The sequence below is a fragment of the Streptomyces sp. NPDC040622 genome, from assembly GCF_055593965.1.
On sequence record NZ_JBVIXD010000004.1, the window covers coordinates 230,685 to 346,027 of the forward strand.

Here is a 115,343-nt window from a genome sequence, read left to right on the forward strand (position 1 = left end):
CTGGGACATCCCCGAGGAACCCCCGTACGCGGAACTCGGCGGCTTCCTCGAGGACGCGGCGGGCTTCGACGCGGGCTTCTTCGACATCGGCGAGACCGAGGCCGTGGCCACCGAGCCCCTGCAGCGCCTGATGCTCCACCTCGCCTGGGAGGCCGTCGAGCGCGGCCGCATCGCCCCGCACACCCTGCGCTCCACCCTCACCGGTGTCTACGTCGGCGCCACCGGGCACGACTACGCGACCCGCCTGGAGACGGCGCCGGACGAACTGCTGCCCTACCTCGGCGGCGGCACGTCCGGCAGTCTCGTCTCGGGCCGCATCGCCTACGCCCTCGGGCTCGAAGGCCCCGCGATCAGCGTGGACACGGCCTGCTCGTCGTCTCTGGTCGCCCTCCACCTGGCCTGCCAGGCGCTGCGGCGCGGGGAGTGCCGGCTCGCCCTCGCGGGCGGCGGCACCGTCATGTCGACCCCGCACACCTTCCACGCCTTCTCCCACCAGAAGTCCCTGGCGGCGGACGGCCGGTGCAAGTCGTTCGCGGGCGCGGCCGACGGCATGGGCCTCGCGGAGGGCGTCGGCCTCGTTCTGCTGGAACGGCTCGGCGACGCGCGGAAGAACGGTCACCCCGTGCTCGCCGTCATCCGCGGCTCGGCGGTGAACCAGGACGGCGGGGGCTACGGACTCGCCGCCCCCAACGGCCCCTCCCAGCAACACGTGATCCGCGCCGCCCTGGCCGACGCGCAACTCTCCCCCGACCAGGTCGACGCCGTCGAGGCACACGGCACGGGCACGCCCATCGGCGACGCCATCGAGGTCCAGGCCCTGCTCGCCACGTACGGCGTCAACCGCTCACCGGAGCGGCCCCTGTGGCTCGGCTGCGTCAAGTCCAACACGGGGCACACCCAGGGCGCCGCCGGTACCGCCGCACTGATCAAGATGGTCCAGGCCCTTCGGCACGGCTCCCTTCCCCCCACCCTGCACATCGACCGCCCCACGCCGCTCGCCGCCTGGAAGAAGGGCGGGGTCCGGCTGCTCACCGAGGCGGTCGACTGGCCACGCCGCGACGAGCCCCGCCGGGTCGGCCTCTCGGCCTTCGCCACGTCGGGCACGAACGCCCACCTGATCCTCGAAGAGCCCCCGCTGCCCGACGCCCCCGCCAATGTCCCCACCGACGCACCGGCCGCGCGGACCGAAGCGGCGGCCGGCACCGCGCCGACCGGCCGCCCGGTGGCCTGGCCCCTGTCGGCCCGCACCCCCGAAGCCCTCCAGGCGCAGGCGAAGGCCCTCGTCGGCCACCTCACGGCCGCCGACCCCACGCCCTCCCCCACCGAGGTCGCCCACTCCCTCGCCACCACCCGCAGCCCCCTGGACCACCGGGCGGTCCTCACCGGCACGGACCACGCCGGCCTGCTCACGGCCGCCCGCGCCCTGGCCGCCGGGGACGCCCACCCCGCCCTGACGGTCACGCCCGTGGACGCCACCCCCAAGAAGATCGTCTGGCACTTCGACGGGCCGACCCCGACCGACGCCTCACCCCCCGAAACCGCGCACCTGCCGGCACCCGGCGCCGACCTCTACGCGACCTTCCCCCTCTTCGCGGCCGCCTTCGAGGAAGCCCGCACCCTCCTCGCCACGCGCCTCGCCACCCCCCTCCCCCCGCGCCCCTTCGCCGCACCGGGCCCGGACCACGCCGAACCGCTCCGCTTCGCGGTCCACGTCGCGCTCGCCCGGCTGCTCCTCGACGCGGGGGTCCACCCGCACACCCTCACCGGGCACGGGGTCGGCCACGTCGCCGCCGCGCACGCCGCGGGCGTCCTCACCCTCGACGACGCGTGCCGGCTGGCCGCCGCCCATACCGCGGCCACCGCCGACGGCACGCGGCAGCCGAAGCCCGACGCCTACGAGCCCGTGCTCCGGGAACTGACGTTCCAGCCGCCCACCCTGACCCTCACCAGTACCGCCCCGGCGGACACACCCGTCACCGCCCCCGCCTACTGGCACCACCACCTGACGTCACCGGCCGCGGCGCCCCCGCCCTCCGAGACCCACACGGTCCTCCACCTGGGCGCCCTCGCCTCCGGACCGGAGACGGAGAGGGAGCCCGGAACGGAGCCGACGGAGCCCACACCAGCGCCCACCGCGCACGTCCTGCTCACCACGCTCGCGCGGCTCCACACCTCGGGCGGCACGGTCGACTGGGCCCCCCTCGTCCCGGGCACGCCGTCGCCTCGGACCATCGACCTCCCGACGTACCCCTTCCAGGCCACGCGTTACTGGCTGCACGACCACACCACGCGCACCACGGTGTGACCCGCCACCACCCACTCACACAGGAGCCTTCATGACCAGCACCGACCCCACGCCCGGCCAGGACGCCACCGACCTGGAGAAGCGGCTCGCCGCGGCCACCCCCCAGGAGCGCGAGCGGCTCCTCACGGAGACCATCCGCACGCAGGCCGGCACACTGCTCAACACGGCGCTCACCGACGACAGCAACTTCCTCGAGAACGGTCTCAACTCCCTGACCGCACTGGAACTCACCAAGACCCTGATGACGCTGACCGGCATGGAGATCGCGATGGTCGCCATCGTCGAGAACCCGACGCCCGCCCAGCTGGCCCACCACCTCGGCCAGGAGCTCGCACAGACCACCGCGTAGTCCCCGGCGTCACCCACGCACCACACGCCCCCGGCCGCACGGCGCTCCCGGGGGCACAAACATGTCGTGCCACGCGCACGCCGCCCCGCAAGGTCTCGATCGATTCGAGCAAGAAATTTGCTGCGATGACAGAGCAGGCAGGTGCCCGCCACCGGAACGCATCGCCTCTCTGGTCAGCCCAGTTGCTCCCGTGGCGGGTCTGCGTGCTCAACCTCCTTGGCCTTCCGCCGAGTTGAGGGCGCTGTGTGAAGCGTTGACATCTTTGGGGTGTGCGGTATATCTGTGCTGCGGTTGGTGCAAGAAGTCGACTGCACTCAGCAAATTTCGCATAGATACTCCGCTCCTCCCCGTGACGCGCCGACTGGGCGCGCCGCGGTACCGCAGCCCCCCGTGGAACAGAGGACGCCATGAGATGGAAGCAACGCAGTCGGCGGCTGATCACCGCCGGGCTCGGCGCAGGCCTGATAGCCCTCGGGCTGGTGCCCGTCGGCGCCGGAACGGCCGCCGCGAGACCCGCGGCCAAGCCGGCCGCCGAGCCCGTGAACCTCGCCCTCAACAAGCCGATCGAGGCGTCCTCGTCGACGCAGAACTACTACGCGACGAACGCCAACGACAACAGCACCAGCACGTACTGGGAGGCGAGCGGCAATCCGTCGACGCTGACCGTGAAGCTCGGCGCCAACGCCGACCTCTCGTCCGTCGTCGTCAAGCTCAACCCGGACGCCGCCTGGGCGGCACGCACCCAGAACATCGAGGTGCTCGGGCGTGAGCAGTCCGCGAGCGGGTTCACCTCCCTCAAGACCCGCGCCGATTACAGCTTCAGCCCTTCGGGAAACCGCAACTCCGTCACCATTCCGGTCAGCGGCCGGTACGCCGACGTCCAGCTGAAGATCTTCTCCAACAGCTCCGGGTACGCGGGGCAAGCGGCCGAGTTCCAGGTCATGGGGAGCCCCGCGCCCAACCCCGACCTGACCGTCTCGAACCTCACCTGGGATCCCGCGAAGCCCTCCGAGAGCGACGCGATCACCGTGAACGCCACGGTGCGCAACACCGGCAGTGCGGCCGCCGCGGCGACCACGGTGAACGTCAGTCTCGGCGGGACGGTCGCGGGCAGCGCGCCGGTCCCCGCGCTCGGCGCGGGCGAGTCGGCCACCGTCAAGGCCGCCATCGGCAAGCGCGCGCAAGGAAGTTACACCGTCTCCGCCGTGGTCGACCCGAGCGACACCATCGACGAGCAGAACGACGACAACAACAGCCGCACCGCCGACGAGAAACTGACGGTCGGTCAGAGTCCGGGTCCCGACCTCGAAGTCACCGGAATCACGTCAAGCCCGGCCAACCCGGCCGTGGGCGCGAAGGTCACCTTCACCGCGAAGGTCCACAACCGCGGCACCAGTGGCGTGAGCGCGGGGTCCGTGACGCGTCTGACGGTGGGCAGCACCACCCTCAACGGCACCTCTCCGGCCATCGCCGCCGGTGAGACGGCCACGGTCGGCATCAGTGGCAGCTGGACCGCCGCCAGCGGTGGCGCCACGCTCACCGCGACCGCCGACGCCACGAACACGGTCGCCGAGACCAACGAGAACAACAACGTCTTCGCGCGCTCGATCGTGGTCGGTCGCGGCGCGGCCGTGCCCTACGTCGAGTACGAGGCGGAGGACGCCACGTACGAGGGCACCCTCCTCGAGACCGACGCCGAACGCACCTTCGGGCACACCAACTACGCCTCGGAGTCCTCGGGGCGCAAGTCCGTCCGCCTCACCTCCACCGGGCAGTACGTGGAGTTCAGCTCGACCAGCGCCGCCAACTCCATCGTCGTACGCAACTCGATCCCCGACGCCCCGGGCGGGGGCGGCCAGTCGAAGACCCTCAGCCTCTACGCGGACGGCAAGTTCGTGCAGAAGCTGACCCTGTCCTCCAAGCACAGCTGGCTGTACGGGAACACGGACCAGCCCGAGGGGCTCACCAACACCCCCGGCGGCGACGCGCGGCGGCTCTTCGACGAGTCGCACGCCCTGCTCACGCAGACGTATCCCCAGGGCACCAAGTTCAAGCTGCAGCGCGACGCCGGTGACGACGCCGCGTTCTACATCGTCGACCTGATCGACCTGGAGCAGGTGGCCCCCGCGGCGGGCAAGCCCGCCGAGTGCACCTCGATCGCCACGTACGGAGCGATCCCGAACGACGGCATCGACGACACCAAGGCGATCCAGGCGGCCGTGACCGCCGACCAGAAGGGCGAGATCGACTGTGTGTGGATCCCGGCGGGACAGTGGCGCCAGGAGCAGAAGATCCTCACCGACGACCCGCTGAACCGCGGCCAGTTCAACCAGGTGGGCATCCGTGACGTGACGATCCGGGGTGCCGGCATGTGGCACTCCCAGCTGTACACGCTGACCCCGCCGCACGAGGCGGGTGGCATCAACCACCCGCACGAGGGCAACTTCGGCTTCGACATCGACGACAACACCAAGATCTCCGGCATCGCCATCTTCGGCTCGGGCGCGATCCGCGGCGGCGACGGCAACGCCGAGGGCGGTGTGGGTCTCAACGGCCGTTTCGGCAAGAACACGAAGATCGACGATGTCTGGATCGAGCACGCCAACGTGGGTGCGTGGGTCGGCCGCGACTACAGCAACATCCCGGAGCTGTGGGGTCCCGGCGACGGCCTGGAGTTCACCGGAATGCGCATCCGCAACACCTACGCGGACGGGATCAACTTCACCAACGGCACCCGCAACTCCACCGTCTTCAACTCCTCCTTCCGCAACACCGGCGACGACGCCCTGGCGGTGTGGGCCAGCAAGTACGTCAAGGACACGTCGGTGGACGTCGGCCACGACAACGCCTTCCGCAACAACACCGTGCAGCTGCCCTGGCGCGCCAACGGCATCGCGGTCTACGGCGGTTACGGCAACAAGATCGAGAACAATCTCGTGTACGACACCATGAACTACCCCGGCATCATGCTCGCGACCGACCACGACCCGATCCCCTTCTCGGGACAGACACTGATCGCGAACAACGGCCTGTACCGGACCGGCGGCGCGTTCTGGAACGAGGACCAGGAGTTCGGCGCCATCACGCTGTTCGCCCAGGGCCCCGACATCCCCGGCGTGACGATCCGTGACACCGACATCCACGACTCGACGTACGACGGGATCCAGTTCAAGACCGGCGGCGGCGCCATGCCGGACGTGAAGATCTCCGACGTCACGATCTCCAAGTCCAACAACGGCTCGGGCATCCTCGCGATGAGCGGAGCACGCGGCAGCGCCACACTCACGGACGTCTCGATCAGTGATTCGCGCGACGGCAACATCCTGAAGGAGCCCGGTTCGCAGTTCGTGATCAACGGAGGGGGTGCCAAGAACTCCTCGGTACGGGAGTTCACCGCCCGCTAGCGGCAGAGGGCTGGGGGCTCTCCGGGCGCCGGGCCCTCAGCCACCCGGAACGACCGGGGGGACCGTTTCGGATTGCTCTGGAACGGTCCCTGATCCGCGAGCGCGCACCCCAGGCCCGATGGACAGAAGATGCCAAATCCCCTTCACGGCCGAGGTGTACGCGAGAGGATCAGCTCATGCCCAAGAAGATCGACCATGTTCCCGGCACCGACAAGTTCATGACGCTCGATGAGATCGCCGACTTCATTGCCGAAGCCAGGGCAGCCGGCGCTTCCGGCAGAGACATCCCGCGGGGCCGCTTGTCGTTGGGCGGGAAGCTGCAGCGGCTCGTCGTCACCGTCCCCGACCCCGAGTAGCGCGTCACGGCCGAACGCGCGCACGCACATCCTGCCCGACGGCCGCGGGGGACCTGGCCCGCGTGTCGCAGGCATCCCACCCGGCCCGCGCTGAGACCGAAGGCCCACCACGCCACCCCCGTCGCAGAGGACTTCACCGTTCCCATCCACCCTGGAGGGCATCGCCGACGGGCGCTTCGGGCACCTGTGAGACTCGGGCAACGCCTGCCGGATCCGCTGCTCCGACAGCAAATACACGGAGAGGCACCTAGCGAAGTTCCGCCACGGCCGCGCCCGCGAAGGTGGTGGCGAGGCGGCGCAGCCGTTTGTCGGACGGGTCGCCTCCGACGGTGACGTTCACCGTCTCGACGGCGTCGTCGCCGAGCGGATCCGTGTACGTGCGATGGACGACGCGGACCAGGCAGGTCCGAGGGCCCTCCGCGTCCGCCACGACGACGGCGTCACGGCCGCCGACGCGGGTGAGGGGGCCGTCGGAGCCGGCCGGCGGCTGGCCGCGGTCGAACCGGATCTCCAGCCACAGGTCCCCGGTGGTGCTCGCCCACTCGCAGCCCCAGCCGCCGAAGCGGACGTCGGGGTCCTTCGCGTCGACGCCGGGCACGGCTTCGAGGTCCTTGGGGTCGAGCAGTGCGCACGCGTCCTCGTGCACGAGGGAGGCGTCGGGCGCGGGCGAACGGCGTGCAACACGCCCCTCGTTGAGAACGTCGACGGCCCTGGCCGCGGCGGCGTCGGCCATCGGGCAGAGCGGTGCGGCCCCTTCGTCCTGCTTCGCGACGACGGAGATGTGCACGTCCGGGTCTCCCGCGGGCAGCAGCGTTCGCACACAGGCGTCGCTTTCCTCGGCCTCCTTCACCAGGCGCACGGCTCCCCCGGCACGCCGCCGCGCGGGCAGATCAGGACCGGCGCCGGTGTCGAAGTGCACCTCTACATCGACGGGTTCGTCGTCGCCGGTGTCCACGAGGACGTCGCACCGGTCGAAATTGCCGTAGTCCGAGTCGAGAACGGCCTCGCCGAACCTCTTGAGTTCGGTGGCGTCGGCGAGGGCGCAGGGGTCGGCGGTGCGGTGGTCGCCGATGACGGACCGCCCGCCCCTGCCCGACGCGGCGCCCTGGCCGCCCGCTTTCCCGCCGGAGTCCCCGCCGTCCCCGTCGTCCCACCCGAGCCGGGGAATGAGGAGGGCGACGGCGAGTACGAGAAATGCGACTCCTCCAACCGCACGCACGAGCCGGAGCCGGCCCCGAGGCGCCCTGCCGAGCCGCCGCCCGCGCGCACCGGCCCCCGCACCGCTGCGGCCCGCTCCCTCGTCGGCGCCCATGTCTCCACAGCCGTCTGCGGCTCCGCGGCTGCCCGGATCCGCCCGGCCTGTGACACCCCCATGGGTGCCCGTGTCTCCCTGTCCGCCGCTCCCCGCGCCACCGCCCCCCGTTCCCGCACCAGCACCAGCACCCGCGACCGCCCCGCCCCCTCGCACCTCTCGCTCCGTCTCGGGCAATTCCTCCACGGAGGTGGCCAACTCCTCCGTGGCAGCGAGTTCCCCGGCACCGGATCCGGCACCGGACTCTCTCCCCTCTCGCTCCTCCATGCCGAACGCGAGGGCTCCCGCACCGGGCTCCCGGGCGGGAAGCGGCTCCTGGCGCCCCGCGTGCTCCTCCAGGAGACGTGTCACCTCCGCCGCGGCCGGACGGCTCGCCGGGTCCGGGTCGAGCATCGCGGGCAGGATCTCGGCGAGGGGGCCGATGTCGCCGCCGAGGACGACCTCACAGGGTGCGACCCGGCGTCCGGCTGTGTACGAGTCGATGCCGCGCCCGATGTGCGGGCGCGGCGGGCGGCCGGTGACGGCTGCGTACAGAAGGCCGGCGAGGGAGAAGACGTCCGAGGCCGGCTCGGGGTGGCCGCGGACTACTTCGGGGGCGGCGTAGGCCGGGGTGTAGCCGACCATGCCGGGCGGGGTGATGGTCTGCTGGCCGTTGTAGCGGTATGCGGCGCCGAAGTCCGCGAGCTTGGCGAGTCCTTCGGGGGTGACGACGATGTTGGCGGGCTTCACGTCACCGTGCACGATGCCCCGGGCGTGCAGGGCAGCCAGGGCATCGGCGATCTGGACACCGACGCGGGCGGCGCGCGCCGGGGCCAGGGGCGGCCGCCGGTCGAGGCTGCCCCCGGAGACGTACTCCATGACGACCCACAGTGTCGGGCGCCCGGCCCCGGCGGCGTCCGACTCGGCGACGGGACCCGTGACCGTGAGGACGTCGTGCAGGGTGACGACGTGCGGATGGCTGAAGCGGGCGAGCGCGCGGGCCTCGGACTCCAGGCGGCTGACCGCGGCGCCGGGCTCGTCGGCGGCGTGCATCCGTTTGAGGACGACATCGCGCGGCAACCGCAGATCGCGGGCCAGCCATACCTCGCCCATGCCCCCGCGCAGAGGCCCCCGCAGCAACCGGTAGCGCCCGTCGACGGACATGCCCAGGCGCACTCCGACTCCCCCTCATCCATGTCACCCAAGGCCCGAACTCCGCTGCCTGCCGAGCGGGATCCGAACCTACTGGCTGAGCGGGCGCCCCACCCGCCCTTCACAAAATGTTCGCGCCCCGCAACTGGAGTCGCTGCGAGAGGAGACGTGTGCCAAGGTCCGCGACTTCGTTGAGGCCCTTCCGTCACTGGAAGGCCCCACCTCACCTCCCTGGACGGCCGAGAGTCACAAGTGGTCTTACGTTCTCGGGGAATTCGGTCCGGGAAGGGTGCGGATATTCGCCTCATGCCCGGCCGCCGCTCGGCAGGTCAGATCCTTGTCCGGGAGCCTGCCCGTGGCCAGGTAGACCGTGGCGCTCTTGTCCGCACAGGAGTTGGTGCCGCTGACGATGTGCCCCTCTCCGCCGGCGACGGTGACCATCCGGGATTTGCGCAGGGCCCGGTGCATGGCCTGGCCGCCGGCCGGAGGTGTCGCGGGGTCCCACTCGTTCTGCAGGATGAGTGCGCGGACCCTGTTGGCCACTGTTGTCCTGGGTTCGCTGCCCGGCTTCCAGAAGGCACACGGCTTGATGTGGGAGTCGAAGTCGCCGGACAGCGGATACCGGGCTCTGTCGCGGATCGCGTCGCGGCGGTACTGCTCGGGGTCGCGCGGCCACGACGTGCGGGTGTCGGCGCACAGGACGGCCCAGGCGCTCGCGGCTTCGTTGTCCGGGGGAACGTCACGGGCGAGCGCCGGCCGGATGGACGTCGGGACCTGGCCGGGCGTACCGGACGGAGCCGTCTCCTTGCCCTCGGCCGCCTTCTTCAGCCCGGCGACCCATGCGGCGGCCTTCTGGACGCGGGAGAACGTGGCGCGCCGAGCGCGGATGGTGTCACCGGTGAAGAGCGTCCCATCGCGGTCGATGGGTTTGCGGTCGGCCCGGGCGACGAGGTGCCAGAACGACTTGCGGACCTCCCCCGGAGTACGACCCAGTTCGTACGTCGTGTGCTGCCGGGCAGTCCATTCGGTCCATCGCGTGAAGGCGGGCCCGGCCCTCTCCGCCATCGCCTGGAACATGCCCCGCCCGTACCGCGCGGGGTCGACCGCACTGTCCAGCACGAACCGGTCGGCGCGCCGGGGGAACATCTGCGCGTAGACGGCGCCGAGGTAGGTGCCGTAGGAGAACCCGAAGTAGGAGATCTTCTTCTCCCCCAGCACGGCACGGACGACGTCCATGTCGCGCGCGGTGTTGCGGGTGGTGAGGTGACGCAGCCTGTCACCTTCCTCGGCCCGACACTTGCCGGCCACCGTACGGGCCCACTTCACGTCCTTCGCGAACGTCCCGCTCTTGTACGGGCGTTCCAAGTCCTGTTCGTCGGCGGCCAGACCGCAGCTGACGGGCGAGCTCTGGCCGACACCCCTCGGGTCGAACCCGATGAGGTCGTATCGTCGCTTCACTTCCCCGGGGAAGTCCGCTCCCACGCTGACGGGCAGATCCAGGCCCGGTCCGCCGGGGCCCCCGGGGTTGAGCAGGAGGACACCGCGACGTTCCTTCGCGCTGCTCGCCCTGAGCCGGGATATCGCGATGTCCGTTGTCTCGCCTCCGGGATCGCTGTAGCGCAGCGGCACCTTGAGTGTCGCGCACTGATAGGCGGCGGGGTTCTTCGCGTCGCAGCGCTGCCACCGCGGCGCCTGGTGCGTGTAGTGCCGCAGAGGGCCCTTGGCCGCGGACGCCTCGGCCATGGAAGAGGTCGTTGCAGGTGTGGATGCCGGTGGGAAGGTCGCCACGGCCCCGACGACCATGAGAGCGGCGATTCGCGTGATGCGCACAGTGATGTTCGTCCTTGCTGGGGAGAAGTGCCGGTCAATTGCCGATGAGCTGCTGATGGACGCACTGCCTGTACTGCTGGAAACCGTCGGGCCGATAGCACTCCTGCGTCTTGTCCGCGTACCAGACGAAGAAGACGGCGGCCAGGGCGGACACCGCGATCGCGATGGCCGACGTCACCACACCGGTGAGGGCCTTGCCCCGGCCGACACCGGTCCGCCTGGACGTGGCCAGGGCGACGACGCCCAGGAGCAGGCCGATGCCTCCGAACAGGCCCCCGATGAGGAAGACCGACGTGCTCAAGCCGATGACGCCAAGCACCATGGCGGCACCGGCCGGTCCGTTGGCCGATGCCGTGTGATGCGGCGGCATCTCAATTCCTTGCGTGTTCATCAAACGTCCTCCGGTCGGCTGTTCAGGGCACGATCCTGGCTTCCGGCGTCGCGACTGCACATCGCGGAAAGGCGGGAGAAGGTGCTCCCTCGATCGGGGGGGCCACACGTGGCGCTGGGGACCACCACACGTGGCGCCGAGGTGGACGGGGCGCTGACGAGCGGCGTGCTGCGAGTGGCCGACCGGTTAATCATTCGGCTCCATATATTATGGTGCGGTATTGTTAGGGTCCATACTGTTAGGATCCGTACATGAATGACGAGGTTGAACGGCTGGAACAGGCGGTCGCCGACCTGTTCGCGGCGTTTCGGCGCAAGCGCGGGCGAGAGCAGAGCGACGGAGGGGGCCTGTCCGGAACCCAACTGCGCGCGCTGGACCATCTCGCCGCCGCAGGCCAGGCCACCGCACGACAGCTGGCCGACTCCGCCGACGTCACCCCGGCGACCATGACCGGCCTGCTGGACACCCTCGAAGCCAAGGGCGTGGTCCGACGCGAACGCAGCCTCACCGACCGGCGCGCCATCCAGGTCGTCCTCACCGAACAGGGCCGCGAGACGGCCGCGGAGGCTCGCGAGCGGTGGCGGGGCCGGTGGCAGGAGGCGATGGCGGACGTCCCGCCCGAGGAACTGGAGGCCGCGATCCGGATCATCGGCAAGACGGCCGGCATCTTCGACCGGATGTAGCGCGCCCAGACACAGCCGGATACCGCGACCAGACGCAGCCAGATGCACAGCGAGCCCCAGAGGGAGAAGAACCGATGCCTTTCAACGACGCCGAACGCGCCTACCTCGACGCGCAACTCATAGGCCGCCTGGCCACTCTCGGCCCCGACGGGACACCGCAGGTGCGTCCGCTGGGCTTCCGCCTCAACGCGGACGGCACCATCGATCTCGGCGGGCCCTGGGTGGCCCGCACCCAGCGCTGGCGCAACGTCCAGGCCCGGCCGAGGGTGAGTTTCGTCGTCGACGACATGACGCCCGACGGCCCGGAGGCGATCAAGCCGGGCATGGGCAGGGGCGTGGAGATCCGCGGTCACGCCGAGACTCTCGCCGTGGACGACCCGCCCGGCCGCCCGGAAGTGACCGCCCCCGAGATCATCCGCATCCATCCGCGACGGATCATCAGCTGGCACATCGACCCGGCCATGCCCGACGGCCGCTCCGTCGACTTGCGCTGACTTGCGCTGACTTGTGCTGACCTCCGCTGACCTCCGCTGACCTCCGCTGACCTGCGAGATCTTCTGAACCGTCGGTCGTGGAGAGCCGGATGCAACAGCTCCAGCAGATCGCGGCAACGGCGTCGCCAGATGCACCTCCGCGCCAACAACACCCGCGCCGACGGCCTGGGGCAAGCCAACGGCTTCTACGCCCGCTGTGCCCAGGGCCAGCCCTGCGAGACGCGCCTCGCCAGGCCGAACAAGATGTGGGCCGACGACCTGGTAGTGCGCCGGCTCGACGGGGAAGTCACCAAATACACCAACGTCGGCGGCGGCTTCCACGCCGAGCAGCAGCTCCTGGCCCCCAACGCCCCCTGGAAACAGCACGCCTCAGTCATCGCGGGCGGAGACTTCGACGGTACCGCCAACTCCGACTTCGACCTCTTCGTGCGCTGGTCCGACGGCGAGGTGTCCGTGTACGGCAACACCCAGGCCGACCGCGCTGGGCCGCGAGTACCAGCTCATTCCGCCCAGATAAGGTCGTTTCCTGCGCATACGTCACACCCTCCCGCTGTACGCCGCGGTCCTGGCCGTCCTGATGTCAGGCTGCGCGGATGAGCCGGGCGGGAGCGGTCCCAAGGAGAGTGCCGCCGCCTCGACGCAGCCGTCGAAGCCATCGGCGTCTTCCGGAGGCACGGGCAGGGCGTGGGAGCCGGACGACGCGTCGCGGCGTGCCGAGCAGGCACTCAAGGCCGCCGCTGACGACGGTACGGAGACGGAGCTCGTCGATTCCGGCACCGCGTACCTGGGGTCGGGCCTGAAGAAGTCCTTCCGCGCGAGCGGCGACAAACCGTACCGACTCGAGATCACCTGTGACACGGACGGGGCCGAGGAGCTCACTCTGACCCTGTCCCGGGGTGCGGACGAGCAGGCCTACGGGGTGGGATGCGGGGACCGCGAGGCGGACCACTTCAACCTCCCGGCGGGCAAGCCGTTCACGGCGCACGTCGAAGCCGAGCAGAATGGCACGGGACTCATCGCATGGCGCCTCACCACGATCGCCCCCGGCGATGTGGACGGATGCGACGACGACGTCGACGGGTGCGAGGACTGCCCCCCTTTCACACCGCCTCCCGTGAGCGGGGCGGCCACGGGGCCCACAGGCTCACGCGGTCGCCCCGCACACGAGAGACCACCACCATCGAGTTCGACCGGCCTGAGGGCACATGGTCGCCCGAGGTTGCGGTGCTGCCACAGGATCAGTACCACCACTGTCCGCGCGTGAGGCATGGCTGTTCGCCTGCTGTACCTGAGCCTTCCTGTTCCTCCGCTCGCCCGCCAGGTTGGCCGACCACAACCCTCATCTGGGCGGGCCGGACTTGGCGCCTAGATGTACTGACCGGAGACGTTGATTGAAAGCACAGCGCTCCGATCAGCAGTTACGAGGTGGGGGCCGAGTGGCGTTCAAGCAGGTCTCTGGCGAGCTGACTGATGCGTTCGCGGGCCCTCTCTGGGGCGAGCACCTCGATATGGTCACCGAATTGGAGGAGCTGGCGCACTGACTCGATGTTGGGATAGCGCACGACGGCGGTGCAACAACCATCTTCTGGGTCGGAAACTTCGTGGATGCGGTTGCCGAGTATGCGCCGCGCCAGGTCGATGCCAGTTTCTGGCAGGCGGATGGTCACGCTCACGCGGCCTTGCGCCTCGGTGCGTGCCTTCAACGCGGCCCACCTGGTGTGAAGGGTCTCACCAGGTCGAAGAACAGCCGGCGCGTTGAGCTGTTCGTAGGCCGAGAGTCGTTCCAGAGCGAACAGCCGACCGTCCCCCTGGTCGTCGGCGATGAGATACCAGCGGCCTGACTTCGCCACGATCCCGTACGGGTCGACCACTCGCGTCGAGGCCCGACTCTCGGCGCTGCGCCGGTACCGGATGCGCAGCCGACGGCGGTGCCGCAGTGCCGTAGCCAGATCCGCTACGTCGATCGCCGCCTCTGAGCCAGCGAACCACGAGGTGCTTTCCACCAGCACCAGGTCCGCCAATCGCAGCAAGTTCGGTGACTCAGGTGATCCAGCCTGGTGAGCGGCGATCTTGCGCGCGGCCGATTCCCACACCCCGGACAGGCCCATGCCCTCAAGCTGCGCGCTGTCCAAGCCGGCCACGGAGAGCGCCTCCAGCTCTGGTGGGTCCAGGTGGGATGCGTTGAGCCGCGCACCGGGGAGCAAGATGATCCCGCCGTTCCGCCCCCGTTCTGCATAAACAGGCACACCCGCGGTTGAGAGTGCCTCCACATCCCGCAGCACAGTCCGCCGAGACACCTCCAGCCGCTTGGCGAGCTCGCTGGTGGTGATGCGCTGACGGGTCTGCAGGAGCAGCAGCAGGTGCAAGAGCCGCGAAGCCTTCATGCTCGCCAATGTTCGCAGAAAAGGTGACAGGTTCTGTCGCGATTAGACGATCCGCTGGAGCAGTACCAAGAAATCAACTAGTTGAGGAGCGCTCCATGGCCGCACCGAACCTGTTCCTGATCGGCGTTCGCGACGCCCAGGCCGCTACCGCCTTCTACAGCGACCTGTTCGAGCTTGAACCGACCTTCACCAGTCCCCACTACGTGGCCTTCGAGGTTGCCCCCGGCGTCCTGTTCGCGCTGTGGACGGGATACAGCGAGCACGCTGTCCCGAGCACTCCTCGCACAAGCGAAGTCGGACTGATGATGCCGGGACCATCGTCCGCAGTTGACGAGGTCTTCACGAGTTGGGTCTCGAAGGGGGTCCATGTCGTCGAGGAGCCGCACGACGCCGTCTTCGGCCGCACGTTCGTGATCACTGACCCCGATGGAAACCTCATCCGGGTCTCCCCGGTCGACTGAGCTGTACGTCCCCTCTCCACACCTCAAGTTGTCGAAGGGCCGGCCACACACGATGGCCGGCCCTTCAGCCTGTCCAGGAGCGCAGAAATGTCCCATCCGAACGCCGCCCTCACCCCGCCCCACCGTCTGAAAGGCGCTCAACTCGTCGTCGACGACGGCTGGCCAATCAGCGAAGTCGCGGCCCGGTTCCAGGTCTCCTGGTCGACCGTAAAGCGCTGGGTCGACCGTTACCTTGCAGGCGAGTCCATGCAGGACCGAACCTCACGGCCGCGAAGGTCTCCAAACAGGACTCCCAAGGCCGTGACAGAGCGGTGCGTCAGCCTACGCAGACGTCTACGAGAAGGACCGATCCAGCTCGCCGCGAGGCTCGGCATCGCCCCGTCGACAGTGCACCGGATCCTGCGATCGGCCCGTCTGAACCGCCTCGCCTACGTTGATCGCGCGACCGGTGAACCCATCCGACGCTACGAGCACGACCACCCGGGATCGCTGGTTCACGTGGACGTGAAAAAGCTCGGCAACATCCCCGATGGCGGCGGCTGGCGCAGTCGGCGTACTGCATCGCGCGGCGGAGTGGTTCGCCGAGCGCGGCCTCGTCATCACGAGGGTGCTCTCGAACAATGGAGGCGCCTATCGCTCCCATCTGTGGCGCGACACGTGCGACGCCCTCTCGATCACGCCGAAGTACACCCGCCCTTACCGTCCGCAGACCAACGGGAAGGCCGAACGCTTCCACCCCACCATGGCAGACGGCTGGGCCTACGCCCGCTGCTACTCCTCCGAGGCCGAACGCCGAAGTGAGTTGGAAAGCTGGTTGCACTACTACAACCACCACAGACCCCATACGGCGTGCGGGAGCCTGCCCCCGTTCTCACGATTGATCAACGTGCCCGGTCAGTACACCTAGACGTATGGGCAGTCTGGAGGAGCGCGGGAACTGTTCCGCCGCCACGACGCTCCGGCGAAACCTTGGCCCAGTTGCTGCACAGCCAGGCCTCCGGGATTCTCGCCGTGGGTCCCTTCCATCGACACCGTGTTGATGCGGCGCCTGTACCGCATGGTGATTACGGAAATCTCCACCCGTCGGGTGCACCCGAGGGGCGTCCGCCCACCCGACCGGCAACTGGGCAGTCCAGCAGGCGCGTGACCTTCTCACGGCAATGGACGACCGCGTTGACCGATTCAGGTTCCCGATCCGGGACCGAGATGAAGTCACCATCGGAGCGGGCATGTTCGAGACACACGCACCACCGGATGCGTGCACCTCTTCTTGAGGAGGGTCGTGAGGTGGTCGGCGGCAGAGGGCTGGAGCGCGGCCAACAGCACCTCGCCGGGTCCGAGTCCGCGGCGATGCGGTGGTGTACGACGGATGGGCTCTCCAGCTCCGCGCGATCATCGGCAACGGCGACTTGGCCGCCACGACAGCCCGAACTCCGGCGGAAGTTGGTTCCAGGTGCAGCCCGTGGTCCACGAAGACGATGGCGGCCAGGACCTCACGCCCCCCTCGTCGGCGGTGTCCTCCGCCCTGCGGGCGCACCGGCGCGCGCGTACCGGGTCACCGTCGACACTCCGGGGACGAGCCGGCCTCCGCAGGATCGCCGGCCACGGTTCACTGACCGCCACGCAGCGCTGCCTGCATCCAGACGTACACAAGATTACGGCTGCCGGCACCGCGCTCTCCGCCCACCTCAGCGTGGAGCGCGCAGCGCGCTCCACGCTCGCCGCTCGCCGCCAAGCCCGATTGTCATGACCCGCTGACCCCGGTCAAGCACGCCGGTCCCCATCTGGTCCCCAAAAATGGTCAGGGCCGGTTTTGGATTCCTCCAAAACCGGCCCTGACCTGCGACTCTTACGAGTCGGGACGACAGGATTCGAACCTGCGACCCCTTGACCCCCAGCGGTGCGGTCGCTCCCATGCGGGCTATAGAACGCCACAGCGTCTCTATGCGGGATATTTGCAGCATCGGCACGCAATACCAGCAACTACACGCACGAACCACAAAGTTCAGCACGGCATACAGAAGTTCAGGTCCACCCTCGGCAGTACGCGGACAGCGAGCGCCGCCTTCACTCGCCCGAGCCGCACCGCGCCCTTCGTGACGCGATATCAGCGCCCGTCGGGCACCGCCACGGGACGTTGGCCACCAGGGGTGGCCGTGGACGGCCGGCGCCCCCCCAACCGCCGTTAAGTGACAGAAAGCGCTGAAGCGAAATCGCGGGGTGGCCAGTTCCTGTCGTACGGCCGCCCGCTCTGGCAGGACTACGAACCTCGAACTACCAGCCCTTGAAGACCTGTTTACGTGCGACTGACGGTGGGCGACGGACGACGTTCTCGGCGGCAGGAGTGGCGCGTTTACGGCGGGCGGGGCATTTGCATCATGACGGCGAGTAACAGACCTGTGGGGGTCGCAGTTGTGGAGCAAGTCGGTCACCCATTGCCATTTCGCCTGGTCAGGGCATCAAGAAATCCGGAGTTTGGTTCAACTTTTCATTGACGTAGGTGGCTGGTGGGGCGTTAACTCACTTCGCCTGTGAAGAACTTGTGACTCTGGGGTGGGGGCTGTGGGGTTGAGGTGGGGCGTGCCTGCGTGCACGCGTGTGATCACTGCGGGGCTGGCGTCTGCGCTCATCGCTGCTGCCGGGACGTTCTGGCTCGGGGCTTCACCGGCTGCTGCCGCCGCGTGCACAGCCGGGGCGGAATCGGACTTCAACGGCGACGGTGTGCGAGACATGGCAATCGCCGATCCGCAAGCGACGGTGGACGGCCAGGCGAGTGCCGGCCTGGTCAGGGTCGTACTCGGCGGCGACAAGGGCGTATTCGAGATCTCGCAGGCTTTGGGCCAGATGACCGCCAACCCCGAGGCGGGGGACCAGTTCGGATACGCGATCTCGGTCTACGACGCCGACGCGGATGGCTGTGCGGATCTGGTAGCGGGTGCTCCCTATGAGGACGTCACCACTACCGACGGCGCACAGCAGGACGCCGGTTCGGTCTATGTCATTCACGGCACCCCCACGGGCATCGGTGCCGGCTCCGCCGTGGAGAGCTACACCCAAGCGGGACTGGACGGCTCGACCACCACCGAGGCAGGCGATCTGTTCGGCCTGTCCCTGGCGGCGGCCAAGACCTCGGGCGGCAAGCCGTTCCTGGCGATCGGGGCCCCGGGCGAAGCGATCGGATCGCTCAAGGACGCGGGCTGCATCCATTACCTGCAGGGCACGACGAAGTCGACGGTCAACCAGGACGACCCGGGGATTCCGGGTGTTGCCGAGGCGCATGACCGGTTTGGCTATGCGCTGGCGGCGCGCAGCCGCTACTTCGTGGTGGGGGCACCGGGGGAGGCGATCGGTTCGCAGTCGTTCGCGGGTTCCGTGACGGTCTTCAACCACACCTTCACCGACGGCCGTCCGACCTCGCTGGGCGCGATCGACGAGGACCAGCCGGAGATGACGTCGGGGACGGCGGAGAAGGATGACCGGTTCGGCACCGCCTTGGCCGTTGTCTCCTATCGCCCGGTAGGCGCCTCGTCGGAGTCTGATGCTCTGGTGGCGATCGGCACGCCCAACGAGGACGTGGGAAATGTCGCCGACGCGGGTGCGGTGACTGTGGTGCACGTCAGGCCCTCGGGCGCGGTGAAGGAGATGAATCTGATCGACCGGTTGTCACCGGAGGTGGAGGGGGATCCGGTGGTGGGTGACTTCTTCGGGCAGCGAGTGGTCATCTCCAACACCGATGCCGGTGAGGTGGGAACGGCCGGAACGGTGAAGCTGGCGGTGAGTGTGCCCAACCAGGAGGTCGGCGCGGCGGAGAACGCCGGGGCAGTGCACGTCCTGCCAGGTCTGGGCGCACCCGGCGAGGGGGACACGATCCTGGCGCGAGGCGGCGGACTGCCGGATGCGGCCGAGGCACGCGACTTTGCCGGACTTGGCCTGTGGGGGACGGGCTCGCGGCTGTATGTGGGCGTGCCCTACAGCAAGACAACGGGAGCGCAAAAGGGCGTGGTGTACTCGCTGCCCTGGTCGGTGACCGACGGCGGGACGGGCACCGTCAGCACGCTGAAGCCGGGATCAGGTGATATTCCCGACGCGGGCAAGACATTCGGCTCGGCGATCCGCTAGCAGACCGGCGACGGCGCGGCACACAACAGGGGTGGGGAACGTGAGAAGCCGGTTTCTGAGAACGAGCCGATGGAGAGCCAGACAGCGGGCCGCAATGGCGGCCTGCGCGCTGGTCTCGGTGCTCGCGGTGGGCGGGGGAGGCTTGTCTCCTGCCACTGCGGCGGACACGGCCGGTGCCACGGCGGCAGAGACGGGGGCGAAGAAGAAGTCTGTGCAGCCCGCCGTGTCGGCGGGGGCAGCACGCGATGCCGCCGCCGAGTCGGGCAAGCGGGTCGAGATCGCCACACTGCGCGACGAGCGCAGCCAGACCTTCGCCAACCCAGACGGGACCTTCACCGTCAAGGAGTACGCGCAGCCGGTACGCACGCGCAAGGAAGGCACGTGGGTCGACATCGACACCACGTTGGTGAAGCAGCCCGGCGGTCGCCTGACGCCCAAGGCGGCCAGCGCGGCCATGAGCATCTCCGGCGGAGGGGACACCACGTTCGCGACGCTGGTGCGCGACGGCAAGACGATGTCGGTCGGGTGGCCCACGACACTGCCGAAGCCGGTGGTGAGCGGGGCGACGGCGACCTACGCATCCGTTCTCCCGGACGTCGATCTCGTGGTCAGGGCCGAGAACGACGGCTTTTCACACGTCCTGGTAGTCAAGTCGGCCAAAGCCGCGTCCAATCCGAAGCTCTCGACGATCACCCTGCCGGTCAGGTCCGGCGGGGTCGTGGTGAGCGAGGACGACGGCGGAGGCCTGGTCGCCTTGGACAAGGCGTCCGGGGGCACAGTGTTCGAGGCCCCGCAACCCGTGATGTGGGACTCGAACGGCACGCTCCTACGCAGTACGGAGCACGCGGCCAAGGCGGGCCCCGGACCGCCGGAGGGGGCGAAGGTGGCCGACGTAGGGCTGTCGGTCAAGCAGGGAGCGATGGTCCTCAAGCCGGACGCCGGCCTGCTACGGGGCAAGGCGACGCGTTATCCGGTGTTCATCGACCCGGCGACCAAGACCGCTTCCCGCACCGGTTGGACGTGGGTTTCCTCGGCCAACCCCGGCCTGGAGGGCTGGAAGTTCTCCAACTCCAGCGACGGCGTCGAGTCGGGCAAGGGAGTCGGCCGCTGTCCGGCGAATGAATCCGTGCGCTGCACCGGCACCAGTGACGTGCAGCGGCAGTACTACGCCTTGCCGACCGGCAGTTTCGAGGGCAAGACGATCCTCAAGGCCGAGTTCTCGATCACACTGGTGCACGCCTACGACAGCCAGGCCCGCTCGGTGCAGCTGCACCGGATGAACAGCTCGGGCGGCAGCGCGATCAACTCCGGCACGAACTGGTCCAACCGGCCTTCCAGCAAGGACCACATCACCTCGGAATCGCCGACCAACCGCACGGGTTCGTGCTCGTCCACCAACCAGAACGTGCGGTTCGGTGTGACCAGCACCCTGCAAAAGGCAGCGACCAGCGGATGGGACACCACCACCTTTGGTCTGCAGGCCGCCTCGGAGGACTCCTACGCCTCCTGGAAGAGGTTCTGCAACAACGCGGCACTGGAAGTCACCTACAACCGGCCTCCCTACCAGCCCCAGCTGGACGATCTCTCGATGAACCCCGGCGGTAAGTGCACCTACGGGCAGGCCACGAAGCACTACACGAAGAAGACGCCGACCCTGTCCGCAACCGTCTGGGACCCCGACCACGGAGACAATGGCGGCAACACGGAAACGCTCCGGGCGCAGTTCGAGATCTTTTGGACGACGTCCAGTGGCAGTACCAAGAGTTACACCGTCACCACCGACTACAAACAGTCCAATAGCGACCGTGACCGGGACAGCGGCTGGGAACGGTTCAAGTACACCGTGGGCGACGACATTCCCGGCGACGGGACCGGTGCGTTCACGCCACCACAGAACACGGTGATCGGCTGGTGGGTGCGCGGCAGCGACGGTGAGGCATGGGGCCCGTGGAGCAACGCGGGATCCGGCACACGCTGTGAGTTCATCCTGGACTCGACCAAGCCGGAGGCCCCCACCGTGATGTCGGACGAATACCCCGACGATGACCTGTGGCATGCGGGAGTGGGCGACTACGGCACCTTCGAGCTGTACTCCCCCGGCACCGACGTGACCAAGTACCTCTATGAGTTCACCGGTGAGGGCGAGAAGACTATCGTTCCTGACGAGCCGGGCCGCCCCGCCAAGGTGCGCTGGATGCCGGGGCGCGAAGGCCCGAAAACGCTCATCGTCAAGGCCGTCGACCAGGCAGGCAACGCGAAACAGGCCACCGCCGGCTACACCTTCCGGGTCTCCAAGGGACGATCCCCCAAGGCCTCGTGGGCGCTGTCCGATCCGGCCGGATCCACGCAGGCCACCGGCGCCGACAACGCACCCAGTGCCTCGGCCGGCTCAGGCGTCACGTTCGGCACGAAGGGCCCGCACGGCTCGGTGCGCACGGCCGCGTCGCTGGACGGCAGTGCCGGCGCCTACCTCAATGCGGGGCAGCACATCGTCGACACGGACAAGACGTTCTCGGTGGCCGCATGGGTGATGCTGCCCGAGCTGCCGACCACCTCGATGAGTGTGCTCAGCCAAGACGGTTCGGCACAGTCAGGATTCTCGCTCGGCTTCGACGCCGGTTCGAAGAAGTGGTCGTTCCTGGCACCGGACAGTGAGATCGATTCGATGGTCTCCTGGCAGGTCCTCGGACCCAAACCAGTGCCGGGCGAGTGGACGCACCTGGTCGGTGTCTATGACATGAACGACGGCCGGGCACCGGGCACGATGCGGATGTACGTGAACGGGACGCAGGTCGCGGGGAACGTCCAGGAGCGTGCCACGACCTGGAACGCCTCGGGGGCGCTGCAGATCGGGCGGGCCCTCGACCCCGGGGGCTACACGGCGAACCTCAAGGGCACCATCGGTGACGTCCAGGTCTTCGACCGTGTCGTGGCGGCCGCAGAGAGCAAGAGCCTGGGCGGCATCCCGCCGCTGCAACTGGCGTACTGGGACATGGACGAGGCCGCGAACGGATCGGTTCCGGACCGTTCGGGGGGAAACAGCCTTGCCCTGCACGGCGGCGCCTCGGTCTACCAGCCCGACGACTCCTGCGACATCGGAACGGATCCCGACTGCACCGTGGTGGACCAGCCCCTGTGGGGGGACGGCCATTTGGCGCTCACCGGTACGGGCGCCTACGCAAGCCGCCCAAGCGGTCTGCTGAAGTCGAAGGCGAGCTTCACGGTGGCGGCCAGGGCCCGCCTGGCCGCGCCCAACCCCACCGTTGACGAGACCGTCCTGTCGTTGCCCGGCTCGGCGACATCGGCCGTGCTGGTGCGCTACGACAAGGACAGCCGCCGTTGGCAGCTCTCGCTGAGCGAAAAGGACGCCAAGGACGCCGTCGTCACCGATGCGGTCGCATCCGGGACCGGGCCGGCCAGCGACGGAGACGGTGACCATCTCGCACTGTCCTACAACGCACTATTCGGCGAGGTGCGGCTGTTCGTGAACGGACAGTGGACCGGACAGGTCATCTCATGGCCCAACGGCTGGGATCTGTCCAAGACCGGCGTGCAGGTCGGCCGTTCCAGCTCCGGCACCACCGGTGCGCAGTACTTCTCCGGTGCCATCGATGAGGTACGTGTCTTCGAAGGCGCGCTGGACGAGCAACTGGCAGCCACCGTGGCGAACCTGGAGTCCGGCTCAAGCCTGGGCGGGTCGGTGACGTAACGGGCGCTCGACCGGGCGGTCCCCCTTGAGGGAACCGCCCGGCCCGCCACGCCCTGTTCCGCTCGCTGCCCTCTTCACCTATTCCTGAGGAATCTTTCATGGCCACGCCTCGCTGGTTTCGCTCGCCGTCCACGCCCCGCCACCGCGGCCTCCGCCGCTGCATCGTCTCCACCCTGGGCCTGGCCCTCGCCGCCGGGCTGCTGCCCCAATACGCACCAGAGGCACAGGCCGCCGACAAGGGACGCTCCCGACCAGGTCTCCAGCAGGACCTGGGCGACCCTGTGGCGGGCAAGACACGCAAGGCCAAAAGACACGCAGCCAATCCGGCGGAGAAGGCCCGGGTGACCTCCCCGGCCAAGATCACCTGGCCGGGGCGCGGCAGCGACGAGATATCCCTGCGCGCCAAGCCGGTGAAAGCGGCCGGCCTACCCCTCGAAGTCGGCCCGCCCAAAAAACTGACTCGCTCCAGACCGGCCCCCACCGGCGTCCAGATCAAGGTCGCCGACCGCAAGCAGACCAAAGCCGCCGGCATCGACGGTGTCCTCATGACCGTTGCCCGCGCGGATGAGTCCGAGAGGGCAGCAGCAGCCCGGGTCCAGCTGGACTATGCAGGCTTCGCCGACGCCTACGGCGCGGGATACGGCTCCCGGCTGCACCTGGTGCAATACCCCGCCTGCCTGCTGACTACCCCGGGCAAGAAGGGCTGCGCAACGGGACGGCCACTGGCCGGCACCAACAGCTCAGCGAGTCAGACACTGAGCGCCGACGTTCCCCTGGCCGCGGAGAAGTCCGGCGCCGCCCCGGTAACAGTGCTGGCCGCCGAGGCAGGGTCCTCAGGCGACCAGGGCAGCTACGGGGCGAGCCCGCTGTCGGCCGCCGCCGAGTGGAGCGTGTCCAACTCCTCGGGGGCCTTCAACTGGTCCTACCCCATGCGGGTGCCGCCCGCCCCGGGAGGCCTGTCACCCTCCGTGTCCCTGGGCTACAACTCCCAGTCCGTGGACGGTCAGACCGCGGCCACCAACAACCAGGGGTCCTGGGCCGGTGAAGGCTTCGGCTACGAACCGGGCTTCATCGAGCGCCGTTACAAGCCCTGCGCGGACGACGGGCACGACAAGACCAACGGCGACCAGTGCTGGGCCTACGACAACGCCACCCTCCAGGTCGCCGGAGGCCCCTCCGGCCAGCTGATCCTGGACGACGAGACTAACAAATGGCGCCTGAGCAGCGACGACAACTCCAAGATCGAAAAGCTCACCGGCGCAAGCAACGGCGACAACAACGGTGAGCACTGGCGCCTGACCACCACCGACGGCACCCAGTACTACTTCGGCCTGGACAAGCTGCCCGGCTACACCTCCGGCAAGGAACAGACCGGCTCCACATGGACCGTCCCGGTCTACGGCGACGATTCCGGCGAGCCCTGCTACAACGCGACGCTGGCCAGTGCCCACTGCACGCAGGCCTGGCGCTGGAACCTCGACTATGTCGTCGACCCGCACGACAACGCCCTGTCGTACTTCTACGGCAAGGAGACCAACTATTACACGCAGGGCCTGAAGACCGGCGAGAACGGCAAGCCCTACACCCGAGGCGGCTACCTCAAGCACATCGACTACGGCCAGCGCGACGGCAAGGTCTACGCCACCCCGGCCGCCGCCCGCATGGTCTTCGACACCGACGAGCGATGCCTGGCCGCAGCCACCGACTGCGAACCGGGCGATCTGACAGATGCGACCGCGACCCGGTGGCCGGACGTTCCCTGGGACCTCAACTGCAAGGCCGACACCAAATGCAAGGGCCAGAACTCCCCGACGTTCTGGACCCGGAAGAAACTGTCGAAGGTCACCACGCAGATCCGCTACGGAAGCGGCTATGCGGATGTCGACTCCTGGACGCTGGGCCACCTGTTCACCGACAACGGTGACAGCTCCAAGTCACTTTGGCTCAACACCATCAAGCAGACCGGACACGCAGGCTCCGGAACAGCCGACATGCCCGCGGTGGAACTGCTGGGCCAGCAGCTGCCCAACCGCGTCGACAAGCCCGGCGACAACATCCAGGCGATGAACCGCTTCCGCCTTTCCGGCGTCGACAACGACACCGGCGGCACGCTGGACATCATCTATCGCGACGCCGAATGCTCGGCGGGCAGCCTGCCCGCACCGGACGCCTCCACCAAAGCCTGTTACCCCGTCAAGTGGAACCCGCCGGGTGCCGAGGACCCCATCACCGACTGGTTCCACAAATACCTCGTGCGCAAGGTCGTGCAGACCGACCTGACCGGCGGCGCTCCTGACATGGTCAGCGAGTACGACTACCTCGGTGACGCCGGCTGGAAGAAGGCCAGGGCCGATGGCATCGCCAAGGACGAATACCGCACCCACAGCGACTGGCGGGGCTACGGCAAGGTCCGGGTCACCAAGTCCGCCGGTGCCGTCAGCGACGCCAACCAGCGCACCGAGCACGTCTTCCTACGGGGAATGGGCGGCGAAGTCACCGACTCCGAGGGCGTGAAGCACTCCGACGCCAACGAACTGTCGGGCCAGGAACTGGAGACCAGCACCTACAACGGCGCCTACACCGCCGACAAAATCGTCTCCAAGAACATCAGCACCACCTGGCAGCGCACCACCGCCACCCGCAAGCACAGCTGGGCCACCACCAACGCCTACTACGTACGCCCGGCCACCACGTCCACCTACACCACCCTGGCCGGCGGCGGCCGGCAACTGGTGAAGTCCACCACCCGCTACGACGACGCGACCGGACGCCCCACCCAGACGGACGACTACGGAAAAGACGGCCAGAGCAGCGACAACCAGTGCATCCGCACCGAGTACGCGGACAACGCCGACAAGAACATGCGCATGCTGGTCTCCCGGGTGGAGAAGGTGGCGGTTTCCTGCGCCACCAAGCCCGACCGCAAGAGCCAGGTGATCTCCGATGACCTGACGTTCTACGACGGCAAAGCACTGGGCGAAGCGCCCACCAAGGGCGACACCACCAAGGTTCAGCGCCTGGCCTCGCACGACGGCACCAAGGCCACCTACGAGACCGTCACGTCCTCTGCTGCGGCGGACTTCGACAGCTACGGCCGCCCGTTGAAGGTGACCGATGCCACCGGCACCGCGACCACCTCTGTCTATACCGAGACCGACGGGCTGACCACCAAGAAGGTCGACACCAACCCCCTGGGGTGGACCGCCACCACCGAGTATGTGCGCTCCTGGGGCTCGGCAGCAGCCCAAACCGACATGAACGGCAAGCGCACCGACCTCGGCTACGACGCGCTTGGCCGCCTCACCTCGGTGTGGCTGCCTGACCGCGCCAAGGCCGACGACTTCTCCCCCTCGATCAAGTACAGCTACCTGATCCGCAGCACCGCCGCCACCGCCGTCAAGACCGAGAAGATCGAGAAGGACGGCACCTCCTACGGCGCCGAATACGCCCTCTACGACGGGCTGCTGCGGCCACGCCAGCAGCAGACAGAAGGCCCCAACGGCGGCCGCGTCATCGCGGACTCCTTCTACGACGGGCTGGGCAACGTCGTAGAGACCTACGCCGACTACTACGCCACCGGCGCCCCCCGAGACACTGTCTTCCAGCCCACCGGCCAGGTGAACGGCCACACCGTCACCCAGTACGACGGCGCGGGCCGCAAGACAGCGGAAATATTCAAGGTCGCCGACGAGGAGAAGTGGCGCAGCACCTACACCCACGGTGGTGACCGGGTCCACGTCGACCCTCCCGCAGGCACCGCACCCACCACTACGATCACCGACGGCCGCGGCCAGACCACGGAGATCCGCCGCTACAAGGGCGAAAAGCCGCTGCCCTCAGGCACGGCACAGGACTACGAGTCCACCCGCTACACGTACACCCCCGCCGGCCAGCTGGAATCGGTCACGGACGCTGCCGACAACACCTGGTCCTACGACTACGACCAGCGCGGCCGCAAGATCGCAGCCACCGACCCCGACACCGGCAGGTCCGACCTCGCCTACGACGCCCTGGACCGCTTGACCAGCACCACGGACGCTCGCAGCAAGAAACTCTCCACCAAGTACGACGTGCTCGGCCGCCCCACCTCCACCTGGGAAGGCGAGCCCGACACCGGCACCAAGCTGACCGTCACCACCTACGACAAGGAGGCCAAGGGTCAGCTGCACGGCACCTATCGCTACGCCGACGGCGCCGTGCAGTCCTCGACGGTCAACACGCAGCTGGATGAGATGTACCAGCCGACCCTCACCACGCTGACAGTGGCCGGAAAGGAGGCGGCTGAGCTCAAGGGCGCCTACGAGTTCGGCACCCAGTACAACCAGGACGGCACAGTCCAGAGCACCCGCATGCCCGCCGCAGGCGAACTGCCGGCGGAGACCCTCACCTACTCCTACGACGACCTGCAGCGTCCCACGAAGATGACCTCCTCGCTGGGTGGCTCCTATGTCGGCGAGGCGGCCTATGCAACGACCTCCCAACTGCAGCAGTTGGCTCTGGGAGCCATCGGCACCGAGGGCAAGCAGGCGTGGCTGACGTACGGATATGAGCAGGGAACCAACCGGCTGACCAACTCCCGCGTAGACGTCGAGGACGTGGCGGCGGTTACCTACGACGCCGACTACACCTACGACGACTCCGGAAACGTCACCTCCATCTCCGACAGCCCCACCGGCAGCCCGAGTGATGTCCAGTGCTTCACCTACGACTGGCAGCAGCGCCTCAAGGCTGCCTGGGCCACGTCCAACTCCTCCGATGGCGCCTCGGGCTCGGGCAAGCAAAACCAGGCATGCGCTGCAGCACCCACCACGGACACACTCGGCGGCGCAGCCGCGTACTGGCAGTCCTTCGACTACGACAAGGCGGGAAACCGCATCTCGCAGGTCCTGCACGGACTGCCGGGCGATCCGGACGTCACCCGCGACTACCACTACGGCAAGGACGCGGCCGGTAACGGCGGTCCGCACACCCTGAACAGAGTGGTTCAAACCACCCCGGCCTCCGGCGACAAGCCGGCCGTGACCAGCCAGGACACCTTCGCCTACGACGCCTCCGGTAACACCAAGCAGCGCATCCTCGACGGCGACAGCCAGAACCTGACGTGGAATGCCGAGCACAAGGTGACCACGGCAGGCCAGGACACGTCCTACGCCTACGACGCTTCGGGCAGCCGCCTGCTGCGTAAGGAGAAGGACAAGCAGACCCTCTACCTGCCCGGCATGGAGCTGAACCTCAACACGGCATCCCGCGAGGTCGAGGCCACCCGCTACTACACCTTCGCCTCACAGACCGTGGCCCTGCGTACCTCCGATGGCGTGCAGTTCCTGGCCGGCGACCACCACGGCACGATGTCGGTCGCGGTCGACGCGAAGACGGGTGAGGTCACCCGCCGTCGCATGGACCCCTTCGGCAACGAGCGCGGCAAGGCCACCGGGCCGTGGGTCGACGACAAGGGTTTCCTCGGCAAAACCGTCGACTCCTCAACGGGCCTTACCCACGTCGGGGCACGTGAATACGAGCCGGACAACGGCCGGTTCATCTCCGCCGACCCCATCATCGACTTCACTGATCCCCAGCAGATCAACGGCTACGCCTACGCCGCCAACAATCCGGTCACCCGCAGCGACCCCTCCGGTCTCAAGGATGACGGCTGTCTGCTGGTTGGCGTCCAGTGCTCGGCGGGCGCCAACGGCGGCTGGGACATCAAGGTCACCAAGACCTACTACACCTACTACCAGGTGCACGCGACCCCGGCGCAGAAGAGGGCCACGGCAGCCCGCTCGGAGGCCAACGCCCGGGAAACGCGCATCAAGAGAGCAGCGCAGGAACTCGCCGGCATCGTCGCCGACGAACTCGGCATCACCGACGCATTGGACTGCTTCACCACCGGCAGCCTGGGAGCGTGCGGGGCGACCATCGCCAACATCGCCACCAGCATGGTCGGCGGCATCCTCGGCAAACTCGCCAAGAAGTACGGCGTGCCCTGGAACTGGAAGAAGGGCGCCGCTCTCGCCAAGAAGATCGCCGGGCTGGTCGGAGGCCTGGTCAAGGACTTCAAGGCCTGGATGAGGTTGGAAAAGAAGGCCGACAAACTGGAGGATGCTGCCGACAAGGCAGGGTGTTCCGTCGCCAACAGCTTCACACCAAAGACGAAAATCCTGATGGCCGACGGCAGCACGAAGGCCATCAAGGACGTCAAGATCGGCGACAAGGTCCGGGCGACCGATCCCAAGACCGGCAAGACCATCACGAAGACGGTCACCGCCGAGATCAAGGGGAAGGGCGCCAAACACCTCGTCGAGATCACCATCGATCCCGACGGCAAGGCAGGACCCAAGAAGACGGCCTCTGTCACCGCAACCGACGGACACCCCTTCTGGGTGCCCGATCTGGGCGAATGGATCGACGCCACCGACCTGCGGGCGAACGAGACACTTCGCACCAGCGCGGGCACCCGCGTCCAGATCAGTGCGGTCAAGCAATGGAGCACCCAGCAAGCAACGGTCCACAACCTGACCGTTGCTGACGCCCACACGTACTATGTGCTGGCGGGGGCGACTCCGGTTCTTGTGCATAACTGCAACAAGAACCAAGGGATTTACGAGTTCGAGGATCAGCTGAACCCCGGAAAGACGTATGTCGGCAAGACGAAGAACTTCAATAACCGCTTGCAGGATCACATCGACAGTGGGCGCCTGAAGAGTCGTGGAGATGCGACCTGCACGCACGTTTGCGGAACGAATGATGACCTGTTCGTTGCCGAACATCTTCGGATGGAAGAACTGCGTGGTCAGGGAGTCGATCTGTCGAATGACATTGCATCGCCGGGCAAGAAAATCTTGGAGCAAAGGCAAGATGCCGAAAAATTCGAACAACTCGGACTCTGGTAGGAGCAGCTCGAAGTGACTGATTTCTGGAAGGTCATCGGCTCAATCTCCGTCCAGGATGAGAGCGAGATCAACTCTGCCCTGGAGCGGATCTCTGGCCAGCTCAGCGCGATGACGCCCGATTCCTTGACTCGATTTGTTGAGCGACTTCGGGAGTCGCTTTATCAGATCGACAGGAGGGATCTAGCAGAGGTGCCAGTGACGCTTGCCAACGGTTTGGAACTCCCGCAGACGAGCGACCACTTCCTTTACGCGCGATGCGCGTGCATCTTGGCAGGAGAGCGAGCGTACGACGAAGTCCGGAGTTCTGGTCTGGGATTCGATCGATTCGTTGCTCCGTTTGCTCAGGAGGCTGAGGGGTTGCTCTACCTCGCGTCGGAGCAATACGAAAGGAAGACCGCCTCCAGGATGAACGTCGAGAGCTATTTCTCGATCGAGTCGAGGTCGAACATTCAGGGATGGGCAGACTGATCCCTGACGGGATTTGATTTACCTGAGGACGTACTGAAGGCCCGCCGGAATGGTTCCGGCGGGCCTTCAGGGCTTTTTGACGGCAACGCTGACGGCAGCGTCAGCGGACGACGGCTGCGGTGGGTGGGTCGTCGGGGTCATCGTCGCCCTGGCCAAGGGCGTTGCCGAGGGTGTCGATGGCTTGGCGTTGGAGGCGGAGTCGGACGTGGGCGTAGACGCCGGCGGTGACGCCGATGTGGGCGTGGCCGAGGAGTTCCTTGATGACGACGAGGTCGACGCCTTGTTCCAGGAGCAGGGTGGCGGTCGAGTGGCGGAGGTCGTGGAAGCGGATCGTCCGGAGCTCGGCCTTGGGAGGAGGCGGCAGAAGCGGCGGGTGAGGTTGGTGGGGTCGAGTGGCTTGCCCTTCGGGGTGGTGAAGACGAGCCCGTTGTTCGTCCAGCCCGTTCCGGCCACCTGGTGTTCTTCCTGCTGTCGTTCCTGGTGGATCTTGAGGGAGTTGATGCACTTGGTGGGGAGGGCGATGCGGCGTTCGGAGGCGAGGGTCTTGGTGTGCAGGACGGTCAGGCCCTGGCTGCGGGTGCGCTGGAGGGAGCGGTGGATGGTTGCGGTCCCGCTGTCGAGGTCGAGGTCTTCCCAGTGGAGGCCGAGGAGTTCGCCCTTTCGGAGTCCGGTGCGCAGGGCGAGTTCGTACAGCGCGTGCAGACGATCACCGGCGGCCGACTGGAGGAACTGCCGGGCTTCGGCGGCGGTGAGGGGCTGGAAGCGTCTGGGGCGGGGCGTGGTGGTCTTGACGTTGCGGGCGACGTTGCGCGGCAGTTCGTCCTCGCGGACGCCGTGTTCCAGGGCGGACTTGAGGACCGCGTGGACGTACGTCACGGTCAGCGGTGACAGGCGCTTGTCGCAGCACTGGCCGATAGCGCAGCAGGATCGCCGGACAGCGTCTCGGTTCTGGGTGAAGCACTGGCAGGTGGTGCGGAGCCCGTCGAGGAAGGTGCGGACGTCGCGGGTGGTGAGCCGGGCAAGCTTCTTCGCGCCGAGGCCGGGGTTGAGGTGGAGGCGGATGGAGGCGCCGTAGCGGGTGTGGGTGTTCTCCCTCAGATGGTGGACGGCGACGCCGTCCAGCCAGTACGCGAGGTAGGCGCTCACGGTGCTGTCGGCTGCCGCGACGGGGAGGCCGCGGTTGCTGGCGGCGATCTTCTCGGTGAGCTTGGTCATCGCGCCTTTGCGGGTGGTGCCGTAGACGCGGACGCGCTTGCGGATGTTGCCGGGCGCGAGGACATATCCGGCGGCCTCCCAACGGCCATCCTTGCGCTGGTAGATGGTTCCGTCGCCGTTGGCGCGGGAGCGACTGCGGCGGGACGAGGTAGGGCGCGATGTGGTCATCAGGCGGCGTCCTGTTCGAGGCGGGTGCGGATGAAGTCGATGAGGGCGTGGGCGGGAATGCGGCGGGCGCGGCCGAGGGTGATCGAGGCGAGTTTGTCCAGAGCGGACGAGGTCGTAGACGGCGGAGCGGCCGAGCTGGAGGCGGGCCATCACCTGGGGCACCGTGAGCAGGTCAAGTGCCGGTGCCGCCTCCGCAGGGGGAACAGCGAGCGGAGGCGAGGCCATCAGCAGCCTCCTTCGGCCACGAACTGCCGTTCCAGATCCCTGCGGTGCCAGACATGGGCCGCGAGGAGGGCCGCACCGGGGCTGTAGCCCGAGCCGAGGTAGTCCCAATGGCCGACGACAAGAGTGGTCGTCGGGTTGTGCTCGGGCAGGCCGGCGTGGGTGCGGGCTTGTTCGGTGCGCCAGGTGCGGCGGGCATCGCGCAGTGCGCCGAGGGTGGTGGAGTAGCTGCGGGACTTGGTGGAGAAGTGGCCTCGGAAGCCGAGCATGTGCGCCCACTTCCAGAGCTTGAGGTCGGCGAACTCCGGCAGGCGGCCCAGTTCCCAGCAGGTGCGGATCATCTGCCGCAGGTGGCGGGCGACGGCGAGGCGGGGCAGGGGTCGGGCCTGTCCGGTGCCGTCGCAGGCGGTGCAGGGGAGCGGGGTTCCGTGGGGTAGAAGGGTGGCGCCGCGGCCCTGGCAGGGGCGGCAGTACAGGGAGCGGTCGAGGGTGCCGGAGGCGTCGGCGGACTTGGTGGCGTACTTCGCCACGTAGGCGGCCACGGCCTGGTCGTTGAGTTCGGCATCGGTGCCGAAAGCGGCGATCTAGCGTACGTCGAGCTGCTGGCCCCAGCCGAGTTCGCGCTCCCCGACCGCATCCGAGGTAACGGAGATGCGGGCGCGAGGTGCGGCGGCCCGGATGGCATCGGTGAGCACGTCGACGGTGGCGTACGGGGGTGGGGGTTGGGTGCTGCCGTCGGGGCCGTCGAGTCGGATCACGGCGTGGAAGTGGACCAGTCCGCGCTTCTGGTACTCGGGGGCCGTGACGATGGAGATAACGGGGCTGATGCCGGTGCTCGATCGGCTGCGCCCGGCAGGGACGGGAGTCAGATGGGTCAGCGCGCTGCGGCGCCGGGGCGAGCGAGGCGGGTCACGTCTGGCGCCAGGTCCGCCAGGGGCGGGTGATGATCTCCCGGTAGGTGTGGTGGGACGGGTTCTGACCGCAGTGCCGCAGCACCCAGTCCTGCGGTTCGGCGAAGTCCTCGCTTGCCGGTGAGGTCTCTCCGTCCACGGCGCACTGCATCGCACACAGGACCGGCTCCGCGTCCGGCTCGCGGTCGGGCTGAAGCGTCCAGATCTCGTAGCGCAGGACCGAGCGAGGGGTCACCGTCCCCACCTCCGGTTGGCCACGGCCACCTTCGCACTCAGCTCCTCCGACGGAGTCGGCGTACGTACGTCCTCGGGCGGCACGTCCCACTCCCGGCCGCCGCACGGTGGCCGAAGCTGCACGTACATCCCCACATGCCCCATCACCACGCCCACCCTGCCGTTCCGCCGGTCGACCACCAGGGCGCCGGCATCGGGCGAGACGCTATGCCCGTCGGCAGTAGGGGTGGGAGCCGTCATCGTGACCACCCCGGCGAGGCGGCACGCGACCGGGCGTCCAGTCGCAGGGCGGGAACACGTGGGGTGGCACTCATTCGCACGGTGATGCTCCTCGGCGGCGTCGATGCGTGCCCCTGGTCCTGTTGGTGCCGCAGGGTCGGCACCGATCCTCACGCCGGTCACCGGGACGAAGGAACCTCCACCAAACCCCACTTCGGGACGTCCCGCACCGTGCAGAACGTCCCTAGTGCCGTCCTGAGACGAAGGGGGAGACTCGTGCCGAACGAGAGACTGCGAGCCGTCATGGCGGCGGGAGGCTGGACGTACGCCGCACTCGCTCAGCAGGTCGAGGTCGACCCCAAGTCGGTCGAGCGCTGGGTGAACCTCGGGCGTATCCCACGTCGTGCCACCGCCCTCCAGGCGGCCAAGGCCCTGGGAGAAGACGTGCACGCACTCTGGCCGGCGCTCCGCCAGGCCCGCCCCGCCCGCGCCATCAGCCCCGAACTGGTCGCGCTCTACGAACAGCGGGCCGACATCCCCGTCTCGACGTTCACCGACCTGATGGCCCAGGCCCGGGAACGGATCGACATCCTCGTCTACGCGGCTGTCTTCCTCCACGAGGTGTACCCGCGGCTGAACGAACTCCTCACCGAGCGCGCCGCCGAAGGCTGCACCGTCCGCATCGCGATCGGGGACGCCGACAGCGACAACGTCCAAGCCCGCGGCCAGGAGGAGCGGTTCGGCCACGGCATCGAATCCCGCTGCCGCCTCGCGCTCATGCACCACAAGCCGCTCGCCGCCACACCCGGCATCGAAGTCCGCACCCACGCCACCACGCTCTACAACTCCCTCTACCGCGCCGACGACCAGCAACTCGTCAACGCGCACGTCTGGGGCGTCAACGCCTACGCCGCCCCCGTATGGCATCTTCGCCGACACGAGACAGGCGGCATGTTCGACACCTACGCCGAGAGCTTCGCCGCGGTGTGGGCGACGGCAACCCCCGTACGAGAGGAAGGCTGACCGTGGCCCGCACCGAGTACTACGACGACCCGAACGCGCCCAAGCCGAACAGCATGGTCGTCGCCGCATCCGCCGTCGTCACCGACGACCACGGGCGCATCCTCCTTCAGCGCCGCCGCGACAACGACCTGTGGGCCCTGCCCGGCGGAGGAATGGACCTCACCGATTCCCTGCCAGGCACGGCCGTCCGTGAAGTCAAGGAAGAGACCGGCCTCGACGTAGAGATCACCGGCCTGGTCGGCACCTACACCGACCCGAAACACATCATCGCCTACACCGACGGCGAGGTCCGCCGCCAGTTCAACGTCTGCTTCACCGCCCGCATCACCAGCGGCCGACTGGAGATCTCCGACGAGTCCACCGAACTCCGGTTCGTGCCGCCGGAAGAGATCGAGCAATTGCCGATGCACCACACCCAACGACTCAGGCTCCAGCACTTCCTGGAACAGCGCGAGAAGCCGTACCTGGGCTGAACCGTCTGACGGCAGTAGCGACGGCAACAACCTCGCACAACCACGGACGCCCGCGCACGTCACCGGACCAGCAAACTGCACTTGACCTGCGAAAAAGCAGGTCGAAGGCTTCGCGCAGCACACGTACTATGTGCTGGCCGGGTCGACGCCGGTGCTGGTTCATAACTGCAATGGGGCGAATCTTGAGCTGACCTATAAGCCGGATTGGACGCCGGAGCAGATTGCCGCGGCGGATGCCAAGGTCGCGGCTTTGAATGACGCACCGCAACTCGTTGTCACCAAGGTCAACCGCTCCGGAAGCGCTGCGGATGTTTGGCGTCGAGCTGGAAAGAATACGGCGCCAGGAACTGATATCGACCACAAGATTGATCTCCAGCTTGGCGGGGCTGACGACGTCAGTAATATGTGGCCACTCGACAGTTCCGTCAACCGAAGCTTGGGCTCCCAGATTTCCGGCCAGCTGAAGAGGCAGGGTCTACAGCCAGGTGATCTGGTGTGTAGCATCACGATCACAGTCAGACGATGTTAGGTGAGGTAGGGCCATGCAGTTGCGAGACCTGAACGTCTCCCGCACTGTATCGACCGATGCCGGCATGTTCGGCATCTGGCGCACAAGTGTCTTCGCGCACGTCAGCGAGCTGGATCAGTGGGAGGACGAAGTTGCTGAAGACTCCGCCCTCTCACGCCAGATCGCCGATGGTGCCTTCGTTCCCCTCAACATCGGTGGAAGCGGAGCTTTTCAGGCGACAGTGCGAGGTGTGGAGTCTCCAGGGCAGCTGAGCGAGAGAGAGATGGAGTATTTGCTCGTTTCGTCGGAGCCCTACCTAATCATTTCTGATGGCGAGCTTGAGCTCGGCGGTCTTGAAGGAGTCGGGAACTACTCGGGAGCCGAAACCGCTGGAATCGATCTCGACAATGGCCAGTATGCGGTTGTTGTGCATCTGCTGGACTGGCAGGCAGAACCAGGTAGTCGGGGGAGCGACGGAAATCTCGCTCATAATGCTCTTCCTGATTTCATTGTGGAGATTTTTGCAGATTCACGAGAGCGTTCTGGATATCGCACCAAGGTAGAAACGTTCGAGCGCCTCTAGGAAATAGCAGTGGCCCCACCGGATATCTTCCGGTGGGGCCACTGTGGCGTCTGACGGCAGTAGTTGACGGCAGCGTCAGCGGACGGGTGCTGCACAAAGCGGTGGTTCGTCGCCGTCGTCGGGCTGCGCAGCGGGCTGGGCGGGGTTGCAGAGGGCGTTACCGAGGAGGTCGATGGCCCCGCGCTGGAGACGCAGCCGGACGTGGGCATACACCGTCGCGGTCACCCCGATGTGGGCGTGGCCCAACAGCTCCTTGATGACAACGAGTTCGACGCCCTGTTCGAGGAGGAGGGTGGCCGTCGAGTGCCGGAGATCGTGGAAGCGGATGCGGCGGAGCCTGGCTTTGCGGAGCAGGGTGGTGAAATGCCGGGTGAGGGTGGCGCCCTCGATCGGGTTGCCGTCGGGCCGGGTGAAGACGTAGCCGCTCGCCTTCCAGCCCGTACCGGCCGCTTCGCGTTCCTGGCGCTGCCGGTCACGGTGCTGTTCGAGGGAGTGCAGGCACTCGGTGGGCAGCGCTATGCGCCGTTCCGAGCTCTGGGTCTTCGTGGGCAGGGCGGTCAGGCCGCCGCTGTTGGTGCGTTGGAGGGTGCGGCGGATGCTGGCGGGTCCGCCGGCCAGGTCGAGGTCTTCCCAGCGCAGGCCGAGGAGTTCGCCCTTGCGGAGTCCGGTGCGCAGGGCGAGTTCGAACAGCGCGCTCAGCCGGTGCTCGTGGGTGGCGGCGAGGAACACGCGGGCTTCTTCGGCGGTGAGGGGTTCGAAGCGGCGTGGGCGTGGAGTGCCCATGCGGACGTTGCGGGCGACGTTGCGCGGGATCTCCTCCTCGCGCACCGCGTGCTCCAGGGCGGACTTGAGCACGGAGTGGACGTAGGCGAGGGTCAGGGGCGAAAGTCGCCGGCGGCGGAGGAGGCGGTGAGTGGTCAGGTTGGTCCCAGACGCCGGGTGCTCTTGGGCGAGGGGCGGGAGTTGTCCCCGAGCCTGTGCGGGCGATGACGGTTGTAGTGCCGGGCATAGGCCTCGAGGACCTGCCTGGTATGGGACTCGTTCCAGATCAACGAGTGGTCGAGGACCTCGCGCCGCAGGGTTCCAATGACCCGCTCGCAGTGAGCGTTCATCCGAGGGACCCGCGGCGCGGTCCTCACGACGCCGATCCCGTCGGCCGCGAAGACCGCGTCGAAGGATCCGGTGTACTTTGCGTCCCGGTCGCGGAGCAGGAACCGCAGCGAGTCGACCCGCACGCCCAATTCGACGGCGAGGTTTCTCGCCTGCTCTACCGTCCACGGCCCGGTGGGATGGGCAGTCACTCCTGCGATGCGGAGCCGACGCGCGCCGTGTTCGAGGAATACCAGCGCGTACACGCGGCGTAGGTGGACCAGGTCGATGTGGACGAAGTCGCGGGCGATGATGCCTTCGGCTTGCGCGCTCAGGAACTCGCGCCACGTCGGCCCGACCCGCCATGGGGCTGGATCGAAGCCCGCTGCGGTAAGGATCTCCCAGACCGTCGTCGAGCCGACCGGGTGTCCGAGCCGGACAAGTTCGCCTTGGATCCGACGACAGCCCCACCCCGGGTTCTCGCGGGCGAGCCGCAGCACCAGAGTCTTCACCGCACTCGCAGTCGACGGCCTCCCGGGCCGCCTTCGGCGCCTGGTGTAGTCCCACTTGCGCGCGATCAGTCTGCGGTGCCACGCCAGGAGCGTCGCGGGCGTCACCGGGAACACCTGCGCCCACCGGCACCGGGGAGTCAGGGAGGACAGCGCCGCGAACCACAGGCGATCTGCCGGCTCGTACCGCACCGGACCCGAGACCTGCCTGCGAAGCACCGCGTTCTCGTGGCGCAGCACAAGCAGCTCCGCGTCCCTGACGGCGTCCCGGCGCAGCAGCGCCGCCGGGACCGCGAGCAGCTTCCGGGCCACCTGATACACCAATGAGACGATCACCCGGACAGGTTTCCAGCAAGCTGTCGGGGCTCGCCAGACCCACTCCAAGCAGCAGTGCTGAGTTTCCGAACGGCACAGGTCAAGAATTCGCATGGCCCCATATCCCGGCCTCCGGATATGGGGCCGCCGCTCCCGACCCCACTCCCACTGGGAGCACGGGTGACCAGCGGCTAGAGCGCAAGTACATACCTCAGAAGCCACCCGATCGACGGGAAGCCGCAGGTAACAAACCGGACACCGATGTGAACGTGCGCGCAAGAAACCGAATATGTGCGCAGCCGCCCGAGTGGGAGCAAACAGGTATGGGGTCGCGTGGGAGCGTGCTCCCACTCCCTGCTCCCACCTGGGAGCGTGGGAGCAACAGAAAAAGGGCCGTTCGAAAACGGCCCTTCACCTGCGACGTTCGATAGTTCGAACTAGTCGGGACGACAGGATTTGAACCTGCGACCCCTTGACCCCCAGTCAAGTGCGCTACCAAGCTGCGCCACGTCCCGTTGCCCGTGTGACCTGGGGTTTCCCCCGGCCGAACGTGCACCGAAACAATACCGCACTCGGGCCGGTGATCGCTCACCCCTTTCCGGGGCCGGGGCGGCCCCGGCATCGCGCACGGCCGCGGACGAGCGGGGCCACCCCGTGGCGGTGCCGTCCAAGGCCCCGCCGGTCCGGCAGTCGTGTGACCCGGATCACCCCGTACGGCGACCGCGGGGATCGATCACGAGGGACCGCCGTCCGGCGTGAGAGTGGCCTGGGCCTCGGCCTGGCGGGGGAGCGCCGGTCCGCCGGGGCCTACCGGCGCGGGCCCGTCCGCCCTGACCAGGCCACGGATCGCGGGTACGGAGAAGAGGGCGACGCAGACCACGAGCGTCATCACGCCCCCCGTGATCAGCACGGTCTCGGCGCCGAAGGCGCCGGCGGCGGGGCCCGCGAGGGCCTGGCCGACCGGCAGCATGGCGAGCGACCCCGCGACGTCGTAGGCGTGGATGCGATTGAGGACGTCGGGCGGGACCTGCGTCTGGACGCTTGTCGCCCACATCACACCCCAGAAGGAGAGTCCCGCGCCCGCGACGGCCGCGCCCGCCGCCATCAGCGGGACGCTCAGCTGGGCGCCGACGGCCGTGGGGAAGGCACTGTAGGCGACCAGGGCGATCGTGCCGGCCCGCAGCATGCGGCGGGGGCGCAGCCGCAGCGCGAGCAGGCCGCCGAGGACGGTCCCCGCGCCGAGGGCCGAGTTCACCAGGCCGTACGAGCCCGAGCCGTGTTCCTGGACCACGAGCGTCGCCACCAGCGGCACCGCGGGGCCCGTAGTCATGATCATCAGCACGCTGAAGACGGCTATGACGCCCCACAGCCACGTGCGGGACCTGAACTCGCGCCAGCCCTGGACCAGGTCGGCCCGGAAGCCGTTGCTGTCCGGCTGCGAGCCGGGGCGTGCGGGCGGCAGCCGGAGCAGGAGGAGACACAGGGCGCTGAGTCCGTACGTGCCCGCGTGCGCGGCGAAGACCGCTCCGGGCGAGAAAAGGCCGACCAGGACACCGGCGGCGGCGGGACCCGCCAGCGACGCGGTCGACTCGGCGACGCGGATCGCGCCGTTGGCCTTCTGCACGTCGGCGGCGAGGCGCGGGACCGTGCTGGCCACGCCGGGCTGGAAGAGGGCGGCCGCCGCGCCGTTGACCGCGCCTATCGCGCAGATCTGCCAGAGGACGACATGGCCGGTGAAGAAGAACGCGGCCGCGAGCGACTGCGTGCCGAGCCGGACGAGGTCGGCGCCGATCATCAGCAGCCGGGTGCTGAACCGGTCCGCGAAGACTCCGCCGAAGATCACCAGCCCGGCGAAACAGACGGTCGTGGCAGCCATCGCGAGGCCGACGGCCCCGGCTCCGTACCCGTGCCGCAGCAGCCCTGCGGCCAGCGCGACCGGCAGCATCGTGTCGCCCAGTTTGGCCACGGCACGGGCCGCGAAGAACAGCCCGAAGTCCCGCGACCAGATGGTCGGGCCGCCCCGGCCACCACCCCGCCCGCCCTCTCGCCGTGTCTTTGTCCCCGACCCTGACGGCACGCCGACCCCACCCCTCCCCTGCAGCAGTGGTGGGATCATGCCACGGGGCGCAGACAGCGCTCTCTGTCCATTCGGTCCGTGGACGAATACGCCGTCACTCGGAGCCGGTGAGGCCCAACTCGGGGTGTTCCTCAAGGAGTCGGGGTGGCGCGGCCTGCCGCCAGGAGTCGGCCAGGATGTCCGTCAGCTCTTCGGCGTCCAGGGCCGCGAGGCGCACCCGCACCCAGGCGGAGCCCGCCTCGTGGGCGGCGACCCAGAACTTGTCCGGCTCGGCGAGCACCAGTTCGTCGCGCTCGACCTTCGGACAGCGCACGGCGAAGGACGTCTCGTCGTCGGGAACCGTCACGAACATCTTTCCGGCCACACGGAACGTGGGCATGCTCCACGCGATCTTCTCCACCGTCTCCGGCAGGGCGAGGGCGATGCGGCGCACGTCGTCTGAGGTGACGCGGGCACGGGATCTGGACTTCGGCATGCCATGAACCGTAGCCAACACCACTGACAGTCACCCGCCGACGGCCCGGCCGCCCGCGTGGTCCGCTCTCGGCGGACTCACGGCACACGCCTCACAGCACCCGCTCGTCCAGCCACGCCGTCAGGTCCGCCTGGACCTCGTCGCGGTGGGTCTCGTTGAGGATCTCGTGGCGGGCGCCCGGGTAGCCCCGCCACGTCAGGTCCTCAAGGCCCGCGTAGCGGAAGTCCTCCAGGAGTTCGTGGACCAGGGTCATCCGCTGGTTGCAGGGGTCCTGCTCGCCGACGGCGACATGGACCGGCAGGTCGGCGGGGATCCGCGCGATGTTGCGCGGGTCGTTGATCTTCCGCACGGCGCGCACCCAGTCCAGGCAGAGCCCGGCGGCGAAGGGGAAACCGCAGCGTTCGTCGGCGACGTACGCGTCGACCTCGGCCTCGTCCCGCGAGAGCCACTCGAAGCCCGTGCGGTGGTCGAACGGGTCGTTGAAGGAGGCGAAGAGGTCGGGGATGAACGAGGAGGGTGCGGCGCGGCCGTGTTCGGTGACCTCACGCTCCAGGCGGGCGATCGATCCCTCGATGTCGGCGCCGGGCAGCGAGCGGAACGTGCCCGAGAGGATCACGCCGGCGAGCGAGTCGGCGTACTCCTGCGCGTAGTCCCGCGCGAGCAGCGAGCCGAGGCTGTGCCCCAGGAGGAAGAACGGCGTGCCGGGGTGCAGCGTGCGCACCTGGTCGCCGATGGCCTTGAGGTCGTCGACGATCGCCCGCCAGGTGTCGGCGTCGTCCGGGCCCGCCGTCTCCGAGGTGATGCCGTAGCCGCCCGTGGCCTGCGCGGTGGCGCCGTGGCCGCGGTGGTCGGAGGCGACGACGCCGTAGCCGTTGGCGGTCAGGTGGCGGGCGAAGCGGTCGTAGCGCAGACCGTGTTCGGCGGCTCCGTGGGCGATCTGCACGTACGCGCGCGGCCTGCCGTCGGCCGGCAGCCAGGTGTACGTGGCGACGGGCACGCCGTCCGCCGCGTTGAGCAGCCCCGCGGTGTACGCGGGGGCGGCGGCGGTGGTGTCATCGGCTCGGTCGGGCATCGCGGCGGGCTCCCTGGTGAGTGGGGCTGATGGTCTTCGGGGCAGCCTCCCCCGCATGAGGAACCTCATGCGGACCGATCTCGTCCCGCACGGACCCCCGGCACCCGTACGGCCCATCGGCACCGACCTCGCGGAGCTGCTCGGGCACGAGTGGGCGCATCCGACGCAGGCGCAGCGACTCCGGCACGGACGGGTGAATCCGAAGCGGCGGGGCGACTGCGACACCGGCGGGGCGGCTCCGGCACGGGCGGACCGAACCCGGCGCGGGCGGAGGGGATCCGAAGGCCGGCGCGGCGCCTGCGAAACCTTGGGGCTGAGCGACGGCGACAGGGGTGAGTAGACACCCGCGCGGGCGCATCCGCTCCGACGTGCACGGACCGGCACCGCCCCGGGCCGGACGGCCCCTCACGCGAGGGCACCCCTCAACTCCGCTTCCGCGCCCGCCCCTTCCGACCCATTGACCCTTCGCGGAACCGGAACCTACCCTGAGTCCCGCGCCGTGAAAGCGCTTTCTAAGTGGCGCTTGCCCGCACAGGCAAGTCAGCGCACACGACTCAGCGCACACGCAACTCACCGCACACCCGGCGACCGGCAGCCGGCCACCAGCCAAGCCAGCCCAGGGAGCGCCATGAGTTCCATGAGTTCCGCGGCTCCGAAGAGAGCGCCGAGAGGCGCACCGAGAGCCCTGCTCGTCCTCGTCGCCCTGCTCGCCCTCGTCGTGGGTCTCGGTCTCGCCGCACCGCCCCGCGCCGCGGCGGCGCCCGCCTTCCGTGTCCTGGTCTTCTCCAAGGTCACCAACTACGCCCACGACTCGATCCAGGCCGGCGTCGAAGCGATCGAGAAGCTCGGCGACGAGCACGGCTTCGAGGTCGAGGCCACCGACGACGCCACGGCGTTCACCGACGCCAGGCTCGGCCGCTTCCAGGCCGTCGTCTTCAACAACACCAACTCCACGCCCGAGAAGGGCGATCTGCTCGACGCCGCACAGCGCGCGGCCTTCCAGAGGTACGTCCGGGCGGGCGGCGGCTGGGTCGGGCTGCACGCCGCGTCGGCGAGCGAGCGTGACTGGGACTGGTACGAGGGCCTGGTCGGCGCGATCTTCGACAAGCACCCGGAGGTCCAGAAGGGCCGCGTCAAGGTGCTCGACCACGCACACCCCTCCACGAAGGGGCTTCCTGAGCTCTGGGAGCGCGAGGAGGAGTGGTACAACTGGCGCACCAATCCCACGGGAAAGGTGCACACCCTCGCCCAGATCAAGGTGCGCGACGGTGTCTCGGGGCTCGACGAGGGCGTCGACCACCCGTGGTCCTGGTGCCAGAACTACGACGGCGGCCGCTCCTGGTACACGGCGGGCGGGCACGCCAAGGCGTCCTTCCAGGAGGAGGGCTTCCTCCAGCACATCCTCGGCGGCATCCAGTGGGCCGCGGGTGACAAGCCGGGCGACTGCACGGCCACCAGGACCGGCAGCTTCCAGCGCACGCCGCTGGCGACCGACGACCTCGCCGACCCCTTCGAGCTGGCCGTGGCGCCGGACCGCCGGGTCTTCTTCGTCCAGCGCACCGGCAAGCTGAAGATCATCGACCAGGAGACGTTGAAGGTCTCCACGGCGCTCGACCTCGCGTACACGCCGGACATGACGAGCCAGTCCGACGGACTGCTCGGCCTCGCGCTCGACCCGAAGTTCGCGGCGAACCACTGGCTCTATCTGCTGCACTCCGACAAGACGGAGAAACGCATCAACCTGTCCCGTTTCACCGAGGCGGGCGGAAAGGTCCAGGCGTCCTCGGAGAAGCGGCTCCTGACGATTCCGACGTGGCGCGGCGAGGGCCGGGCCAATTCGCACATGGCGGGTTCGATCGCCTTCGACAAGAAGGGTGATCTGTACGTCGCGACGGGCGACAACACCGATCCTTTCGCGTCGGACGGTTTCGCGCCGGTCGACGAGCGCGAGGGCCGCCGCGCCTGGGACGCCCAGGGCACCGCGGGCAATACGAACGACCTGCGCGGAAAGGTGCTGCGGATCACGCCGAAGGACGACGGTACGTACTCCGTGCCCGAGGGGAACCTCTTCCCTGCCGGTACGGACAAGACGCGCGCCGAGGTCTACGCGATGGGTCTGCGCAACCCCTTCCGGATCACCACGGACCCGATCAGCGGCGCGCTGCTGGTCGCCGACTACGGTCCCGACGCGCGGAACGCGGTGGCGGACCGGGGCCCCGAGGGCACCGTCGAGTTCGACCGGATCACCAAGGCCGGCAATTTCGGCTGGCCCTACTGCATCGGCGACAACACCCCGTTCAACGACTACGACTTCGCGACGAAGACGTCGAAGGCGAAGTTCGACTGCGCGAAGATCGTCAATGACTCGCCGAACAACACCGGCCTGCGGGACCTGCCGCCGGCCCGGGCCGCGACCGTCTGGTACGCGTATTCCGCGTCGAAGGAGTTCCCCGAACTCGGCACGGGCGGCGGCGGCCCGATGAGCGGTCCGGTCTACGACTACGACGCCGCGAACCCGTACCGGACGAAGTTCCCCGAGTACTTCGAGGGGAAGTGGCTCACGTATGAACTGACCCGGCAGTGGTTCAAGACCTTCTCGATGCAGGAGAAGGACCAGGAATTCACCGACCCGCGCTTCCCGCCGGCGAAGGCGGGCGATCTGCAGTCCATCAACTCCGCGTTCTCCGACATGAAGTGGAACCAGCCCTTCGATGCCGACTTCGGTCCGGACGGAGCGCTGTACGTCATCGACTTCGGGCTCGGCAGCGGCACGGGCCGCGGCGGCAGCAACGAAGGGGCGGGCATCTACCGCATCGACTACGTCGCGGACGGCCGGCTCCCGGACGCCCGGATCACGGCGACCCCGGACAACGGCACCACTCCGCTGACCGTGAAGTTCTCCAGCGAGGGGTCCGGGCTGCCCGGCGGCACCCCCGTCACCTACGCCTGGGACTTCGACGGCGACGGGAAGACCGACTCGACCGAGGCGAACCCGACGCACACGTACACCGCGAAGGGACAGTTCACCGCCCGTCTGAAGGTGACGGGGCCCAAGGAGCTGAGCGGGCTCGCCGTGCGGGACATCACCGTCGGCAACACGCGGCCCCAGGTGAGCATCCAACAGCCGCCGAACGGCGGGACGTTCAGCTTCGGCGACACCATCCCGTTCCAGGTCGAGGTGACGGACCGGGAGGACGGGCCGATCGACTGCGGGCGGGTCGTCGTCCAGTCGCAGCTGGGGCACGACACGCATCTGCACCCGCTGGACAACTACACCGGTTGCGCGGGCGAGATCGTGACGGACGCCGGGGACAGCCACGGCCCCGGCCAGAACCTGTACTACGGCATCACCGCGCAGTACGAGGACAAGGGCGCCGGTGACGTGCCCGCGCTGACCGGCTCCGCCTCCCTGACGCTGCGGACCTCCTTCCGCGAGGCCGAGCACCGCACCGCCACCGGCGGCGCGCACGACGGGGTCGTCACCGCCGACCGCGCGGATGCCTCGGGCGGCAGACGGCTCACGGAGATCGAGGACAAGGACTGGATCTCCTTCGACCCGGTGCACCTCAAGGGCGTCGACTCCGTGACCGTGGGCGCCGCGTCGGGCGGCCTCGGCGGCGCCGTCGAGTTCCGGGCCGGCTCGCCCACGGGCAAGCTCCTCGGCAAGGTGACCGTGCCGAACACCGGCGGCTGGGACAAGGCCGTCTCACCGACCACCGGCCTCGCGCGCCACGACGGCACGACGAAGCTCTACGCGGTCTTCACCAACCCGCAGTGGTCCGCCGACAAGCCCGACCTGCTGACCGTCGACTGGCTGCACTTCAACGGACCCGGAGTGGAGAAGAACGCCGGCGCGAAGGTGTCGCCTGCCGCCGACCCCAGCAGCGGGGCGCCACCCCTCGCGGTGAAGTTCACGAGCCAGGTGAAGCTCCCCGCGGGCCGCACCGCCGCCTCCTACCGCTGGGACTTCGGCGACAACTCCAAGCCGTCCGGCGGCACGGAGGGGCCGACCGCCGAGCACGCGTACACGCGCGCGGGGACGTACACCGCGCGTCTGACGGTGACCGACGACAAGGGCGACACCACGACCGGCGCCGTCCGGCTCACGGCGAAGTGAGGACGACCATGACCGCGACCCTGCCCGGAACTCCGAGCGCCTGCGACCGTCCCGGCTCCCGACGTGCCTTTCTCCGTACGTCCGTCAGTACGTCACTGGGGGTCGCGGCGGCCGTCGGCGGAGCGCTGCCCGCGCGGGCGGCGGACCGGCCGCGCCTGCGTCGCATCCCGCGCGGCGGCATCGGCATGCACCTGTACACGATGCGCGACGCCCTGGCCCGGGACTTCGCGGGCACGCTGGAGCGACTCGCCGGCATCGGGTACGCGACCGTGGGCGTCAGCGGGCGGCACGGGTACGACGCCGAAGCCATCCGGCGCATGCTGGACGGCGTCGGCCTGCGGGCGGTCCTGGAGCACGTCGCCTATCCGACGCTGACCGGCGGCGGGCTGTCCCGGGCCCTCGACGACCTGCACACCCTGGGCGCACGGTGGCCCGTGGTGCCGAGCCTGCCCGCCGAGATGCACACGCCGGACGGATTCCGTGCGGCGGCACGGGAGTTCAACAGGATCGGGTGCGCCTCGCGCGAGGCGGGTCTGGGGCCCGTCCTCTTCCACAACCACGGCACGGACCACGTGGTGGTCGACGGGACGGACCTGTACGACATCCTCCTCACCGAGACCGACCCCGAACTGGTCGCGTTCGAGCTGGACGTGTACTGGGCGGTGAAGGGCGGCGCCGATCCGGCGGCGTACTTCCGGCGCCATCGGCACCGCTTCCCCGCCCTGCACGTGAAGGACATGGCGCCCGACGGCGGGTTCGCCGACGTCGGTTCGGGGACGCTCGACTTCGCCGCGATGTTCGCCCCCGCGCGCGTGGGCGGCGTCCGGCAGTGGCTCGTCGAGCACGACTCCCCCGCCGATGCGTTCGCGACCGCGCGGAACAGCTACGCCTACCTGGCGGCGCTGCGCTACTGACGCGCAAGACCCCGCGGCTCGGCGTCGGCACGTCCGGCGCCGAGCCGTTTGTAGAAGAGGGTCGTCGCGTGAAGGGATCCCGCGGGATCGGTCGCGTAGTCGGGGATGCTCCCGACCTCGGTCCAGCCGGCCCTGCGGTAGAGGGTCTCGGCGGGGCTGCCGGTCTCGGTGTCCAGGACCAGGAGGGTCACGCCCGCCTCCGCGGCCGCCCGCTCCGCGGCGGCCAGGAGAACGCGGGCGAGGCCCTTCCCGCGCGCGTGGGAGTGCACCATCAGCTTGGCGACCTCGGCGCGGTGGCGGCCGTTGGGCCTGTCGACGAAGGCGACGCTGACGGTGCCGGTGACGCGCCCGCCGCTCCCCTCCCCGTCGTCACGGACCGCCCAGACGGCGAGGCCGCCGCGTTCGACGGCCGGGGCGAGGCCACGCCACCAGGCGGCGGCAGCGGGCCGGTCCAGTGCCGCGAGGAAGCCGAGGGAGGCACCGCCGTGCACCGTGTCCAGAAGCAGGTCGGCCAGGGCGTCGGCGGCGTCGAGGAGCCCGGCGGCGTCCAGCCGTACCGCGTGCGTTCCGTCCGTGGGGGCGGGCACGGCCACCGCCGCGTCCCCCGCCGCCCGGCGGCCGGTCACGGCTTGACCACGACGAGCACGTACCGCGCGGCCTCCTCGCCCGGGCAGCGGAAGCGGGAGGCGCCCCACAGCCGGTAGCGCAGGCAGTCACCGGTGCGCAGGGCGTGCGCCTCCCCCTGCACGGTCACTTCCATCGACCCTTCGAGCACCCAGATGTGCTGCTCGAGACCGGGCACGGGCGGTCTGTCGTACGCGATGTCGGCACCCGGCTGCAGCCGTCCCTCGACCAGTTCGCCGCGCATCCCGGTGCGGGGCGGCGAGACCGACCAGCGCATGAAGCCCGCCTCGTCGTCGGCCCAGACCGCCTGGTCCACGGCGCGCACGAGCTGGGCGGGCTCCGCCTCGACCTCGCTCAGGAGCTGCGACATGGTCCGCTCGTAGACGGCGCAGAGCCGGTTCAGGAGGGCCGCCGTGGGGCTGATCTCCGCGCGCTCGGCACGTGACAGGGTGGAGCGGCTGATGCCGCTCAGCTCGGCCAACTCGCCCAGGGACCAGCCTCGTTCGGCACGCAGCTCGGCCAGCCGGGCGGCGAGGCGCGCGTCGACTCCATCGTGTTCCATATCTGGCACGCTAACCCGGATATGGGACGACAACAAGTGTGAGCTGCCTCTCGGACAGCGGCGTCAGCCGTGCGTCGACACCGCCCCGAGGAGCTCCCTGATCCGCCCCGTCGCCGTCCCGAACTCGGCCGAGGCGAGCGTCCGCGCGTAGCCCCTGTCCGGCTCCAGGCCGACGTCGATGACTTCCGTCACCGTGCCGGGCCGCGGGCTCATCACCACCACCCGGTCCGCCAGGTACGCGGCCTCGGCGATCGAGTGCGTCACCAGGATCACCGTGGTGCCGGTCTCGCGCCAGATGCGGTTCAGCTCGACGTTCAACTGCTCGCGCGTGAGCGCGTCGAGGGCGCCGAACGGCTCGTCCATGAGCAGCACGGGCGGCTCGTGCAGCAGCGCGCGGCACAGCGCCACCCGCTGCTGCATGCCGCCGGACAGCTCGTGCGGATAGGCGTCCTCGAAGCCGTCGAGTCCGGTCATGCGGATCAGTTCGTCGGCACGCGCGCGTGCCCGCCCCGCAGGGAGGCCCCGCATCTCCGCCTGGAGGAGGATGTTGCGCCGGGCCGAGCGCCAGTCGAGCAGGGCCGCGCGCTGAAAGACGTACCCGATGTCGCGCCGCGGCCCCCGCACCGGTTCGCCGCCGAGGAGCACGTCTCCCGACGACGGCGTGAGCAACCCCGCGACCAGCTTGAGCAGCGTGGACTTGCCGCAGCCCGAGGGGCCCACGATGGCCACGAACTCGCCCCTGCCGATGTCGAGCGAGACGCCGCGCAACGCGGTGACGTCCTTCTTCTTCGTACGGAAGCGGACGGCCACGTCGTCGAGCCGCACGGCGGGCGCGCCCGGCGGGGCATCCTGGACGCGCGCGGACGCGGCGTCTTTCCTGAGCGTGATGTTGTCCCTGAGCGTGGCGTCGTTGGGCGTGCTCACCCCTTGACCCCCTTGGCCGAATCCCAGTACTCCGAGACGGACTTGGGGTTCTTGACCAGGCCCGCCTCCGAGAAGACCTCGATGGTCCGCCGCCAGTCCGCCTCCGTGTTGGCGCCCGGCACCCTGCCCTCGGTGGCGTCGGTGTGCAGCAGGGTCAGCGTCGTCCTGAACTGCTCCGACAGGACGTCCTTGGGCGGGAGTTGCCCGGAGGCGCCCTCCATCGCGGCGACCGCGGGACCCGGCTTCTTCTCTGCGGCCGCCCACGCCTCGCTGGCCGCCGCGGTCATGCGCTCGGCCAGGTCACCTCTGCCCTGCAGGGTCTTGCCGCCCGCGATGAGGCCGTTGGAGTAGAAGTTCAGGCCGTGCTCGGAGAAGCGCAGGTACGAAACGTCCTTCTCGGCCTTGCTGCGCATGGTGGGGCCCTGGTCGCTCGCGTACCCGAGCAGCGCGTCCGTCCTGCCGGAGATCACCGCGGCGATCTTGCCCGAGGGATCGGTGTTCTGGACGTTGACGTCGGACAGTTTCATGCCGTTCTTCTCAAGGAAGATCGGAAAGGTCTTGGTGAGCGCGTCGCCCGCCGTGCCCGCGACGGTCTTGCCCTTGAGGTCGCCGGGCGAGGCGACGCCCTCGGTCTCGAAGGACTGCACGGAGGCGGGTGTGGTCTGCAGGAACACCCCGAGGCTCTTCACCTTGACGCCCTGGTCGACCCCGGCGAGCACCGCCGGGGTGTCGGCCCAGCCGAAGTCGGTCTGGCCGGCGCCGGTGGCCTGCACGGTTTTCTGGGAGCCCTGCCCCGCCCTGATCTCCAGGTCGATGCCGTGCTTCTCGAAGATCTTCTGCTTCTTGCCGTAGTAGAACGGCGCGTGCTCGCCGTACGGGTACCAGTTGAGGGTCAGGGTCACCTTGTCCAGCTTCTCGCCGGAGGCGCTGGTGCTCGTCTTGTCGTCGTCACCGCAGGCCGTCGCGGTCGCCGCGACGAGCGCCAGGGGGACGAGGCCGGTGAGGAGTCTGCGCGCGTGCATGGGACGGCCCTTCTCGCGTACGGAGTACTTGGGGGCGGGGGCGGGGCGTGGTGCGGGACGCGGTCAGTACGAGGTGGTCGCCGCCTGGTCCCGGCGGCTCGCGTGCCACGGGAGGAGCAGTTTCTCCGCGATCTCGACGAGCACGAACAGGACCACGCCGATCAGTGACATGACGAGCAGCCCCGCGAAGAGCATCGGGGTGTCGAGGTTGCCGTTGGCCTGGAGGATCACATAGCCGAGGCCCTCGTTCGCGCCGACGAACTCACCGACGACGGCGCCGGTGACGGCGAGCGTGACGGCCACCTTCAGACCGGAGAAGAGGTGCGGCAGCGAGGCCGGGAAACGGATCTTCAGGAAGGTCTGCCACGGTCGCGCGCCCATGGTGGCGGAGAGCTGCAGCATCTCGGGGTCCACGGCCTTCAGTCCGGTGACCATCGAGATGACGACCGGGAAGAAGGCGATCAGGACGGCGATGAGGATCTTCGGCGCGATGCCGAATCCGAGCCAGACGACGAACAGCGGGGCGATCGCGATCTTCGGGACGACCTGGGCGAAGAGCAGGACGGGGTAGAGGGTCTTCTCGACGGTGGTCGACGCGACCATCAGGACGGCGCAGACGATGCCGACCGCGACCGCGATGACGAAGCCGGTCAGGGTCTCGTACGTGGTGACCCAGCTGTGCCGCCACAGGTAGTCGGGCTTGTCGAGGATCACGTCGAGGGTGGCGCCGGGCGAGGGCGCGAGGTAGGCCTCGACCATGTCGGTGGCGGCGACCAGCCACCAGGCGCCGAAGCAGACGAGCAGCAGGGCGAGGGGACGCCAGCTCTTCTCGGCCGCCTCGGCCGTGCGCTGCCGGAGGGACGGCCGTCGCCGATCGGCGACTCCCGCCGTCTGCACGGGGGTTGCGGACAGTGCGCTCTGACTCACGGTGAACTTCCCCTGACATTCCCTGGTGCGGTGAACATGGGAGGCAGTTGCGTGGACCGGTGCGGAGCTCTGTGGTGCGACCATGTCAGAAAACGTTTTCAGAAAGCGCTTTCTGGCAGACTGCCGCCACGCTAATGACTGGCTGACCGCAGGGTCAAGAGGTCGGACCCGAGTTTCGCGGCGCGCCACGGCCTTGGGGGGTGCGGTGAGGGAAGCCGAGCGCGGACTGCACGTGACACTGGACGCGGTCGCCAGGACCGCGGGGGTCTCCCCCGCCACCGCGTCCCGCGCGCTGAACGGCACGGCCAGGGTCCGCGACGACCTGCGCGGCCGGGTCCTCGCCGCCGCGGACCACCTGGGCTACATCCCCAACGCCCACGCCCAGGCACTCGCCAGCTCCTCGAACAACACGGTCGGCGTCATCTGCCACGACGTGGGCGACCCATACTTCGCCGCCATCGCGAGCGGCGTGATGGCCGCGGCGGCCGAACGCGGGCTGCTCGTCATGCCGGCCGGCACCTTCCGCGAGCCGGGGCGCGAGATCGCGTACGTCTCGGCGCGAGATCGCGTACGTCTCGATGCTGCGCGCCCAGCGGGCCCGCGCCGTACTCCTGATCGGCTCGGGGTTCCAGGACCCTTCCTGGGAAAGGGAGCTGGCGGCGGAGCTGGTTCCCTACACGCGCGGCGGGGGCCGCGTCGCCGTCGTGAGCAGGCACCGCAGCCTGCGGGTGGACACGGTGCTGCCCGAGAACCGGGCGGGCGCCGCCGACCTGGCCCGCGCACTCCTCGCCCTCGGTCACCGGGACTTCGCGGTCCTCACCGGCCCCGGGCGCCTCACGACGGTCGCGGACCGCCTGGCAGGCTTCCGCGCCGCACTGGCCGAGGCCGGGGTGGGACTGCCCGGGGACCGGGTGGTGGAGGGAGCGTTCACCCGGGACGGCGGCTACGCGGCCGCGCGGGAACTCCTGCGCCGGGGCACCCCGGCGACCTGCGTCTTCGCGGTGACGGACGTGATGGCGGTCGGCGCGCTCGCTGCGCTGCGGGAACGGGGTGTGCGGGTGCCCGAGGACATCTCTCTCGCGGGCTTCGACGACATCCCCCTGGTCCGCGAACTGACACCCCCGCTCACGACGGTGGCGCTCCCCCTCCCCCGGATGGGCCGCGCGGTCCTGGAACTGGCCCTGCGGGAACCACAGGGACGACGCTCGCGGGTGGAGCGGGTGCGGGGCGAGGTGGTGGTGCGGGGGAGCACGGGGCGGTGCGGCTGAGCGGAGGCGGGGGCGACGGTCCTCGTGCGCGCGGCGCACTCGGCGTGCCGCGCGGACGCGTCGCCTCCCAGCGCCATCCGCTGTTCAGCACCCGGCGGCGGCTCTCGCGCCTGCGACTCGCCGGATGGTCACGCCTCTGGCCGGACAGGGCGGTTGGCTCGGGGGCCGACCGCGGGCGCCGGTCCTACTTGGTGGTGTGCGTGGGGTAGACCTGGACGTCGGTGTAGGCGCCCTTGATGTCACCGGCGGCCGCGGGCCAGTCCAGGGTCACGCTGTGGGTCTCGTTGGGGGGCGTGACGATGATGTTGGTCGGGGAAGAGAGGCTGTCGCCGGAGGCGTCGATGTCGTAGGCGAGGTTGAAGACGGCGGCGTCGCCGGGCTTCAGGGTGGTGACGCGGGGCTGAGCCTGGCCTCGCTCGATGGGGTTCGAGGTGTTGTCCTCGTCCTTGATGTCGACGCCCGCGAAGCCCGTCGCCGAGCAGGTCGCCGAACCACGGTTGATCATGGTGATGTCGATCCTGCCGGACTGGGCGTCGGGCGCGGCGTCCGTGGCGTCGATGGCCAGGTCCTCCGTCTTGCAGAAGGTGACCTTGCCGCCGGCCACCGTGGCGCCGTTCCCGCTGCCGGCCTGCGCCTTGGTGTCCTCGCCGGAACCCGACTTCGCGTCGTCGCCCTCCGCCGTTGAGCCGCCGCCCGAGGACGACGAAGACGAGGAGGACGAGGAGGACGAGGAGCCCTTGGAGGACGACGTCTTCCCGGAGTCGTCGCCGCCGCAGGCGGTGAGTGAGAGGCTGGCGGCCAGACCGAGGGCGGCGAGAGCGGCGGTGCGGGTGTACTTCACGGTGTTCCCCCAGGAGGAGCTCGGCGTGTGCGGTCAGAAGTATTTGTATCTCGCACCGAGTTACAGGCGATCCTCCAAGACGTCTTCGTTCTGTCACAGGCGTACTGACCTGACGAACCACCAAGGCGCCGCCGTACAGTCACCGTCCCGGCCCGAACTCGCCCACCCGAGAGAAGGGAAACGCCCCATGGACCTGCGACTGACCGGCAAGACCGCTCTCGTCACCGGTGCCGGCCGAGGCATCGGGCTCGCCACCGCCGCCACCCTGTGCGAGGAGGGCATGCGTGTCGTCGCGGCGGCCCGCACCCTCACCCCCGAGCTGGCGGCCACCGGCGCGTTCGGCGTCCGTGTGGACCTGTCCACCGCCGACGGTCCCGCCCGCCTCGTGGCGCGGGCCGAGGAACAACTCGGCGGGCGGCTCGATCTGCTCGTCAACAACGTCGGCGGCGGCGACGCCGACGCGGGCTGGACCGGTGGCCTGCTCGCCCTCAGCGACCAGCAGTGGCACGACGCCTTCGAACTGAACTTCTTCGCCGCCGTCCGCACCACCCGTGCCGCGCTCCCCCATCTCACGAGGAGCCGCGGCGCGGTCGTCACCATCTCCTCCACCAGCGCGAGGACCCCGCACGCGGGGCCGCTCCCGTACAGCTCCGCCAAGGCCGCCCTGACCGCGTTCGGGAAGGCCCTCGCAGAGGAGTGCGGCCCGCGGGGCGTACGCGTCAACACCGTCTCGCCCGGCCCCGTCCGCACGGCGATGTGGGAGAGTCCCGACGGGTACGGGGCGCAGCTCGCCGAGTCCGTGGGCGTGCCGCACGAGCAGTTCCTCGCCGGGCTCCCCCGGACCGCGGGAATGGTGACCGGCAGACTGGCCGAGCCGGGCGAAGTCGCCGCGCTCGTCGCCTACTTGGGCTCGCCGCTGGCCGCCGGCATCACGGGGGCGGACCACCTCGTCGACGGGAACTCCGTCAAGACCGTGTGACCGCCGTGCGCCGTCGGCGGCCGGTGCCTTCGCGCGGCGCTCAGCCCGCCGCGTCGCCCAGCGCGGCAAGGACCGGACGGATCAGCGGGTGCCCCTCCGCGCCGCACCGCACCGCGGCGAACACCCTGCGCGTGGGGGCCGCGCCCTCCACGGGACGCACCACGACGCCCGAGAGGTCCATGCCCTTGAGCGCCGAGCGCGGCACGAGGGCGACTCCCGCGCCGGCCGAGGCGAGCGCCACCACCGCCCTGAAGTCGTCCGACCAATGCTCCAACGCAGGCTGGAACCCGGCCTGTTCGCAGGCGAGGACGACCACGTCGTGACAGGGATTGCCCGCGAAGGGGCCGATCCACGCGTCCTTGGCGAGCTCGGCGAGGGGCACCCGTTCGGCGTCCGCGAGCCGGTGGCCGCGGGGAAGGACCGCGTCGAAGGGCTCGGCGTACAGAGGGACGCGGGTGAGCCGCGGGTCGTCCGCGCCCGGCGCCCCCCGGTACTCGACGGCGACGGCCACGTCGACCTGCCGGTCGAGGACCATCGGCAGGCTCGCGTCGCCCTCCGCGTCCTGGACACGGACGCGGATCCCGGGTGCCGATGCGGCGAGTCGGGTCAGGGCCGGGGCGACGACCAGGCCGATGCCGGTGGCGAAGGCCGCGACGGTCACGGTCCCGGCCTCACCGGAGCTGTAGGCGGCCAGCTCGGCCTCTGCGCGCTCCAGCTGGGCCAGCACCGCGTTGGTGTGCGTGAGCAGGATCTCGCCCGCCGCCGTCAGGCGCACGCCCCGCGCGGAGCGCTCGACCAGGCGGTGTCCTGTCTCCTGCTCCAGGGCGGTGAGCTGCTGGGACACCGCGGACGGGGTGAGGTAGAGCGCGGCGGCAGCCGCCGTCACGGTGCGGTGGTCGGCCACCGCACGGAGGATGTGCAGCCGCCGCGCTTCGATCATGGGGTCGATTCTCCCAAACCGTCCGCCACGCGCGCACCACCGGTCCCGGGCGGGAGGCCCGGGACCACCCGGCGACACCCCGCGTCCGCAGGGGCACCGGCACCGCCGCCCGGGGCGTCAGCCCTGGCCGGCCTCCGCCAGCTCCGCGCGCGCCGCCACGAACGCGTCCACCGCGCGGTGCACGTCCGCCGTGGAGTGCGCCGCCGACAGCTGGACGCGGATGCGGGCCTTGCCCTGCGGCACCACCGGGTAGGAGAAGCCGATCACGTACACACCCCGCTCGAGGAGCAGCTCGGCCATCCGGCCCGCCACGGCCGCGTCGCCGATCATGACCGGCGCGATGGCGTGGTCGCCGGGCAGGACGTCGAAGCCCTCCTCGGTCATCCGCGAGCGGAAGAGCGCGGTGTTCGCGGCGAGCTGTTCGCGCAGGTCGCCCGCGGACTCCAGCAGGTCGATGACCTTCAGCGAGGCCGCCGTGATGACCGGGGCGAGGGTGTTGGAGAAGAGGTACGGGCGCGAGCGCTGGCGCAGCAGGGCGACGATCTCGGCTCGGGCCGCCACGTAGCCGCCGGAGGCGCCGCCGAGCGCCTTGCCCAGCGTGCCGGTGATGATGTCGACGCGGTCCATGACGCCGTGCAGTTCGGGGGTTCCCCGGCCGCCGGGGCCCACGAAGCCGACGGCGTGCGAGTCGTCGACCATGACCATGGCGTCGTACCGGTCGGCGAGGTCACAGATCTCCCGGAGCGGGGCGACGTAGCCGTCCATGGAGAAGACACCGTCGGTGACGACCAGCTTGCGGCGGGCGCCGCCCTCGGTCGCCTCCTTCAGCTGCTGCTCCAGGTCCGCGAGGTCGCGGTTGGCGTAGCGGAAGCGGCGCGCCTTGGACAGGCGGATGCCGTCGATGATCGAGGCGTGGTTGAGGGCGTCGGAGATGACCGCGTCCTCGGCGCCGAGCAGCGTCTCGAAGACGCCTCCGTTGGCGTCGAAGCAGGAGGAGTAGAGGATCGTGTCCTCCTGGCCGAGGAAGGCGGACAGGCGCGCCTCCAGCTCCTTGTGCACCTCCTGGGTGCCGCAGATGAAGCGGACGGAGGCCATGCCGTAGCCCCAGCGGTCCAGTGCCTCGTGTGCGGCGGCGACGACCTCGGGGTGGTCGGCGAGGCCGAGGTAGTTGTTCGCGCAGAAGTTCAGGACCTCGCCGGGGCGGCCGCCCGAGGTGACGCCGACCGTCGCGGACTGCGGGGTCCCGATGACGCGCTCGGGCTTGTGCAGTCCGGCGGCGCGGATCTCGTCGAGGGTGGCCTGGAGGTCTTCGCGTACGGAGTCGAACATGCGGCTTCCTTGTGGTCGGTGGGGCGGTCGGGGCGCGGTGCGGGTGATCCCGCGGCGTACCGGAGCCGAAGGGTCAAGCGGTCCAGTCGAGGATGACCTTGCCGCCCCGGCCGCTGGCCGCGTCGTCGAAGGCGGCCTCGAAGTCGCGGTGGCCGTAGCGTCCCGTGATGACGGGCGCCAGGTCGAGGCCGCCTTCGAGCAGCACCGACATGGCGTACCAGGTCTCGAACATCTCGCGGCCGTAGATGCCCTTGATGGTGATCATCGAGGTGACGATCCGCGACCAGTCGACGGCGAACTCCTCGGCGGGCAGGCCGAGCATGGCGATCTTGCCGCCGTGGGTCATGTTGGCGACCATGTCGCGCATCGCACGCGGGTTGCCGGACATCTCCAGGCCGACGTCGAAGCCCTCGCGCAGGCCGAGCTCGCGCTGGCCGTCGGCGATGGAGGAGTCCGCCACGTTCAGGGCGAGGCTGACGCCGACCTTGCGGGCGAGCTCCAGACGCTCCTCGCTGACGTCGGTGATCACGACGTTGCGGGCGCCCGCGTGCCGGGCGACGGCCGCCGCCATCAGGCCGATCGGACCGGCCCCCGTGATCAGCACGTCCTCGCCGACCAGCGGGAAGGACAGGGCCGTGTGCACGGCGTTGCCGAACGGGTCGAAGATCGCGGCCACGTCGAGATCCACCGGGACGCGGTGCACCCACACGTTGCCCGCCGGCAGGGCGACGTACTCCGCGAAGGCGCCGTCGCGTCCGACGCCGAGGCCGACCGTGGCACGGCACAGGTGGCGCCGCCCGGCCAGACAGTTGCGGCACTTTCCGCAGACCAGATGGCCCTCGCCGCTGACCCGGTCGCCGATCTTGATGTCCTCGACGTCACGGCCGGTCTCCACGACCTCGCCGACGAACTCGTGTCCGACCACCAGGGGCGCGGTGATCGCCTGCTGCGCCCAGCCGTCCCAGGCCCGGATGTGCAGGTCGGTTCCGCAGATCCCCGTGCGGAGGACCTTGATGAGGACGTCGCCGTGGCCGATGACCGGCTCCGGCACGTCCTTCAGACGGAGACCTGGCTCCGCCTTCTCCTTGACCAGTGCCTTCAACGCTACGGCTCCCGTCGTACGTCGCTTCTTCCTCCGACGGGACAGGAATCTTCCCTACGGCGGCGCCCCGGTCCATCGAGGATTTCTTAAGCGCCGCCGCAGCTTTCCTTCAGACCGTGGGGTTCAGCGGGTCTGACCGCGCTCGAAATAGGCGATCAGCTCGGGGTCGAGCCCGGGTACCTCGCGCGGTGTCCCGCCGTCCCGCAGCGACTGCGTGGCCCGTACGCCCGCCGCCACCGCCATGCGCGCCGCGACCGGCGACGTGTCGGTGCGCCCGCCCTCGCGCACGAAGCGGACGAACTCGTCGACGAGCAGGGGGTCGGCGCCGCCGTGGCCGCCGGCGTCCTGAGCGTCCGGCACCGGATACTCGGCGTCGGCCTCGACCCGGTAGCCGGACCGGCGCGCGTTCCACACCTTGACCGAGCCCCCGGGGCCGTCGCCGAAGTTCTCCAGCCGGCCCGCGTCGCCGATGACGGTGTAGTTGCGCCAGTAGTCGGGGGTGAAGTGGCACTGCTGGTAGGCGGCGAGCACGCCGTTGTCCAGGCGCATGTTGACGAGGGACACGTCCTCGACGTCGATGACGGGGTTCAGGTCGCGCTGGGTGTGCGGCGGCCAGTGGCCGTCCTTGGAGTACCAGTCCTCGGTCTTCGGCTCGCCGGGCTCGCGGCGGTGCGGATTGTCGCCGTAGACCATGAGGTCGCCGAGGGCCTGCACGCGGCGCGTGTAGCCGTTCGCGAGCCAGTGCAGCACGTCGATGTCGTGGGCGGCCTTCTGCAGCAACAGACCGTTGGTGTACTGCCGTTCGGCGTGCCAGTCCTTGAAGTACCAGTCGCCGCCGTACCCGACGAAGTGGCGTACCCACACCGTCTTGACCGCGCCGATCTCGCCGCGCTCGATGATGTCGCGCATCAGCCGGACCACGGGCATGTGGCGCATGTTGTGTCCGACGTAGAGCCGCGTGCCGGTCTCGTGGGCGGTGCGCAGGATCTCGTCGCACGCCTCGATGCTGGTTTCCAGGGGCTTCTCCACGAAGATGGGCTTGCCCTCGCGCAGCGCCTCGCAGGCGAGGGCCGCGTGGGTGTGGTCGGGGGTGAGGACGACGACGGCGTCGACGTCCGGGTCCTCGACGACCTTGCGGTGATCGCTCGATATCTGCGCGCCGGGGAAGGCCACGGCCGCCTCGGCCCGGGCGGCGGCGTCGTGGTCGGCCAGCGCGGTGACGCGTGAGCCCGCGTCCGGCCGGTGGGCTGTGCGGGCGAGCGAGCCGCGCAGTCCGAAGCCGAGAACGCCGAGACGGAGGTCGGTCATGGAACTTCCTTCGCTTGAGCGGGTGTTGCGGGTGCCGGCCAAAAAGGGGTGCGGGTGAAGTGGTGGAGCTTGATCCTTATCTATCCGGCGGCGGCCGTCCGTGTCGAGGTGTGTGCACACACCAAGAGATCCGGCCCTCCCGCACAAGAGGGCCGGACCTCCTCCTCCGGCGCCGGGACGAGCTGTCCGACCATCCGACTACGGGTGTACGAGCACGTGGGCGAGCCCGACGCGGCCGGTGCCCGTGAGCCTGATGCGCACGTACCGGGCGGACTCGCCCCCGCCGAACTCCAGGAGCGTGGGACGCAGCGCCTTCCCCCCGACGTGCCGGGTGGTGGCCTCGGCGAAGTCCGCCGTCCTCGACAGCTGGACGTCGAAGTCCGCCGTGGTCATCGACGTGTCGTTCCACACCTCGACCTGCCGGACGCGCCGCTCGGCGCCGAGGTCGGCCTGCCACCAGGCGCCCGGCTCGGCGAGCGTGCGGGTGTCGGTGGAGGTGTCGCCGTCGAGGGCGAGCGCGGCCGGGGCCCCGCCGTCCGTCGAGGACTGGGTCGCCGTGCCGGCGCGGGCGAGGTCGGGGCGCAGCTGTTCGGCCCGCTCCCGGTGGGCGCCGGCCCGCTCTGCCACGGCGAGCGCCCCGGCGGGCAGCCGGTCGAGCGCGGTGTGGTTGTCCTTCATCGTGGAACCGGTGCCGCCCAGGGCGGGCGCGTCGGTGTCGGTCCAGTTGCCGGTGGCGGTGTTCCGGATGCCGTAGTCGGCCCAGTTGGAGACCCATTTGTAGCCGAGGCGGGTGAGGACGTTGCCCTCGACGTGGATGTACGAGGACTGCTCGTCCAGGTAGATGCCGTTGCCGTCGCGCTCGGTGTTCCCGTAGGCCGAGCGGTTGATGTAGTTCCCGGAGACGACCGTGCCGGGCTGGGCGCCCTGCGTGTAGATCGCGCCGCCGTCGTGCTGGTCGTGCTCGACCCGCATCACGTCGGTGATGCGGTTGGCGGTGACGCGGTTGTCGCGCAGGACGGACTCCCTGGCCTCGGGCTGGTTCCAGCCCCAGCCGACGGAGATCGCCGAGTAGGGCAGGTCTTCGAGGGTGTTGTGGTCGACGTTCAGTTCCGCCTCGTACCCGGCCCAGATCCCGACGGAGTCGGTGTACTCGACTCCGGTGCGGCGCACGGTGTTGTACGCGACGGTGTTCCGCTCCCCGGCGAGCCCGGTCCGCGGCCGGGGCTCCGTGTCGCCGATGTAGGCGGCGCCCGAGGAGAGGTCGGTGAAGCGGGAGCGGGTGACCGACGAGTCTTTGGTGCCCTCCTCCAGGACGGCTCCCGCGCCGCCCAGGTGGGCGAACGCGGCACGGCTCACCGCCACCTGGCGGCCGCCGCGGACCGTGAGCGCCGCGGCCGGCTTGGTGTAGTACCGGCCCGCGTGGTCGACGGGCCCGCTCGCTCCGGTGAGGGTGAGCCCCGCCTGGGTACCGGCGTAGCCCTCGTCGGTGGCGGGCTGGTGGTAGGCGGCGTACGCGAATCCGATGCCGTCGATCCGGACGTCGTGGGCGCCGTCGAGGACCACGAGCCGCTCGGTGGCGGGGGTGACCACGCGCGCGTGGCGCGGATCCTCGCCCGGACGCGGCAGGTAGGTCACGGTGCGTCGCTCCGCGTCCCACACGAACTCGCCGGGTTTGTCGAGGAGTTCGCGGGCGTTCTCGAAGAAGGAGACGCCTCGGTAGCGGGCCGAGTCGACGGTGGTGGAGTCCCAGGCGGGCCCGGTACGGTCCGTGCCGCTCGCGGAGTTGGTCCAGCAGGGCTGCGCGAACGTGATGCGGTCGCCCTGGACGCCGGTGATCCGGCACCGGTAGGTGCGCCAGCGGACCTTGATGACCGCCTCGGCGTCGGTGGGCCGGCGCCAGGTGGTGATCCCGGTGGCCTCGGCGCCCGTCATGCCCGCCTTCGTGGCGTCGCACGTGGTCGCGGCGCAGGCGTCGCCCCGCGCGCGGACGGCTCGGCGGCCGTCGACGAAGAGCTGGCGCGGGGTGACTCCCGCGGGGGCGGCGGCCGTCCACGTGCCGTCCGCGTTCTTCGCCCAGCCCTCGATCGCACGCCCGCCGGAGAGCACGGGGCGGGCGCCCGGCGCGGCGGTCCAGGTGACCGTGTGCCCGTCGCGCCCGGAGTCGGCGGCGTTCAGCTTCAGGGGATCGGTCAACGTGTAGGTCCCGTCGGCGAGTTCGACCCGCACGTCACGGCCGGTGACGGCACGCGCGGCGTCCCGGGCGCCGGTCAGCGAGCAGGGGCGGGCAGTGCCACAGGTGTCTCCGCCACCGTGCGGGGCGGCGTGCAGGACACGGGGCCCCGGCTGCGCGGCGGCCTGCGGGACACCCATGGCGCCGAACGCCAGAGCGGCGGCGAGGGCCGCCCCGAGGGCGGCGGGCCCGCGCCTCACTGCGCGCCACCCCAGTCCGGGTGCCCGGGCATGGGCGGGTTGTCGAGGTCGAACAGCCAGCGGTGCAGGAAGGTGCCGACGGACGCGTCGCCGGTCACCTCGACCGCGTTGTCGATGAAGTCCTGCGTGGAGGCGTTCCCGTGCCGGTGCTTGGTCAGCCACGCCTTCATGACGGCGTCGAACTCGTCCTGCCCGATCTGCTGCCTGAGGGCGTAGAGGGAGACGGCGGCACCGTCGTAGATGTTGAAGCCGCCGAGGCCGGTCGGCTTTCCCGGCGGGCCGTCGCTCTTGCGGACCGCGTCGAGCTTCTCGTACGCGGTCCGCATCTTCTCCTCGATGGGCTGGAAGCCCTTCTGATCCGCCCACACGGCCGCGTAGAAGACGGCGGGCCCTTCGTTCATCCAGGCGTCCTGCCAGGTCGCGGGGGTGACCGAGTCGCCGAACCACTGGTGGGTCAGTTCGTGGACCATGGTCGTGGAGTAGGTGGGGCGCTCGAACCAGCCCGGTCCGAACAGGGAGAGCGTCTGGTTCTCCAGAGCATCCGCGTAGCCGTCGCGCACGATCTGCACGCCGTAGGTGTCGAAGGGGTAGCGCGTCCCGAGGGTCTTCTCCAGCCAGGCGAGCTGCCCGCCGGTCTCCTCGACGATCGGACGGTACTTCGCCACCTGGTCCTCGGGGACGAGGTGGCGCAGCTTCACGCCGTGCGGGCCTCGGCCGTGGAGGTAGGTCTGCTTGTTGACCGAGATTCCGAGCAGTTCGGGCGCCATGGCGGAGTCGAGGGAGAAGTCCCAGGTCCGCTTGGCGCCGGGGGCGTCGCGCCGGCCGGTGAGGTTGCCGTTGGCCGCGGGCGTCCAGCCCTTCGGCGCGGTGAGGTGGAAGGTCCACGTCGCCTTGTCGGAGGGGTGGTCGTTGACGGGTGCGAAGGTGTCGGCGCGGGACGCCTGTGCCGCCGAGGCGAAGCCGCCGTCGGACATGTGGCGCCAGCCGGGCTGGCCGACCGGCTTGGTCTTTCCGTTCCCGTGGTAGGTCACCCGGACGTCGAAGGAGTGGCGCTCGCGCAGGGGGCGGGCCGGGGTGACGGTGAGTTCCTGGCCGCTCTGGCCGGGGGCGACCGCCCAGGTGGCGGGCGTGCCGTTCACCGTGACGCGGTCGACGGCCAGCGAGTCGACGTCGAGGTTGAAGGACGACAGGTCCTGGGTGGCTCTCGCCCGGATCCTCATGGTGGCGGCGAAGTCGTACGTCACGGGCGTGAAGTCGAAGGAGAGGTCGTAGTGGCGCACGTCGTAGCCCCCGTTGCCGAGCGTCGGGAACAGCGGGTCGCCCACGCCGTCCGCGCCGGGGGTGGGGGTGAAGGGGGCAGCGTGGGCGGGAGCGGCGAGCGCGAGGGTGGCGGCCGCGGCCGCCGTCGCGATGGCGGCACGCACGGTTCGGGTCCTTTTCTCAGCCATGGGGCGGCAACGTAGTAATCGCTTACTGTCGCCGTCAAGAGCCCCGGCTCTTCGCTCTCTTGGACTTTCCTTCATCAGCCCTCTGGCGCCGAGACGCGACTCAGTACACGCTTACTGCGCCGGCCGGGAGCGATCGGGCCCCCCGAAGGGCGCGGCGAACCGCGTGCCGGGCCACGACCTCACCGCGCCTCGAAGAAGAGCCGCAGGAGAGCCGCAGAGGATCCGAAGAGGACCGACGAGACCCCGCACAGGACAGGGACGTACAGATGACAGACACGTCAACGGCCGGGCGCAGCCCCACGCCCCGCCGGGCGACGATCGTCGACGTGGCGCGGCGGGCGGGCGTCTCGTCGGCCACCGTCTCCCGGGTCCTCAACGGCAACTACCCGGTGGCCGGGGCCACCAGGGACCGCGTCCACGCGGCCGTCGCGGAGCTCGGCTACGTGGTCAACGCGCACGCCCGCGCACTCGCCGGCACCTCCAACCGCACGGTCGGCATCGTCGTGCACGACGTCGTCGACCCGTTCTTCGCCCACATCGCGCGCGGCGTCGAGCGGGCCGCGTCGGCCACCGGACGGCTCTGCATGGTGTGCTGCACCCATGGCGACCCGCGGCGCGAACTGGCCTTCGTGGACCTGCTCCACGAGCAGCGGGCGGACGCGGTCGTGCTGGTGGGCGGCGCACACCAGGACCCCGCGTACGCCCGCGAAGTGGCCCGCAGGGCGCGGAGTCTGCAGGCGGGAGGGGCCCGGCTCGTGCTGTGCGGGAGACCGTCGGTGGGGCGGGACGTGCCGACGCTGTCGGTCGAGTACGACAACGAGGGCGGCGCGTTCGCCCTCACCGACCACCTGATCGCCCGGGGCCACGAGCGCATCCTCTACCTGGGCGGCCCCCCGAACCTGTCCACCACCCACGACCGGCTCGCCGGGCACCGCAGGGCGCTGGCGCTGCGGGGCGTGACGGCGGCGCCCGAGCTGGTGCACACCGGGGCGTTCAGCCCGGCCTTCGGCCACCGCAGGCTGACCGAACTGCTCGCATCGGGCCTGGAGTTCAGCGCCGTCTTCGCGGCCAACGACATGGTGGCGATCGGGGCGCTGCAGGCCCTGGAGGAGGCGGGGCTCCGTGTCCCGGACGACGTCTCGCTCGTCGGTTACGACGACGTGCCCGCCGCGGCGACGCTGCGCCCGCGCCTGACCACCGTGCGGGTGCCGCTGGAGGAGATGGGCCGCCAGGCGGTGCGGGTCGCGGTGCCGGACGCGGAGTCCGAGGCGTGGCAGCCGCCGGCGGAGGGCGCGGTGCGGCTCGGCACGCACATCGTCGTACGGGACTCGGTGGCGGCCCGCGCCACGTGGTGAAAGCGGTTAACCCGCGGGGGCCGTGCACGCGCGTACACAGAACCGCACGCCGGGGAAGAAAGAACGTAGAAAGATTCCGGACCCTCTTGCGCGCCATAGCAACCGCTTACATGCTGTCGCGGAATCGGCTCACCCCGTGGGCCGCCGACGCCCCATGTGCCCCCGACGCCCCTGGGAGTTCGCATGTCCACACCCGACCCCGGCTCCTGCGCGCCCCGCCGCCGCGCGCTCCTGATCGCGGGCGCCGCGTCCGCCCTCGTGCCCCCGGTGGCGGGCAGTACGGCGTGGGCCGCCGCGGACCGGACCGTTCCGGAGGCCCGGCCGGACGGCTCCTCGGACGCGGCGTCGAACGACGCTCCGGGCGCCTCGTCGGGCGACTTCGACACGCTGCTCGCCCGCGCCGCCGCCCAGCTCACCGGCGGCGACTTCGACGCCTCGGACCCCGACTTCGCCGCCGCGCTCAAGGCCCTGGACACCCAGGCGGCCGACTGGGCGCGGCGGCTGGACCGCTCGGCGGGCAGGACCGCGCTGTGGCCCGACCTCTCCCCCGCCTCGGCCCCCGGCAACTTCGGCCAGAGCTACACCCGCCTGCGTACCCTCGCGACGGCCTGGGCGACCCCCGGCACCTCCCTCGGCGACAGCGAGGGGATCCTCGACACCCTGCTCGACGCCCTGCGCTTCCTGCACTCCACCGGGTACCGCCCCGACCGCCCCGAGTCCGGCAACTGGTGGTTCTGGGAGATCGGCGCGCCCCGCGCGCTCATGGACACCTGCGTCCTGCTGCGGGCACACGTGCCCGCCGACGATCTGGCTGCGTACACGGCGACGGTCGCGAAGTTCTGTCCGGACCCCGACCGCCGCACCAACTCCCCCTCGCTCGCCGAGACCGGCGCCAACCGCGCGGACAAGGCCGTCATCGTGGCCCTGCGCGGACTGCTCGCCCGTGACGCGGCCACCGTGGATCTGGCCCGCGACGGCCTCTTCGACGTGCGGGACGGCGGGAAGAACAGCCTGTTCACGTACGTCACATCGGGCGACGGCTTCTACGAGGACGGATCGTTCGTGCAACACGGTTCCGTCGCGTACACGGGAACGTACGGCAGTGTCCTGCTCGGCAGCGCGGGCCAGCTGATCGCGCTGCTCGCGGACTCCCCGTGGGCGGTCTCCGACCCGAGGACGTCGGTGCTGTACGAGGCGGTGGAGCGGACGTTCGCACCAGTGCTCTTCGACGGGCTGATGATAGACGCGGTGCGCGGCAGGGCGATCTCCCGGGAGAAGGCGAGGGACCACCACGACGGAGCGGTGACGCTCTCGCACATCCTGCAACTGGCGTCCGGCGCCCCGGATCCGTACGCGCGGCGCTGGCGGGCGCTGGCCAAGGGCTGGATCCGCCGCAACCGGACCACCCCCTACGCGAGTCTGGCGGCCATCCCCGCGCTCGCCCGTGCCAAGGCCGTGCTCGACGACCCCTCGGTCCCGGCCGCCGACCGGCTCACCGGCCACTTCGTCCTCGCCGACATGGACCGGGTGGTGCACCGGCGGCCGGGCTGGGCCCTCGCCCTGTCGCTCTCCTCGCAGCGCATCGCCGCGTACGAGGCGGGCAACGGCGAGAACCTGCACGGCTGGTACACCGGCGACGGCATGACCTACCTGTACGACGGCGACGACCTCGGGCAGTTCGGCGACGGGTTCTGGGCGACCGTCGATCCCCACCGGCTGCCGGGCACGACCGTGGACACGCGCGCACGCGTCGACATCGGCTCGGGCGGCGGCACCGGCACCTACCGCCCGAAGAACGCCGTGGCGGGCGGCGCGGCCCTGGACTCCCGCCATGGGGCGGCGGCCATGGAGCTGCGGGCTGACGGCAGCAGTCTGCGGGCCCGCAAGGCGTGGTTCTGCCTGGACAACGTCGTCGTGGCGCTCGGCTCGGGCATCGGCGCGAGCGACGGGCGCACGATCGAGACGGTCGTCGAGAACCGCAACCTGCACGCGTCCGGGCCCACCCGGCGGCTGACCGTGGACGGGCGCGGGCAGCCGGGTCGGGACGGCTGGTCGGGGCGGTTCGACCGGGCCGGGTGGGCCCACCTCGACGGCACCGGCGGCTACGTCTTCCCGGACTTCCCCGGGCGGGCCGACCACCTCGCCCTGCACGCCCTGCGCGAGGAGCGCACCGGCGCGTGGCGGGACGTCAACACCGGCGCGGACACCGCGGGCAGCACCTCGCCGGTGACGCGCCGCTATCTGACCCTCTGGCTCGACCACGGCGTCTCGCCCTCCGATGCCTCGTACGCGTACGCCCTGCTGCCCGGCGCGAGCGCGGTCGCCACCGTCCTCTGGGCGCGGACCCGGCCGGTGCGGATCGTGGCCAACTCGCCCTCTGTGCAGGCCGTCGAGGCGCGCCGTGACGGTGTGCTGGCCGCCCACTTCTGGGCGGCGGGGCGGGCCGGTGGGCTCACCTCGTCCGGGCCGGGCACGGTAATCCTCCGGCACGGGCATCGCGGGCTCTCCCTCGCCGTCGCGGACCCCGGCCGTACGCAGACCTCACTCTCCGTCGAACTGCCCTATCCCGTACGGCAGGTGGTCCGTGCCGACGACTCGGTGACCGTCAGGACAGGGCGTCGTCCCGTGATCACCGTGCGGGTCGGCGGTTCCCGCGGCCACACCCATACCGCCGAGTTCCGCTGAACGCACGGCCGATGACGTGCCGTCATGTGCGGGCACGTCGTGGCCGGCCGCGCAGTCCCCGCGCCCATCCCGGGCGCGCCCTCACCCACAAGGAGTGCACCCCATGAGATCCACTCCGTTCCACCGTCGCACCGTCATCGGCGGGCTCGCCGCCGTCACCGGCGCCGCGCTGCTCCCCGGCACCGCCCACGCGGCCCACCCGACGGCGCGGGCCACCGCCACCGTCCGGCTCACCGCCCGGGTCTCCGCCGAGTCGCAGCGGAGCCGGCTCGGGGCGGCCCAGCGCGCCAGCGACTTCTTCACCACGGCCGCCTACGCGCCCGCGGGCACCGCCGTCACCCTCTCGGTGTCCGCCCCCGACGGCGTCCTGCCGACCCTGCACGTCGGCATCCCCGACTACTACGCCACCCCCGACGCCCCGCGTGCGTACGCCCTGAAGGCCGGCACGAACACCGTCACCGATCCGCACGGCGGGCCGATCCACCTCACGATGACCGGCAGCGGCGAGCGCGCCACGGTCACCCTCGGCCCCGGTTCCGTGCCGATGCCCACCTTCACCCACGGCTCGACCACGGAGTCCGCCTTCCAGGCCCAGCTGGACGCGCAGACCGCCGCCGGGTACGTACAGCTGCGCTCGGCACACGCCATCGTCACCCTGTCCCGCGCCACCGCACTGCGGTACCGCACCGAGAGTCACGCCGCGCTCCTGGACACCTACGAGCAACTCCTCGCCTCGCACGCCTCGTTCAGCGGCCTGAGCGGCACGAGCGGGACGCACGCCCGCAATCCGCTGCCGTACCACTTCGTGAACGTCACGAAGGTGGCGTCCGGCGTCGGGGCGTACGCCACGCACGGGTACACGGGCTACCCGAGCGGGGCGATGCCGTACATCGCGGGCGTGGACGGGCTGCGCACCGGCGGCTGGGGCATGTACCACGAACTCGGCCACCAGCACCAGCAGTCCGCGTACAAGCCGGGCGCGCTCACGGAGGTCACCTGCAACCTCTACTCGCTCGCCGCACAGCGCACGCTCGGCCAGACCTCGCGCCTGCTGGCCGCGGACTCCGGCGGCAAGGACGTGTACGACCGCGCCTTCGCGGCCCGCGACGGCGGCGGCGACTACGCCTCCCTCGACGTGTGGCACAAGCTGGTCCCGCTGTGGCAGCTGCACCTCGCGTTCGGGTCCGGCGTCTGGCCCGCCCTGCACCGGCTGATCCGCGCCGACGCCCCGGCCGCCGCCACCGACGCGGACCGCTACGACCACCTCGCGGTGTACGCCTGCCGGGCCACGGGCCGCGACCTCGGCGACTTCTTCACCACCAAGTGGCGCTTCCCCCTCACCGCGGCCGGCGCGTCCCGCATCGCCGCGCTCGGCCTGCCCGCACCCACCGTCGACGCGAGCACGTACCGCGAATAGGGTCGCCCGACCCGCATCACCCACCGAGGAGTTACGGACCCCATGCCCGCACCGCACCTGACCCTGCCGCCCACCGACCGTGTCCTGTCCCCGCTCACCGGCTGGACCCGGGCCCACTGGGAGGCGCTCGCCGACCGGCAGCTGGAGGCGCTCGTCCCGTACGCGACGCCGGGCTTCGCGCAGTACCGGCTGCCGGGACGCAACAGCTGGTCGGGGGTGGTGTCGGACGGGCTTGAGGGGTACGCGCGGTCCTTCCTGCTCGCCGCCTTCCGGATCGCGGGGGCGGGCGGCGAGGCGGACCCCCGCCTGATCGAACGCTACGCACAGGGGCTGACGACGGGCACCGACCCCGACAGCGGCGAGGCCTGGCCCGCGCTCACCGACTGCTCGCAGCAGATGGTGGAGGCGGCCTCCGTCGCCATCGGCCTCCACGAGACCCGCCCCTGGATCTGGGACAAGCTCGACACCCGGGTCCAGGAGCGGGTGGTCGACTGGTTCTCCGGGTTCGTCGGCGGCCGGACCTGGGACAACAACTGGCGGCTCTTCCAGGTCGTGTCCGAGCAGTTCCTCGCCTCGGTCGGCGCCCCGCACCGCCAGGCGGACATCGACGGCGGACTGGACCGCATCGAGGACTGGTACCGCGGCGACGGCTGGTACAGCGACGGCGACGGACGGAACTTTGACTACTACATCGGCTGGGCCATGCACCTGTATCCGCTGCTGTGGGCCCGGATGGCCGCCGAAGAGGACGGCGGGCGCGCCGCGGTGTACCGCGAGCGCCTGACCCGGTTCCTCACCACCTACCCGCACTTCTTCGGCGGCGACGGCGCCCCCGTCCACCAGGGCCGCTCCCTGACGTACCGCTTCGCGGCCGCCGCGCCCGTGTGGATGGGTGCCCTCGCCGACTGCAGCCCGCTCGCGCCGGGGCTGACCCGGCGCCTCGCGTCCGGCACGGCACGGCACTTCGTGGAACGCGGCGTGCCCGACGAGCGGGGTCTCCTCCCGCTCGGCTGGTACGGGACGTTCCTGCCCGCGACGCAGGCGTACTCGGGCCCCGCGTCGCCGTACTGGGCGAGCAAGGGCTTCCTCGGCCTGCTGCTCCCCGCCGGCCACCCCGTGTGGACGGAGCGCGAAGTCCCGCTCCCCGTCGAGGAGTCCGACCAGTACACGGCGCTCCCCCAACCCGGCTGGCTGCTGCACGGCACCCGCCACGACGGCATCGTGCGCCTGGTCAACCACGGCAGCGACCACAACCCGCTCGAAGGCCCCGCCCAGGACGACCCGCACTACGCCAAGTTCGGCTACTCGACGGCGACCGCCCCGGAGACCGCCCCGCGCGCGTGGGAACGCGCCGTCGACGGCCACCTGGCGCTCCTCGCCCCGGACGGCACGCCCTCGCGCCGCCGCCGCATCCACCCGCTGAGCTGCGAGGGCCGGGTGGCCTCCTCTCGCCACGAGGCACAGTTCCCCGGCGAGCGGGACGAGTTTCCCGTGGTGACGACGAGTGCCCTGCACGGCCCGTGGGAGATCCGGGTGCACCGGGTGCGGGCCCCGGCGGGCACGACCGTCCGCGAAGGCGGGCACGCGGTGGCGGACGAGACGCGGCCGCACGCCGAACTGGGGTCCGGCTGGGCGCTGACGCGCACGGCCACGGGCCTGACCAGCGCGGTCGTCGCCCTGCACGGCTGGGCCGAGGAGGCCGGCATCGCCCGCGAGGTGGCGGCCAACGCGTACGGCCCGCACTCGGCGACGCCGTTCCTGACGTCCGCGGCCCACCCGGGAGGCGCGGGCGTCCACGTCACCCTGGTCGCCCTGTCGCGGGACACCGTCCGCCCGCAGGCACTGCGGGAGGCCGTCACGTGCACCGTGGACGGTGACGTCGTCCACGTCCGGTTCCCCGACGGGACCGAACTCGCCCTCTGATCCCGCTCAGATCCCGCCCGCCTCCCGCCGGTGTATCTGCTCCACGAGCTCGGCCGCCCTGCGCTTGATGGTGTCGAGCCCCGCCCTGCCCCAGCGGCGGGGCTCGACGTCCACGACACAGACCGTGCCGAGCGCGATGCCCGTACGGTCGATCAGGGGCGCGCCCAGGTAGGAGCGGATGCCGTTCTCCTCGACCACGGGATTGCCCGCGAACCGCGGATAGTCGCGGACGTCCTCCAGGACGAGGGCCTTGCGGCGCACCACGACGTGCGGGCAGTAGCCGTGGTCGCGGGCCATGTAGCGGTCGGTCGCGCCGGACGATCCGGCGGTGACGGGACCGGTGACAGAACCGGTGACGGAACCGGCAGCCGCCTCCGCGGTGGTGGGCAGGCCCCGCGGGGCGTGCAGACCCGCGAAGAACTGCCGCTCCTCGTCGATGAAGTTGACCATCGCGTACGGCGCGTCGGTCAGGACGGCGAGCCGGTGGGCGAAGACGTCGAGGACCGGGTCGGGGTACTGCCCCATGCCGAGCCCGCGCAGCCTGCGCACCCGCGCGGGCGCCTCCTTGTCCACGGGGGTCAGCAGCAGGTGCCCGCCCGGCTCGTACCTCACGTGTGGGCTCCGTAGCTGGGCGCCGGGGCGTGGTTGAGGAGGTGCTTGACGAGGACGAGGAGGGTCTGGATGCCGGAGCTGGAGATCCGCGCGTCGCAGCGGACCACGGGCACGTGCGGATCGAGGTCGATCGCGGAGCGCACCTCCTCGGGTTCGTAGCGGTGGGCACCGTCGAACTCGTTGATCGCCACGATGAAGCCCATGCCGCGCTGCTCGAAGAAGTCCACGGCGGCGAAGCAGTCCTCCAGGCGCCGGGTGTCGGCGAGCACGACCGCGCCGAGTGCGCCTTCGGAGAGCTCGTCCCACATGAACCAGAACCGCTCCTGTCCCGGTGTGCCGAAGAGGTACAGGACATGTTCCGGGTCGAGCGTGATCCGGCCGAAGTCCATGGCGACGGTCGTCGTGGTCTTGTTCTCCACGCCCGACAGGTCGTCGGTGGCCTCGCTGACCGTGGTGAGCAGTTCCTCGGTGCTCAGCGGCGCGATCTCGCTGACCGCGCCCGTGAAGGTCGTCTTGCCGACCCCGAAGCCACCCGCGACGAGGATCTTCAATGCGGTGGGGAAGGGGTCAGAGCTGTCGTCGTAATCCATCGAGCACTGCCTCCAACAGGGACCGGTCGGTGGGGTTGTGGTAGAAGTCCGGGGCCTTCTGGGTGAGGGACCCGCAGTCGAGGAGATCCGAGAGGATCACTTTCGCCACGACCGCGGGCAGCTTCAGCTGGGCCGCGATCTCGGCGACGGAGGTGGGAGCCTCGCACAGGCCGAGGGCCGTGGAGTGCTCGGGCCCGAGGTAGCCCAGTGGGGTGGAACCGGTCGCCATCACCAGGGAGAGCAGGTCGAGCTGGCTGCTCGGTCTGGTCCGTCCGTTGCTGACGGTGTAGGGGCGGACGAGCCGCCCCGCGGCGTCGTCGAGCCAGGGCCCGTCGTGCGGGGCCGCCATCCTCAGTGCCTCATCGGCGCGGGTTCGCCGGCGGGCTGCCGGGGCGCGGTGACCAGGTACGGGCGCACGCTCTTGACCAGCATCGCCATCTCGTAGCCGAGGACGGCCGCGTCCGCGTCGCGCCCGGCGAGTACGGCAAGACAGGTGCCCGAGCCCGCGGTGGAGACGAACAGGAGGGTGGAGTCCAGTTCCACGACGACCTGGCGGACGTCGCCGCCGTCGCCGAAGCGGATGCCCGCGCTGCGCCCGAGGGAGTAGAGCCCGGAGGCGAGGGCCGCCATGTGGTCGGCGCTGTCCGGGTCGAGGCCGTGCAGCGACTTCACGAGTCCGTCGGAGGAGAGCAGGACGGCGCTGCGGGTGTGCGGCACGCGCTGCACGAGGCCGCTCATCAGCCAGTCGAGATCGGATACATGGCCGGTCGGCGCATCGCTCGCCATGGTGGATCGACTCCTTGAGGTACGAACGTACGTAGGTCTGCCTGGGCAGAGGTGGGGGGAGGTGGTCGGGTCCTGGTCGGTGGTCAGCCGCCCGGTCCGCTCCCGTCGTGGTGGGTTGCGCCGTCGTGCTCCCGCACGACGGGATCGCGTGCTTCCTGTGCCTGGGCGAGGCCGATGCCGCGTTGGAACGCGGCCATCAGGCCGGGGTCGTGGCCGACGACGTGGTCGTCGTCGGGCCGGGGTGCCGGGGACTCCCGCAGCTGGGGTGCGAGGTGTTCCTGTGCGCGCCGTTTGGGCAGTTGAGGTCTGCCGACGCGTCCCCGGACGGCTCCGTTGCGTGGGGTCGGCGGGGCCGCGGAGTGCTCGGCGGCGGCCTGGCGGTCCTCGGGCCGGATGCCCGGGGACGCGTCGGCGGGCGTGGGCCTGTCCTGGCGGGAGCCGCGCACGGGGAGGGGCGCCGGCGGGGCGCCGTTCGCCGTGCGGGGCCGGTGCGGCACGGGTACCGGGGCGGGGGCCGCGTGGGGCACCGCGGGGGCCGCGGGGACGGGCTCGGGACGGGGGCCGCCCTGCGGGGCCGTACTCGGCCAGGCCGGCGGGTCGTCGTGCCCGGCCCGGCCCGCGTCGCCCGAGGCGCCGCGCGAGGCCGCCTCGGCCGCCGGACGGCGCCGGACGGCCGGCTCCTCCTGCTGCTCGGCACCCAGCAGCTCCTGCGGCAGGATCAGTACGGCCTGGACTCCGCCGTAGATGTTGGTCTGCAGGCGCACCGCGACGCCGTGCCTGCGGGCCAGCGCGGAGACGACGAAGAGCCCGATGCGGCCGTCCTGCAGGAGGCTCGCGACGTTGACCTGGTCGGGGTCCGTGAGCAGCCCGTTCATCTTGTCCTGCTCGGCGGCGGGCATGCCGAGGCCCCGGTCCTCGACCTCGATGGCGAGGCCGGCGGTCACGAGGTTGGCGCGCAGCAGGACCTGGGTGTGCGGGGCGGAGAACACCGTGGCGTTCTCCACGAGTTCGGCGAGCAGGTGGATGACGTCGGCGACGGCGTGGCCGCGCAGGGTGCCGTCGATCGGGGGCACCAGCTTCACCCGGGAGTACTGCTCGACCTCGGCGATGGCCGAGCGCATCACCTCCGTCATGGAGACGGGGCTGCTCCACTGGCGGCGAGAGACGGCGCCGCCGAGGACGGCGAGGTTCTCGGCGTGTCGGCGGATGCGGGTCGCGAGGTGGTCGACGTGGAAGAGGCCCTTGAGGAGTTCGGGGTCCTCGACCTCGTTCTCCAACTCGTCGAGCAGGGAGATCTCGCGGTGCACGAGGGACTGCAGGCGGCGGGCGAGGTTGACGAAGACCTCGACCTTCTGTTCGCTGCCCGCGTGGCTGGAGAGCCGGGAGGCCTGCACGACGGCTTCGACGGCACCGTCCTGGGCGCGGTTCAGCTCCTCGGCGAGCTGGTCGAACTCGTCGCCGCCCACGCGGCTGCGGGGCGGCGCCCCCGGCGGCGCGGGCTGGTCCCCGCGGCGCAACTGCTCGACGACCTGGCGCAGTTCCGCCTGGCCGCGCGCGGTGGCGCGGCGCAGGCCGCCGACGCGGTCGCGCACGGACTTCGCGGCGCGCTCCGCGGCGACGGCGGCTATGCCGATGCCCGCCAGGGCGACCAGGGCGGCGGCGCCGAGCACGGCGAGCAGGGCCGGCCCCGGGCGGGCGCCGGTCGAGCGCAGGGTGAACAGCACGGCGGCGCAGGCGCTCAGGCCCACGGCGACGGCCGGCAGCACCGCGATGCGCAGGAGCTGCGGGCGTATGTGCGTTTCGGGGTGTGCGGCGGTCCGGCTGCCGGGCCTGCCGTGCCGTCCGCCTTCACGGCGGTCTGCGCGGGCGGCCGGTGCGCGTAGGTGAGACATCTGCGTCCTCGGTACGTTGCGACGAGGGTCCAGCGGTCGGCCCGACTCCTCTTTGCGGCGTGGTTGCGGCATCGCCGTGCCGGCCGGCAGGTCGCGACGTCAGCCCTGCGTCGTGATCCCTGCGTCGCCCGACGGCCACTCACGGTAGTCGGCAACGCATCACGCGCGGTGGGCAGTTGACAAAGTCAGCGGTGCAGCGTCCCGCTCTGGTATGACGCCTCGCACAGGGGTCCTATTCGCTTCGTACGCAGGGCCGACTCACGCCCCGTTCGTGTCGTGCCCCAGGCGGCCGACGCCCGTCACCGCCAGGGCGAGGGCGAGGGCGGTGAGTGCGGCGAGGGCGCCCCAGGCGGGCGCGAAGCTGTGCGTGACGTCGGTGAGGAGGCCGAGGGCGGGCGGCGCCGCCACGACGGCGGTCTGGTTGACGGACATCGCCATGCCGAGGGCGAATCCCGTCCGGCCCGTCGGCGCCGACTCGACGACGTGGGCGACCCAGGGCCCGTACCAGCCGAATCCGAAGAACCCGAGCCACACGAAGAGCAGGCAGGCCACGACCGGCGACCGCCCCAACGGGGTCGCGAGCGCCAGCGAAGCGGCAATCACCGCGGCCATGCAGACCACGACCGCGGCGTAGCGTCCGGACCGGGCACGGTCGCTCCAGGCCGCCAGGCAGACACGGCCCGCGACGCCCGCACCCTGGGCCGCCATCAGGACGAGGGCCGCCCGCCCCGCACCCAGTGCGGCGGCGTCGTGCAGGTGCAGCACGGTCAGGACGAGGACGCCGCTCTGCACCGCGACCAGGCTCGTCCCCGCCAGCATGATCTTCACCATGGCCGGTTCGCGGAGCATCCTCAGCCGCCCGCCGAACTCCTCCCCGGGCCCTGGACGCGGCGTCGCCTCCGGGGAGACGGCCGGTGCGGGCGGCCGGCAGAGGGAGACGAAGACGACGGCGCCGAGGAGCGCGACCAGGCAACCGGACACGAGGGTCGCCCGCAGGCCGAAGGACGCGGCGAGCGGCGGCAGCGTCGCCGCGGCGAGCGCCCCGCCGAGGGGCAGCCCCGCCTGCCGGATCCCCATCGCGAACCCGCGCCGGGACGGGCCGAACCAGGACGCGACCGACTTGCTCCCGCCCGGCTGGGCGGTGCTGTAGCCCGCGCCGACGATCAGGAGGGCCAGGAGCAGGGACACGTATCCCGGTGCGACGGCGCCCAGCGCCAGGCCCGCCGCGACCACGCAGGCGCCCGCGCCGACGACCCGGCGTTCGTCGTGGCGGTCCAGGAGTTCCCCGGCGACGGGCAGCCCGACCAGCGGGACCAGCTGGGCCGCCGACAGGAGCAGGCCCACCTGGGCCGCGCTCAGGTCCAGGTCGCGCCGGAAGTGGATGCCCATCGCCCCGATGCCCTGCACGTAGAAGCAGGAGGCGGTCTGGGTGAAGGTGGCTGCGCCGAGAACGACCCAGCGGTAGCGGCCTGCGGCGCCGGGGACGGTCTGTCCGGGGGTCACGAGCGGGTCCGGACGATGGCGTGATGCATGGCGGCCACCCTGCTGTAATGGCCTTATGCACCTCAACCCTTACGGCGAGGACGCCGTGCAGCTGGCCGCCGATCTCACGAACCGTCGTCCGACCAGCGCCGAGGAGCTCGCGGACCGCTGTCGCGCCGCCGGCCTGACGCTGGAACGCCCGGTCACGGACGACGACTTGCCCCGCACTCTGGACACCCTGGACGCCTGGGAGGCGGTCGTCGACGCCACCGAGGAGCACGAGCGCGCCCGCCTGGTCAACGCGATGGTGGCGGACGCCGCCGCCCACCCCCGGCTGACCGACCACGCGGACAGCGGCTGGCACCTGCACTACCGGGAAGCCCGCCAGCCGCTGGGCGCCCTGCTGTTCTCGCTCATCGCCGTCGGCACCGCGCTGCACCTGGCGGGCCGGGGCATGCACCGGCTGCGGCGGTGCGCCGTGACCGAGTGCACCACGGTCTTCGCGGACACCTCACGCACCGGACGCCAGCGCTACTGCTCGCAGCGCTGCGCCAACCGCGACGCGGTCCGCAGGCACCGCGCGCGGGCCGCGTGAACCGACCGGGCGGGCGCGAGCTCGGCCCTAGGCGACGGGCGCCGTCTCCGGTTCAGGCTCCGGCTTCCCGCTGTCCGCCACGGCGTGCTCCGGCCAGCCGCCGTCCGGCGTGACCGCCACGGCGCGCCACCACGGCGCGTCGGGGACGGACGCCGACCCGGGCTCGAAGGGCTCACCGGGAATGGGCAGCGCGATGTCGGCGCCCACGCGGCGCGCCGCGGCGATGGTCTCCTCACCGGGCTCCGACCAGGCGTGCGGGGCGAGGTTGAAGGTCCCCCAGTGGATGGGCAGCATGACGCCGAGGGGCTGCCCGCCCTGGAGGTCGAGGTGGGCCCGCATGCCCTCCTCGGGCGTCATGTGGATGTCCGGCCACCACTTCGCGTACGCGCCGATCTGGATCATCGTGGCGTCGAACGGGCCGTGCGCGGCGCCGATCTCACCGAAACCGGCGAAGTATCCGGTGTCCCCGCTGTGGTAGACGCGGTGCTCGGACCCCTGGACCACCCAGGAGGCCCACAGCGTGTGCTGCTGGTTGCGCAGGCCCCGACCGCAGAAGTGCCGCGCGGGGGTGGCCGTCAGGGTCACTCCGCCCACCTGCGCCGACTCGTGCCAGTCCAGCTCGCGGAGCCGGTCCGCCGGCACGCCCCACCGCTCCAGGTGCGCGCCGACCCCGAGCGGCACCGCGAACACGGTGTCCGTGCCGACCAGGGCCTTGATCGTGGGCATGTCCAGGTGGTCGTAGTGATCGTGCGAGATCACCACGGCGTCGACCGGGCCGAGCGCCTCCAGGGGCACCGGCACCGGGTGCAGCCGCTTGGGCCCGGCGAAGGAGAACGGCGAGCACCGCTCGCCCCACACCGGGTCGATGAGCACCCGCAGCCCGTCGATCTCCACCAGAACGCTGGAATGCCCCATCCAGGTGACCCGCAGGCCACCGGCGGGCGGCTTGGCGAGGTCGGCGAGGGTGGTGGCGTGCACCGGGACCGTGCCCGCCGGGCCGCGGCGCACACGCTCCTCCTTGCGGAAGTAGATCTTGGCGAACTCCAGCGACGAGCCGGTCGGCCGGGTCCGCGCCCCCTCGGGGTTCTGGAAGGACCCCTCGGCCACGGAGAAGTTCGGGGACCTGCGGATCCGGGCCAGCCGGGCACCTGCGGGGTCCGCTCCGAAGGGGGCGGAACGCAGCGAGCGGAGCCCGGGGATCAGGGACCGGGACACGGGACCTCCTGAAGGGGGTGGATAGGCCCTCCCATTATGTCCACCGGCTCCCGCGGAGTCCTGCGCGGGCGGCGAGACCCTCGCCACGCGGCCCGCCCCGGCGCCGCCCCGGGCCCCGCCGCCGGTTCTCACCTCAGCTCGTACACCGCCGTCACCGTGACCTCGTCCTGGATCTGCCCCGGCGCGACCGGCACGCCGTCCTTGGCGAACGCGCCTACCGGCATCGGCACGGGGCGCGGGCGCCCACCGTCACTCTCGTCCAGGGTGACCAGGCGGCCCAGGCGCCGGCCCGTCAGCTTCGCGTACTGCCCGGCCTTGGCCCTGGCGTCCTTGTACGCCGCCGTCCGGGCCCTGGACCGCAGCGCCGAGGGGTTCGAGACGTCGAAGGCCACGGAGTGGACGCGCCCCGCGTCGCCGGTGGCGTCCACGACCGCCTGCAGCACCGCGCCGGTCGTGTCGATGTCCCGGACGACCAGGGAGAACGTCTGCGAGGCCTGGTGTCCGATCACCTTCTGTCCGCCGCCGCTGCCGCCCTCACCGGTGCCGTCGTCCCCGTACACGGCGGTCAGCGCGAGGTTCTCCGTCCTGATGTCCCGCTCGGCGACGCCCGCCCCGCGCGCGGCGGTCAGCAGCGCCTCGGCGGCCGCGCCCTGCGCCGTGAGCGCCTCGCCCGCCGTCGGCCGGGTGACGTCGACCCCCGCGGAGAGCACCGCCATGTCGGGTGCGGCGGTGGCGCTGCCCGAGCCGGTCACGGTGACCGTCGTCGGCGCCCGGTCGGGGGCCGACGCCGGGACCGGCGCGGCGGGCGCCGCGACGGCGGGGGCGGCGGGCAGGCCGAGGGCGGCGAGTGCCACGGCGACGGCACCGAAGCGGCGTACGGAACGTACTGAGCGCATACGAGGGGTCCTTCCGGCTCTCCGTCCCTGCGGGGACGGCTCGCCGACATCCCAGCACCGCGGCGCCCGCGCGCGACCGCGCCACTCCCGCCCTGTCACCTCACCGGTCCAGTGCCGGATCCGGCCCGCCGCACCCGGCCCCGGCGCCCCGAATCCCTTTACGATGGCGGGCGTTCGCCCCACGACGCCGTCCGGACACCGCGGCGCGGGGCCGCACCCGACGATCGGAGTGACCGGTTGCCCAGGCCGACGAGTTACGCGAGCACCCACCGCGAGAGCCTCCAGGACCCGACGGCCTTCTGGGACCGGGCCGCGCGGGCCGTCGACTGGTACGTCCCGCCGCCCACGGTCCTGGACGCGAACGCGCCCGCCGCCCCCCGCTGGTTCGCGGGCGGTGAGCTGAACACCTGTCACAACGCCCTGGACCGGCACGTCCTGGCGGGGCACGGCGACCGCACGGCGCTGATCCACGACAGCCCCGTCACGGACTCCGTCCGTACCCTCACCTACCGCGAACTGCTCGACGAGGTCGCCCGCACCGCCGGCATGCTCACCGAACTCGGCGTCGGCAAGGGCGACACCGTCGTCCTGTACCTGCCGATGGTCCCCGAGGCGGCCGTCGCGATGCTGGCGTGCGCCCGCATCGGCGCGGTGCACTCCGTGGTGTTCGGCGGGTTCGCGGCACCCGAACTCGCGGCCCGCATCGACCACGCGCGGCCCAAGGTGGTGCTCTCCGCGTCCTGCGGGATCGAGGGGGAGCGCGTCATCGCGTACAAGCCGCTCCTGGACACCGCCCTGGACCGGTGCACGCACCGACCGGACGCCTGTGTCATCCTCCAACGCCCGCAGGCACAAGCCGAGTTGCGCGAAGGACGCGACATCGACTGGGCGACCGCGGTCCGCACCTCGCCCGTCGCCGACTGCGTCCCGGTGGCCGCCACCGACCCCCTCTACATCCTCTACACCTCCGGCACCACGGGCGCCCCCAAGGGCGTGGTGCGCGACAACGGCGGGCACGCCGTGGCGCTGCGATGGAGCATGGAACACATCTACGACGCCCGCCCCGGCGAGGTGTTCTGGACGGCGTCCGACGTGGGCTGGGTCGTGGGCCACTCGTACATCGTGTACGCGCCGCTGCTCGCCGGCTGCACCACGCTCCTGTACGAGGGCAAGCCGGTCGGCACGCCGGACGCCGGGGCGTTCTGGCGCGTCGTCCAACAGCACCGCGTGCGCACCCTGTTCACCGCGCCGACGGCGATCCGCGCCATCAAGCGGGAGGACCCCAAGGGCGAGCACGCCGCACGGCACGACCTGTCGTCGCTGCGCGCCCTGTTCCTCGCGGGCGAACGCCTGGACCCCGACACCTACCACTGGGCGCGCGACCTCCTGGACATACCCGTCGTCGACCACTGGTGGCAGACCGAGACGGGCTGGCCGATCGTCGCCAACCCGCTCGGGATCGAGACCCTGCCCGCGAAGCCGGGCTCACCGGGCCGACCGATGCCCGGCTGGGACCTGCGCGCCCTCGACGCGGCGGGCGAGCCCTGCCCACCGGGCACCGACGGCACCCTGGCCCTGCGCCTGCCGCTCCCGCCGGGCGCCCTGACCACGCTGTTCCGCGACGACGAACGGTTCGCCGCCACCTACCTGAGCCGCTTCCCCGGCCATTACCTGACGGGCGACGGCGGCCATGTCGACGAGGACGGCCACGTCTTCGTGATGGGGCGCCTGGACGACGTCATCAACGTCGCCGGGCACCGCCTGTCCACGGGCGCCATGGAGGAGGTCCTCGCCGACCATCCCGACGTGGCGGAGTGCGCGGTGGTAGGGGTCGCCGACGACCTGAAGGGCGAACTGCCGCTCGGCCTGGTCGTGCTGCGCCAGGGCGTGGACCGGCCGGCCGCCGAGGTCGAGGCCGAGCTGCGCACGCTGGTACGGACCCGCATCGGTGCCGTAGCGACGCCGCGCCGCGTGGTGACGGTGGCGCGGCTGCCCAAGACCCGCTCGGGGAAGATCCTGCGCGGCACGGTCCGGGCGATCGCCGACGGCCGCGACTACACCGTCCCCGCGACGATCGAGGACCCCGAGGTGCTCGCCGAGATCACCGGGTCGCTGGGCCCCCGCGAGGGCGGCGGATGGTGACGACCGGGGAACCGGCGGGGGTGGAGCTCTCGGCGCGGGGTGTCGAACTGGTCCTGCCCGGCGGCGGTCTGGCCCTGTCCGGGATCGACGTGCCGACGGTCGGTCCGGGGCGCGTGCTGGGCATCGCGGGCGGCAGCGGGGCGGGCAAGACGCTGCTCCTCGAAGTGCTTGCCGGACTGCGGGTGCCCCGCGGCGGGCGGGTCTCGGTGCGGGCGGCGTCCGGCGGCGCGGCACAGGGGGCGACACGCGAACAGGCGCTGCGGTACGGGTTCGTGCCGCAGGACGACATCGTGCACCGCGCGCTGCCGCTGCGGATCGCCCTGGAGTACGCGGCCCGGCTGCGCGGCACCGACCCGGGTGACGTGCCGCACGTGCTGGCGGAGTTGGGGCTCGGCCAGGTGTCCGAGCAGCCGGTGCGGACGCTCAGCGGCGGTCAGCGCAAGCGGGCGAGCATCGCGATCGAACTGCTCTCCCGCCCGCAGCTGCTGTTCCTGGACGAGCCGACCTCGGGTCTCGACCCGCTGGCGGGGGCGCAGTTGACGCAGTACCTGGTCCGGCTCGCGGGGAAGGGCGTCACCGTGGTGTTCACCACGCACACGCCCGCCGATCTGCACCACTGCGACCAGGTGATGTTCATCGCGCCGAACGGCCGCCCGGGTCCTTCGGGCACCCCCGCCGACCTGGCACGCATGTCCCCCGACGGCACCTTCGAGGCGCTGTACTCCGTGGAGACGCATACGGACGGCGCAGCGCCCCCGCGGGCGGGCTCACCGGAAGCGGCCGAACCGCCCACCACCCGCCCCCGGTTCACCCCGGCGACCGGCCGACTGCGTCAGTGGGCCGTCCTGACCGGCCGCGACCTGCGGCTCCTTCGGCACGACCGACTGACCGCGGCCATCACCGTCGGCTCACCGCTCGTCATCATCGCGATGTTCGCGCTGCTGTTCCGCCCGGGCGTCTTCGATCCCGGCGACCCGTCGCCGGCCGCCTCCGCGATGGTGCTGTTCTGGATCGCGTTCGGCGCGTTCTTCTTCGGGCTCGCCTACGGACTCCCGCAGATCTGCGGCGAGTTGCCGGTGCTGCGCCGCGAACGCAGGACCGTACTGCGCCTGTGGCCCTACCTGCTGGCCAAGCTCACCGTCCTTGGACCCGTCCTGCTTCTCGCGGACGCGCTGCTGCTCGTGGTGCTGCGCGCCCTTGACCGGCTGCCGCACGCCGCACTCTCCGTACATGCCTCCCTGTTCGCCACGACGGCCCTGGCCTCGTTCGCCGCGCTCTCGCTCGGCCTGTGCTGCTCGGCGCTCGTCTCCGAACCCAGCCAGGCCGCCCTGGTGCTCCCCCTGCTGTGCTTCCCCCAGGTGCTGTTCTCGGGGGCGTTCGTGCCGGTTCCGCAGATGGCCGCGGGCGGGCGCTGGATCAGCGTCGCGATGACCAACCGGTGGGCGTTCGAGTCCCTCGGCTCCGGCGCGGACCTGGAGACACTGTGGCGGGGCGGCGGGCCCGAGGGCCGGACGCTGCTCGACTCGTACGGGGACAGCTTCGGCCGTCCGGCGTGGGTGGGCTGGGTGGTCCTCGCCGGGTGCGCCGTGCTGCTGCTCGGCGCCGCCTGGCTGGTGCTGCGGCGGCGCTGCCCCACGACCGCGCACCGGCTCAGCACGTCAGGCGCGGGGCCAGCTCACCGGTGACCGGCGCGCGGGCGGCGAAGGTCTCGTGCAGGAACGCACCGAACCGGTCGATGTCCGCGGCGAGGTTCGCGATGCCGGGCGAGACGCGCACCGCACCGCCGGACGGCAGCCCGAGCCGCCGGATGTAGCCGTCGATGGTCGCGGCGCCCCACCGCCCTGTGCCGGTCCGCCGCAGCAGGCGCGGCGCGATGGTGAAGGCCTCCTCGCCGGCGCCGGGATTGCAGAAGCAGCCCGTGCGGACCGAGATGCCGGCCGCGGCACACTCGCGGGCCACGATGCGCTCGTCGACGATCCGCCCCCGGGGGTCCAGGACGTTCAGCGCGACCGTCCCGCCGCGCCCGTCGGTGCCGCGCGGGCCGTAGACGCGCACGAGCGGTGTGCCGTCCGGGTGCCGGAGCCCGGCGAGGCACGTCAGCAGGCGTCCGGTCAGCCGGGTGACGTGCTCGGCCACATTGGCGGCGCCGGCCTTCTCGTACCAGTCGAGTCCGGTGGTGATCTGGGGGACGGCGTGGAAGTCGGGGGTGCCGTCCTCGAAGGCCGCGGGGGCCTGCGCCATGCGGTGCCAGCGCGCCTGCGCGCTGACCACCTGGATCGTGCCGCCCGCGAACCAGGGCCTGCGCAGCCCGGCGAGCGCATCGCGCCGGGCCACCAGACTGCCGACGCCGGACGGGTAGCCGAAGACCTTGTACCAGCTCGCGACGACGAAGTCCGCGGGCACCTGACGCAACGACAGCGTCCCGGTCGGCAGATAGGCGGCCGCGTCGAGGAGCGTGTGCCAGCCGGCCGCCCGCGCCTGCGCCACCCACTCCAGCGGATGCCGTACGCCGCTGAAGTTGCTCTGCGCCGGATAGCAGAACAGCCCCCTGCGCCGCCCGCCGAGTCCCTTGCGCACCGCCGCGCCGGAGACCCGCAGCTCGTCGCCCGTGAACGGGACGAGACCCACCGCGGCGCGCGCGGCCCGCGCGAACTCCCGTACCCCGTTGACGGAGTTGTGGTTGTCCTGCGTGAGCAGCAGCGCTCCCCCTCGCCGGTGGAACGGGTAGGACTCCGCGACCAGCTTCACGGCCTGCGAGGCGTTCGCCGTGAACACCACGGTGTACTGGGCGGGATCCGCGTCCAGGAACCGCAGCACCCGGAGTCTGGCCTCCTCGATGAGCTCGGTCGAGGCGGCGGACGCAGGGCTCTCGGTGTGCGGGTTCCCGAACGCCTTGCCGCTCAGCCGCGCGGCCTGCGCCCGCACGAGCCCGCGGGGCACGGGCGCGGCGCCGGTGTGGTCCAGATAGATCTGGCCCGTCTCGTCGAGGTACCCGAAGTCCTCGGCGCGCAGCCGCGCGAAGACCTCCTCGCCCGTGCCGTTCTCCCCCACTCGGCCCCCGCCCCGTCGTGCTCCGTGCGACGCGCCCGGAGCGAGCGCGCCTGTCCGCAGGGTCGGTCATCCACCGACCGCTGTCCAGACCGCCCGGGACGGATACGCGGAAGGCGCCCCGGGAAGGGCGCCTTCGGCATCCGCAGAGCCGCTCGACGGTTCAGGAGGCGGCCTCGATCTGCATCTTGAGGGTGTGGAGGTTGCGGAAGCCCTTCGCCTCCACGTGGTCGCCGGAGCTCTCGCCCCGGATGCGCCGGCCGATCCACGGCACCAGGTACTCGCGTGCCCAGTGGATGTCGTCACGCCGCACCTCCAGGGTGCCGCGCGGCGGCAGCGGCGGCCACGCCTGGTCGGGATCCGCAGGCACGTCGAGCCCGAGGACCTGACCGGCGCGCAGCGCCACGCGCGTGTGGCCCTCCGCGGAGAGGTGCAGCCGATCGCCGTCCCACGCCCGCCGGTCCTGGACGGTCTTGAGGGACCACAGGTCGAGAACCGGGCAGCCGTACCGGTCGGCGATGGCACGGACGTGCATGTTGTACGTGGCGATCTTGCCGCGCAGGTGCTTGAGCAGCGCCACGCCACGGGTGTCGAAGCCGGTGGTCACCATGACCGTGCCGACCGCCGACGACAGGTCGGCGACGGCCCGCTCGAACCGCTCGGCGACCTCGTCGGGGTCGGTGCCGGGGCGGATGATGTCGTTGCCCCCGGCGCAGAACGTCACCAGGTCGGGGGCGAGCTCCTTGGCGCGCGGCAGTTGGTACTCGACGATCTGGTCGAGGAGCTTGCCGCGCACGGCCAGGTTGGCGTACCGGAAGGTGTGCTCAGGGACCCGGTCGTCCAGCAGGACCGCGAGGCGGTCGGCCCAGCCGACGAAGGTGCCGTCGGGGCTCGGGTCGCCCACGCCTTCGGTGAAGCTGTCGCCGACCGCTGCGTAGGAGTTGAATACGCCGTTGTTGATGGGGTGATGGATGAAGGATGTCGACTCTGCGCTCACGAAGTAATATCTTTCACCTCCCTAAGTGACCTACGCCACCGTAGGGAGGGGTTGACGGGGCGTGAGATAAGCCACCGGTCAAGATTCACCCAACTCGGAATAAGTGCAGACCCCACCTTTCGACGTGCGGATCCCCTCCCGCCGGCCACGCCCGGCCTCCGGTCGGCCGCCTCAGACCCGCCGCAGCAGCCCGCGCAACGGCACGGCACCCCGGTACGTCTCCCCCGTGTGGTGATCTGCGCATCTCCGTCCGGCAGTTGCCGCACGGAGATGCGCCACGATCCGGACCGGGCGAGCGCACCGCCGCAGACCTCGCCGCTCTCCTCGGTGGCGCCGTCCGCATCGAGCGCGACCCAGGGCAGGTGGTGGTGCCCCGCGGACCGAGAGGAGCGGGCCGCACGAAGCGCGGCCCGCCCTCCACCGGGTACTCCTCGTGCCCGTCCCGCCGCGACTCGAAGGGCCGGTGGGGCGGCAGCGGCTCGGCCGCGTGCGCCTCCGCGTCGGCGAGGGCGATCCGCGACCCCCAGTGGAGGCGCGGCAGTGCGTCGCGGCCCGTGAGCCGCAGCGCATAGCTGCTCGTCGGGCCCGGGAGCAGCCACGTACGTACGTCCGTCGGTCGGTCAGTACCGGCCTCGATCACCAGGGCCCCCGCCCGGTCAGCACGGGCATTCCGACAGGCACGCACTCGTCCGCTCCCGCAGGCACGCGCTCGCCCGCTCCCGCGATCCGATCCCCCGCGGCCGGACCCTTCCCGGTCACACCGCCCGGCAGGCGGCTTGACATGCAGCCGATCGGCTGCCAATCATGGAGAGGCAGCCGAATGGCTGCATGACTGGGGGTGACGGTGACGGACATGGACGCGGCGTTCAAGGCGCTGGCCGACCCGAGCAGGCGGCAGCTCCTCGACCGGTTGCGGGACCGCAACGGACAGACCCTGCGGGAGCTGTGCGCGGGACTCGACATGGCCCGCCAGTCGGTGAGCAAGCACCTGGCCGTACTGGAGGCCGCCGAGCTGGTGACCGCGGTACGGCAGGGGCGGGAGAAGCTGCACCACCTCAACGCCGCTCCGATCAACGCCATCGCCGAACGATGGATCAACCAGTTCGACCGCGGCAGGGCGAGCGCCCTCGCGGACCTGAAGAGAGCATTGGAGCAGCCCACCATGGACAGCAGCACGTTCGTGTACACGACGTACATCCGCACCACTCCCGAGCGGCTCTGGCAGGCCCTCACCGACCCGGCGTTCACCTCCCGGTACTGGGGCGTGAGCTTCCGCACCGACTGGGCGCCCGGCTCCCCCATGACCTGGACCGAGACCGGGGCCACGACCGAGGACCCCGAGCAGGTCGTCCTCGTCCACGAACCGCACCGCCGCCTCGCCTACACGTGGCACACCTTCAGCCCGCAGTGGGCCGAGGCGAACGGCGTCGACGACGAGTTGCGCGCGCGGCTCGCCGCCGAGCGCCGCTCCCAGGTCACCTTCGACCTGGAGCCCCAGGGCGAACAGGTCAGGCTGACCGTCACGCACGAGTTCGACCAGGACGGCACCCTGCGGTCGATGTGCAGCCAGGGCTGGCCCGCCATCCTCTCCAGCCTCAAGACCCTCCTGGAGACCGGCGAGGCCCTGGCGGAATCCCGCGCGGGCTGACGTCGCGGGGAGGGCGTCACGGGCCCGCGGAACGGCGCCCGTCAAGGGGTGATTGCCCCAGGAACCCATGTCGTATCGTCGAAGGCGCACCTACCGGCGAGCCGCGCCGGCGCAGAGCCCGAGGAGAGCCCGTGACGCAGCAGGTCCCGTCGACAGAGCCCGAGCTGGCCGGAGTGCGCAACTTCCGTGACGTGGGCGGGCTGCCGACGGTGGACGGCCGCCGCGTCCGCCAGGGCCGCCTGTTCCGCAGCGGTCACCTGGCCCACGCCACCACGTCCGACGCCGCTTTCCTCGGCTCGCTGGGCCTGCACACGGTCTTCGACTTCCGCAACGCCGCCGACCAGCGCCTGGAGGGCCCCGACGTCACGCTGCCCGGCGTGCGGAACGTGAACCTGCCGCTGACCGACCCCGCCGACGGCGCCGAGTTCTGGACGATGGTGCGCGACGGCGACCTCGACCAGCTGCGCTCGATCCTCTCCGACGGCAAGGCCGCGGACCGGATGGCCACCGCCTACCGCACGATCATCAAGGAGCGCACCGCCGAGCACAGCAAGGTGCTGCACGCGATCGCCGAGGACAGCGTGCCCGCCCTGATGCACTGCGCCGCGGGCAAGGACCGCGCCGGCCTGTCCATAGCCGTCACGCTCCTCGCCGTCGGCGTGGAGCGTGACGCCATCGAGGCCGACTACCTCGAGTCGAACGCGGCGCACCGCCGCTACAAGGTGCAGCGCGGCGACAACTCCCCGAGCGCGATGTCCGCCGAGGTCATGGAGCTCCTCAACCCGCTCTTCGACGCCCGCGCCGAGTACCTCGCGGCGGCCTACGACACCATCGAGCAGACCTGGGGCGACGTGGACACCTACCTCGCCGTGGGCCTCGAGGTGAGCCCCGAGACCCGCGAGCGCCTGCGCGAGCGCCTCCTGGACTGAGCGGGCGCCCCGGTCCGCTACTGGTTCTTCGCGCCCAGCTCGAACAGCAGATAGATGAAGGCCGCGAAGATGTGACCCACCGCGACATAGATGATCAGGCGGACCCAGAGCGCCCGGGGGAACTTCTCCTCCATGGTGCTGGGGTCGGGCCGCCTGGGCCGGTCAGGTCCCTGCTGTTCCGGTTCCGTCATGTCGGGTCTCCCTGGGTGGGGCCGCCGAGGCACAGCGCGGTGGCGGGGCTCTGCAGCAACGTGTGGACGAAGAGGAGATCGGCGCCGCCGCGGTCCGCGGCGGCGATCCGGTGCGGGGTCAGCGAGTCGAAGTGCGCGCTGTCCCCCGGCGCGAGGGTGTGCGCGGTGTCCCCGAGGTGCAGCCGGAGCTGTCCCTTCAGGACGTACAGCCACTCCTCACCGGGGTGGACGCGCACGATGTCGCCCTGCGCCCCGTGCGGCACGTGCACGCGCAGCGCCTGCATGGAGCGGCTCGCGGCACCCGCCTGCCAGTAGGTCCAGCCGCCGGCCCGGGTCGCCTCCATGTCCGCGGCGCGGACGACCGCGTCCCGGTCGGCGACCGTCTCGCCGAGCAGTTCGGAGACCGTCGTACCGTAGACGCGGGCGAGCGAGAGCAGCATCGGCAGCGAAGGCTGACGCTGTCCGGTCTCCAGGCGGGACAGATGGGCGGGCGAGAGCCCGGCGGTGCGGGCGGCGGCCTCCAGCGTCAGGGACGCGCGGCGGCGCAGTTCGCGCAGCTGGGGGGCCACGGCGGGCAGCGTGTCGGCCGCCTCGGGCGGCGCCACGGGCTCGGCGGGCTCCACGGGCTCGGCAGGGCTCATACCCTGATTGAGCCAGAGCCTTGCCTCCCGGGCAACTTTCTTGCCCGAGAGGCAAAATATCTCCGTACGGCTGTACTTCTCTCCGTCAGCGGTTCGCGACCGCCTGCTTCACCAGTGTCTTGCCGAAGTCCCACATCAGGCCGCCGCCACTGTGCGCGTCGTCCATCACCGCCGTGAACGCGGCCACGAAACGGTCCACCTCGCGCTCCCCCACCGTCAGCGGCGGAATCAGCTTGATGACCTCCAGGTGGTCCCCGGAGACCTGGGTGAGGATGCGGTGCTTCTGCAGCAGCGGTACGACGACCATCTGCGCGAACAGCCCCTTGCGGGCGGCCTGCAGCATCGTCCAGCGCCCGCGCAGCTTCAGCGACTTGGGCCGGCCGAACTCGATGCCGACCATCAGGCCGCGCCCGCGCACCTCGCTCAGCAGCTCGTAGCGGTCCACGAGCGCCGCGAGGCGGGACCTCAGCAGCTCGCCGGTGACCCGGGCGTTCTCGACGACCTTCTCGTCGTCCATGACGGAGAGGACCGCGAGCCCGGCCGCCATGGCCTGCGCGTTCGAGCCGAAGCTCGCCGAGTGCACGAGCACCCGGTCCATCGACGAGTAGACCTTCTTGAAGATCCAGTCCTTGCCGAGCGTCGCGCCGACCGGCACGTAGCCGCCCGACAGCGCCTTGGCGACACAGACCAGATCGGGCTCGACGCCGTCCTCGTGCTGGTAGGCGTAGAAGGCGCCGGTCCTGCCGAGGCCCGTCTGCACCTCGTCGGCGATCAGCAGCGCCTTGTGCTGGTGCAGCAGCTCCTGGGCGGCACGCAGATAGCCGGGCGGCGCCGCGTGCACGCCCTTGCCCTGGATCGGCTCGACGATCAGCCCGGCGACATCGCCGCGCTTCAACTCCTTACGCAGCGCGTCCAGGTCACCGAGCGGCACCGCGGTGTCGGGAAGCAGCGGCGCGAAGCCGTCCCGGAACCCGTCCTCGCCGTTGACCGAGAGCGACCCGGTGGTGAGCCCGTGGAAGGCGTGCGCGCAGTAGAGCACCCGTGGCTTGCCCGTCGCGTAGCGCGCGAACTTCAGCGCCGTCTCGACGGCTTCCGTACCGCTGTTGCCGAAGAAGACCCGGTCCAGGTGGGGGCTGTGCGCGAGCAGCCGCTCGGCTAGCAGGCCGGGCAGCGGCTGGCAGTCGAAGCGGGTGAGGTCGGCGAGCGAGGCGTCGAGGACGTCGTGCAGCGCCTTGCGTACGACGGGGTGGTGACGGCCGAGGCCCATCACGCCGAAGCCCGCGAGCATGTCGAGGTAGTCGTCGCCGTCCGCGTCCCAGAAGTACGCGCCCTCGGCCCGCTCGTAGACCTTGTCGAAACCGATGGTGTGCAGCATGCGCGGCAGTTGGTGGTTGAGGTGCCTCGCGTGCAGCTCGTACCGCTCGCCGCCGCGTTCGGCGAGGAGTCTGCCGAGGTCGAACTCCTTGGCGGCGAGCTCTTGGGCGCCGAGCTGATCGGCGTCGAACTCCTTGGTCATGCGCTGTGCTCCTTGCCTGAACCCTGCTCCCCCGTGCTCTTCCTGGCCGCCGTCGTGGCGCCGATCCGTCCCGCGATCTCGACGGGCGTGAGCCCGAGGTCCGCGAGCACCTCGCCGCGCTTGGCGTGCGCGAGGAACTGCTCGGGGATGCCGAACCGCCGTACGGGTACGTCCACTTCGGCATCGCCGAGCGCGAGGGCGACCGCCGCGCCGACCCCCGCCGACCGGCTGTTGTCCTCCACGACCGCCACGAGGCGGTGCCGCGCCGCGAGGCCGGGCAGCGCCGGGTCGACGGGCTTGACCCAGCGCGGGTCGACCACCGTGCACCGCAGCCCGCGTTCCTGGAGCAGCTCGGCGGCCTGCAGACAGACCGGCGCCATCACCCCGACGGCGACCAGCAGCACGTCCGGGTCGGGCGCGGGATCCCGCAGGAGGACGTCCATGCCGCCGACCCGGTCCACGGCCGGGATCGCGGGCCCGACCGACTCCTTGGGGAAACGGACGAGGGTCGGCGCGTCGTCCACGGCGACCGCCTCCCGCAGCTGCGACCTCAGCTGGTCGGCGTCGCGCGGCGCGGCGATCCGCAGCCCCGGCACGACCTGCAGGATCGACATGTCCCACATGCCGTTGTGGGAGGCGCCGTCGACACCCGTCACCCCGGCCCGGTCGAGCACGAAGGTGACCCCGCACTTGTGCAGCGCGACGTCCATCAGGAGCTGGTCGAAGGCGCGGTTGAGGAAGGTGGCGTACACGGCGACGACCGGGTGGAGGCCGCCCGTGGCGAGTCCGGCGGCCGACACCGCGGCGTGCTGCTCGGCGATGCCGACGTCCCACACCCGGTCGGGGTAGGCCTCGGCGAACTTGGTGAGGCCGACCGGCCCGAGCATGGCCGCGGTGATCGCCACGACGTCGTCGCGCTCGGCACCGATGCGGACGATCTCGTCCCCGAACACCGAGGTCCAGGAAGGGCCGTTGGCCGGCGCGAGCGGCTCGCAGGTCAGCGGGTCCATGACGCCCACGGTGTGGAAGCGGTCGGCCTCGTCGGCGAGCGCGGGCTCATAGCCCCGGCCCTTCTCGGTGAGGCAGTGGACGAGCACCGGGCCGTGGAACCGTTTCGCACGTCGCAGGGCCGACTCGACGGCACCGATGTCGTGCCCGTCGATCGGCCCGACGTACTTGAGACCGAGGTCCTCGAACATGCCCTGCGGCGCGAAGGCGTCCTTGAACCCCTTCTTCGCGCCGTGCAACGACTCGTACAGCGGCTGTCCGACGACGGGGGTGCGCTGGAGTATGTCCTTGCCCCAGGCCAGCACCCGCTCGTAGCCGTCCGTCGTGCGCAGGGTGGCGAGGTGGTTGGCGAGGCCGCCGATGGTCGGGGCGTACGAGCGCTCGTTGTCGTTCACGACGATGATCAGCGGCCGGTCCTTGGCTGCGGCGATGTTGTTGAGCGCCTCCCAGGCCATCCCGCCGGTGAGCGCGCCGTCCCCGATGACGGCGACGACGTGTCCCCGCTCGCCGAGGACCTGCCGCGCCTTGGCGAGGCCGTCGGCCCAGCCGAGCGCCGTCGAGGCGTGGCTGTTCTCCACGATGTCGTGCTCGGACTCCTCGCGCGAGGGATAGCCCGAGAGGCCGCCCTTGCCGCGCAGCTTGGAGAAGTCCTGCCGCCCGGTGAGCAGCTTGTGCACGTAACTCTGGTGGCCGGTGTCCCACACGAGCCGGTCGACCGGCGACTCGAAGACCCGGTGGAGGGCGACGGAGAGTTCCACCACCCCCAGGTTGGGCCCGAGATGGCCACCCGTCCTGGCGACCGCGTGCACCAGGAACTCCCGGATCTCCCCTGCCAGTTCGTCGAGCTCTGCCCCGGAAAGCCCCTTCAGGTCCCGCGGCCCCCGGATGGTGTCGAGAATGGTCATGCTCGGGCCCCCTCTCTGGTTGTTCTCAGCTCACGGTGACGTCGGGCACCCCTGACGGGATGCCGTCGTCCTCCATCTGCGCGGCGATCTTCATCGCCTCCTCGATGAGCGTCTCCACGATCTTCGACTCGGGGACGGTCTTGATGACCTCGCCCTTCACGAAGATCTGGCCCTTGCCGTTGCCGGAGGCAACCCCCAGATCCGCCTCGCGCGCCTCACCCGGGCCGTTCACGACGCAGCCCATGACGGCGACGCGCAGCGGCACCTCCATACCGTCCAGACCCGCCGTCACCTCGTCGGCCAGCTTGTAGACGTCGACCTGCGCGCGCCCGCAGGAGGGGCAGGAGACGATCTCCAGGCGGCGCTGGCGGAGGTTGAGGGACTCCAGGATCTGGATGCCGACCTTGACCTCTTCGGCGGGCGGCGCCGAGAGGGAGACGCGGATCGTGTCGCCGATGCCCTCGGAGAGCAGCGCGCCGAAGGCGACCGCCGACTTGATGGTGCCCTGGAAGGCAGGGCCCGCCTCGGTCACGCCGAGGTGCAGCGGGTAGTCGCTCTGGGCGGCGAGCCGGCGGTAGGCGTTGACCATGACGACCGGGTCGTTGTGCTTGACCGAGATCTTGATGTCACGGAAGCCGTGCTCCTCGAAGAGCGAGGCCTCCCACAGGGCCGACTCCACGAGCGCTTCCGGAGTTGCCTTGCCGTACTTGGCGAGCAGCCGCTTGTCGAGCGAGCCCGCGTTGACACCGATCCGGATGGGCGTGCCCGCCTGCGCGGCGGCCCGCGCGATCTCGCGCACCTTGTCGTCGAACTGCTTGATGTTGCCGGGGTTGACCCGGACCGCCGCGCAGCCCGCGTCGATCGCGGCGAAGACGTACTTCGGCTGGAAGTGGATGTCGGCGATCACCGGGATCTGCGACTTGCGCGCGATCGTGGCGAGCGCGTCCGCGTCGTCCTGCGTGGGGCACGCCACCCGCACGATCTGACAGCCCGACGCGGTCAGCTCGGCGATCTGCTGCAGCGTCGCCCCGATGTCGGACGTACGCGTCGTCGTCATCGACTGCACCGAGACCGGCGCACCGCCCCCCACGGCCACCGGCCCGACCTCGATGCGCCGCGAGACGCGGCGCTCGGAGATCGGCCGGACCGGCAGCTCCGGGAGGCCCAAAGAGACGGGCTCTCCAGGGGTCATGACGTCACCCGCGGTTTCCGGAGACCGTCTCGCGGGCCGCGCGGATGGACTCCTTGAGGGAGCCCATGGTGGCGAGGACGGCGGTCGGCTCGTAGCCGCAGTGCGCCATGCAGTTGGCGCAGCGCGGGTCCTTGCCGCGGCCGTACTTGCTCCAGTCGGTCTCCTCGATGAGTTCCTTGTACGTGGGGACGTACCCGTCGCTCATCAGATAGCAGGGGCGCTGCCAGCCGAAGAGCGAGTAGTTCGGGATCGCCCACGCCGTGCACGGGAAGTCCGCCTTGCCCTCCAGGAAGTCCAGGAAGAGCGGCGAGTGGTTCAGGCGCCAGCGCCGCCGGTTGCCGCCCGCGAAGGCCTTCTTGAAGAGCTCGCGGGTCTGCTCGACGCCGAGGAAGTGCTCCTGGTCGGGTGCCTTCTCGTAGGCGTAGGCGGGCGACAGCATCATCTCGTCGACCTCCAGCTCGTCATTGAGGTAGTTGAGCACCTCGATGATGTTCTGCGGAGTGTCGTTGCTGAAGAAGGTCGAGTTGGTGGTGACGCGGAAGCCGCGCTTCTTGGCTTCCTTGATGGCCGCCACCGCCTCGTCGAACACGCCCTCCTTCGCGACGGACTCGTCGTGCCGCTCCCGCATTCCGTCGATGTGCACGGCGAACGCGAAGTACGGCGAGGGCGTGAACTTCTCGATCTTCTTGCGCAGCAGCATGGCGTTGGTGCAGAGGAAGACGTACTTCTTCTTGGCCACCAACTGCCGCACGATCTCGTCCATATGAGGGTGCATCAGCGGTTCGCCACCGGCGATGGACACCATCGGCGCACCGGACTCGAGCACGGCGCCCACGGCCTGGGCCACCGGCATGCGCTGCTTGAGCACCCCGGCCGGGTGCTGGATCTTCCCGCATCCCTCGCACGCGAGGTTGCATGCGAAGAGCGGCTCCAACTCGACAATCAGCGGGAACTTGTCCCGCTTGCGCAGCTTCTGTTCAAAGAGATACGTCGCGACCTTGATGGTCTGGCGCAGCGGCATGGCCATCTGGCTCACCTCCGAGGGAGCAAAGAAGAACGGTGCCATTCGAAAAAAGCGGGGAGCACGGCACGAAGAACGCGGAAAGCTGATATTCCACCGCGCACCGTGCCGATGCGGACGAGTTCGTGCTGTGGGGCATCCACGACCACCCGGACGGCCGCAACGGGCCGCTGCCCGGCGCGTACGGCGCTGCGCAGCGTCGCGGCGGACTCCATGTCCACGGCGATCGCGCCCGTGGCCAGGAGGTCGCCGCGCTCGTGGCCGCGGACGACGTGGTCGGAGCCGGTGAGCGGTCCGGTGTGCACGGTGCGGCCCGGCAGGGCCCGCACCAGCTCCTCGACCAGCAGCCCGGTTCCCGTACAGAGCGTGCTGCCGCGCGCGTCCCTGGTCTCCTCGGCGACGACGAGGTCGCCGGGGTGCATACCGGGGGCGAGTCCGGCACAGAAGCCGGTGGCCAGGACGGCCGCGTCGCGCAGGTCTTCCTTTCCGAGCGCCCCGCTGACGGCGCGCTCGGCGTTCTTGGGGCCCATGCCGGTGCGCAGCACGGTCATGGCGCCGGGGGCACCGCTGCGGTCGCCCGTGCGCAGGGCGAAGTGCTCGATGCCGAGCGCGCAGGCGATCAGCAGCGGGGCGGGGCCCGGCCGCGGGGCCGGGGTCCGGTCCATCACCTGCCCTTGCCCGGGTCGGCGCCACCGGCGAAGGGGTCCCCGTTGACGTACCGCCCGAGCGCGGTCAGCGGGAACACCTGCCGGTACAGGTGGTAGTTGATGGAGAAGTCCCAGGGGAAGCCGGTGCCGGTGAAGTACGGCTCGTCCCAGGAGCCGTCCGCGGTCTGCGTCTCGGCGAGCCAGGCGATGCCCCGCTCCACGGACTTGGCCTCGCTCTCGCCCGCCGAGAGCAGCCCGAGCAGCGCCCACGCGGTCTGCGAGGCGGTCGACGTGCCGTGTCCGGCCCAGCCGCGCTCGCGGTAGGAGCGCAGGTCCTCGCCCCAGCCGCCGTCGTCGTTCTGCACCGACTCCAGCCAGTCCACGGCACGGCGGATCGCGGGGTGCGAGGCGGGCAGTCCGGCCGTGACCAGGGCGGGCACCACGGAGCCGGTGCCGTAGACGTAGTTGACGCCCCAGCGTCCGAACCAGGCGCCCTCCGGCTCCTGTTCGGCGAGCAGCCACTCGATGCCGCGCCGGGTGCGCGGGTCGTGGGACTTGCCCTCGACGGCGAGCATCTCCACCACGTGTCCGGTGACGTCGGCGGACGGCGGGTCGATGACCTCCCCGAAGTCGCAGAACGGCAGCCGGTTGGGGAAGGCGCTGGTGTTGTCGACGTCGAAGGCGCCCCAGCCGCCGTTCTTCGACTGCATGCCGAGGTTCCAGCGCACCCCGCGCTCGATGGCGTTCTCCAGGCGCGCCTTGTCCGGGTGGGCCACCCGGCGCAGCGCGAGCGCCACCTCCGCGGTGTCGTCGATGTCGGGGTAGTTGTCGTTGTGGAACTCGAACGCCCAGCCGCCCGGCGTGAGTCCGGGCCTGCGCACCGACCAGTCCCCCGGCCGCACGATCTGCTCGCCGAGCATCCAGTCCGCGGCCTTGACCAACTGCGGGTGGTCCGCGGGCAGTCCGGCGTCGGCCAGCGCGATGGTCGCCAGACAGGTGTCCCACACCGGCGACTGACAGGCTTCGATCATCCGCGCGCCGTCCTCGCGCCACACCGCGAACCGGTCCAGGGAGTCGAGCCCGGCCTTCAGGACCGGGTGGTCCAGGTCGTAACCGAGCAGGTGCAGGGCGATCACGGAGTAGACGGCGGGCGGCTGGATCCCGCCCCAGCAGCCGTCGTTCTCCTGGCGCTCGATGATCCAGCGCGCGGCGCTGTTCATCGCGGCCCTGCGCAGCCGGCGCGGCGCGACCTTGTGGTAGACGTGCAGCGCCTTGTCGAGCCGCTGGAAGACGCCGTCCCAACTCGCCACGGGGGCCAACGGCTTGGTGGGGTTCGGACGGCGCGCGTCGGTGTGCAGCTCGTCCAGGGCGAAGGGCGCCGGGCGCACCGGACGCTTGGCGGAGACGATCGTGAGCGGCACGATGGTCTGGCGGGCCCAGCAGCCGAAGTCGTAGATGTTGAGCGGGACCCACTTGGGGAAGTAGATGAGCTCCGGCGGGAGTTCGGGGAGGTCGTCCCACTTCCACCAGCCGAACAGGGCGAGCCAGATCCGGGTGAAGACACGGCTCGCGGCGATGCCGCCCTGCTCGCGGACCCATGCGGAGGCCTTCGCCATGTGCGGCGCGTCGGGCAGGTCGCCGGCCAGGCGCAGCGCCACGTACGCCTCGATGGTGGTGGAGAGTTCACCGGGCCCGCCGAAGAAGGTGGCCCAGGTGCCGTCCTCCCGCTGCTCGCCGCGGATGAAGAGCGCGGCGGCCTGCGTGGTCCGCTCGTCCCGGATTCCGAGGAACTGCCGCAGGAGGAGGTCCTCGGCGTCCATGGTCACGTTGGTCTCGAGGTCCCCCTTCCACCAGCCCTGGGCGTCCTGGCGGGAGAGCAGGAAATCCGTGGAGCGTTGTATGGCCCGTGCGGCGACGTCACGGATGCCCGCTCTCTCGGCGGTCGTGTCGGTGGCGTCGGTGGGCTCGGTGGACCGGCTGGCCGAGGCTGCGCGGGGCGTGGCCGCTCCGGTGCTTCCGTCGGTCGTCGCTGTCATGGCTTCCCCTTCGTGCAGTGCGGTGGCTACTCTGCTGGGTCCGCCGTCGGCCGGTGCGGGGCGCCGGCCGGCGACTGCCTGGGAATCTGGGGGTCACCCCCCAGAAAACCCGGATATCCGCGCGATAGTGATCATCTCTCTCGTACGACGACGAAGTCGGCGAGCGCGACGAGCTGCGCCCGCACCCGGTCCGGCATCCTGACGGTGTCCAGCGCCTCGACGGCGATGGCGTGCTGCCGCCTGGCCTCCTTGGCGGTCCACTCCCGGCCGCCCGCCTCTTCGATGAGGGCGGCACGCATGGCGAACTCCTCCTCGGAGAAGTTCTCGAAGTCGGTGCTCTTGGCGTCGGCGGTGAGGAGTTCGCCGAGCCGCTCGGAGGCGGAGCCGCCCGCGGCGAGCGCGGCCACCACGGGCAGCGACTTCTTGCGCTGACGCAGATCGCTCCACGTCTGCTTTCCGGTGGCCTCCGGGTCGCCCCAGATGCCGAGCAGGTCGTCCACGGCCTGGAAGGCGAGGCCGAGGTGGTAGCCGTACTTCTCCAGCGTGTCGGCGGTGCGGTCGTCCGCGCCGCCGAGCACCGCGCCGATGGAGACCGCGCAGGCGAGCAGGGCGCCGGTCTTCTTGCCCTCCATCTCCAGGCACTCCTCGACGGTGACCCGGTCGCGGTGCTCGTAGCTGATGTCCTGTGCCTGGCCGTCGATCAGCGCGCGGGTGGCGGTGGTCAGGCGGCGCGTCGCGCGGCCCGCCTCGACGGTGCCGAGCTCCAGAAGGATCTCGTTGGCGAGCGCGAAGAGGGCGTCGCCGACGAGGATGGCCTGGGCGGGGCCGTGCACCTTCCACACGGTGTCGCGGTGGCGGCGCTGCTCGTCGCCGTCCATCAGGTCGTCGTGCAGCAGTGAGAAGTTGTGCACGAGCTCGACGGCTACCGCGCCGGGGACACCGACCTCGGGGCGGGCGCCGGCGGCCTCGGCGGAGAGCAGGGCGAGCGCGGGACGCACGGCCTTGCCGCCGTCGCCGTCGGAGGGGTTGCCCTCGGCGTCGATCCAGCCGAAGTGGTAGGCGGCCACGGTGTCCATGGGCGGCGCGAGGCGGTCCACCGCGGCCCGCAGCACCGGGGTGGCCAGGGTCCTTCCTTGTTCGAGCAGTGAGGTCACGTCCACCGTGTCGGCAGCCGTTTTCTCGGCCGAGGGCACAGTCGGCACAGTTTCTCCTCTTGTTCCGGTGCTGGTTCTCTGGGGACCTGACCCCAGATGGTCGAGCTTCATGCCGCCGCCTCCTCGAACGCGAAGAGGTGATCACGAGGGCGGTCGAGGGTGGAGAGGGCGGCCTCGGCCGCGCTGATGCCGCTGCGTACGGCGCTCTCCATGGTCGCGGGCCACCCGGTGGCGGTCCACGCGCCCGCGAGGTACAGGCCGCGGGCCTTGGTGCGGGCACCGGGGCGGAGCCTGCCGACACCGGGGGTGGGCGCGAACGTGGCCGTGCGCTCGCGGGTGACGAAGAAGTCCCGCACCTCGGCGCTGTGTGCCGCGGGCAGCAGCCGTTCGAGCTCGGGAAGATAGCGCTCTCGCAGCGCGGCGACGGGCGCGTCGATCTCGTCCTGTGCCACCGACTGCGAGAGGGCGAGGTACTGCCCCTCGGTCAGTCCGGACGCCTCGGTCCGGTCGAAGACCCACTGGACGGGGCTGCCGAGGGCGGCGAAGAACGGCCGCTTCAGGACCTTCCGGTCGTACACGACGTGGATGTTGAGGATCGGCGCGGTGTCGATGTCGAGCAGCCGGTCAGGGCGGTCGAGGGCGCCGTCCGGGAGGAGGTCGTGCGTCTCGTGCTGCGGCACGGCGAGCACGACGGTTTCGGCCTCGATGGTCTCGCCGGGAACCTCGACGCGCCAACCTCCGTTGTCCGTACGGGAGATGGAGGTGACTCGTGTCCTCAGTGCGGTACGGACTCCCGCGGCGTCGAGCGCCTTGCGGGCCAGCTTGTCGTGCAGATCACCGAGGGGCACCCGGGACCAGCCGATGTCGGCGGCGCCCGGTTCCGACAGCAGCCCGGTCTTGAACACCATCGCGGCGAGCCCCAGCGAGGCATCGCCCGCGACGGCGTTGAGCGTCGCGACGCCCACCAGGTCCCAGAGGGCCTCGATGGCGCGCGGCGACTGACCGTGCCGGGCCAGCCAGCTGCCGAAGTCCTGGCCGTCGAGCGCGGGATCGGTCGGGTCGAGACCCTTGAGGGCGAGCGCCGCGCGCCCCACCTTGGCGCGCTCGGCGACCGACAGATGGGGGTACGTGGCGAGGCTCGCCGCCAGGTGCAGCGGTACGGGCAGCGCGGCGCGGCGCAGGCGGCCGAGCCGGTTGCGGTCGGCGTCAAGGACGGGCACGTCGAGACGTTCCTGCAGGGGTGCGAGGTGCGCGCCCTCGACGCGGTCGAGGAACCAGCGGTAGGCCGTGCAGCAGCGCAGGTAGACGTGCTGGCCGTTGTCGACGGTCAGTGCGCCGCGCCGGAAGGAGAACGCGAGCCCGCCGAGCCTCGGCCGGCCTTCGAGCAGCGTCACGCGCAGCCCCGCGTCGGCGAGCGCGAGCGCCGCGGTGATGCCGGCGAGGCCGCCGCCGACCACCACGGCGGCCGCCCCCGCGGGGCGGCCTTCGGCGTCGTCGACCAGCCCCTCGGGCTGCATGTCCTCGCTGTTCACGCACCCACCCCTTCGGCCGTTGCAGTCTGGGACGCCGCCTTGGAGCGGAGGGTTGCCCGCCGCTTCACGGCCGGTGTCCCAGCCGCCCCACGATCGCTCCGCACGCGCATCACGCACGCCTCCTGACGGTCTGCCGCGACACGTTCCGCGCGTCGAGTCCGGACAGTCCGCGCACGGCGACGTACGCCTTCTCGCGACCGGGCAGCGAGACGCGGCCCCGCAGGACCGCCTCGGGCTCCCGCTCGATGCGGTCGAGCAGCCTGCGGTAGATGCCCGCCATGGCCGCGACACACGCGCCGCTGCGCCGGTCGAGCATGGGCAGCAGGCGGTAGCCCTCGGCGAACAGGGCACGCGCGCGGCGCACCTCGAAGTGGACGAGCCCCGCGAAGTCGGACCCGGCGGGCGGCTCGGATCCCGAGAACCCGGCGGAACAGCCGAACTTGGCGAGGTCGTCGGCGGGCAGGTAGGTCCGCCCCTCGTGCGCGTCCTCACGCACGTCCCGCAGGATGTTGGTCAATTGGAGTGCGAGGCCGAGCGTGTCGGCATACTCCGGCGCGCGCTCGGCATGGAGCGCCCCCCGCTCCGTACCGAACACACCGAGCGAGAGCCGCCCGATCGCCCCGGCCACACAGCGGCAGTAGACCTTGAGGTCTTCCCACGTCTCGTACGTCTGGCCGCGTACGTCCATGAGGACGCCGTCGATCAGCTCGTCCAGGCCGTCCATCGGGATGGAGAAGTGCGTCGCGGCGTGCGCGAGGGCGACGGCCACCGGGTCCGTGTCGTCCTCCGCCACGTCGCCCGCGCGGATCCGGTCGAGCAGCACCCGGGTGTCGTCGAGCCGGTCCGTCTTGACGTCCGGCGCGAGCACGCCGTCGCCGATGTCGTCGACGCGCCGCGAGAGCGCGTAGAGCGCGGACATGGCCCGGCGCTTCGGCGTCGGCAGCAGCCTGATGCCGTACGCGAAGTTGCGTGCCTGCTGCCCGGTCACGGCCTCGCAGTAGCTGTACGCGGCGAGCACCTGCGCGGACACGTGCGGATCCGGCTCCACGGTCCGGCTCACCCCTCTCCTCGCAGGACTGCACCCGTCTCGCGCAGCAAGCGGGGCTTGGTGGGTCTGGGTGGCCCCGGCAGTACGTCGTACCGTGCGTCGACGATCGCCCGGACCGCCGCCCTCCCCCCTGCCACGAACCCGGCAAGCAGCAGCTTCAGCCTGCCGTGGACGCTACCCACCAGGGGGGTGCCTTCATTCAGGAGGCAGCGGGCGCGTTCCGCTTCGTAGGCGACCAGTGCGCGCACCGAGGCGCCCGCTGTCGGCCGGGACAGGTCTGACTTGCTCACGTGGAACCGCTTCATGTCCTCGACGGGCAGGTAGATGCGGCCGCGCCGCAGGTCTTCGGAGACGTCCTGGATGTGCTCGACGATCTGCAGCCCGGTGCAGACGGCGTTCGAGAGGCGGATGCGCTCGGGGGTCTCCGTCCCCGTGATGGCCAGGACGAGACGGCCGATCGGGTTGGCGGAGAGCGCGCAGTACGCCACGAGGTCGTCGTAGGTCTCGTAGCGCGTGACGTGCTGGTCCTGACGGTTGGCCTCGATCAGGTCGAGGAAGGGGGCGGCCGTCAGGGTGCCGCGCTCGGCGGCGGGCCGCAGCGCCCGCACGAGGGGGTGGCCCGCCTCCGTGCCGCCGAAGACCTTGCCCAGGTCGGCCTCGACCGCGTCCAGGAGCTTCAGCGGGTCACGGCCGTCGCCGTCGTCGAGGCCGAGGCGGCGGGCGTGGGAGGCCGCCGGGTCGAGGTCGCTGTCACCGATGTCGTCGATGAGGCGCACGACGCCGTAGACGGCCATCAGGTCGTCGCGCCAGGCCCGGGGCAGGAAGAAGGGTGCCACCAGGAAGTTCTCGTCCGCGGCCTTGTCGAGGACGGCGGATGCATCGCGGAGCTGGAGATCGTCCGTAGCCATTGCCGTCACATCTCCCGTTCTACACTGCCGACCCAATACATCCTATTTCGGACACGCCGCCCAGCTCTCTCCGAGGTGGACCGTGCTCCGAGCCGGGGCGCCGCGCGATATCGCCCCACTTGCCGCGAATCAGCACCGGTACAGCTTACGTTGTACAACCCATCCCGCATCGTCGGGGTGTTCGGCGCATCACAACAACACACCGATTGGCGTCAATCTTCCTTGGACGCCGGTGAGTTGAGGGATTCGCGGGACCCCGGGGACACCATGACACGACAGTGCCCCGCCGGATCACTCCCGGCGGGGCACTGCTGCCGAACGAGTGCACGTCCGGTGGCGCAAACGGGCTACTTGCCCGTGAACTTCTCGTACTCCTTGATGACCTCGTCGGTCGGCCCGTCCATCCGCAGCTCGCCGCGCTCCAGCCACAGCACGCGGTCGCAGGTGTCGCGGATCGACTTGTTGTTGTGGCTGACCAGGAAGACCGTGCCGGCCTCCTTGCGGAGCTCCCGGATGCGGGCCTCGGAGCGCTTTTGGAACTTGCGGTCGCCGGTGGCCAGGGCCTCGTCGATCATGAGGACGTCGTGGTCCTTGGCGGCCGCGATGGAGAAGCGCAGCCGGGCGGCCATGCCGGAGGAGTAGGTGCGCATCGGCAGGGTGATGAAGTCGCCCTTCTCGTTGATGCCGGAGAAGTCGACGATCTCCTGGTAGCGCTCCCTGATCTGCTCGCGGGTCATGCCCATCGCGAGCCCACCGAGTATGACGTTGCGCTCACCCGTCAGGTCGTTCATCAGGGCCGCGTTGACGCCGAGGAGCGAGGGCTGGCCGTCGGTGTAGACCTTGCCCTCCTCCGCGGGGAGCAGTCCCGCGATGGCGCGCAGCAGGGTGGACTTGCCCGAGCCGTTCGAGCCGATGAGACCGATGGCCTCGCCGCGGTAGGCGGTGAAACTGACGCCGCGCACGGCGTGCACCTTGCGCACGCCCCGCTCCTCGCCGCGCCGCAGGATGCGACTCAGCGCGGAGGTCGCGCTGCCCTTGCCCGTCCTGGCGCCGTTGACGCGGTAGACGATGTGCAGCTCGTCGGCGATGACGGTGGGGATGTGCCCCTTGCCGGCGTTCAGGTCGATCTGTTCCTCAGCCACGGCCGTACCGCTCCTCAGCCTTCCAGAAGTACACGAAGCCGACCACGCCGATCAGGACGGCCCAGCCCGCGGCGAAGGCCCACACGTGCGGCGGCAGGTACGAGTGGCCGTAGTCGTCGATCATGGCGAAGCGGATCAGGTCCATGTAGATGGAGGCCGGATTCCACTGGAGCACGTCGCCGATCCAGCCGGGCACGTTCTCCTTGTCGGCCAGCATCGCGGGGATGCTGAACATGACGCCCGACGCGTACATCCAGGTCCGCATCACGAACGGCATCAGCTGCGCCAGGTCGGGCGTCTTGCTGCCCAGCCGGGCGAAGATCAGCGCGAGGCCGGTGTTGAAGACGAACTGCAGGAGCAGCGCGGGCAGCACCAGGAGCCAGGACAGGGCCGGGTAGATGCCGAAGCCCACCATGATCAGGACGAGCACGATCATGGAGAAGAGCAGCTGCTGGAGCTGCTGGAGCGCGAACGAGATCGGCAGCGAGGCCCGCGGGAAGTGCAGGGCCCTGACCAGGCCGAGGTTGCCGGAGATCGCCCGCACGCCCGCCATGACCGAGCTCTGCGTGAAGGTGAACACGAAGACACCGGTCACCAGGAACGGCACGTAGATGTCGTGCGGAATGCCCTTCCTTGCGCCCAGCAGCAGGCCGAAGATGAAGAAGTAGACCGCGGCGTTCAGGAGCGGCGTCGCCACCTGCCACAGCTGGCCGAGCTTGGCCTGGCTGTACTGGGCGGTCAGCTTCGCCTGGGAGAAGGCGAGGATGAAGTGGCGCCGTCCCCAGAGCTGGTGGACGTACTCGAAAAGTCCGGGCCGTGCGCCGCTGACGGTCAGACCGTACTTGGCGGCGAGATCGGCCCGGGAGAGCCCGTCATCGGGCGACGGAGTCGACAGGGATGCTGTCACGGCGACCCCGCCGTCATGCGTTGTCTCACTCACGAGTGGAAACTTTCGTCTTCAGATGCGCAGCCGGTCGGGCGTAGGCGTGGGCCAGGGACCGGGGTATGGCCCGAATGCTCTCAGACCCGAGCTTGTCAGATGACAGGAGGTCGGCCCAGTCGGGTCAGCCGCCACACCGTACGCCACTTCATGGGCCTGCGAGGGCCGCAGGGCGTGGTCCAGCCCTCCTTGAAGCCGCCGAACCAGGCCTTCAGGGCCGGTCCCGAAGGGCGCCGGGCGAGGGTGAGGAGCATCCAGACGCCGAGGTAGATGGGGACCAGCGGCGCGGGGAGGTTGCGACGGGCCAGCCAGACGCGGTTGCGGGCCACCATCCGGTGGTAGACCGCGTGCCGGGAGGGGGCCGTCGTCGGGTGGAGCAGGACCATGTCGGATCGGTAGTCGATCATCCAGCCCGCGTTCAGCGCGCGCCAGGCGAGGTCGGTCTCCTCGTGCGCGTAGAAGAACTCGCCGGGCAGGCCGCCGACCTCGGCGAGGACCTTCGTACGGACGGCGTTGGCGCCGCCGAGGAACGTCGTCACGCGTGAGGAGCGCATCGGGTCGGAGGCTCGCAGGCGCGGCACGTGGCGGCGCTGCGTCTCCCCCGTGTCCGGGTCCGCGATGCGGAAGCTGATGATGCCGAGCTCGGGGTCGGCGGCGAAGGCCTCCCGGCACAGCTGCGCCGTGTCCATGGTGGCGAGGAGGCCGTCGTCGTCGAGGAAGAGCAGGATGTCGACGTCGGTGCCGCCGGGGCCGAAGGCCTCGATGCCGACGTTGCGGCCGCCGGGGATGCCGAGGTTCTCGGGCAGCTCGACGGTGCGCACGGTCGACGAGGACTCGGCGACCTCGGGCACGGGGGCGCCGTTGCCGACCACGACCACCTCGACCGGGTCGCCGTCCTGCTTGGCGACCGAGTCGAGGAGGGCGCGCAGCTCCTGCGGCCGGTTGCCCATCGTGATGATGACGGCGCCGACCTTCAGCTTCTGTGCCGGGGTGCTCACTTCAACCTGCTCGATACGAGGATGGACACGAGGTGGAGCAGGGTCTGCAGCAGCGCGATGCCCGCGAGCACGGCGACACCCAGACGCGAGAAGAACAGGTCTCCCCGGATGGAGTCGACGATCGCAAGACCCAGGATCAGCAGGGACGCCTCGACGCCCAGGATCAGCCGGTGGAACTTCAGCGCGGCGGCGGCCTTGCGGGCCAGCGCCATGCCGGAGGAGCGCGGCTCGGACGCCGCTTCCTTGACCGGTTCCTTGCCCGTCTGGTGCCGGGCGACGCCGACGAGGTCCGTCTCGGCCTTGATCAGGATCGCGCCGAGCGCGGCCAGGGTGCCGAGGAACGCCCACAGCCAGTCGATGCGCCCCGAGCCCCACAGGTCGGCGGCCCGCAGACCGAAGCCGACCAGGACCGCGGCGTCGCACAGGTAGGCGGCGACCCGGTCCAGGTAGACACCGGCCATCGAGTACTGCTTCTTCCAGCGGGCGATCTCGCCGTCGACGCAGTCCAGGAGCAGGTAGAGCTGGACCGCGAGCACGCCGAGCACGGCGCCCGTGATCCCCGGCACCAGCAGGGCCGGGGCGGCCAGGGCGCCGGCGACGGTCATCACGTAGGTCAGCTGGTTGGGCGTGACCCGTGTGTTCACCAGGTGCCGGTCGATGCGCAGGGAGACCTCGCGCATGTAGAGCCGGCCGGCCCAGTGTTCGCCGCTCTTCCGGTCCTTCACACCCGGGGGGTGAACGACCGGGCGGAGCTCAGCTACCGATGGTTTTTGCATAGTCGGCGTATGCGTCCCTGATCTGGTCGGCGGACAGGTCGAGGTGTTCGAGGATCGTGTAGCGGCCCGGGCGGGTCTGCGGAGCGAACTCCACGACCTGCACGAACTCGTCCACGGTGAAGCCGATCTCCTCCGGCAGCACGGGCAGGCCGTGGCGGCGCAGGACCTGGGCCATGTACGCCGACTCCTCGCGGGCACCGCGCAGGTGCATCGCGAAGGCCGCGCCCAGGCCGCACTGCTCGCCGTGGCTGGCGGCGCGCTTGGGGAAGAGGAGGTCGAAGGCGTGGTTGATCTCGTGGCAGGCGCCGGACGCCGGGCGGGAGTCGCCCGACACGGACATCGCGATGCCGGTCAGGACCAGTCCCTCGGCCAGGACCTGCAGGAAGGCGTCGTCGCCGACACCGCCGGGGTGGCGGAGCACGGCCTCGCCGGCCTGGCGCGCCATCGCGGCCGCGAGGCCGTCGATGTCCTCGCCGCGCTCGCGGGCGGCGAGCTCCCAGTCCGCGATCGCGGAGATGTTGGACAGGGCGTCGCCGATGCCGGAGCGCACGAACCGTACGGGGGCCTCGCGGATCACATCGAGGTCGATGACGACCGCGATGGGGTTCGGCACACCGTACGAGCCGCGGCCGGCGTCGTTGTCGAGGGTCGCGACCGGCGAGCAGAGGCCGTCGTGCGACAGGTTCGTCGCGACGGCGACCAGCGGCAGGCCGACGCGCGCCGCGGCGAACTTGGCGCAGTCGATGATCTTGCCGCCGCCGAGGCCGACGATCGCGTCGTAGCGGCCCGACTTCTTGATGGCGTCGGCGAGCTTGATGGCGTCGTCGAGCGTGCCGCCACCGACCTCGAACCACTCCGCGCCGCCCAGCGAGGGCATCAGCCGCTCGCGGAGCACCGCACCCGAGCCACCGCTGATGGCGATGGCGAGCTTGCCGGTCGACGAGCAGATCCGCTGGTCGGCGAGGACACCGGCCAGGTCGTCGATCGCCCCCGGCCGGATGTCGACGACGACCGGCGAGGGGATGAGCCTCGTCAGTACTGGCACGCGATCTCCCGGCCCTTGGCGAGGTCGTCGTGGTTGTCGATCTCGACCCACTTGACGTCGCCGATCGGCGCCACGTCGATCTTGAAGCCGCGGTTGACGAGCTCCTGGTAGCCGTCCTCGTAGTAGAGGTCGGGGTCGCGCTCGAAGGTGGTCTTCAGCGCGTCGGCGAGCTCGTCGGCCGCCTCGCCCTCGATGAGGGTGACGCCGATGTACTCACCGGTGGCCGTGGCCGGGTCCATGAGCTTGGTGATCTTCTGGACGCCCTTGGCGGGGTCCACGATGACCTTCATCTCCTCGTCGGCGAGGTTCTTCACCGTGTCGAGGGCGAGGATGATCTTCTTGCCGTCGCCGCGGGCGGCGAGCAGCGTCTTCTCGACGGAGACCGGGTGCACGGTGTCGCCGTTGGCGAGGATCACCGAGTGCTTGATCGAGTCGCGGCCGCACCACAGGGAGTAGGCGTTGTTCCACTCCTCGGCCTTGTCGTTGTCGATCAGGGTCAGCTTGAGGTTGTACTTGGCCTCGAGCGCCGCCTTGCGCTCGTAGACCGCCTCCTTGCGGTACCCGACGATGATCGCGACCTCGGTCAGGCCGATCTCGGCGAAGTTGCCGAGGGTGAGGTCGAGGACGGTGAGGCTGTCCTCGTTGCCCTCGGGGCCGACCGGCACCAGAGCCTTGGGCAGGGTGTCGGTGTAGGGGCGAAGACGCCGTCCGGCGCCGGCCGCCAGCACGAGGCCGATCATGCGGGTTCTCCTTCATCGTGTACGGCGGGTGCGCCATGTTGGCTGGCAGCGACCCAGAAGCGGATGCTCTCGAGGAGCACCACGAGTGCCACGGCCACGGCGAGTGCCGTGAGCGCGACGGTGAAATCGGTGGTGGGCAGCAGGGCTGCGGCCAGCGCGACCACGAGGGTCCTGCCTTCTTGGCCGCCGATCGCCCGTACCAGCCAGCGCGGGGGTGCGCCGGTGCCGCCCTTGATGCGGTACACCGTGTCGTAGTGATGGTAGGCGACCGCGGCCACGAGTCCGAAAGCCGCGGGCAGCGCTCCGTTCACATCGGCTTTGGCCGCCAGTACCAGGACCGTGCCGTACTCGGCGGCGCGGAAGAACGGCGGAACCAGCCAGTCCAGGGGGGCCTTGAGGGGCCGCGAGAGCGCCAGGCCGGACAGTACGACGTAGGCCACGGCCGCGACGACGACCCACGGGCTGCCGTAGGACGTGAAGGCGGCCACCGCGACGAGGGCGGCGGCGCCGAGGAGGGCGAGCACCGGTGCGGGCAGCGGCAGGCCGCGCCGCAGGGCGGCGAAGGCCGAGGCCAGCGGGCCGTTGTCGGCGAGCTCGTCGAGGGCGACGGCGGCACGGTCGGTACGGGTCGCCTTGCGGGTCAGCGAGCGCAGGACGCGTCCCGCCGTGGTGTAGCAGGCGGCGAGCGCGCAGCCGATGATCAGGACGATGAGGGTGATGCGGGGGGTGGTGAGCGCGGTGAGCACCGCGATCATCGCCCAGCGCTCACCGATCGGCAGCACTATCATCCGGCGCACCCAGACCGTCCACCCGACGCTGTCGAGCTTTTCCGAAAGTGCCGCGGTGGGGCTGGTGTTGGCGGTCGCGGCCGTACTGTCGGAGTTCGCCTCGTTGAAGGAGAAGTCCACGACGTGCCGGCAGGTCTGCAGGACCATCGCGCCGAGCGCGAGCGCCCACACGTCGTCGCCGCCACGGGCGGCGCCGAGCGCGAGGCCCGCGTAGTAGGCGTACTCCTTGGCCCGGTCGAACGTCGCGTCGAGCCAGGCGCCCATCGTCGAGTACTGCAGGGAGTAGCGGGCGAGCTGCCCGTCCGTGCAGTCGAGGACGAAGGAGAGGATCAGCAGCAGGCCCGCGGCGACGAAGCCGCCGCGCGTGCCGGTCGCCGCGCAGCCCGCCGCGATCAGGGCGGTGAGCAGCGAGGCGGTGGTGACCTGGTTCGGGGTCAGGCCCCGGCGGGCGCACCAGCGGGCGATGTAGCGCGAGTACGGGGAGATGCAGTACGTGGTGAAGAAGCCGTCCCGCGACTTGACCGCGGTGCGCAGGCGCACCGCCTCGTCGTCGACGGCGGCGACGGCCTGGCGCGCCTCGTTGCGTGCCTGCGGGTCGCTGGGCACGGTGGCGACGAGGGTGCCGAGGTCGGGGCGGTGCACGTCGGTGGCGCCGGACTCCATGGCCGCGGCGATGTCGTCCGGAAGTGCGTCGAGCGTCACCACCGCGCCGGGGGTTCCGGCGGTCGTGCGCAAGGCGCGCGTGAGGTCCTGGCGGGCCTCCGGCTTGGCGGTGACGGCGCCGGGCACCGCGCAGGCGGCGAAGCGGGGGTCGGTCAGGCCCAGGCGCAGCGCGTGGACGTGTCCGACGAAGCGCGCGTCGACGACCGCGACCCGCTGGTCGCCCGGCACGGCGGCGAGCAGCGTCTCGGCGTCCGCCACGTCGGAGGCGACCCGCACGTCGAAGCCCAGGGACCGCAGATCGCCTTCGAGTGGCGACCCGGGGACCGGCTGACCGGTGAGGATGGCGGTCGACAGACGAACTCACTCCTTGAGTACCGGCGCGGCTCGCGCCGGGCACATGCGTAAGGGGAGCGCCCCTGGCCATGGCGGCCGGGCGGCACGTCGGCAGAGGCTATCGGATGATGGGAAGCGGGCGTTCATCACCCGTTCACGCCCCGATAAGGGCGGCCTGCGAGGGCCTCGGCCTTCGCGATCATCATGGTGGATGGGAGGCCGCGCCCACAAACCGCGACCGTTCCGCGCCCGGCTTGCCCGCATAGGGGCCACATACGCCCTCAGGGGGTTCGCTTAGGGTGGGCGCCCATGACATGGCTGATCACAGGCGGAGCGGGATACATCGGGGCACACGTGGCGCGGGTCATGGCCGGCGCCGGGGAGGACGTCGTCGTTCTCGACGACATTTCGTCGGGGGTGCCGCACCGGCTGCCCACCGACATGCCCCTGGTGAAGGGGTCCTCGCTGGACGGGGACCTGCTGCGCCGGGTCTTCGCCGAGCACGGCGTCACCGGCGTGGTGCATCTCGCGGCCCGCAAGCAGGTCGGGGAGTCGGTGGAGCAGCCGCTGCGCTACTACCGGGAGAACCTGGGCGGCCTGACGACCCTGCTGGAAGCGGTCGCCGAGGCCGGTATCGAGCGGTTCGTGTTCTCCTCGTCGGCCGCGGTGTACGGCGATCCGCCGGACGCGGAGTTCGTCGGCGAGGACACGCCCTGCGTGCCGGTCAGCCCTTACGGCGAGACGAAGCTCGCCGGGGAGTGGCTGGTGCGGGCGGCCGGGCGGGCGCACGGCATCGCGACCGTCTGCCTGCGCTACTTCAACGTGGCGGGCGCCGCGGCTCCCGAGCTCGCCGACACCGGCGTCTTCAACGTGATCCCCATGGTCTTCGACCGGCTGCGGCGCGACGAGCCGCCGCGGATCTTCGGCGACACCCACCCGACGCCGGACGGCACCTGCGTGCGTGACTACGTCCACGTGTCCGACCTGGCCGAGGCCCACCTGGCCGCGGCCCGCCGGCTCGCGGGCGGCGCCGAGGGCGATCTGACGGTGAACATCGGGCGGGGCCGCGGTGTCTCCGTACGCGAACTGATCACCGTCATCGGCGAGGTGAGCGGGGACACCCGTCCCGCGCTCGTGGAACCGGCCCGGGCCGGCGACTCGCCGCGGGCGGTGGCGGACGCGCGGCGCGCGGCGCGCGAGCTGGGCTGGACGGCCCGCCTCGGGGTGCGCGAGATGGTCGAGTCGGCGTGGGCGGGATGGTGTCTGCACCACCCGGACGCGCGCCGCGGCTGATCGCTCCGACGCCCTGACCTGCACCCCTCACGTTGTCGGCAATCGTTGCCATTTTCGCAGGTCAGGGCAGTGATAACGATGTTCAGTGCAGCGTTGCACGATACCCCCCACCCGTAGTTCACTGTGGTCCCGCGACCGGCGAACGGCACCACCTATGAGCGATGCGGGAGGCGGCTCCATGGGGGCTGGGCACGATCACGGACACACCCACGCGGTACCGACGACGGGAACGGCGGCCAACGCCTACAAGGGGCGGCTCCGCATCGCCCTGGCCATCACGATCACGGTCATGCTGGCCCAGATCGTGGGCGGCGTCATGGCGGACTCGCTCGCGCTCGTCGCGGACGCGGCACACATGGCCACCGACGCCGTGGGCCTCGGCATGGCCCTGCTCGCGATCCACTTCGCGAACCGGCCGCCCACCGAGAACCGCACGTTCGGCTACGCCCGCGCGGAGATACTCGCCGCGCTCGCCAACTGTCTGCTGCTGCTCGGTGTGGGCGGCTACGTGCTGTACGAGGCGGTCGAGCGGTTCATCACGCCGGCGCAGACCGAGGGCGGCCTGACCGTCTACTTCGGCGTCTTCGGCCTCGTCGCGAACATGATCTCGCTCTCCCTGCTGATCCGCGGCCAGCAGGACAGCCTCAACGTGCGCGGCGCCTTCCTGGAGGTCGTCGCGGACACCCTGGGCTCGGTGACGGTCATCGTCTCGGCGACCGTGATCATGCTCACCGGCTGGCAGGCCGCCGACCCGATCGCCTCGCTGGTCATCGGCTTCATGATCGTCCCGCGTACGGTCAAGCTCCTCAAGGAGACCTTGAACGTCCTCCTGGAGTCGGCCCCCAAGGGCGTCGACATGGCGGAGGTGCGGGCCCACATGCTCGACCTGCCGGGCGTCGAGGACGTCCACGACCTGCACGCCTGGACGATCACCTCGGGCCTGCCCGTGCTCTCCGCCCACGTCGTGGTGAGTACGGGCACCCTCGACTCGATCGGGCACGAGAAGGTGCTGCACGAACTGCAGGGCTGCCTGGGCGACCACTTCGACGTCGAGCACTGCACCTTCCAGCTGGAGCCGAGCGGCCACGCCGAGCACGAGCCCAGGCTCTGCCACTGACGCTTGCGGCGACCGGCACTCGGGTCACCATCGGTGCTATCGTGGCCAGAGTTCTTGAGTACCTAGGAGGTGGGTTGATGACTGTCGCGGCCGACGCTGCTCTGCGCGGCGACACGTGCATCCCCACTTCCCGGGCTCGCGTCTGACGTTCCTCACGCGTACGTCCGCGGGTCCCTCACTCAAGGGTTTCCCACGTTGAACGACCACACCGACATCACCCGTGCCTTCTTCGCCCTGCACCACGGGCTTCCCCGGCAGGGTCCCGGCTCCGACGACACCACCCGGCAGCTGTTCTCCCTCGCGGGCGCGCTGCCCGACCGGCCGCGCGTGCTCGATCTGGGCTGCGGCCCCGGCCGTGCGGCACTGCTGCTCGCCGCCGAGCACGGCGCCGAGGTGACCGCCGTCGATCTGCACGAGCCCTTCCTCGACGAGCTCCGCGCCGCCTCAGAGGCACGCGGACTCGCCGACTCCATCACCACCCTCAAGGCCGACATGGCCGAACTCTCCTTCCCCGACGGTTCCTTCGACCTCGTCTGGGCCGAGAGCTCGGCCTACAGCATCGGCTTCGACACCGCGCTGCGTGCCTGGCGCCGGCTGCTCGCCCCCGGCGGGACGCTCGTCCTCACCGAGTGCGAGTGGACCACCGCCGAGCCGTCCGCGGCGGCCCGCGCCTTCTGGGAGCGGCACTACGCGCTGCGCACCGGCGAGGAGAACCTCCGGGCCGGGACCGCCGCCGGGTACTCCGTGCTCGGCGTGCATCCGCAGCCGGAGTCCGACTGGGACGAGTACTACGGTCCGCTGGCCGCGCGTGCGGACGCGGCGGACCCGGGTGCTCCCGGCATGCGTGAGGCGCTCGCCGCCACCCGCGAGGAGATCGCGACGCGGCGCGAGCACGGCACGGAGTACGGCTACACGGGCTACGTCCTGCGCCCTGCCCGGTCCTGGCCCACCCGCCCGGAGACCGCGTCGGACGTCGCCGCCGTGCGCGCCGTCAACGCCGCGGCCTTCGAGACCGGGGCGGAGGCCGACCTGGTCGACGCGCTGCGCTCGGACGCCGGCGCCTGGCTGCCGGGGCTCTCGTACGTCGCCGAGGCGCCCGACGGCTCGGTGGCGGCGCACGCGCTGCTCACCCGCTGCCGGGTGGACGGGGCGCCCGCGCTGGCGCTCGCCCCCGTCGCCGTACGGCCCGAGCACCAGCGCACGGGCGCCGGTTCGGCCGTCGTGCGCGCACTGCTGGACGCGGCACGCGCGCGTGGGGAGCGACTCGTCCTCGTCCTCGGGCATCCCTCGTACTATCCGCGGTTCGGTTTCAAGCCCGCTTCCGGGTACGGAATCCGGCCAGGATTCGAGGTTCCCGACGAGGCGATGATGGCGCTCGTCCTGAACGGCCCGGACGGTTCCGAAGGATTGCCGCAGGGCACGATCCACTATCCGGCCGCCTTCGGCGTCTGACGCTCCACCGGGCGCTCGTTCAAAAGCGCGAGCCGCGTGTCCCGCCGTGCCTCGACGCGGCGGGACATGCGGGTCCTCGGAGTGCCTTGGCTGTCGGGAACGTACGGCAGACTTGGGGCTCGAAGACCGAAGCGAAGGATGGGTATGCCGATCACACCTGCCACCGCGGCGAACAGCTCGTCGAACGGCACCGGAGAAGAGATCCTGCTCGAACTCGTCGACGAGGACGGCAGGACGATCGGCACGGCGGAGAAGCTCGCCGCGCACCAGGCGCCCGGGCAGTTGCACCGGGCGTTCTCCGTCTTCCTCTTCGACGAGCAGGGGCGGCTGCTGCTCCAGCAGCGCGCCCTCGGCAAGTACCACTCCCCCGGCGTCTGGTCCAACACCTGCTGCGGCCACCCCTACCCGGGCGAGGCGCCGTTCGCGGCGGCCGCCCGGCGCACCTTCGAGGAGCTGGGGGTCTCGCCGTCGCTGCTCGCCGAGGCGGGCACGGTGCGCTACAACCACCCGGACCCGGAATCGGGGCTCGTGGAGCAGGAGTTCAACCACCTGTTCGTGGGAATGGTGCAGTCCCCGCTGGCCCCGGACCCCGCGGAGATCGGCGGGACCGCGTACGTGAGCGCCGCGGAGCTGGCCGAGCGGCACGAGAAGGACCCGTTCTCCGCCTGGTTCATGACCGTGCTCGATGCGGCGCGACCCGCCGTCAGGGAGCTGACGGGGCCCTCCGCGGGCTGGTAGCCGCCCGCGGGAGCCGCGCGCCGACGGGCTTCAGACGCCGTTGGCCTTCAGAGGCAGGGCCGCCCAGATGACCTTGCCCCCGCTCGCGGTGTGCTCGACGTCGCAGGCACCGCCCGCCTCCTGGGTGATCTCGCGGACCAGGAGGAGTCCCCTGCCGCCCGTCTGCCCGTGGTCCGCCTCCAGGGCCGTCGGACGGTAGGGGTGGTTGTCCTCGACGGACACCCGCACCCACTCGGCGCCGACCGCGACCTCCACCGCGAGCATCGGCGAGAGCAGGGCCGCGTGCCGCACCGCGTTGGTGACCAGCTCGGAGACGATCAGCAGCAGGCCCTGCACGAGGTCGTCCGACGCCGGTACGCCCTGCCGGGCCAGCAGGTCCCGCACCGCGTGCCGCGCCTGGGGCACCGAGGCGTCGACGGCGGGTGCGGTGAAGCGCCACACGCCCTCGTACGGCACGGGTCTGTCACCGCCGGGAAGTGGGCCGGGCCCTCTCCCGCCGTTCTCCATCGTCCGGTCGCCGCCCTCGCGCTCGATTGTCGCCACACATCGAGTGTTGGGAACGCGCTGGTCCGTACCGCGCCACTGACCAGAAGTCAGCGACTATCGACGGGATTTGACCGCCGACGCATGACCCCGTCAGTTGGACGACTGATCCTGCTCCCGTTGTTCTGTCTTCACGCGCTCTTCAGGTTGCACGAGGCTCACGATGCGGCGTCCGCCGATGCCCGTGGCGATCAGGCCGAGGCCGTCGAAGAGCAGGGCCAGGGAGAAGAAGCACCCGATGACGTACTGGCTGCTGCTCGGCCACCCGGCGAGCACCAGGATGCCGATCAGCAGGCCGAAGATGCCCTGCAAAAGCGTCAGGGCGAACTGCGGGCCGCGCACCACCAGACTGCCGACCAGGCGGAACACTCCGCCCGTGAGGAAGAGCAGGGCCGCGAACATGGTCAGCGCCTCCGCCGCCACGTCGGGCCGGCGGATGATCACGACGCCCGCCGCGAGGTTCAGCGCGGCGACCACCACGCCCAGCCAGAAGAAGCTGGTGCCCCTCGACTGGACGGCGTGCAGCAGCCCGACGACGCCGCCGACCAGCAGGAGCCAGCCGAACAGGAGCATCGAGGTCAGGGTGGCGACGCCGGTGTAGACGAGCCCGACGAGGCCGGCCACGGCGAGGATCACGCCGAGCAGCGCGAGCCAGCCGAAGCTGCGGCTCAGTCGGGCGCCCTGGGCACCGGCGCTGCCGGGCTCGGTGGGCTTGGCGGTTCCAGCGTCCTTGCGTCCGGCCATGAGCTTCTCCGTCTCGCTCGGCAGACCTTCTGCGCCCTATGCTCCTTGTGCGCCTTTCGTTCCGCCCCTTCTTGATCGTACGTTCGAGTAGTGCGGATAGCATCCGGCGCATGGAGCCCCAGCTGCGGCACACCGTCACGGACGGCGTGGCCACCGTCCTCATCGACCACCCCGCCAAGCGCAACGCCATGACGTCGGACATGTGGCGCCAGGTGCCGCCGCTGTGCGCGGCGCTCGCCGACGACCCCGCCGTGCGCGCCGTCGTGCTCACCGGCGCGGGCGACACCTTCTGCGCGGGCGCCGACATCTCCACCCTGCGCGGGTCTCCGGGCGCGGCGCAGGACCTCGCGGTGCGGGCCGAGGAGGCCCTGGCCGCCTTCTCCAAGCCGACGCTCGCGATGGTGCGCGGATTCTGTGTGGGCGGCGGGGCCCAGCTGGCCGGGGCGTGCGACCTGCGGTTCGCGCAGGAGGGCGCCTCGTTCGGCGTCACACCGGCCAAGCTGGGGATCGTCTACCCGGCCTCCTCCACCCGGCGCCTGGTCTCCCTGGTGGGGCCCGCCACCGCCAAGTACCTGCTCTTCTCCGGGGAGCTGATCGACGCGGCGCGAGCGCTGCGCACCGGCCTGGTGGACGAGGTGCTGCCCGGCGACGACCTGGACAAGCGGGTCGCGGAGTTCACCCGGGTCCTCGCCTCGCGCTCGCAGCTGACGCAGGCGGCGGCGAAGGAGTTCGCTGCCGGGCGCACGGACCGGGACGCGTACTGGACGGAGCAGGCGCGCGGCAGCGGCGACACCGCGGAGGGTGTCGCCGCCTTCCTGGAGCGCAGGCAGCCCCGCTTCACCTGGGCCGCGTCGGCCGACTGAGCGGGCGGGGCGCGCCGGCTCCGCCCGCGGAGCCCGCCGTCTACTGCTCGAAGCGGCTCTTGCCGCGGAACTTCGCGACGATGTGCGCGGGCGCCTTCTCCGGGGACCCGGCGTCGTAGGGCGGCTGCGGGTCGTACTCGGTCAGCAGCTGGACGGTCTGCGCGTGCTCGTCGCCCGCGATCTTCCCCGCCAGGGTGAGGCCCATGTCGATGCCCGCGGAGACTCCGGCCCCCGTGACGTACTTGCCGTCAAACACCACCCGCTCCCCCGTCGACCGCACGCCGAGCCGGTCCAGCTCCGCCAGGGCCAGCCAGTGCGAGGTGGCGCGGCGGCCCGTGAGGAGACCGGCGGCGGCCAGGGCGAGCGAGCCCGTGCACACCGACGTCGTCCAGGTGGTCGTGGCGTCGACCGTGCGGAGCCAGCCGAGGAGCGCCTCGTTCTCCATCTGGTCGCTCTGCCCGGGGCCGCCGGGCACCACCACGATGTCGGGGCTCGGCACCTCGGCGAAGGACTTGTCCGCGACGAGCGCGAGGCTGCCGTTGTCGTCGCGCACGGGGCCCGCCTGCTCGGCCACGAAGACGGTCTCGGCGCCGGGGAGGCCGCTCAGCGTCTGGTACGGGCCGATGGCGTCCAGGACGGTGAAGCGTTCGTACAGGGCGATGGCGATCTGCATGGTGTCCCTATCGGTGTGAGTTCGGGTGTGGGTGTGGGTGCGTGGTGGGTGGGCCGACGGGTGCGGCCGGACGGAAGCGGCGGCGGTACTCGGCCGGTGCCGCGCCCAGTGCCTTGACGAAGGCGCGGCGCATGGCCTCCGGCGTGCCGTAGCCGCAGGCGCGTGACACTTCCTCGACCCCGTCGCCGGTGTCCTCGAGAAGGCGGCGGGCGTGTTCGACCCGGACGCGCTCGACGTACTTGCCCGGTGTCAGCCCCGTGTCCGCCTGGAAGGCACGGGCGAAGTGGCGGGGCGAGAGGCTGGCGCGGGCGGCGAGCGCCTCGACCGAGAGATCGTCGGCCGGGTGCTCGGTGATCCACCGCTGGACCTC

The 115,343-nt window shown here is 70.8% G+C and carries 88 protein-coding genes, 1 tRNA gene and 9 pseudogenes (2 of these 98 cut by a window edge); 35 read left to right on the forward strand and 63 right to left on the reverse strand.

Annotation, left to right across the window (positions count from 1 at the left end; translation table 11 throughout):
• The 4 genes and pseudogenes from ACZ592_RS12760 to ACZ592_RS12775 all read left to right on the forward strand — a co-directional run.
• Positions 1-2,305, forward strand: a pseudogene (locus tag ACZ592_RS12760) (type I polyketide synthase) (its annotated part extends 221 nt beyond the left edge of the window); the annotation flags it as partial.
• A 31-nt stretch (positions 2,306-2,336) separates the two neighbouring features.
• The gene (locus ACZ592_RS12765; protein WP_471581550.1) at positions 2,337-2,654 is read left to right on the forward strand and encodes an acyl carrier protein; all 318 of its coding nucleotides are present in this window, start codon (positions 2,337-2,339) and stop codon (positions 2,652-2,654) included.
• Positions 2,655-3,061: 407 nt separating this feature from the next.
• The gene (locus ACZ592_RS12770) at positions 3,062-6,058 is read left to right on the forward strand and encodes a CARDB domain-containing protein (RefSeq protein WP_471581551.1); all 2,997 of its coding nucleotides are present in this window, start codon (positions 3,062-3,064) and stop codon (positions 6,056-6,058) included.
• 176 nt (positions 6,059-6,234) lie between these two features.
• Complete coding sequence (locus ACZ592_RS12775) at positions 6,235-6,414, forward strand: hypothetical protein (protein WP_471581552.1); 180 nt, start codon at positions 6,235-6,237, stop codon at positions 6,412-6,414.
• A gap of 247 nt (positions 6,415-6,661) precedes the next feature.
• Here the strand turns inward: ACZ592_RS12775 and ACZ592_RS12780 are convergent, their stop codons facing one another.
• The 3 genes from ACZ592_RS12780 to ACZ592_RS12790 form a co-directional block, all read right to left on the reverse strand.
• The gene (locus ACZ592_RS12780; RefSeq protein ID WP_471581553.1) at positions 6,662-8,869 is read right to left on the reverse strand and encodes a serine/threonine-protein kinase; all 2,208 of its coding nucleotides are present in this window, start codon (positions 8,867-8,869) and stop codon (positions 6,662-6,664) included.
• A 246-nt stretch (positions 8,870-9,115) separates the two neighbouring features.
• The gene (locus tag ACZ592_RS12785) at positions 9,116-10,660 is read right to left on the reverse strand and encodes an alpha/beta hydrolase (RefSeq protein ID WP_471581913.1); all 1,545 of its coding nucleotides are present in this window, start codon (positions 10,658-10,660) and stop codon (positions 9,116-9,118) included.
• A gap of 61 nt (positions 10,661-10,721) precedes the next feature.
• Positions 10,722-11,057 carry a DUF4190 domain-containing protein gene (locus tag ACZ592_RS12790; protein ID WP_471581554.1) on the reverse strand — a complete coding sequence of 112 codons (336 nt, stop codon included), beginning with the start codon at positions 11,055-11,057 and terminating at the stop codon, positions 10,722-10,724.
• A gap of 272 nt (positions 11,058-11,329) precedes the next feature.
• Between ACZ592_RS12790 and ACZ592_RS12795 the strand changes: the two genes are divergently transcribed.
• From ACZ592_RS12795 to ACZ592_RS12805, 3 genes are all read left to right on the forward strand, one after another.
• The gene (locus tag ACZ592_RS12795; protein ID WP_471581555.1) at positions 11,330-11,761 is read left to right on the forward strand and encodes a MarR family winged helix-turn-helix transcriptional regulator; all 432 of its coding nucleotides are present in this window, start codon (positions 11,330-11,332) and stop codon (positions 11,759-11,761) included.
• Positions 11,762-11,835: 74 nt separating this feature from the next.
• Positions 11,836-12,255, forward strand: coding sequence for a PPOX class F420-dependent oxidoreductase (locus ACZ592_RS12800; protein WP_471581556.1), 420 nt, complete (start codon positions 11,836-11,838; stop codon positions 12,253-12,255).
• 129 nt (positions 12,256-12,384) lie between these two features.
• Positions 12,385-12,852: a hypothetical protein gene (locus ACZ592_RS12805; RefSeq protein WP_471581557.1), complete on the forward strand. Its 468-nt coding sequence runs from the start codon at positions 12,385-12,387 to the stop codon at positions 12,850-12,852.
• An 821-nt stretch (positions 12,853-13,673) separates the two neighbouring features.
• On the opposite strand, the gene ACZ592_RS12810 is transcribed toward ACZ592_RS12805, so the two are convergent.
• A complete protein-coding gene (locus tag ACZ592_RS12810) occupies positions 13,674-14,639 on the reverse strand; it encodes a helix-turn-helix transcriptional regulator (RefSeq protein WP_471581558.1) in 966 nt (321 codons plus the stop codon).
• Between the two features lie 95 nt (positions 14,640-14,734).
• Between ACZ592_RS12810 and ACZ592_RS12815 the strand changes: the two genes are divergently transcribed.
• Both ACZ592_RS12815 and ACZ592_RS12820 read left to right on the forward strand, forming a co-directional pair.
• Positions 14,735-15,100: a VOC family protein gene (locus ACZ592_RS12815; RefSeq protein ID WP_085923087.1), complete on the forward strand. Its 366-nt coding sequence runs from the start codon at positions 14,735-14,737 to the stop codon at positions 15,098-15,100.
• Positions 15,101-15,187: 87 nt separating this feature from the next.
• A pseudogene (locus tag ACZ592_RS12820) lies at positions 15,188-16,007 on the forward strand (integrase core domain-containing protein).
• A 512-nt stretch (positions 16,008-16,519) separates the two neighbouring features.
• On the opposite strand, the pseudogene ACZ592_RS12825 reads toward ACZ592_RS12820, so the two are convergent.
• Positions 16,520-16,643, reverse strand: a pseudogene (locus ACZ592_RS12825) (transposase); the annotation flags it as partial.
• 1,187 nt (positions 16,644-17,830) lie between these two features.
• On the opposite strand from ACZ592_RS12825, the gene ACZ592_RS12830 reads away from it, so the two are divergent.
• The 4 genes from ACZ592_RS12830 to ACZ592_RS12845 all read left to right on the forward strand — a co-directional run bounded on the left by ACZ592_RS12830 (position 17,831) and on the right by ACZ592_RS12845 (position 30,286).
• Positions 17,831-19,219, forward strand: coding sequence for an integrin alpha (locus ACZ592_RS12830; RefSeq protein WP_471581559.1), 1,389 nt, complete (start codon positions 17,831-17,833; stop codon positions 19,217-19,219).
• Positions 19,173-22,928: a LamG-like jellyroll fold domain-containing protein gene (locus tag ACZ592_RS12835; protein ID WP_471581560.1), complete on the forward strand. Its 3,756-nt coding sequence runs from the start codon at positions 19,173-19,175 to the stop codon at positions 22,926-22,928. Before ACZ592_RS12830 ends, ACZ592_RS12835 begins: the two co-directional genes overlap by 47 nt.
• A gap of 98 nt (positions 22,929-23,026) precedes the next feature.
• Positions 23,027-29,818, forward strand: coding sequence for a polymorphic toxin-type HINT domain-containing protein (locus tag ACZ592_RS12840; protein WP_471581561.1), 6,792 nt, complete (start codon positions 23,027-23,029; stop codon positions 29,816-29,818).
• Positions 29,819-29,830: 12 nt separating this feature from the next.
• The gene (locus ACZ592_RS12845; protein WP_471581562.1) at positions 29,831-30,286 is read left to right on the forward strand and encodes a DUF4240 domain-containing protein; all 456 of its coding nucleotides are present in this window, start codon (positions 29,831-29,833) and stop codon (positions 30,284-30,286) included.
• Positions 30,287-30,386: 100 nt separating this feature from the next.
• Here ACZ592_RS12845 and ACZ592_RS12850 read toward each other — a convergent pair.
• The 5 genes and pseudogenes from ACZ592_RS12850 to ACZ592_RS12870 all read right to left on the reverse strand — a co-directional run bounded on the left by ACZ592_RS12850 (position 30,387) and on the right by ACZ592_RS12870 (position 33,276).
• Positions 30,387-31,669 (reverse strand): annotated as a pseudogene (locus tag ACZ592_RS12850) (tyrosine-type recombinase/integrase).
• A pseudogene (locus ACZ592_RS12855) lies at positions 31,669-31,894 on the reverse strand (helix-turn-helix domain-containing protein). The pseudogenes ACZ592_RS12850 and ACZ592_RS12855 overlap by 1 nt, the downstream one beginning before the upstream one ends.
• Positions 31,894-32,688: pseudogene (locus tag ACZ592_RS12860) on the reverse strand (replication initiator); the annotation flags it as partial. The pseudogenes ACZ592_RS12855 and ACZ592_RS12860, both read right to left, overlap by 1 nt.
• Positions 32,689-32,800: 112 nt before the next feature.
• Complete coding sequence (locus ACZ592_RS12865; protein WP_471581563.1) at positions 32,801-33,046, reverse strand: DUF7848 domain-containing protein; 246 nt, start codon at positions 33,044-33,046, stop codon at positions 32,801-32,803.
• Positions 33,034-33,276, reverse strand: coding sequence for a hypothetical protein (locus tag ACZ592_RS12870; protein ID WP_471581564.1), 243 nt, complete (start codon positions 33,274-33,276; stop codon positions 33,034-33,036). Before ACZ592_RS12870 ends, ACZ592_RS12865 begins: the two co-directional genes overlap by 13 nt.
• 282 nt (positions 33,277-33,558) lie before the next feature.
• Between ACZ592_RS12870 and ACZ592_RS12875 the strand changes: the two genes are divergently transcribed.
• The 3 genes from ACZ592_RS12875 (at position 33,559) to ACZ592_RS12885 (ending at position 35,842) form a co-directional block, all read left to right on the forward strand.
• On the forward strand, positions 33,559-34,278 hold the full coding sequence (locus tag ACZ592_RS12875) for an XRE family transcriptional regulator (RefSeq protein WP_471581914.1): 720 nt from the start codon (positions 33,559-33,561) through the stop codon (positions 34,276-34,278).
• Between the two features lie 2 nt (positions 34,279-34,280).
• Positions 34,281-34,751 (forward strand): NUDIX domain-containing protein, encoded by a 471-nt coding sequence (locus ACZ592_RS12880; RefSeq protein WP_471581565.1) that lies wholly within the window; start codon positions 34,281-34,283, stop codon positions 34,749-34,751.
• Positions 34,752-35,293: 542 nt separating this feature from the next.
• Positions 35,294-35,842, forward strand: a complete 549-nt coding sequence (locus ACZ592_RS12885; RefSeq protein WP_471581566.1) for a hypothetical protein — start codon at positions 35,294-35,296, stop codon at positions 35,840-35,842.
• A gap of 75 nt (positions 35,843-35,917) precedes the next feature.
• On the opposite strand, the pseudogene ACZ592_RS12890 reads toward ACZ592_RS12885, so the two are convergent.
• From ACZ592_RS12890 to ACZ592_RS12915, 6 genes and pseudogenes are all read right to left on the reverse strand, one after another.
• A pseudogene (locus tag ACZ592_RS12890) lies at positions 35,918-36,736 on the reverse strand (tyrosine-type recombinase/integrase); the annotation flags it as partial.
• A 23-nt stretch (positions 36,737-36,759) separates the two neighbouring features.
• Positions 36,760-37,776, reverse strand: coding sequence for an integrase core domain-containing protein (locus ACZ592_RS12895; protein WP_471581567.1), 1,017 nt, complete (start codon positions 37,774-37,776; stop codon positions 36,760-36,762).
• 420 nt (positions 37,777-38,196) lie between these two features.
• Positions 38,197-38,270 (reverse strand) — tRNA-Pro (locus tag ACZ592_RS12900).
• 218 nt (positions 38,271-38,488) lie between these two features.
• Entirely contained in the window at positions 38,489-39,871 is a 1,383-nt protein-coding gene (locus ACZ592_RS12905; protein WP_471581568.1) for an MFS transporter, read from the reverse strand.
• 55 nt (positions 39,872-39,926) lie between these two features.
• A complete protein-coding gene (locus ACZ592_RS12910; protein WP_471581569.1) occupies positions 39,927-40,307 on the reverse strand; it encodes an MmcQ/YjbR family DNA-binding protein in 381 nt (126 codons plus the stop codon).
• A gap of 91 nt (positions 40,308-40,398) precedes the next feature.
• Positions 40,399-41,379, reverse strand: a complete 981-nt coding sequence (locus ACZ592_RS12915; protein ID WP_471581570.1) for an alpha/beta fold hydrolase — start codon at positions 41,377-41,379, stop codon at positions 40,399-40,401.
• Between the two features lie 637 nt (positions 41,380-42,016).
• Here ACZ592_RS12915 and ACZ592_RS12920 point away from each other — a divergent pair.
• Both ACZ592_RS12920 and ACZ592_RS12925 read left to right on the forward strand, forming a co-directional pair.
• Positions 42,017-45,496 carry a ThuA domain-containing protein gene (locus ACZ592_RS12920; RefSeq protein ID WP_471581915.1) on the forward strand — a complete coding sequence of 1,160 codons (3,480 nt, stop codon included), beginning with the start codon at positions 42,017-42,019 and terminating at the stop codon, positions 45,494-45,496.
• 8 nt (positions 45,497-45,504) lie between these two features.
• Positions 45,505-46,410, forward strand: coding sequence for a sugar phosphate isomerase/epimerase family protein (locus tag ACZ592_RS12925; RefSeq protein ID WP_471581571.1), 906 nt, complete (start codon positions 45,505-45,507; stop codon positions 46,408-46,410).
• Here the strand turns inward: ACZ592_RS12925 and ACZ592_RS12930 are convergent.
• The 5 genes from ACZ592_RS12930 to ACZ592_RS12950 form a co-directional block, all read right to left on the reverse strand.
• Positions 46,404-46,961, reverse strand: coding sequence for a GNAT family N-acetyltransferase (locus ACZ592_RS12930; protein WP_471581916.1), 558 nt, complete (start codon positions 46,959-46,961; stop codon positions 46,404-46,406). The two genes, ACZ592_RS12925 and ACZ592_RS12930, sit on opposite strands and share 7 nt — an antisense overlap.
• A gap of 71 nt (positions 46,962-47,032) precedes the next feature.
• A complete protein-coding gene (locus ACZ592_RS12935; protein WP_471581572.1) occupies positions 47,033-47,596 on the reverse strand; it encodes a helix-turn-helix domain-containing protein in 564 nt (187 codons plus the stop codon).
• A 63-nt stretch (positions 47,597-47,659) separates the two neighbouring features.
• The gene (locus ACZ592_RS12940; protein ID WP_471581917.1) at positions 47,660-48,484 is read right to left on the reverse strand and encodes an ABC transporter ATP-binding protein; all 825 of its coding nucleotides are present in this window, start codon (positions 48,482-48,484) and stop codon (positions 47,660-47,662) included.
• 32 nt (positions 48,485-48,516) lie between these two features.
• Positions 48,517-49,542 (reverse strand): ABC transporter substrate-binding protein, encoded by a 1,026-nt coding sequence (locus ACZ592_RS12945; RefSeq protein WP_471581573.1) that lies wholly within the window; start codon positions 49,540-49,542, stop codon positions 48,517-48,519.
• Between the two features lie 63 nt (positions 49,543-49,605).
• Positions 49,606-50,469, reverse strand: a complete 864-nt coding sequence (locus ACZ592_RS12950; protein ID WP_471581574.1) for an ABC transporter permease — start codon at positions 50,467-50,469, stop codon at positions 49,606-49,608.
• An 82-nt stretch (positions 50,470-50,551) separates the two neighbouring features.
• Here ACZ592_RS12950 and ACZ592_RS12955 point away from each other — a divergent pair.
• Positions 50,552-50,782, forward strand: a pseudogene (locus tag ACZ592_RS12955) (LacI family DNA-binding transcriptional regulator); the annotation flags it as partial.
• A gap of 47 nt (positions 50,783-50,829) precedes the next feature.
• Here the strand turns inward: ACZ592_RS12955 and ACZ592_RS12960 are convergent.
• Positions 50,830-50,976 carry a hypothetical protein gene (locus ACZ592_RS12960; protein ID WP_471581575.1) on the reverse strand — a complete coding sequence of 49 codons (147 nt, stop codon included), beginning with the start codon at positions 50,974-50,976 and terminating at the stop codon, positions 50,830-50,832.
• Positions 50,977-51,047: 71 nt separating this feature from the next.
• Here ACZ592_RS12960 and ACZ592_RS12965 point away from each other — a divergent pair, with 71 nt between their 5' ends.
• Positions 51,048-51,737 carry a substrate-binding domain-containing protein gene (locus ACZ592_RS12965; protein WP_471581576.1) on the forward strand — a complete coding sequence of 230 codons (690 nt, stop codon included), beginning with the start codon at positions 51,048-51,050 and terminating at the stop codon, positions 51,735-51,737.
• Positions 51,738-51,921: 184 nt separating this feature from the next.
• Here the strand turns inward: ACZ592_RS12965 and ACZ592_RS12970 are convergent, their stop codons facing one another.
• Positions 51,922-52,578: a DUF4232 domain-containing protein gene (locus tag ACZ592_RS12970; RefSeq protein ID WP_471581577.1), complete on the reverse strand. Its 657-nt coding sequence runs from the start codon at positions 52,576-52,578 to the stop codon at positions 51,922-51,924.
• A gap of 187 nt (positions 52,579-52,765) precedes the next feature.
• Between ACZ592_RS12970 and ACZ592_RS12975 the strand changes: the two genes are divergently transcribed.
• Positions 52,766-53,557, forward strand: coding sequence for an SDR family NAD(P)-dependent oxidoreductase (locus ACZ592_RS12975; protein ID WP_471581578.1), 792 nt, complete (start codon positions 52,766-52,768; stop codon positions 53,555-53,557).
• A 40-nt stretch (positions 53,558-53,597) separates the two neighbouring features.
• Here the strand turns inward: ACZ592_RS12975 and ACZ592_RS12980 are convergent, their stop codons facing one another.
• The 6 genes from ACZ592_RS12980 to ACZ592_RS13005 all read right to left on the reverse strand — a co-directional run bounded on the left by ACZ592_RS12980 (position 53,598) and on the right by ACZ592_RS13005 (position 62,090).
• Entirely contained in the window at positions 53,598-54,497 is a 900-nt protein-coding gene (locus ACZ592_RS12980) for a LysR family transcriptional regulator (protein WP_471581579.1), read from the reverse strand.
• Positions 54,498-54,614: 117 nt separating this feature from the next.
• Positions 54,615-55,826, reverse strand: coding sequence for a glycine C-acetyltransferase (locus ACZ592_RS12985; RefSeq protein ID WP_471581580.1), 1,212 nt, complete (start codon positions 55,824-55,826; stop codon positions 54,615-54,617).
• A 73-nt stretch (positions 55,827-55,899) separates the two neighbouring features.
• The gene (gene tdh, locus ACZ592_RS12990) at positions 55,900-56,928 is read right to left on the reverse strand and encodes an L-threonine 3-dehydrogenase (RefSeq protein ID WP_471581581.1); all 1,029 of its coding nucleotides are present in this window, start codon (positions 56,926-56,928) and stop codon (positions 55,900-55,902) included.
• Between the two features lie 123 nt (positions 56,929-57,051).
• Entirely contained in the window at positions 57,052-58,236 is a 1,185-nt protein-coding gene (locus tag ACZ592_RS12995) for a Gfo/Idh/MocA family protein (RefSeq protein ID WP_471581582.1), read from the reverse strand.
• A 198-nt stretch (positions 58,237-58,434) separates the two neighbouring features.
• Positions 58,435-60,606 carry a discoidin domain-containing protein gene (locus ACZ592_RS13000; RefSeq protein WP_471581918.1) on the reverse strand — a complete coding sequence of 724 codons (2,172 nt, stop codon included), beginning with the start codon at positions 60,604-60,606 and terminating at the stop codon, positions 58,435-58,437.
• Between the two features lie 56 nt (positions 60,607-60,662).
• Complete coding sequence (locus ACZ592_RS13005; protein WP_471581583.1) at positions 60,663-62,090, reverse strand: M1 family metallopeptidase; 1,428 nt, start codon at positions 62,088-62,090, stop codon at positions 60,663-60,665.
• Positions 62,091-62,380: 290 nt separating this feature from the next.
• Between ACZ592_RS13005 and ACZ592_RS13010 the strand changes: the two genes are divergently transcribed.
• The 4 genes from ACZ592_RS13010 to ACZ592_RS13025 all read left to right on the forward strand — a co-directional run bounded on the left by ACZ592_RS13010 (position 62,381) and on the right by ACZ592_RS13025 (position 69,494).
• The gene (locus ACZ592_RS13010) at positions 62,381-63,469 is read left to right on the forward strand and encodes a LacI family DNA-binding transcriptional regulator (protein WP_471581584.1); all 1,089 of its coding nucleotides are present in this window, start codon (positions 62,381-62,383) and stop codon (positions 63,467-63,469) included.
• 183 nt (positions 63,470-63,652) lie between these two features.
• Positions 63,653-66,154 carry a polysaccharide lyase 8 family protein gene (locus tag ACZ592_RS13015; protein ID WP_471581585.1) on the forward strand — a complete coding sequence of 834 codons (2,502 nt, stop codon included), beginning with the start codon at positions 63,653-63,655 and terminating at the stop codon, positions 66,152-66,154.
• Between the two features lie 103 nt (positions 66,155-66,257).
• Positions 66,258-67,571, forward strand: coding sequence for a M60 family metallopeptidase (locus tag ACZ592_RS13020; RefSeq protein ID WP_471581586.1), 1,314 nt, complete (start codon positions 66,258-66,260; stop codon positions 67,569-67,571).
• Positions 67,572-67,613: 42 nt separating this feature from the next.
• Positions 67,614-69,494, forward strand: coding sequence for a DUF2264 domain-containing protein (locus ACZ592_RS13025; RefSeq protein WP_471581587.1), 1,881 nt, complete (start codon positions 67,614-67,616; stop codon positions 69,492-69,494).
• Positions 69,495-69,500: 6 nt separating this feature from the next.
• Here the strand turns inward: ACZ592_RS13025 and ACZ592_RS13030 are convergent, their stop codons facing one another.
• The 6 genes from ACZ592_RS13030 to ACZ592_RS13055 all read right to left on the reverse strand — a co-directional run bounded on the left by ACZ592_RS13030 (position 69,501) and on the right by ACZ592_RS13055 (position 74,877).
• On the reverse strand, positions 69,501-70,106 hold the full coding sequence (locus tag ACZ592_RS13030; RefSeq protein WP_471581588.1) for a GAF domain-containing protein: 606 nt from the start codon (positions 70,104-70,106) through the stop codon (positions 69,501-69,503).
• Entirely contained in the window at positions 70,103-70,696 is a 594-nt protein-coding gene (locus ACZ592_RS13035) for a GTP-binding protein (RefSeq protein WP_471581589.1), read from the reverse strand. Before ACZ592_RS13035 ends, ACZ592_RS13030 begins: the two co-directional genes overlap by 4 nt.
• The gene (locus ACZ592_RS13040; RefSeq protein WP_471581590.1) at positions 70,674-71,045 is read right to left on the reverse strand and encodes a DUF742 domain-containing protein; all 372 of its coding nucleotides are present in this window, start codon (positions 71,043-71,045) and stop codon (positions 70,674-70,676) included. Before ACZ592_RS13040 ends, ACZ592_RS13035 begins: the two co-directional genes overlap by 23 nt.
• Positions 71,046-71,047: 2 nt before the next feature.
• Positions 71,048-71,482, reverse strand: coding sequence for a roadblock/LC7 domain-containing protein (locus tag ACZ592_RS13045; protein WP_471581591.1), 435 nt, complete (start codon positions 71,480-71,482; stop codon positions 71,048-71,050).
• A gap of 83 nt (positions 71,483-71,565) precedes the next feature.
• A complete protein-coding gene (locus ACZ592_RS13050) occupies positions 71,566-73,374 on the reverse strand; it encodes a sensor histidine kinase (RefSeq protein ID WP_471581592.1) in 1,809 nt (602 codons plus the stop codon).
• Positions 73,375-73,632: 258 nt separating this feature from the next.
• Positions 73,633-74,877 carry an MFS transporter gene (locus tag ACZ592_RS13055; protein ID WP_471581593.1) on the reverse strand — a complete coding sequence of 415 codons (1,245 nt, stop codon included), beginning with the start codon at positions 74,875-74,877 and terminating at the stop codon, positions 73,633-73,635.
• Positions 74,878-74,932: 55 nt separating this feature from the next.
• Between ACZ592_RS13055 and ACZ592_RS13060 the strand changes: the two genes are divergently transcribed.
• Complete coding sequence (locus ACZ592_RS13060; protein ID WP_471581594.1) at positions 74,933-75,451, forward strand: CGNR zinc finger domain-containing protein; 519 nt, start codon at positions 74,933-74,935, stop codon at positions 75,449-75,451.
• Between the two features lie 27 nt (positions 75,452-75,478).
• On the opposite strand, the gene ACZ592_RS13065 is transcribed toward ACZ592_RS13060, so the two are convergent.
• Complete coding sequence (locus ACZ592_RS13065; RefSeq protein WP_471581595.1) at positions 75,479-76,666, reverse strand: MBL fold metallo-hydrolase; 1,188 nt, start codon at positions 76,664-76,666, stop codon at positions 75,479-75,481.
• Between the two features lie 128 nt (positions 76,667-76,794).
• Positions 76,795-77,562 (reverse strand): SIMPL domain-containing protein, encoded by a 768-nt coding sequence (locus ACZ592_RS13070; RefSeq protein WP_471581596.1) that lies wholly within the window; start codon positions 77,560-77,562, stop codon positions 76,795-76,797.
• A gap of 237 nt (positions 77,563-77,799) precedes the next feature.
• Here ACZ592_RS13070 and ACZ592_RS13075 point away from each other — a divergent pair, with 237 nt between their 5' ends.
• Together ACZ592_RS13075 and ACZ592_RS13080 are read left to right on the forward strand one after the other, a co-directional pair.
• Complete coding sequence (locus ACZ592_RS13075; RefSeq protein WP_471581597.1) at positions 77,800-79,704, forward strand: propionyl-CoA synthetase; 1,905 nt, start codon at positions 77,800-77,802, stop codon at positions 79,702-79,704.
• Complete coding sequence (locus tag ACZ592_RS13080; protein WP_471581598.1) at positions 79,698-81,389, forward strand: ABC transporter permease; 1,692 nt, start codon at positions 79,698-79,700, stop codon at positions 81,387-81,389. The genes ACZ592_RS13075 and ACZ592_RS13080 overlap by 7 nt, the downstream gene beginning before the upstream one ends.
• Here the strand turns inward: ACZ592_RS13080 and ACZ592_RS13085 are convergent.
• The 3 genes and pseudogenes from ACZ592_RS13085 to ACZ592_RS13095 form a co-directional block, all read right to left on the reverse strand.
• Positions 81,355-82,755, reverse strand: a complete 1,401-nt coding sequence (locus tag ACZ592_RS13085; protein WP_471581599.1) for an aminotransferase class V-fold PLP-dependent enzyme — start codon at positions 82,753-82,755, stop codon at positions 81,355-81,357. The two genes, ACZ592_RS13080 and ACZ592_RS13085, sit on opposite strands and share 35 nt — an antisense overlap.
• Before the next feature lie 160 nt (positions 82,756-82,915).
• Positions 82,916-83,749 (reverse strand): SGNH/GDSL hydrolase family protein, encoded by an 834-nt coding sequence (locus tag ACZ592_RS13090; RefSeq protein ID WP_471581600.1) that lies wholly within the window; start codon positions 83,747-83,749, stop codon positions 82,916-82,918.
• A gap of 230 nt (positions 83,750-83,979) precedes the next feature.
• Positions 83,980-84,389, reverse strand: a pseudogene (locus ACZ592_RS13095) (glycoside hydrolase family 36 N-terminal domain-containing protein); the annotation flags it as partial.
• Between the two features lie 213 nt (positions 84,390-84,602).
• On the opposite strand from ACZ592_RS13095, the gene ACZ592_RS13100 reads away from it, so the two are divergent.
• Both ACZ592_RS13100 and ACZ592_RS13105 read left to right on the forward strand, forming a co-directional pair.
• Positions 84,603-85,397, forward strand: coding sequence for an ArsR/SmtB family transcription factor (locus ACZ592_RS13100; protein WP_471581601.1), 795 nt, complete (start codon positions 84,603-84,605; stop codon positions 85,395-85,397).
• 131 nt (positions 85,398-85,528) lie between these two features.
• Positions 85,529-86,326 (forward strand): tyrosine-protein phosphatase, encoded by a 798-nt coding sequence (locus ACZ592_RS13105; RefSeq protein ID WP_471581602.1) that lies wholly within the window; start codon positions 85,529-85,531, stop codon positions 86,324-86,326.
• A gap of 17 nt (positions 86,327-86,343) precedes the next feature.
• Here ACZ592_RS13105 and ACZ592_RS13110 read toward each other — a convergent pair whose 3' ends face one another.
• From ACZ592_RS13110 to ACZ592_RS13200, 19 genes are all read right to left on the reverse strand, one after another.
• Positions 86,344-86,460, reverse strand: a complete 117-nt coding sequence (locus ACZ592_RS13110; RefSeq protein WP_361169991.1) for a DUF6126 family protein — start codon at positions 86,458-86,460, stop codon at positions 86,344-86,346.
• Between the two features lie 53 nt (positions 86,461-86,513).
• Positions 86,514-87,158, reverse strand: a complete 645-nt coding sequence (locus tag ACZ592_RS13115; protein ID WP_471581603.1) for a helix-turn-helix domain-containing protein — start codon at positions 87,156-87,158, stop codon at positions 86,514-86,516.
• Positions 87,159-87,243: 85 nt separating this feature from the next.
• A complete protein-coding gene (locus ACZ592_RS13120; protein ID WP_471581604.1) occupies positions 87,244-88,674 on the reverse strand; it encodes an aspartate aminotransferase family protein in 1,431 nt (476 codons plus the stop codon).
• Positions 88,671-90,587: a 1-deoxy-D-xylulose-5-phosphate synthase gene (gene dxs, locus ACZ592_RS13125; protein ID WP_471581605.1), complete on the reverse strand. Its 1,917-nt coding sequence runs from the start codon at positions 90,585-90,587 to the stop codon at positions 88,671-88,673. Before dxs ends, ACZ592_RS13120 begins: the two co-directional genes overlap by 4 nt.
• A 25-nt stretch (positions 90,588-90,612) precedes the next feature.
• On the reverse strand, positions 90,613-91,779 hold the full coding sequence (gene ispG, locus ACZ592_RS13130; RefSeq protein WP_471581606.1) for a flavodoxin-dependent (E)-4-hydroxy-3-methylbut-2-enyl-diphosphate synthase: 1,167 nt from the start codon (positions 91,777-91,779) through the stop codon (positions 90,613-90,615).
• A gap of 4 nt (positions 91,780-91,783) precedes the next feature.
• A complete protein-coding gene (gene hpnH, locus ACZ592_RS13135; RefSeq protein ID WP_471581607.1) occupies positions 91,784-92,806 on the reverse strand; it encodes an adenosyl-hopene transferase HpnH in 1,023 nt (340 codons plus the stop codon).
• Between the two features lie 5 nt (positions 92,807-92,811).
• Complete coding sequence (locus ACZ592_RS13140) at positions 92,812-93,465, reverse strand: phosphorylase family protein (RefSeq protein ID WP_471581608.1); 654 nt, start codon at positions 93,463-93,465, stop codon at positions 92,812-92,814.
• Positions 93,465-95,483 (reverse strand): squalene--hopene cyclase, encoded by a 2,019-nt coding sequence (gene shc / locus ACZ592_RS13145; protein WP_471581609.1) that lies wholly within the window; start codon positions 95,481-95,483, stop codon positions 93,465-93,467. Before shc ends, ACZ592_RS13140 begins: the two co-directional genes overlap by 1 nt.
• Positions 95,484-95,614: 131 nt before the next feature.
• Positions 95,615-96,748 (reverse strand): polyprenyl synthetase family protein, encoded by a 1,134-nt coding sequence (locus tag ACZ592_RS13150; RefSeq protein ID WP_471581610.1) that lies wholly within the window; start codon positions 96,746-96,748, stop codon positions 95,615-95,617.
• On the reverse strand, positions 96,745-98,154 hold the full coding sequence (hpnE, locus tag ACZ592_RS13155) for a hydroxysqualene dehydroxylase HpnE (protein ID WP_471581919.1): 1,410 nt from the start codon (positions 98,152-98,154) through the stop codon (positions 96,745-96,747). The genes ACZ592_RS13150 and hpnE overlap by 4 nt, the downstream gene beginning before the upstream one ends.
• A 124-nt stretch (positions 98,155-98,278) precedes the next feature.
• Entirely contained in the window at positions 98,279-99,229 is a 951-nt protein-coding gene (gene hpnD, locus ACZ592_RS13160; RefSeq protein WP_471581611.1) for a presqualene diphosphate synthase HpnD, read from the reverse strand.
• Positions 99,226-100,125, reverse strand: coding sequence for a squalene synthase HpnC (gene hpnC, locus ACZ592_RS13165; RefSeq protein ID WP_471581612.1), 900 nt, complete (start codon positions 100,123-100,125; stop codon positions 99,226-99,228). Before hpnC ends, hpnD begins: the two co-directional genes overlap by 4 nt.
• A 347-nt stretch (positions 100,126-100,472) precedes the next feature.
• Positions 100,473-101,267, reverse strand: a complete 795-nt coding sequence (locus ACZ592_RS13170; RefSeq protein WP_471581613.1) for an ABC transporter ATP-binding protein — start codon at positions 101,265-101,267, stop codon at positions 100,473-100,475.
• Positions 101,260-102,207, reverse strand: coding sequence for an ABC transporter permease (locus ACZ592_RS13175; protein ID WP_471581614.1), 948 nt, complete (start codon positions 102,205-102,207; stop codon positions 101,260-101,262). The genes ACZ592_RS13170 and ACZ592_RS13175 overlap by 8 nt, the downstream gene beginning before the upstream one ends.
• Positions 102,208-102,302: 95 nt before the next feature.
• Positions 102,303-103,184: a glycosyltransferase family 2 protein gene (locus tag ACZ592_RS13180; RefSeq protein ID WP_471581920.1), complete on the reverse strand. Its 882-nt coding sequence runs from the start codon at positions 103,182-103,184 to the stop codon at positions 102,303-102,305.
• Between the two features lie 17 nt (positions 103,185-103,201).
• Positions 103,202-103,981, reverse strand: coding sequence for a CDP-alcohol phosphatidyltransferase family protein (locus tag ACZ592_RS13185; RefSeq protein WP_471581615.1), 780 nt, complete (start codon positions 103,979-103,981; stop codon positions 103,202-103,204).
• On the reverse strand, positions 103,959-105,026 hold the full coding sequence (locus tag ACZ592_RS13190; protein WP_471581616.1) for an iron-containing alcohol dehydrogenase family protein: 1,068 nt from the start codon (positions 105,024-105,026) through the stop codon (positions 103,959-103,961). Before ACZ592_RS13190 ends, ACZ592_RS13185 begins: the two co-directional genes overlap by 23 nt.
• On the reverse strand, positions 105,014-105,766 hold the full coding sequence (locus tag ACZ592_RS13195; RefSeq protein ID WP_361169900.1) for a phosphocholine cytidylyltransferase family protein: 753 nt from the start codon (positions 105,764-105,766) through the stop codon (positions 105,014-105,016). Before ACZ592_RS13195 ends, ACZ592_RS13190 begins: the two co-directional genes overlap by 13 nt.
• A complete protein-coding gene (locus tag ACZ592_RS13200; protein WP_471581921.1) occupies positions 105,763-107,571 on the reverse strand; it encodes a DUF5941 domain-containing protein in 1,809 nt (602 codons plus the stop codon). The genes ACZ592_RS13195 and ACZ592_RS13200 overlap by 4 nt, the downstream gene beginning before the upstream one ends.
• Positions 107,572-107,859: 288 nt before the next feature.
• Here ACZ592_RS13200 and galE point away from each other — a divergent pair, with 288 nt between their 5' ends.
• The 4 genes from galE to idi all read left to right on the forward strand — a co-directional run bounded on the left by galE (position 107,860) and on the right by idi (position 112,150).
• A complete protein-coding gene (gene galE, locus ACZ592_RS13205) occupies positions 107,860-108,843 on the forward strand; it encodes a UDP-glucose 4-epimerase GalE (RefSeq protein WP_471581617.1) in 984 nt (327 codons plus the stop codon).
• 178 nt (positions 108,844-109,021) lie between these two features.
• Entirely contained in the window at positions 109,022-109,960 is a 939-nt protein-coding gene (locus tag ACZ592_RS13210) for a cation diffusion facilitator family transporter (RefSeq protein ID WP_471581618.1), read from the forward strand.
• A gap of 195 nt (positions 109,961-110,155) precedes the next feature.
• Positions 110,156-111,412, forward strand: a complete 1,257-nt coding sequence (locus tag ACZ592_RS13215) for a GNAT family N-acetyltransferase (protein WP_471581619.1) — start codon at positions 110,156-110,158, stop codon at positions 111,410-111,412.
• A 144-nt stretch (positions 111,413-111,556) separates the two neighbouring features.
• A complete protein-coding gene (gene idi / locus ACZ592_RS13220; RefSeq protein ID WP_471581620.1) occupies positions 111,557-112,150 on the forward strand; it encodes an isopentenyl-diphosphate Delta-isomerase in 594 nt (197 codons plus the stop codon).
• Between the two features lie 30 nt (positions 112,151-112,180).
• On the opposite strand, the gene ACZ592_RS13225 is transcribed toward idi, so the two are convergent.
• Together ACZ592_RS13225 and ACZ592_RS13230 are read right to left on the reverse strand one after the other, a co-directional pair.
• On the reverse strand, positions 112,181-112,657 hold the full coding sequence (locus ACZ592_RS13225; RefSeq protein WP_471581922.1) for an ATP-binding protein: 477 nt from the start codon (positions 112,655-112,657) through the stop codon (positions 112,181-112,183).
• Between the two features lie 129 nt (positions 112,658-112,786).
• A complete protein-coding gene (locus tag ACZ592_RS13230; RefSeq protein ID WP_471581621.1) occupies positions 112,787-113,437 on the reverse strand; it encodes an HdeD family acid-resistance protein in 651 nt (216 codons plus the stop codon).
• 110 nt (positions 113,438-113,547) lie between these two features.
• Here ACZ592_RS13230 and ACZ592_RS13235 point away from each other — a divergent pair, with 110 nt between their 5' ends.
• Positions 113,548-114,300, forward strand: a complete 753-nt coding sequence (locus ACZ592_RS13235) for an enoyl-CoA hydratase/isomerase family protein (protein ID WP_471581622.1) — start codon at positions 113,548-113,550, stop codon at positions 114,298-114,300.
• 40 nt (positions 114,301-114,340) lie between these two features.
• Here the strand turns inward: ACZ592_RS13235 and ACZ592_RS13240 are convergent, their stop codons facing one another.
• Positions 114,341-114,973, reverse strand: a complete 633-nt coding sequence (locus tag ACZ592_RS13240; protein WP_471581623.1) for a DJ-1/PfpI family protein — start codon at positions 114,971-114,973, stop codon at positions 114,341-114,343.
• A 7-nt stretch (positions 114,974-114,980) separates the two neighbouring features.
• Positions 114,981-115,343, reverse strand: partial view of a GlxA family transcriptional regulator gene (locus tag ACZ592_RS13245; protein ID WP_471581624.1) — the 3' portion only. Its footprint extends 651 nt past the window's final position; 363 of the gene's 1,014 nt are visible here — the last part of the coding sequence; its start codon lies off the right edge, out of view; its stop codon occupies positions 114,981-114,983.

Excerpts from the sequence above, each read along its gene's own strand:
- ACZ592_RS12915 (WP_471581570.1), bottom strand. The coding sequence starts at position 41,379 with ATGCCCGACCGAGCCGATGACACCACCGCCGCCGCCCCCGCGTACACC.
- ACZ592_RS13195 (WP_361169900.1), bottom strand. The coding sequence starts at position 105,766 with ATGATCGGCCTCGTGCTGGCGGCCGGCGCCGGACGGCGTCTTCGCCCC.
- ACZ592_RS13045 (WP_471581591.1), bottom strand. The coding sequence starts at position 71,482 with ATGGCGAGCGATGCGCCGACCGGCCATGTATCCGATCTCGACTGGCTG.
- ACZ592_RS13040 (WP_471581590.1), bottom strand. The coding sequence starts at position 71,045 with ATGGCGGCCCCGCACGACGGGCCCTGGCTCGACGACGCCGCGGGGCGG.
- ACZ592_RS13115 (WP_471581603.1), bottom strand. The coding sequence starts at position 87,158 with ATGAGCCCTGCCGAGCCCGTGGAGCCCGCCGAGCCCGTGGCGCCGCCC.
- dxs (WP_471581605.1), bottom strand. The coding sequence starts at position 90,587 with ATGACCATTCTCGACACCATCCGGGGGCCGCGGGACCTGAAGGGGCTT.
- ACZ592_RS13140 (WP_471581608.1), bottom strand. The coding sequence starts at position 93,465 with ATGGACCGGACCCCGGCCCCGCGGCCGGGCCCCGCCCCGCTGCTGATC.
- ACZ592_RS13240 (WP_471581623.1), bottom strand. The coding sequence starts at position 114,973 with ATGCAGATCGCCATCGCCCTGTACGAACGCTTCACCGTCCTGGACGCC.
- ACZ592_RS12870 (WP_471581564.1), bottom strand. The coding sequence starts at position 33,276 with ATGACGGCTCCCACCCCTACTGCCGACGGGCATAGCGTCTCGCCCGAT.
- ACZ592_RS12875 (WP_471581914.1), top strand. The coding sequence starts at position 33,559 with ATGGCGGCGGGAGGCTGGACGTACGCCGCACTCGCTCAGCAGGTCGAG.
- ACZ592_RS12790 (WP_471581554.1), bottom strand. The coding sequence starts at position 11,057 with ATGCCGCCGCATCACACGGCATCGGCCAACGGACCGGCCGGTGCCGCC.
- ACZ592_RS12795 (WP_471581555.1), top strand. The coding sequence starts at position 11,330 with ATGAATGACGAGGTTGAACGGCTGGAACAGGCGGTCGCCGACCTGTTC.
- ACZ592_RS12975 (WP_471581578.1), top strand. The coding sequence starts at position 52,766 with ATGGACCTGCGACTGACCGGCAAGACCGCTCTCGTCACCGGTGCCGGC.
- ACZ592_RS13080 (WP_471581598.1), top strand. The coding sequence starts at position 79,698 with ATGGTGACGACCGGGGAACCGGCGGGGGTGGAGCTCTCGGCGCGGGGT.
- ACZ592_RS12805 (WP_471581557.1), top strand. The coding sequence starts at position 12,385 with ATGCACCTCCGCGCCAACAACACCCGCGCCGACGGCCTGGGGCAAGCC.
- ACZ592_RS13035 (WP_471581589.1), bottom strand. The coding sequence starts at position 70,696 with ATGGATTACGACGACAGCTCTGACCCCTTCCCCACCGCATTGAAGATC.
- hpnH (WP_471581607.1), bottom strand. The coding sequence starts at position 92,806 with ATGGCCATGCCGCTGCGCCAGACCATCAAGGTCGCGACGTATCTCTTT.
- ACZ592_RS13015 (WP_471581585.1), top strand. The coding sequence starts at position 63,653 with ATGTCCACACCCGACCCCGGCTCCTGCGCGCCCCGCCGCCGCGCGCTC.
- ACZ592_RS13010 (WP_471581584.1), top strand. The coding sequence starts at position 62,381 with ATGACAGACACGTCAACGGCCGGGCGCAGCCCCACGCCCCGCCGGGCG.
- ACZ592_RS13150 (WP_471581610.1), bottom strand. The coding sequence starts at position 96,748 with ATGAAGCTCGACCATCTGGGGTCAGGTCCCCAGAGAACCAGCACCGGA.
- ACZ592_RS12770 (WP_471581551.1), top strand. The coding sequence starts at position 3,062 with ATGAGATGGAAGCAACGCAGTCGGCGGCTGATCACCGCCGGGCTCGGC.
- ispG (WP_471581606.1), bottom strand. The coding sequence starts at position 91,779 with ATGACCCCTGGAGAGCCCGTCTCTTTGGGCCTCCCGGAGCTGCCGGTC.
- ACZ592_RS13120 (WP_471581604.1), bottom strand. The coding sequence starts at position 88,674 with ATGACCAAGGAGTTCGACGCCGATCAGCTCGGCGCCCAAGAGCTCGCC.
- ACZ592_RS12885 (WP_471581566.1), top strand. The coding sequence starts at position 35,294 with ATGCAGTTGCGAGACCTGAACGTCTCCCGCACTGTATCGACCGATGCC.
- hpnC (WP_471581612.1), bottom strand. The coding sequence starts at position 100,125 with ATGGCTACGGACGATCTCCAGCTCCGCGATGCATCCGCCGTCCTCGAC.
- ACZ592_RS12980 (WP_471581579.1), bottom strand. The coding sequence starts at position 54,497 with ATGATCGAAGCGCGGCGGCTGCACATCCTCCGTGCGGTGGCCGACCAC.
- ACZ592_RS13020 (WP_471581586.1), top strand. The coding sequence starts at position 66,258 with ATGAGATCCACTCCGTTCCACCGTCGCACCGTCATCGGCGGGCTCGCC.
- ACZ592_RS12935 (WP_471581572.1), bottom strand. The coding sequence starts at position 47,596 with ATGGAACACGATGGAGTCGACGCGCGCCTCGCCGCCCGGCTGGCCGAG.
- ACZ592_RS12925 (WP_471581571.1), top strand. The coding sequence starts at position 45,505 with ATGACCGCGACCCTGCCCGGAACTCCGAGCGCCTGCGACCGTCCCGGC.
- ACZ592_RS12965 (WP_471581576.1), top strand. The coding sequence starts at position 51,048 with ATGCTGCGCGCCCAGCGGGCCCGCGCCGTACTCCTGATCGGCTCGGGG.
- ACZ592_RS12910 (WP_471581569.1), bottom strand. The coding sequence starts at position 40,307 with ATGCCGAAGTCCAGATCCCGTGCCCGCGTCACCTCAGACGACGTGCGC.
- ACZ592_RS12800 (WP_471581556.1), top strand. The coding sequence starts at position 11,836 with ATGCCTTTCAACGACGCCGAACGCGCCTACCTCGACGCGCAACTCATA.
- ACZ592_RS12920 (WP_471581915.1), top strand. The coding sequence starts at position 42,017 with ATGAGTTCCGCGGCTCCGAAGAGAGCGCCGAGAGGCGCACCGAGAGCC.
- hpnE (WP_471581919.1), bottom strand. The coding sequence starts at position 98,154 with ATGCAGCCCGAGGGGCTGGTCGACGACGCCGAAGGCCGCCCCGCGGGG.
- shc (WP_471581609.1), bottom strand. The coding sequence starts at position 95,483 with ATGACAGCGACGACCGACGGAAGCACCGGAGCGGCCACGCCCCGCGCA.
- ACZ592_RS12905 (WP_471581568.1), bottom strand. The coding sequence starts at position 39,871 with ATGATCCCACCACTGCTGCAGGGGAGGGGTGGGGTCGGCGTGCCGTCA.
- ACZ592_RS13060 (WP_471581594.1), top strand. The coding sequence starts at position 74,933 with ATGCACCTCAACCCTTACGGCGAGGACGCCGTGCAGCTGGCCGCCGAT.
- ACZ592_RS13000 (WP_471581918.1), bottom strand. The coding sequence starts at position 60,606 with ATGGGTGTCCCGCAGGCCGCCGCGCAGCCGGGGCCCCGTGTCCTGCAC.
- ACZ592_RS13025 (WP_471581587.1), top strand. The coding sequence starts at position 67,614 with ATGCCCGCACCGCACCTGACCCTGCCGCCCACCGACCGTGTCCTGTCC.
- ACZ592_RS13210 (WP_471581618.1), top strand. The coding sequence starts at position 109,022 with ATGGGGGCTGGGCACGATCACGGACACACCCACGCGGTACCGACGACG.
- ACZ592_RS13110 (WP_361169991.1), bottom strand. The coding sequence starts at position 86,460 with ATGGAGGAGAAGTTCCCCCGGGCGCTCTGGGTCCGCCTGATCATCTAT.
- ACZ592_RS12945 (WP_471581573.1), bottom strand. The coding sequence starts at position 49,542 with ATGCACGCGCGCAGACTCCTCACCGGCCTCGTCCCCCTGGCGCTCGTC.
- ACZ592_RS13230 (WP_471581621.1), bottom strand. The coding sequence starts at position 113,437 with ATGGCCGGACGCAAGGACGCTGGAACCGCCAAGCCCACCGAGCCCGGC.
- ACZ592_RS12815 (WP_085923087.1), top strand. The coding sequence starts at position 14,735 with ATGGCCGCACCGAACCTGTTCCTGATCGGCGTTCGCGACGCCCAGGCC.
- ACZ592_RS13050 (WP_471581592.1), bottom strand. The coding sequence starts at position 73,374 with ATGTCTCACCTACGCGCACCGGCCGCCCGCGCAGACCGCCGTGAAGGC.
- ACZ592_RS12840 (WP_471581561.1), top strand. The coding sequence starts at position 23,027 with ATGGCCACGCCTCGCTGGTTTCGCTCGCCGTCCACGCCCCGCCACCGC.
- galE (WP_471581617.1), top strand. The coding sequence starts at position 107,860 with ATGACATGGCTGATCACAGGCGGAGCGGGATACATCGGGGCACACGTG.
- ACZ592_RS12830 (WP_471581559.1), top strand. The coding sequence starts at position 17,831 with ATGGCAATCGCCGATCCGCAAGCGACGGTGGACGGCCAGGCGAGTGCC.
- ACZ592_RS12780 (WP_471581553.1), bottom strand. The coding sequence starts at position 8,869 with ATGTCCGTCGACGGGCGCTACCGGTTGCTGCGGGGGCCTCTGCGCGGG.
- idi (WP_471581620.1), top strand. The coding sequence starts at position 111,557 with ATGCCGATCACACCTGCCACCGCGGCGAACAGCTCGTCGAACGGCACC.
- ACZ592_RS12785 (WP_471581913.1), bottom strand. The coding sequence starts at position 10,660 with ATGGTCGTCGGGGCCGTGGCGACCTTCCCACCGGCATCCACACCTGCA.
- ACZ592_RS13225 (WP_471581922.1), bottom strand. The coding sequence starts at position 112,657 with ATGGAGAACGGCGGGAGAGGGCCCGGCCCACTTCCCGGCGGTGACAGA.
- ACZ592_RS13070 (WP_471581596.1), bottom strand. The coding sequence starts at position 77,562 with ATGCGCTCAGTACGTTCCGTACGCCGCTTCGGTGCCGTCGCCGTGGCA.
- ACZ592_RS12960 (WP_471581575.1), bottom strand. The coding sequence starts at position 50,976 with ATGACGAGCAGCCCGCGTTCGGCCGCCGCGGCCATCACGCCGCTCGCG.
- ACZ592_RS12775 (WP_471581552.1), top strand. The coding sequence starts at position 6,235 with ATGCCCAAGAAGATCGACCATGTTCCCGGCACCGACAAGTTCATGACG.
- ACZ592_RS12985 (WP_471581580.1), bottom strand. The coding sequence starts at position 55,826 with ATGTTCGACTCCGTACGCGAAGACCTCCAGGCCACCCTCGACGAGATC.
- ACZ592_RS13235 (WP_471581622.1), top strand. The coding sequence starts at position 113,548 with ATGGAGCCCCAGCTGCGGCACACCGTCACGGACGGCGTGGCCACCGTC.
- ACZ592_RS13185 (WP_471581615.1), bottom strand. The coding sequence starts at position 103,981 with ATGCAAAAACCATCGGTAGCTGAGCTCCGCCCGGTCGTTCACCCCCCG.
- ACZ592_RS13100 (WP_471581601.1), top strand. The coding sequence starts at position 84,603 with ATGGACGCGGCGTTCAAGGCGCTGGCCGACCCGAGCAGGCGGCAGCTC.
- ACZ592_RS12810 (WP_471581558.1), bottom strand. The coding sequence starts at position 14,639 with ATGAAGGCTTCGCGGCTCTTGCACCTGCTGCTGCTCCTGCAGACCCGT.
- ACZ592_RS12765 (WP_471581550.1), top strand. The coding sequence starts at position 2,337 with ATGACCAGCACCGACCCCACGCCCGGCCAGGACGCCACCGACCTGGAG.
- ACZ592_RS12995 (WP_471581582.1), bottom strand. The coding sequence starts at position 58,236 with ATGACCGACCTCCGTCTCGGCGTTCTCGGCTTCGGACTGCGCGGCTCG.